The sequence below is a fragment of the Pseudomonas sp. TZ252 genome, assembly GCF_056110345.1.
Window position 1 is genome coordinate 3,511,317 of sequence record NZ_CM148566.1, and the last position, 110,955, is coordinate 3,622,271.

The window sequence follows — 110,955 nt, forward strand, 5'->3', positions numbered from 1 at the left end:
GAAAGCCGGCCTCGCCGAAGACCTGACCATGACCCTGCCGCGCGGCCAGATGCAGAAGCTGCAGGCCAGCATGGTCCTGGAGCCGCAACTGATGGCGCCGATCCAGCAGGGCCAGGTGATCGGCAAGGTGGAAGTGAAGCTGGACGACAAGGTCATCCGCAGCGCCGACCTGGTCGCCCTCAACGCCGTCGAGGAGGGTGGTTTCTTCCGCCGCCTGTGGGATAGCATCCGCCTGTTCTTCTACGGTTTGTTCAACTGACCGACCGGCGCCCGCCCGCTCACGAGGCCAGCGGGCGCCCGTCCCCGCGGACCACGGGTCCGCCGCCGCCATGACCGATACCCCTGACGTTCAACCCCCGAAAATCGAATTCCCCTGCGAGCGTTATCCGATCAAGGTGATCGGCGACGCCGGCGAAGGTTTCTCCGACCTGGTCGTGGAAATCATCCAGCGCCACGCGCCGGATCTCGACGTCGAGACCCTGGTGGTCCGTGACAGCAGCAAGGGGCGATTCCTCTCGGTGCAGGTGCTGATCACCGCCACCGATGTCGACCAACTGCAAGCCATCCATAACGACCTGCGCGCGACCGGACGCGTGCACATGGTGCTCTGATGGGACTCGAGCTGGGCTTCCGTGAGCTCGGCGAGGTTCCCTACGAACCGACCTGGCATGCCATGCAGCGCTTCGTTGCCGAACGCGACAAATCGGTAATGGACGAAGCCTGGCTGTTGCAGCACCCTGCGGTCTTCACCCAGGGGCAGGCCGGCAAGGCGGAGCATGTGCTGTTCCCCGGCGACATCCCGGTGATCCAGGTAGATCGCGGCGGCCAGGTGACCTACCACGGCCCCGGCCAGTTGGTCACCTACCTGCTGCTCGATGTCCGCCGCCTGGGACTGGGCGTGCGCGAGCTGGTCAGCCGGATCGAGCAGAGCCTGATCGGCCTGCTGGCGTCCTATGACGTGCAGGCCGTGGCCAAGCCGGACGCGCCGGGTGTCTACGTCGACGGGGCGAAGATCGCCTCCCTCGGCCTGCGCATCCGCAACGGCTGTTCCTTCCATGGCCTGGCGCTGAACCTGGACATGGACCTGCGACCGTTCCAACGAATCAATCCCTGCGGCTACGCCGGGATGCCCATGACCCAACTGCGCGACCTGGTTGGGCCGGTGGATTTTGCCGAGGTGTGTACCCGATTGCGCGCTGAGCTCGTCTCACGCCTTGGCTACGCTGAACAGAAGACCCTTACGGGCGGGATCGAACTGACATGAGCACTGTTGTGGAGAAGTCCGGAGAAGCCAAGCCGGGCAAGGTGGAAGTCGGCGTGAAGCTGCGCGGCGCGGAAAAGGTCGCGCGGATTCCGGTGAAGATCATCCCCACCGAGGAACTGCCGAAGAAACCCGACTGGATCCGCGTGCGCATCCCGGTTTCCCCCGAGGTCGACCGCATCAAGCAACTGCTGCGCAAGCACAAGCTGCACAGCGTCTGCGAAGAGGCGTCCTGCCCGAACCTGGGCGAGTGCTTCTCCGGCGGCACCGCGACCTTCATGATCATGGGCGATATCTGCACCCGACGCTGCCCGTTCTGCGACGTCGGTCATGGCCGGCCGAAGCCGCTGGACGTCGACGAGCCGACCAACCTGGCCATCGCCATCGCCGACCTGCGGCTGAAGTACGTGGTGATCACCTCGGTGGACCGCGACGATCTGCGCGACGGCGGCGCCCAGCACTTCGCCGACTGCCTGCGCGAGATCCGCAAGCTGTCGCCGGGGATCCAGCTGGAAACCCTGGTGCCTGACTATCGCGGTCGCATGGACATCGCCCTGGAGATCACCGCCAACGAGCCGCCGGACGTGTTCAACCACAACCTGGAGACGGTGCCGCGCCTGTACCGCTCCTCGCGGCCGGGCTCGGACTTCGAGTGGTCGCTGGACCTGCTGCAGAAGTTCAAGCAGATGGTTCCGCACGTACCGACCAAGTCCGGGCTGATGCTCGGCCTGGGCGAGACCGACGACGAGGTCATCGAGGTCATGCAGCGGATGCGCGAGCACGACATCGACATGCTGACTCTCGGCCAGTACCTGCAGCCGTCGCGCAACCACCTGCCGGTGCAGCGCTTCGTGCATCCGGACACCTTCGCCTGGTTCGCCGAGGAAGGCGAGAAGATGGGCTTCAAGAACGTCGCGTCCGGTCCGCTGGTGCGTTCGTCCTACCATGCCGACCAGCAGGCGCACGGCAACAAGATCGGCTGATCGACGCCGCGCCAATGCCTTCCGACGCCGCGTCCCTGCACAGGGACGCGGCGTTTTTCATTGGGCAGCCACCAAGCCTCTTCGGACGTAGGACGAACAACCGCTTGCGGTTATCCGCCGGCGCGTAGGTGAGTGCCGTTTGCGCTCATCCCTGCGCGGTAACGAAGCGACTGCGCTGGCCGAGCTGCCGCACCGCCTCGATCAGTGCATCGGCCGCCAGGCTGGGTTGGCGCGAGAAGGCGTAGAAACGCGCCTCCGGCAGCGTCGGAAAACCCTGTTCCGGGCCCAGTTCGCGCAGCCCCTCGCGCATCTGGCTGCGCGCCACCACCGTCACGGCGAAACCGGCCAGCGCGGCGGACAGGCAGCCGGCCATGCTGGCGCTCTCGAACACCAGGCACCAGGGACGCGCAGCGGCGCCGAGGGCTGTGATTGCCGCTTCGCGGTAGACGCAGGGTTCGGGGAACAGCGCCAGCGGCAGCGGTTCGCCCACGGGCAGCTCGATCGCGGTCGCCGCGGCCCAGACCAGCGGTTCCTCCCAGAGCAGTTCGCCGTCGTCTCCGACCCGCCGGCACTGCTTGCCGAACACCACGTCGGTGCGCCCCTGGGCCTGCTGGCGGAGCAGGTCGGTGGTGATACCGACCTTGAGTTCGATGGATGCTTCGGGGTGCCAGCGGCGAAAGCGTTGCAGGACGCGTGGCAGCCAGGCGCTGGCGAAGTCCTCCGAAGCGCCGATGCGCAGGCGGTCGCGGATCGGCGTGCCGTGCAGCCTGGCGCGGGCCTCGCGCTCCAGCTCGACGATGTTGCGGGCATAGGCGTAGAGCGTCTCGCCCGCCTGGGTCAGCTCCAGGCGGCGGGTGGTGCGGCTGAGCAGGCTGACGCCGGCTGTCTGTTCCAGGCGCTTGATATGCCCGCTGACTGCGGAGGGGGTGAGCGCGAGATTGTCCGCGGCGAGGGCGAAACCGCCGCTGTCGACCACTTCGAGAAAGGTACGCAACAACACGATATCCAGGGATTGGGAGGTGGGGACGGCAAGCTCCATGAGGTCTTCCATTCATCTCGTTTCATGAATAGTAGACGCTAACTATTCATGAATCACCCTTGGCAAGCGTCCTAGGATGTCCCTTCTTTCTCTTGGAGAGGTCCGATGAGCCGCTATGCCTTCGTTTCCACCGATGTCCTGGATATCGCCTACCTGGAGTGGAATCCGCAGGGAGCGCGCAGCGCCGTCTTGTTGCACGGTTGGCCGGACAGCCCGCATGCCTGGAAAGACCTGGCGGAGTCCCTGGCGGACGCCGGCTATCGGGTGCTGGCACCAGCCCTCCGGGGATTCGCCCCGACCCGCTTCCGCGATGCGTCTACTCCGCGCAGCGGGCAACTGGCGGCTCTGGCTTGCGATCTGCTGGCATTCGTCGACAGCCTGGCATTGCAACGTCCCCTGCTGGTCGGCCATGACTGGGGGGCTCGCGCGGTGGCCAGTGCCTGCGGACTGCGCGAGGGCGTAGCCTCGCACCTAGTGATGCTCTCGGTGGGGTACGCCAGCAACGATCCGCAGCAAGTTCTTTCCCTGCCGCAGGCCCGTAGCTTCTGGTACCAGTGGTTCATGGCTACGCCACGCGGAGAGCGCGCGCTGCGCGAGGAGGGCGAGGCGTTCGCCCGGCAGATGTGGGACACCTGGTCGCCGCCGGGATGGTATGCCGAGCGCGATTTCCAGGAGGCCGCCCAGGCCTTCTCCGGGCCGGACTGGGTCGCCGTGGTGCTGCACTATTACCGGCATCGCTGGGGCTTCGTCGCGGGGGAGCCGCGCTACGGGTCGGCGGAACAGCGCTTGCTCCCGGCACCGCGCCTGGCGCTGCCGACCCTGGTGCTGCACGGCGGCGCGGATGCCTGCACCCACCCCGACGGCTCCCGCGGACGCGAGCACTACTTCAGCGGGCGCTACCAGCGGCTGGTGCTGGAGAGCGTCGGCCATTTTCCGCAGCGCGAGGCGGCCGCCCAGGTGGCGGACGCTATCCTGCGGTTCTGCGCGGATGACTAGGTCCTGGACACCGCAGCGGCGGATAACGCCCATGGCGCTATCCGCCCTACGAACCGGTGTGCCGCGAGCGGTCGCGGCGGACGTGGGGTCGTAAGCTCCGCCGGCAGCCCTATGGCGTCCGCAGGCGGTCGAGCAGCGCCGGGGTCGGATAGCCGTCCGCCGGCCAGCCGAACTCCTGCTGGCAGGCGCGGATCGCCTTGCGCGTATTGGCGCCGATGATGCCATCCACCGCGCCCGGATCGTGTCCGCGGGCGGCCAGTTGCCGTTGCAGCTCGATGCGCTGCGAGCGGCTCAGCGGAACATCCTCCAGCGGCCAGGCGCCGACTATCCGGCCGCCGCCCTTGAAGCTGTCGGCGAGCAGGCCGACGGCCAGGGCGTAGGCGCTGGAGTTGTTGTACTTGAGGATGGCGCGGAAGTTGTGCAGCACCAGGAAGGCCGGGCCGCGGTGCCCGGCCGGCAGCAGCAGCGAGGCCTGTTCGCCGGAGAGTCCGGAGGGCAGGGGGCCGCCGTTGACGCCTTGTACGCCCATCCCTTGCCATTCGCCCAGGGGCTTGCGGATGGTGAGTTCCGCCAGGGAATAGTCGAAGCCTGCCGGCAGGCGGACTTCGAAACCCCAGGGTTGTCCGGCGATCCAGCCGGAGGCTTTCAGGTAGTTGGCGGTGGAGGCCAGGGCGTCGCCGGGCGAGCCCCAGATGTCACGCTTGCCGTCGCCGTCGAAGTCCACGGCATACTGGTTGTAGGTGGTCGGGATGAACTGGGTCTGGCCCATGGCGCCGGCCCAGGAGCCGATCATGAAGGAGGCCGGAACGTCGCCGTGCTGGAGAATCTTCAGGGCGGCGAGCAACTGGGCGTGGGCGAATTCCGGGCGGCGTCCTTCATAGGCGAGGGTCGCCAGGGAGCGGATCACGTTCTTGTTGCCCATGTGCGAACCGTAGTTGCTCTCCATGCCCCAGATCGCCACCACCGCATCCGCATCCACCGCATAGCGCGCGTCGACTTCGCCGAGGATGCGCGCATGCTGCGCCAGGCGCGCCTGGCCCTGGCGAACGCGCAGCGGATCGAGGGCGCCTTCCAGGTACTTCCATACCGGTCGGGTGAATTCCGGCTGGCTGCGGTCTGCTTCGACCACGGCGGGATCGGGCTGGACGCCGGCGAAGGCGCGATCGAAGGTCTGCGCATCGATTCCACCGGCCAGCGCCTGTTGACGGAAGGCGTCGCGCCACTGTTCGAAGCTTTGCCCAGGCTGGGCCTCGTTCGGCGCGCCAGCGGGCACCGAGGCGGCCGGGCCGGCGCCGGAGAAGGGCGCCTTGGTCTGCTGGGGAGCGGCAGGCTGGTTGTATTCGACTGTCGGATTCTTCTGCGCGCACGCGCTGGAGAGGCCAAGCCCCATGGCGACGACGGTGCTGCCCAGCAGCCCGCTCACCTTCAGCAGGGCGGATCGTTCGGGGTTACGCATTGCTCTCCTCAGCAGGGTCCTCGGGACGGGCCACCTTAGCACGCCGGCCAGGACGCGTCTGCCGTCGTTGGACGCGCCGGCGGGGCCCCGGGTTCGTCAATGTGGTTCCATCGGCGCGGTGGATATCGTTCGCCATATGTTCGGTCACTGTCGGGCGGCCAATGGTTTCGTCCGTATCGCTCCGCCGCCTGTCGAAGCCTCGCGGCGCACCCGAGTCGGGATCGGCGACGGGGCGCGCGGCATGCTCGAGGCCTTCGACTTCTTCTTCCTGGCCTTCGTTCTGCGCGACATGGCTACCCGCTTCGGCGTCGGCATCGAACGCCCGAGCCTGGTTCGTGCGCTGTAATGGCCAGAGGGTTGCCAGTCGGCCGCGCGGGATGTCGAGGCCGCGGATCATGATGGAGGAACCATTGGCTTTTCGCCCAACCCGATGGGGCCAGGGCTTGCGCGCCGACGATAGTGTGCCCATGGGCGGCAGGCTGGCGGTGGGGTTGGTCTTGTCGACGGGCTTCGGGCGGGGTAGGCGGGGCGCGTGGGTGAGGAGGGCGTTGCGGGAGGATGGACCAGCGGCTGTTTCAGGCCGCCATAACGAAAGAAGCCTCCCAGTTACGGGAGGCTTCGCGGCGGTAGCTGCCTTTGCCTTTCTTCGCCTGTTCCTGGCGGCTGCGGAACAGTGGCTGGGCGACCAGGGATTTGGCCTTGTTCGGCCGCTTGCTTTTCTTTGCCATGGCATAGGTCCTCGAAGGTGATCGGGCTGGCGCTCGCCAGCGCGCGCATCATCTGCCTGTCGCCGCGGATTGTCCAGTGCCGGTTGCGCCTTCAGGCTGCCGGCAGGCCGAGGCGCTGGCCGGCGAGGCTCAGGGCGAGAAGCGAGAGACCGCTCCAGGGGCTGCCGGGTGCCTGTCCCTTGATCTGCGCGTCGATCAACTGGGCATCCCTCAGCATCTGGTTCCAGCGGCTGCTGGAGTGGCGTTGCAGGGCACGGGTCAGCAGCGGACGGCGCTTGTCCCAGACCGGCGGACGCGCCTGGGCGAAGGCTTTCTCCAGCGGGATGCCCTGGCCGTATTGCTGGGACAGGCCAGCCAGCAGGCGGATCTCGCGGGCCAGGCCCCAGAGGATCACCGGCGGCTCGATGCCTTCGCCGCGCAGTCCTTCCAGGATGCGCAGGGCGTGGGCCGCTTCACCGCCAAGGGCAGCGTCGATCAGGCCGAAGACATCGAAGCGTGCGCTGTCGGCGACCGCGGCCTGTACGGTGGCGGCGTCGATCTGGTTGCCCTCGGCGAGCAGCTTGAGCTTTTCGATTTCCTGGGCGGCGGCAAGCAGGTTGCCTTCCACGCGCGCGGCGATCAGCTCCAGGGCTTCGGGGCTGGCGGACAGGCCGGCCTGGGACAGGCGCTGGCGAATCCACTGCGGCAACTGGTGGACGTCGACCGGCCAGACCTGGATGAACTGCGCGGCGTTGCCATCGATCAGGGCCTTGGCCCACTTGGTCTTCTGCGTGCTGCCATCGAGCTTGGGCAGACTGAGCAGGAGCACGGTGTCTTCCGGCGGCCGTTGCAGGTATTCCTGGAGAATCGCCGCGCCTTTGTCGCCGGGCTTGCCGGAGGGCAGGCGCAGTTCGATCAGGCGCTTCTCGGCGAACAGCGACAGGCTGGCGCCGGCCTCCAGCAGCAAGCCCCAATCGAAGTTGGCTTCGGCATTGAATACCTGGCGCTCGCCGAAGTCGCGCTCGCGGCAGGCCTGGCGAATGGCATCGCAGGCTTCCTGGCAGAGCAGCGGTTCATCGCCGCTGACGACATAGACGGGCGCCAGGGGGCCCTGGAGGTGCTTGGCGAGTTGCGCGGGAGTCAGCTTCATAGGAGAAGACGGGGCCGGCGAAACCGGCCCCGGGGCATCACGGGGTGGGGAACTCGATCGGCGACTGCTGCGGCTCGGCGGCGCGGCGCTGGCGCTCCGCCTCGTCGGCGGCGCGCAGGGCTTCGGCTTCCGCCTTGGCCTTGGCTTCTGCCTGGCGCTGGGCTTCGTCGAGTTGCGCCGGGGTCAGCGCCTGGAGGCGCATGGACAACTGCTGGATCAGGTCGCGCCGCATCTCGCTGCGCAGCTGCGCGGCTTCCTGGTCGGAACCGATCAGGTTGTTTTCGTCGTGCACGTAGACCTTCTGCACCTGTACCTGGTTGCTCATCAGGACCAGGTCGTTGGCGCCGACGATCTCGTAGTTGATCGTGTTGGTCAGCTCGAACTCCGCGCCGCGCGCGGAACCGGTGTAGCTGACGGTGCGCTGCTGGTTGTCCTCGCGGACCAGCACCAGGTGGTAGGGCGCGTTGCTGGTGACCTTCACGCCGCTGTTTTCCAGGGTTTCCTTCAGTTCGCGCACGGTCGGGCCGTAGGCGTTGCGCGCGGACACGTCGATTTCCTTGAGCGCGAATTGCGCATCGCCCAGGCCGCGCAGTTGGAAGCCGCAGGCGGCCAGCAGGGTGGTCATACCGATCAGCGCGGCGCTGGTCAGGATACGTTTCATCAAGCTTCCCTCACTCCTGTTGATCAGCGCCCCCGGATGGCCGGGGGCGTCCAATGGAATCGCGTATCAGTTGGCGACGATGTTGACCAGTTTGCCCGGTACCACGATGACCTTGCGGATGCTCAGGCCTTCGGTGAAACGCAGCACGTTCTCGTTGGCGCGCGCGGCGGCCTCGACATCCTCGCGGCTGGCGCTGGCGGCCACGTCGATGTGTCCGCGCAGCTTGCCGTTGACCTGCACCACCAGTTGCAGGGTGTCCTGCACCAGTGCGCTCTCGTCGACGCTCGGCCAGCGCGCATCGATCACCGCTTCGGCATGGCCGAGCTGGCCCCAGAGCACGTGGCAGATGTGCGGAGTGATGGGCGCCAGCAGCAGGACCACGGTTTCCAGGCCTTCCTGGATCAGGGCGCGGTCCTGGGCGTCCTGGTTCGGCGCCTTCTCCAGCACGTTCATCAGGGTCATCACCGCGGCGATGGCGGTGTTGAACTTGTGGTGCTGGCCGACATCCTGGCTGGCCTGCCTGATCGCCAGGTGGATGGCGCGGCGGACCTGCTTCTGCGCGTCGCTCAGGGCGGCGACGTCCAGCGCGCCGGGGAGGCCGGCGCTGACGTGGGCGTGAGCCAGGCGCCAGACGCGGCGGAGGAAGCGGTTGGCGCCCTCGACGCCGGCGTCCGACCACTCCAGGCTCATGTCCGGCGGCGAGGCGAACATCATGAACAGGCGGCAGGTATCGGCACCGTACTGGTCGATCATCGATTGCGGGTCGACGCCGTTGTTCTTCGACTTCGACATCTTCTCGGTGCCGCCGATCTCGACCGGCTGGCCGTCGCTCTTCAGGCGCGCGCCGACGACCTTGGCCTTGGCGTCACGCTCGACCTCGACGTCGGCCGGGTTGAACCAGTCCTTGCCGCCGTTGGCGGTGGTCCGGTAGTAGGTATCGGCGACCACCATGCCCTGGGTCAGCAGGTTCTTGAACGGTTCGTCGCTGCCGACCAGGCCTTCGTCGCGCATCAGCTTGTGGAAGAAGCGCGCATAGAGCAGGTGCAGGATGGCGTGCTCGATGCCGCCGATGTACTGGTCGACCGGCAGCCAGTAGTCGGCCGCCTTCCTGTCCAGCATGCCGCCTTCGAACTGCGGGCAGGCGTAGCGGGCGAAATACCAGGACGACTCGACGAAGGTGTCCATGGTGTCGGTTTCGCGCTTGGCCGGCTGGCCGCATTTCGGGCAGTTGCATTCGTAGAATTCCGGCATCTTCGCCAGCGGCGAACCGGAGCCGTCCGGTACCACGTCTTCCGGCAGCACCACCGGCAACTGGTCGGCCGGCACCGGGACGTCGCCGCAAGCCTCGCAGTGGATGATCGGGATCGGGCAGCCCCAGTAGCGCTGGCGGCTGATGCCCCAGTCGCGCAGGCGGAACTGGGTGCGCGCCTGGCCCAGGCCCTTGGCCTCGAGGTCGGCGCCGATGGCGTCGAAGGCGGCCTGGTAGCCGAGGTTGTCGTACTTGCCGGAGTTGACGGTGAGCACGGACTCGTCCTTGGCGCCGTACCACTCCTTCCAGACGCTGGACTCGAAGTCGTTGTCGCCCTCGACCTTGGCGATCACCTGGCGGATCGGCAGGCCGTACTTGTTGGCGAACTCGAAGTCGCGCTCGTCATGGCCGGGCACCGCCATCACCGCGCCTTCGCCGTAGTTCATCAGCACGTAGTTGGCGACCCATACCGGCAGCTTGTCGCCGGTCAGCGGGTGTTCGACGAACAGGGAAGTGGCCATGCCTTTCTTCTCCTGGGTGGCGATGTCGGCCTCGGCGACGCCGCCGCGCTTGCATTCGTCGATGAACGCCTGCAACTGCGGGTCGTTCTGCGCTGCCTGGGTGGCCAGCGGGTGTTCGGCGGCGACGGCGACGTAGGTGGCGCCCATCAGGGTGTCCGGACGGGTGGTGAACACCTTCAGTTGGCCGGCGTGGCCGATGGAGGCCTGGTCGTAGGGGAAGCCGATCTCCATCCCGCGCGACTTGCCGATCCAGTTGCGCTGCATGGTCTTCACCTGCTCCGGCCAGCCGGGCAGGTTGTCGAGGCTCTCCAGCAGTTCCTCGGCGTAGGCGGTGATCTTGAAGTAGTACATCGGGATCTCGCGCTTCTCGATCAGCGCGCCGGAGCGCCAGCCGCGCCCGTCGATCACCTGCTCGTTGGCGAGTACGGTCTGGTCGACCGGATCCCAATTGACCGTGCCGTTCTTGCGGTAGATCACCCCTTTTTCGAACAGGCGGGTGAACAGCCACTGCTCCCAGCGGTAGTAGTCCGGCTTGCAGGTGGTGACCTCGCGGCTCCAGTCGATCGCCAGGCCGAGGCTGTCCAGCTGCGACTTCATGTAGGCGATGTTGTCGTAGGTCCAGGCCGCCGGGGCGACGTTGTTCTTCATCGCGGCGTTTTCCGCCGGCATGCCGAACGCGTCCCAGCCCATCGGCTGCAGCACGTTGCGGCCCTGCATGCGGTGGTAGCGGCTGATCACGTCGCCGATGGTGTAGTTGCGCACGTGGCCCATGTGCAGCTTGCCGCTCGGATACGGGAACATCGACAGGCAGTAGAACTTCTCCTTGTCGGGTAGCTCCCTGACGAGGAAGGACTGGTGTTCTTTCCAGTAGTTCTGGGCCTGGGTTTCGATCTCGAGTGGCTGATATTGCTCGTGCATGGCGCTACTTAGACGTGACTGTTCGAAAGCCTCGTAGCATACATGACCCCCACTCCTGTCGATAGCCCGCGCCGTTTGTCGCCGGGGGCGGTTCAGCCGAACGGGAACGCTAAGCTTGCCCTATGGGCCGTCGATGGCTGGCTGCCCAGTGGTACCTTCAGAGGTGTTCGATGGCTGAGCTGCAACGCGCGAGTGTGACGGGAGGTGGGCTGTACGAGAGGCTGCTGCAGCGTCTCGCCCTGGCTCTGGATGAAGCGGATACGGCCGAGCGCCTGCGTGACGAGCATCCCACGGAGCTTGAGTTGCGTGGTTTGAGCGAAGCGGAGATGGGGCTGATACGCGCCTATCTCGACCAGGACCTGCACTGGTTGCGCGGCTGGCATGCGGCCGCCGAGGAGCTGGCGCTGCTCGAGCGCCAGCCCGGCAGGACACCCCGGCCGCCCCGGCCGCAACCGCCGGCGCCCCGTCGCCACGTCTCGTTGAAACAGCGGCAACTGCTCTGTGCGCTCTGCGGTGCGCCGGTGCAGTGGAGCAAGGGGCATGGCGTGTTGCCGTGCGGCCATTGCGGCTCGCAACTGTTCCGTTCGGGCAACGGCCGCTAGGGTCTCTTTCCGGGAAGTTTCGCCAGGCGTCGCGCAATCCTTTAGATTGCCTCTTCCGACAGGGAGGGGGCGATGCCGATCCGTTATTTCTTCAAGCAACTTCTGCTGCCGCCGGGCGGCCTGTTGTTGCTGCTGTTTTTCGCTTTCTGGTGGCGCACCAGCCGACCGAGGCTGGCGCGGCTGTGCGGTGTCTGCGGGTTCTTCGGTCTGTGGCTGATGAGCATGCCGCTCAGCGTGGAGTGGATGGCGCGCTGGCTCGAAAGCGAACCGGCCCTGCTGGCGGAGGATCTGCCGGGCCTGGCGCAGCGCGCCGACGCCATCGTCATCCTCGGTGCCGGCCGGCAGACCAACGACCCGGCCTGGGGCGACGATGCGCCGAGCCTGCTGGCGGCCGAGCGGCTGCGCTATGCCGCGCGGCTGGCCAAGACCTCGGCGCTGCCGGTACTGATCAGCGGCGGGTTGCATTACGGACGCCCGCCCAGCGAGGCGGCGCTGATGGCCAATGCCCTGTTGCAGGACTTCGGCGTGCCGACGCGCTGGCAGGAAGGTCTCAGCCGTACCACCTGGGAAAACGCCACCCTGAGCGCCCCGCAGTTGCGCGAGGCCGGCGTGCGCCGGGTGGTGCTGGTGACCCAGGCCTGGCACATGCAGCGGGCACGCTGGAGCTTCGAGCGCCAGGGGTTCGAGGTGATCCCGGCGCCGGTCGGCTTCCTCGGCGGGGCCAACCTGCGGCCCTTCGGCGGCTGGCTGCCGGAAGCGCAGGCCTTCTGGCAGAGCGGCATGCTGCTGAACGAGGCGATCGGCCTGGTCGGCTATCGCCTGTTCTACCGCTGAGACGCAACCGGCGCCGCAGGGGCGCCGGTCTTTCCAGGAGGGGCTGGTTTCAGCCGAACAGGCGTCGCTCCTGCGGACGCAACTGGCGGCCGAGCAGAGCCCATAGCAGCAGCACGCCGGCCAACCCGGCCAGCGGCCAGACGCGGTATTGCAGATAGGGCGTCAGGCCCTGCATGGGTATCACCTCGCCGCGCAGGATGCCCTGCTGGAACTGCGGGATCTGCCGGACGATCCGGCCATAGGGATCGATCAGGCCGGTGACGCCGTTGTTGGTCGCGCGGATCATCCAGCGACCGCTTTCCAGGGCGCGCATCTGCGCCATCTGCAGGTGCTGCAACGGGCCTATGGAAGTGCCGAACCAGGTGTCGTTGCTCACTGTCAGCAACACCTGGCTCTGCGCCGCGAGCGCGGCAGCGAACTCCGGGTAGACCACTTCGTAGCAGATGTACGGGGCGATCTCGTAGCCCTTGGCCTTGAGCAGCGGCTGGTCGGCCGGGCCGCGAGCGAAGTCGGACATCGGCAGGTCGAAGAAGGCGATCAGGCCGCGCAGCAGGTCCTGCAGCGGCACGTACTCGCCGAACGGCACCAGCTTCTGCTTGAGGTAGGTGCCCGCGCCTTCGCCGACCACGGTGATGCCGTTGAAGTAGCGACTCTTGCCGTCGGCGAGACGTTCGCGCACCGGGACCCCGGTGATCAGCGCGGCGTTCTTCTCGTCGGCGACCTGGCCCATGGCGCCGAGGTAGCCGCTGGCCATGTCCTGGAGAATCGGCACCGCGGTTTCCGGCCAGACGATCAGGTCGACGTCCTGCTGCGGCAGGCTCAGGTCGCGGTAGAGGTCGAGTTGCGCGCGGACCTGATTCGGGTCCCATTTCAGCTCCTGGGCGATGTTGCCCTGGATCGCCACTACCCTCAGCGGTTCGCCGGCCGAATGGGTCCAGGCGTGGCCCTTGAGATAGAGGCCGGCCGCCCACGGGCCGAGCAGCAGGACCAGCCCCAGAAGCAGGCTGGCACCGTGCGGGAAGAGGCGCGGCAGGTTCACCAGCAGGGCCGCGCTGAGGGCGATGACGAAGGAGGACAGCCATACGCCGCCCACCGGTACCAGCCCGGCCAGCGGTCCCTGCAACTGGCTATAGCCGGCGTAGAGCCAGGGGAAACCGGTAAGGAACCAACTGCGGAACAGCTCCAGTGCCAGCCACAGGGCGGCGAACGCCAGGGCGTCGCCCAGCGGCGCGTTGTCGCGGCGCAGGCAGCGCGCCCACAGCCAGGCCGGCAGGGCGAAGAAGAAGGCGACGCCGGCGGTGAAGCCGAGCATGAGGAGGCTTGCCAGCGGCACCGAGGCGGCGCCGTAGTCATGGATACTGACGTAGATCCAGCTGGTGCCGGCGCCGAACGCGCCGAAACCGTACCACCAGCCGCGCCACAGGGCGGACTTGCCGGGAAGGCCGCGCAAGCCGAGATAGAGCAGGGCGATCGAGAGGATCGCCAGCGGCCAATAGTCGAAGGGCGCCAGGGCCAGGGGTGTGAGCGCGCCTGCGGCGAGTGCCAGCAGGTGTCCGGGCCAGCCGGGACGAGAAATCCAACGCATCGAATGTCCTTAGAGCCTGTTCAATGTCCGACTGCGCAGACCGGGGCCGCCTTCGGCTGCCGGACGGCAACGTCCGCGGCGACAGGGGAGTCTGGCGCAAGGCGCAAGAGTAAAGGAGGGGCTGGCGAGACGCCAGAAGGACGGCGCGGGAAGATGCCCCCTCCGCCGCGGCGGAGGGGGCGCGCTCAGTTCTGCAGGGGAGACAGGCGCAGCAGATGGACGCGGCGGCTGTCGGCGTTGAGTACGCGGAAACGGAACTCGCCCAGCTCGACCACTTCGTTGCGCTTGGGCAGGTGGCCGAAGGCGCTCATCACCAGGCCGCCCACGGTATCGAATTCCTCGTCAGAGAATTCCGAGCCGAAGAAGTCGTTGAAGGCGTCCACGGGGGTCAGCGCCTTGACGATGAAATCGCCGCTGGGCAGCGGCTTGATGTAGCTGTCCTCCTCGACGTCGTGCTCGTCCTCGATATCACCGACGATCTGTTCCAGCACGTCCTCGATGGTCACCAGGCCGGCCACGCCGCCGTATTCGTCGATGACGATAGCCATGTGGTTGCGGTTGGCGCGGAATTCGCGGAGCAGCACGTTGAGGCGCTTGGATTCGGGGACGAAGGTGGCCGGACGCAGCAGTTCCTTGATGTCGAAGGGACGCTCGTCGTTGTGCAGGATCAGTGGCAGGAGGTCCTTGGCCAGCAGTACGCCCATGACGTCGTCGAGGCTTTCGCCGACCACCGGGTAGCGCGAGTGGGCGGCTTCGATGATGGCCGGAAGAAATTCCTTCGGCGTCTGGGTCGAGCGGATGCTCATCATCTGCGAACGCGGCACCATGATGTCGCGCACCTGCAGGTCGGCGACCTGGATCGCCCCCTCGACGATGGACAGCGCCTCGCTGTCCAGCAGCTTGTTGTCGTGGGCATCGCGCAGCAGCTCGAGGAGCTCCTGGCGGTTTCTCGGCTCGTGGGCAAAAGCCTGGGTGATCTTGTCCAGCCAGGACTTGTGCCCGTTGCTCGATCGGTCTTCGCTCATTTTTCCTTGCTCGGTGGCTCTTCGTCGTCGCAGGCGTACGGATCGGGATGACCCAGTTCCGCCAGCAATTCACGTTCCAGTGTTTCCATTTCTTCCGCTTCGGCGTCGTCGATGTGGTCGTAGCCGAGCAGGTGCAGGCAGCCGTGGATCACCAGGTGGGCCCAGTGGGCCTGCAACGGCTTGCGCTGTTCCAGGGCTTCGCGGGCGACCACCGGGGCGCAGATCACCAGGTCGCCGAGCAGCGGGATATCGAGAAGCTCGTCCGGGACATCGGCGGGGAAGGACAGCACGTTGGTCGCGTAGTCCTTGTGCCGGTAGGTGCTGTTCAGTTCCAGGCCTTCGGCCTCGTCCACCAGGCGGATGGTCAGCTCCGACTCCGGACGCTGGCGCAGGGCCAGTTCGCACCAGGCGCGGAACTGTGCTTCGGAGGGCAGGTCCGGGGCGGCGCTGGCGACCTGCAGGTCGAGCTCAAGCGGCATCGTGACCGCCCTTGCCCGTTCCCTCGACCGGCCGCACCTGGCCTTGCTGGCGGTTCTCATGGCGCTCGTAGGCTTCGACGATACGCTGCACCAGCGGGTGGCGGACCACATCCTTGGGCTTGAAATGGGTGAAGCTGATGCCGGGGACGTCCTGCAGGACCTCGATCACGTGCTTGAGGCCGGAGCGGGTGCCGCGGGGCAGGTCGACCTGGGTGACGTCGCCGGTGATCACCGCGGTGGAGCCGAAGCCGATCCGGGTGAGGAACATCTTCATCTGCTCGACGGTGGTGTTCTGGCTCTCGTCGAGGATGATGAAGCTGTTGTTCAGCGTGCGCCCGCGCATGTAGGCCAGCGGCGCGACCTCGATGACGTTGCGCTCGATCAGTTTGGCCACGTGTTCGAAGCCGAGCATCTCGTAGAGCGCGTCGTAGAGCGGGCGCAGGTAGGGGTCGATCTTCTGCGACAGGTCGCCGGGAAGGAAACCGAGCTTCTCGCCGGCCTCGACCGCCGGGCGCACCAGCAGGATGCGGCGGATCTGCTCGCGCTCCAGGGCGTCGACGGCGCAGGCCACGGCGAGGTAGGTCTTGCCGGTGCCGGCCGGACCGATGCCGAAGTTGATGTCGTGGTCGAGGATCGCCTTGACGTAGCGCTGCTGGTTGGCGCCGCGCGGGCGGATGTGCGCCTTGCGCGACTTCAGGGTGACCTGCGGCGCGCTCTGCAATTCCTCGAGGTCTTCCAGGCCGGACTCCTGCAGGTACAGGTGCACGGTGTCGGGGGTGAGATCGGTGCCGTTCTGCGCCTCGCGGTAGAGACGCTGCAGCAGGCGTTCGGCGACCTTGGTCCGGCGCGGTTCGCCGGCCAGTTCGAACTGGTTGCCGCGGTTGCGGATCTCGATGTCGAGGCGTTTCTCGATCTGGTGGAGATGCTCGTCGAACTGCCCGCAAAGTGTCGCGAAGCTGCGGGCGTCGAACGGCTCGAGGATAAAGCGATGAAGTTCCTGGGGGGCGTTCAAGGTGTTCTGTCGTACTCGCCAGTGGCTGATTGATAGGGAAGAGAATAACCGCTGGAAATCGTCGCGCAAAGTTGCCGTATCGCGGCGGCGTTTTCCCGGTTCCCGCTGAAACGTTGGTGCACCGTGGCGGCGGGAAGGTTCAGCGAGCCCGCCGTACGGTCGTCGGCCTCAATGCAGGGTGCTGTCGATCAGGGTGCCGCGCAGCGAGTGCGGCAGCGCGTCGTCGATGTGCACCTGGGCGAACTGGCCGATCAGGCGTGGATTGTCGCAGCGGAAGTTGACGATCCGGTTGTTCTCGGTGCGCCCCTGGAGCATGCCCGGGTCCTTCTTCGAGAAGTCGGTGACCAGGATCCGCTGGGTGCTGCCGACCATGCGCCGGCTGATCTCGTAGCCTTGCTGGTGGATGCGGCTCTGGAGGATCTGCAGGCGCTGTTTCTTCACTTCTTCCGGCAGGTCGTCGGCGAGGTCGGCGGCGGGCGTGCCGGGCCGCGCGCTGTAGATGAAGGAGAAGGAGAAGTCGAAGCCGACGTCCTCCACCAGTTTCATGGTCTGCTCGAAGTCCTTCTCGGTTTCGCCGGGGAAGCCGACGATGAAGTCGGAGCTGATGCAGATGTCCGGTACTGCGGCCTTCAGCTTGCGGATACGCGACTTGTATTCCAGCACGGTATGGTTGCGCTTCATCGCCGCCAGCACGCGGTCGGAGCCCGACTGCACCGGCAGGTGGATGAATTTCACCAGCTCCGGCACCTCGGCGTGGGCCTGGATCAGCGCGTCGGAGAATTCCAGCGGGTGCGAGGTGGTATAGCGGATGCGCTCGATACCGTCGACGGCGGCGACCACCCGCAGCAGTTCGGCGAAGTCGGCCAGGCGGCCATCGTGGGTCAGGCCGCGGAAGCCGTTGACGTTCTGTCCCAGTAGGGTGACTTCGCGGACGCCGTTCTCGGCCAGGTGGATCACTTCGGCGATCACGTCGTCGAATGGTCGGCTGACTTCCTCGCCGCGGGTGTAGGGCACCACGCAGAAGCTGCAGTACTTGCTGCAGCCTTCCATCACCGAGACGAAGGCGGTGGGGCCATCGACCCGCGGTTCCGGCAGGCGGTCGAATTTCTCGATTTCCGGGAAGGACACGTCGACCTGCGGCTTGCGCGTGCTGCGCGCGGCGTCGATCATTTCCGGCAGGCGGTGCAGGGTCTGCGGGCCGAAGACCACGTCGACATAGGGCGCGCGCTCACGGATCGCGGCGCCTTCCTGGCTGGCCACGCAGCCGCCGACGCCGATCACCAGGTCGGGATTCTGCTGCTTCAGCTCGCGCCACATGCCGAGCTTGGAAAACACCTTTTCCTGGGCCTTCTCGCGGATCGAGCAGGTATTGAGCAGGATGACGTCGGCCTCGGCGGCGTTTTCGGTCACCTCGAGGGCTTGGTGTTCACCGAGCAGGTCCGCCATTCGCGACGAGTCGTACTCGTTCATCTGGCAGCCGTGGGTTTCGATGAAAAGCTTCTTGGCCATGCGCTTCGTCGGACAGTTCGAAAAGGACCGCGCATTATAGAGGGCGGGGCCCCCGGTTCCTAGCGTTGCTGGCCGAAAGGCTGTGCTATGATTCGCGCCCTTCATTTTCCGGCATTGCTTTCCCCGCCATGAACAAGCGCGAAAACCCCATCTACAAGGTGATTTTCCTCAACCAGGGCCAGGTCTTCGAGATGTATGCCAAGCAGATCTACCAGAGCGATCTGTGGGGCTTCCTGGAAATCGAGGAGTTCGTCTTCGGCGAGCGCACCCAGGTGGTGGTGGACCCCAGCGAGGAGAAGCTCAAGGCGCAGTTCGAAGGCGTTCTGCGCAGCTTCGTGCCGATGCACGCGATCGTCCGCATCGACGAGGTCGAGCGCCTGGGTACGCCGAAGATCAGCGAGGCCAAGGGCGCGGGCAACGTCATGCCGTTCCCCATGCCGATGCCCGGCAAGAGCGACTGATTCGCGAAAGGGACGTCAGGGCAGCGGCGCGAAGGGCGTGACGCCGCCGGCAGTCTGCAGTTCGATCAGGTAGTTGCGGAAGATCTGCCCCAGCACCCGGGTGGCGATGTCCAGTTCGTCGCGGTTCATCTGCTCGGCTACCAGGTCGGCGCTGTCCAGGGCGTCCTCGGCGCCGTTCACCGCTGCCATCTTCAGCACGATGTAGGCCTGTACGTTGTTCGCCGGAACCCCTTCGCCACGGAAGAACATGGTGCCGAGGTGGTACTGGGCCTGGGCATGGCCCTGTAGCGAGGCTTTCTCGAACCAGTTGAGGGCGGCCTGGAGGTCGCGCGGGATGCGCTCGCCGTCGTAGAAGAATTCGCCCAGTTCGTATTGCGCCTCGGCGTCGCCGCCATTGGCGACCTGCTGGCAGGCGGCGAGCGCCTGCTGCAATTCTTCGGGAACGGTGTTCAGCGCGCAGCGGCCGGTCGCTGGGATCAGCAACGAGTTGCCTCCCGCCTGCGCGAGCAGCGGCTGGAGGATCAACAGGCAACCCAGGGCGAGGGTGCGGCCGGTACGGAACATGAGGGGAAGACACCTCCTGGATCGGGGCGGGCAAGGGCTGCCCGGCCAACGAAATGCGCTGACCCTCACATTATGAAATAAGCCGACGCCTCCTTACAAAGTCTTTACTGTCTTTTCGGGAACTTTGTCGGCGCGTTTATGCATTTCGGCTAGGAAGGCGTTCCGGCGGGGAGGAGGGCGGCGCCCGGGAAGGGCGCCGCGAAGAGGATCATTTCAGCGCGGCGAAGGCTTTTTCGGCGGCGTTCAGCGTGATTTCCAGCTCCTTGTCGCCATGGGCGATGGAGGTGAAGCCGGCCTCGAAGGCGCTAGGCGCAAGGTACACGCCACCGTCGAGCATCAGGTGGAAGAAGCGCTTGAAGCGTTCGACGTCGCTGGCCATCACGTCCTCGAAGGTGACGATGGCGTCGGCGCCGCTGAAGTACAGGCCGAACATGCCGCCCGCCTGGGTGGTGACGAAGGGGATGCCGGCGGCATCCGCGCGCTGTTGCAGGCCGTCGAGCATGCGCGTGGTGTAGGCGGTCAGTTCGTCGTGGAAACCGGGGCGGCTGATCAGGCGCAGGGTGGTCAGGCCGGCGGCCATCGCCAGCGGGTTGCCCGAGAGCGTGCCGGCCTGGTAGACCGGGCCCAGCGGGGAAATCTGCTGCATGATCTCGCGCTTGCCGCCGAAGGCGCCCACCGGCATGCCGCCGCCGATGATCTTGCCGAAGGTCGACAGGTCCGGGGTGACCCCGTAGTAGGCCTGGGCGCCGCCGAGGGCGACACGGAAGCCGGTCATCACTTCGTCGAAGATCAGCACCACGCCGTGTTCGTCGCAGGCTTCGCGCAGGCCTTCGAGGAAGCCCGGCGCCGGCGGCACACAGTTCATGTTGCCGGCAACCGGCTCGACGATGATGCAGGCGACCTCCTTGCCGACTTCGCCCAGGGTCTTGCGCACCGCCTCGATGTCGTTGAACGGCAGGGTCAGGGTGTGCTTGGCGAAGGCCGCCGGAACGCCCGGGGAGTTCGGCACGCCGAAGGTCAGGGCGCCGGAGCCGGCCTTCACCAGCAGGCTGTCGGAGTGGCCGTGGTAGCAGCCTTCGAACTTGATGATGCTGTCGCGCCCGGTGTAGCCGCGGGCCAGGCGGATGGCGCTCATGGTCGCCTCGGTGCCGGAGCTGACCATGCGCACCATCTCCATCGACGGCACCATGGAGCAGACCAGGTCGGCCATTTCCACTTCCAGCGCGGTCGGCGCGCCATAGGACAGGCCGTGGTCGAGTTGCCGGCGCACCGCGTCGAGCACGTCCGGATGGCTGTGGCCGAGGATCATCGGGCCCCAGGAGCCGACATAGTCCACGTAGCGCTTGTCGTCCTCGTCCAGTACATAGGCGCCTTCGGCGTGCTTGAAGAACAGCGGGGTGCCGCCGACGCTCTTGAAGGCGCGCACCGGGGAGTTGACCCCGCCGGGAATGTGTTTCTGGGCGTTGTTGAACAGCGTTTCGGAACGGGACATGGCTAGCTCTCTATCTCTCGGGCGAGGCGCGGAGGCGTCAGGCAGGTTCGAACAGGGCGCTGAAGGCGCGGGCGCGGCGTTCCACCTCGGCGGCGGACGCGGCGGCGAACAGCGCATGGATCACGGCGACCAGATCGACGCCGCGGGCGATCAGGCCGGGCGCGGTGTCGAGGCTGATGCCGCCGATGGCGGTGATCGGCAGGTGCAGGCGCGGCCGGGCCTGGTCGAGCAGTTCGACGCTGGCGGCGGGGGCGCCGGGTTTGGTGCTGGAATTGAAGAAGCGGCCGAAGGCGACGTAGCTGGCGCCCTCGGCCACCGCCTGCTCGGCCAGTTCCAGTTGGGCGTGGCAGGTGGCGCCGATGATCGCCTGGCGGCCGAGCAGGGCGCGCGCCGCCGACAGCGAACCGTCGGTCTGGCCGAGGTGCAGGCCGACGCCCAGGCGCGCGGCGAGTTCGGCGTCGTCGTTGACGATCAACTGCGCGCCGTGGCGTTCGCAGAGTTCGCGCAGGCTTTCCGCCTCGCGCAGGCGCCGCGCCTGGTCGCTGGATTTGTCGCGGTATTGCAGCAGGCGCGCGCCGCCGCGGAGCGCGGCTTCGACGTAGGGCAGCAGGCGGCCGTCGTCCAGTAGCTGGCTATCGGTGATGGCGTACAGGCCGCGCAGTTTCATCGGCTGGCTCTCAGTGACAGAAGTCGGTGGGCAGGCGGCGCGGCACGTATTGGCCGTGGCCCGGACTCTCGGCGTCGCGCAGGGTCCGCCAGGTGTAGTCGAGGGCGCTCTGCACGGCGCCGTGCAGCGCTTCGCCGAGGGCGATGCGACCGGCCAGGGCGCTGGCCAGGGTGCAGCCGGAGCCATGGTAGCTGCCGGGCAGGCGCTGGCAGGTGAAGGTGCGGCGGCTGCCGTCGCGGCTGTACAGGCGATTGTGCACTTCGCTTTCGTTGCCGTGTCCGCCGGTGATCAACAGGTGCTCGCAGTGTTCCAGCAGGCGCTCGGCGCACTGGTCGGCGCTGCCCTCGGGCAGGTCGGCGAGCAGGCGCGCTTCCGGCAGGTTCGGCGTGGCGATGGTGGCGCGCGGCAGCAGCCGCTCGCGCATGGCGAAGCCGACGTCGCCCTTGCCCAGCGCACCGCCGCCGCCGGCGCGCAGCACCGGATCGCAGACCACCGGCAAGTGCGGGTGGGCGGCGAGGATCTCGGCCACCGTGTCGACCATCTCCAGCGAACCGAGCATACCCAGCTTGACCGCCGCGACGGGCAGGTCGGCGAGTACGGCGTTGGCCTGGGCCAGCACCCACTCGCGGTCGAGGACGCGGAAGTCGCTGACGTTGACGGTGTCCTGCACGGTCAGCGCGGTGACCGCCGGGGCGGCGTGGCAGCCCTGGGCGAGCAGGGCTTCGATGTCGGCTTGCAGTCCGGCGCCACCACTGGGGTCGTGACCGGACAGGCAGAGCACTACGGGGCGGGAAGTCGGTGTTTTCATGGCGCGTGAGCTTACCACTAAAAGCGCTTCGTGGCGGCTGCGCGGACGACCTTTCGGGCGCCGCGCCCGGGCCCTGCGTGACACGTCCCGGGCCTGACGTGGCGTGGCGTGTGCTAAAGTTCGGCGAATATTCATACAACGCTCGCCAAGGGCGGACCATGACGAGGGAGGTGGGGCTCCCGGTCCGTTCGAGGAGCACTGCGGGGCATCATGCGGCACTGGCTGATTCTCTTTCTTATTGCGTTGCCGTGCCTGGCGGGTGCGGTGAGCTTCAACGAGCAGGTCGAGCGCCTGCCGCTGGGGCAGTCCATCGACGTGTTCGAGGACGTGCGCGGTAGCGCCGATATCAACGACATCACCTCGCGGGCCATCGACAGCAGCTTCCGCCGCCATGACAAGGACGTGCTCAATGCCGGCTATTCGCGCTCGGTGTTCTGGTTGCGCCTGGACCTGGACTACCGGCCGGTCGCCTCCAGCGATCCGCGCACCTGGCTGCTGGAGCTGGCCTATCCGCCGCTGGACAAGCTCGACCTCTACCTGCCCGATGGCCAGGGCGGCTACCGCCTCGCCCAGCGCACCGGCGACACATTGCCGTTCGCCAGTCGGCCGATCCGGCAGAACAACTACCTGTTCGAACTCGGCCTCGAGCCGAACAAGCCGCAGCGTGTCTACCTGCGGCTGGAAAGCCAGGGGTCGATCCAGGCGCCGCTGACCCTGTGGTCGCCCAAGGCCTACCTGGAGGAGCAGCCCGAACGCATCTATGTGCTCGGCATCATCTATGGCGTGCTGCTGGTGATGCTGATCTACAACCTGTTCATCTTCCTCAGCGTCCGCGATACCAGCTATCTCTACTACATCCTCTATATCGCTTCGTTCGGGCTCTACCAGGTCTCGGTGAACGGCGCCGGCATCGAGTACTTCTGGCCCGACAGCCCCTGGTGGGCGAACGCCGCCACGCCATTCCTGATCGGTTCGGCGGCGCTGTTCGGCTGCCAGTTCGCGCGCAGCTTCCTGCATACCCGCGACCACAGCGTGTGGGTCGACCGCGGCCTGCTGGCGCTGATGGCGGTCGGCGCGCTGGTCATGCTGATGGCGCTGACCATGAGCTACGCCGTGGCCCTGCGCCTGGCCACCTACCTGGCGCTGGCCTTCACCGGCCTGATCTTCGCCGCCGGCATCCTCGCCTGGCTGCGCGGCATGCGCGTGGCGCGCTATTTCATCATCGCCTGGACCGCCTTCCTTCTCGGCGGCATCGTCAACACCCTGATGGTCCTCGGCTACCTGCCGAACATGTTCCTCACCATGTATGCCAGCCAGATCGGTTCGGCGCTGGAGGTGGGCTTGCTGTCGCTGGCACTGGCCGACCGGATCAACGCAATGAAGGAGGAGCGCGCGCGAATCCTCCAGGAGTCCAGCCGCAAGCTGGAAGCGCTGAACCAGGAACTGGCCAACAGCAACCGCCTGAAGGACGAGTTCCTCGCCACCGTCACCCACGAACTGCGCACCCCGATGAGCGGGGTGATCGGTTCGCTGGAGCTGATGCAGACGGTGCCGATGGACGTCGAACTCGCCGAGTACCAGCGCACCGCCGCCGGTTCGGCGCGGGACATGATGCGGATGGTCAACGACATCCTCGCCCTCATCGAACTGCAGGCCGGCAAGCTCTACCCGCGCCGCGAGCCGTTCAGCCTGCGCGGCCTGTTCGACAGCCTGCGCGCGCAGTACGCGCCGCGCGCCGAGGAGAAGGGCCTGCGCTTCGCCCTGCAACTGGACGACAGCCTGCCGGACACCCTCGAAGGTGATGCCGGCAAGCTGGCCCAGGCGCTGGGCTACCTGGTCGACAACGCGATCAAGTTCACCGCCAGGGGCAGCGTGACCCTGCGCGTCGCCGCCGGGCGTACCCATGACGGGGTGGCGCTGCGGGTGGAAGTGATCGACACCGGCATCGGTTTCGACATGGCCGCCGGCAGCGACCTCTACCAGCGTTTCGTCCAGGCCGACAGCTCGTTGACCCGTGGCTACGGAGGCCTCGGCATCGGCCTGGCGCTGTGCCGCAAGCTGGTGGAACTGCTTGGCGGCGAGCTGACCCACGAGTCCCGGCCGGGGCAGGGCAGCCGCTTCCTCCTGCGCCTGCAACTGACCCAGCCGGCCCAGGGCCTGGCGCCGCCGCCGCGGCGCGCCGGCGGGCAGGCGGTGCGGCGTCCCGAGGAGTGCACGGTGCTGGTGGTGGAGGACAACGCCATCAACCAGTTGGTGACTCGCGGCATGCTGCTCAAGCTCGGCTACCGGGTGCGCACCGCCGACAACGGCAGCGAGGCCCTGGAGTTGCTGGCGCGCGAGCGGCCGGACGGCGTACTGCTCGACTGCCAGATGCCGGTGATGGACGGCTTCGCCACCTGTCGGGCGATCCGCGCGCTGCCCGGCTGCGCGGAACTGCCGGTGCTGGCGTTGACCGCCCACAGCCACAGCGGCGATCGCGAGCGCTGCCTGGCGGCGGGCATGAGCGACTACATGGCCAAGCCGGTCAAGTTCGAAGAGTTGCAGACCCTGCTGCACGATTGGCTGCTGTGCCAGCCGATCGTCACCAAGTCCGCCTGAAGCCGTTCCGCGGCTGGCTGAAATGCCGGCCTGCGCGACCTGTATGTCTCTTTAGGCAAAGCCTGAAGCGTGATTCACTGGGAAAAAGTGAATCCGGATTCAGTCATGGTCTATCGTGTCACCGAACGCCGCCTGCAACGCGATTCCGCGCTGCGCGAGCGCATCCTCCAGCTAGGCCTGCGGCGTGTCGCGGAGGGCGGTTTCGCCGCGCTGACCATGCAGGCCCTGGCCGACGACGCGGGGATTGCCACCGGCAGCCTGTACCGCCACTTCCGGGGCAAGGGCGAGCTGGCGGCGGAAATCTTCCGCCGCGCCAGCCAGCGTGAGGTCGATGCCCTGGCCGTGGTCCTGCGCGGTCCCGGCGCGCCCGCCTGGCGCCTGGCCGAGGGCTTGCGGCGCTTTGCCGCGCGCGCCTGGAGCAGCCAGCGGCTGGCCTTCGCCCTGATCGCCGAGCCGGTGGATCCTGAAGTCGACGAGCAGCGCCTGCGCTATCGCGAGGCCTACGCCGCACTGTTCGTCGAACTGCTCGAGGAGGGCCGGCGCAGTGGCGCATTCCAGCTTTCCCTGGTGCCGCTTGCCGCGGCCTGCCTGGTCGGGGCCATCGCCGAGGCGCTGGTCGGCCCCTTGTCTCCCCCGGCGCGCGCCGCTCGCGACAGCGGCCAGCCGGAACCGAGTCTGGAGCCGGTGAGTACGGCTCTGGTGAACTTCTGCCTGCGCGCGGTGGGCGCGCCTGTCTGCGAGGAACCCTCATGAACCTGCACCAGTACGCCGAAACCCACGAAGTGACCAACCAGGTACCGTCGCTGGATGGTGCCAACCTCTACCGCCTCGACCTGCCTCTCCAGGAGTGGGTGCGTCGCTACCAGGGCGGCTGGGCCGAGGAGCGCCTGCAGCGCTACGGCGAGCTGGCCGGCGGCCCGCTGATGGCGGCCGGCTTCCTGGCCAACCAGCACAAGCCGGAGTTCCATAGCCACGACCGCTACGGCAACCGCGTCGACCTGGTGGAGTTCCATCCCGCCTACCACGAGCTGATGCGCGCCGCCATCGAGCACGAACTGCCCTCGCTGCCCTGGACCGACCCGCGCCCCGGCGCCCAGGTGGCGCGGGCCGGGCTGTCCTACCTGCACAGCCAGGCGGAGGCCGGCACCGGTTGCCCGTTGACCATGACCTACGCCAGCGTGCCGGCGATTCGCCTGCAGGCGGACCTGGCCGAGAAATGGCTGCCGAAGATCCTCTCCCGCGAGTACGACCCGCGCAACGTGCCGATGGAGCAGAAGGCGGGCGTCACCATCGGCATGGCGATGACCGAGAAGCAGGGCGGCACCGACGTCCGGGCCAATACCACGCGGGCCTACCCGGTGGGGATTCCCGGGCCGGGGCAGGCCTACGAACTGGTCGGGCACAAGTGGTTCTGCTCGGCGCCGATGTGCGACGCCTTCCTCACCCTGGCCTACACCGACAAGGGCCTGACCTGCTTCCTGCTGCCGCGCCACCGGCCGGACGGCAGCCGCAACCAGTTCTACATCCAGCGCCTGAAGGACAAGCTGGGCAACTGGTCGAACGCCTCCAGCGAAATCGAGTATCGCGGCGCCCTGGCCTGGATGGTCGGCGAGGAGGGCCGTGGCGTGCCGACCATCATCGAGATGGTCGCCATGACCCGCTTCGACTGCATGATCGGCTCCAGCGCACTGATGCGTCAGGCGTTGACCCAGGCCGCCCACCACTGTGCCTACCGCAAGGTCGGCGGGCGGGTGCTGGCCGAGCAACCGCTGATGCAGAACGTGCTCGCCGACCTGGCCCTGGAAAGCGAGGCGGCGCTGGCCCTGACCCTGCGCATGGGGCATGCCCTGGACCGTGCCCACGACGAGCAGGAGGAGAAGTTCGCCCGCCTGGTCACCGCGGTGGGCAAGTACTGGATCTGCAAGCGTGCCCCGGCGATGATCAACGAAGCCTCCGAATGCATGGGCGGTGCCGGCTACGTCGAGGAAACCATCCTGCCGCGGCTGTACCGCGAGGCCCCGGTGAACTCGATCTGGGAAGGTTCCGGCAACGTGCAGTGCCTGGACGTGCTGCGTGCCCTGTCGAAGGAGCCGGGGGTGCTCGACGCGTTGTTCGCCGAACTGGGCGACGGCCATGGCGACGCCCGTCTCGCCGCGCACATCGGCAACCTCAAGGCGGCCTTCGCCGACACCGCCGACATCCAGTACCGCGCCCGCCAGCTCACCGAGGACGTGGCGATCGCCCTGCAGGCCAAGCTGTTGCTGGAAGCCGGCAACTCCGCGGTGTCCGACGCCTTCATCGGCAGTCGCCTGGGGGACGGCGGGCGTGTCTACGGCACCCTCCCGCGCGGCGTCGAGGTCGAGGCGCTGTTGGCTCGCGCCACCCCGCACCTGACCTGAGGCGCGTCGCGATGCAGGCGCATCCGCGCTACCGGGAGCTGGTCGAGCAGGGCTTCGCCGCGGCCAGTTTCGTCGGCGACCTCGGCATCCGTCCGCTGGACTGCGGGCCGGGTTGGGTCGAAGCGGGGCTGGACATCCTGCCCCGCCACGCCCAGCAGAACGGCTTCATCCATGCCGGGGTCCAGGCGACCCTGGCCGACCATGCCGCCGGGGCCGCCGCCGCGACCCTGGTGGAGGAGGGGCAGACGGTGCTGACCCTGGAGTTCAAGCTCAACCTGTTGCGCCCGGCGCTTTGCCAGCGCCTGTTGTGTCGCGCCGAGGTGCTCAAGGCCGGGCGCCAGGTGACGGTGGTCGAGGCCGAGGTGTTCGCCGAGCGGGACGGGCGGCGGCACCTGTTCAGCAAGGCCACCGTGACCATGGCGGTGGTGGCGCTGGCCGAATGAGGTAACGGGAGAAAAGCGCTGTGTTTTCCTGTCGGTACAGGCAAGATGTTTTCCATGCGAACCGACAGGAAGCCCACCATGAGTATCGATTCCGACGACGGGTTCGTCGTCGCCCGCACGGCCGAGGAGGCCGTCGACCGTCTTGCCGAGCTGCACCGCCAGGCCACCGCGGCGCTGAGCCAGGCGCTCAAGCGCTACATCAAGGAGCGCATCGAGCCGAGCGAGGCCGAGCGGCAGAACTTCCACTACCCGCAACTGCGCATCGGCTACCGCTGCCAGGGCGAGGTGCCGTCCACCACCCGCGCCTACGCCAAGGTCCAGGTGCCGGGCGAATACAGCGTCACCGTCACCCACCCCGACGCCTTCCGCAAGTACCTGCTGGAACAGTTGCGTCCGCTGATGGACGATTTCACCGTGCAGGTGCAGGTCGGCCCGAGCCAACAGGACATCCCCTATCCCTACGTGGTCGAGCAGGGCGATGAGCTGGCCGGCTCCGGGGTGACCGCCGCCGAGCTGGCGCGGGTGTTCCCCAGCACCGACCTGTCCGCCGCTTCCGACGACATCGCCGACGGCCTCTACGAATGGGAACGCGCTGACCAGTTGCCGCTGGCGCTGTTCGACGCCGCGCGGGTGGACTTCTCCCTGCGCCGCCTGGTGCACTACACCGGCAGCGACTGGCGCCACGTGCAGCCGTGGATCCTCCTGACCAACTACCACCGCTACGTCGACCAGTTCATCCGCCTCGGCCTGACCCGCCTGCGCGAGGACCCGCGCTTCGTGCGCATGGTCCTGCCGGGCAACGTGATCATCGAGCGCGGGATGGACGAAGGCGAGGCCAACGCCATCGTCGCCGGGGTGGTCTGGCACCGCTACCAGATGCCGGCCTACCACCTGATCGCCGCCGATGGCGACGGCATCACCCTGGTCAACATCGGGGTCGGCCCGTCCAACGCGAAGAACATCACCGACCACCTGGCGGTGTTGCGTCCGCACTGCTGGCTGATGATCGGCCACTGCGGCGGCCTGCGGCCGTCGCAGACCATCGGCGACTACGTGCTGGCGCACGCCTACATGCGCCGCGACGGCATCCTCGACCGCGCGCTGCCGCCGCACATCCCGATCCCGGCGCTGGCCGAGGTCCAGGTCGCCTTGCAGGAAGCCGCCGCCGAAGTCACCGGCGAGCGCGGCGAGTCGCTCAAGCGACGCTTGCGCACCGGCACCGTGCTCACCTACGACGACCGCAACTGGGAGCTGCGCTGGGCCCAGGAGCGGCCACTGATCAACCTGGCGCGGGCCATCGCGGTGGATATGGAGAGCGGCACCATCGCCGCCCAGGGCTACCGCCTGCGGGTGCCCTACGGCACGTTGCTGTGCGTCTCGGACAAGCCGCTGCACAGCGAGATCAAGCTGCCCGGCTCGGCCAACGCCTTCTACGAGCGCGCGGTGAACCAGCACCTGCGGATCGGCATCGCCGCCCTCGACCTGTTGCGCAGCCAGCTCAACTCGCTGCACTCGCGCAAGCTGCGGAGTTTCGACGAGCCGCCGTTCCGTTGATCGGACGCGCCGCGGTTTCCGTGCGGAAACCGCGGCGCGCTTCTACGCCTCGCGGCGCCGAGGCCCTACAATGACGGCCCTTCGCCCTGCGTGGAACCGCGGCGCCTTCTGCCGGTCGGAACGACCACGCCTGCCATCGATGTGAGCCCCATGCCGTTCAGCGCCCCCACTCATCTCAGCAACCCGCTCCGTCGCTTCGCCCGCCGCCTGGTGCCCGATGCCGCGCCGGAAGTGGCAGCGCCGTTGCCGATGCCGGAAAGCCTGGCCGGCGAACCGTGGTTCTCGGTCGGTCGGGCGGTCGAAGCCCTCGGCGGCGAGCGGGTCGACGGCTGGATCCTGGAAGAATGGCGCGGCCTGGCCCTGCGCGCGCGTTTCAGCGCTTGCTGGCGCGATCCGCGCGGCAACCTCTGGAATGTCCTGCCGCAGGCGGGCGCCATCGCTTTCCTGGCCGACCCGCAGCGGCGCTACGAAGGCGTGCCGCTGGCCGACCAGTACCAGGCGCTCAGCCGCGATGTCCTGCTGGAAGACTACCTCGGCCTGCGGCGCCAACTGGCCCGCGCCGGCCTGGACGACGAGGCCCGCGAGCGCCTGGCCGGGATGGCCGCGCGCCTGGAAAGCTGGCTGGCCCTGGGCGGCCGTGGCGACCAGGCTTGTCCGTGCGGCAGCGGCAAGCGCTACCGCAACTGCTGCTCCCGCCTGGTGGCCCCGGCCTCCTGAGCGACGTTGCGCGGTGCGACGCGCCACTGCTCGCCGGGTTTCGGCGTGCCGAAGGTCGCCGGGTCCACGCCTTGGCTGCGCAGCGCCGCCTGGAGCGCCTTGGGCGGGTCGTCCTGCTGTTCGTCGGTGAGATTGAAGGTACCGAAGTGGATGGCCATGCTGGTCTGCGCCTGCAGCGTGCGATGGGCCTGCACCGCGTCGTCGGGATTCATGTGGTGGTCGCGCATGAACCAGCGCGGCTCGTAGGCGCCGATCGGCAGGGCGGCGAAACGCATCGCCCCGAAGCGCTGGTGGATCAGCCCGAACTCCGGGCCGAGCCCGGTATCGCCGGGAAACAGCAGCGGGCCGTCCGGCGAGTCGATGACGAAGCCGAGCCAGAGCGTGCGGTTGGTGTCGCTGCGGGTGCGCGACGACCAGTGCTGCACCGGTACGCCATGCAGCGTCAGGCCAGCGCCCAGCGGCACGGCCTGCCACCAGTCGATCTCCACGACGTCGGCGAAACCTGTCTGGCGGATCAGCCCGGCGTTGCCCAGGCCGCTGACCACCTTGGCCGTCGGCCAGCGCCGGTGGAGCTGGCGCAGGGTTTCCAGGTCGAGGTGGTCGTAGTGGTTGTGGCTCACCAGCACCAGGTCGATCGGTGGCAACTGGTCGAGCGTCAACCCGGGCGGATGGTGGCGCTTCGGGCCGATGAAGGCGAGCGGGCTGACCCGTTGCGACCAGACCGGGTCGGTGAGGATGTTCAGGCCGCGGTGTTGGATCAGCAGGGTGGCGTGGTTGATGTAGGTGACCCGCAGTTCTTCGCCGCGGGCGCGCTCGTTCACCCTTGGCGGCGTTGCCGTCGGCGGCAGGGCGAACCACGGGCGTTGCGGCGGGCGGTTCCACTGCCACTTGAGCAGGTCGCGCAGGCTCTTGTGCGCGGTCGGCTGGATATTGCGGAAACGTTCGCCGTCGAAATGGTCCGAAGGCGGACCCTGATAGGCGCTGCCAGCGCAGCCGGCCAGGGTCAGCAGGCTGATCAGCCAGGTGGGACGCAGGGAGGGCATGAGGGGATGCTCTTGCGGTCAGGCTCTCGGACAACCTAGCATGCCGCCCGGTACCCCGATCAAGCCAACTCGTTTCCAGTCATGTCCCGTCCCCCGCGTCCTTCCCCGCGTCATCCCGTCCGCCCTGCGCCACGCCGGGTGGCCAAGGCGCCGCCGAGCGAGCCGAAGCTGCTGCTGTTCAACAAGCCGTTCGACGTACTGACCCAGTTCAACGACGAGCAAGGGCGCTCGACCCTCAAGGACTTCATCCCGGTGCCGGGCGTGTATCCGGACGGGCGCCTGGACCGCGACAGCGAGGGCCTGTTGCTGCTGACCAACGACGGTCGCCTGCAGGCGCGCATCGCCGACCCCCGGCACAAGCTGCCGAAGACCTACTGGGTGCAGGTCGAAGGCACGCCGGACGAGGAGCAATTGCGGCGCCTGCGCGAGGGCGTGACGCTCAACGACGGCCCGACGCTGCCCGCCGAGGCGCGTCTGCTGGATGAGCCGACGTTGTGGGAGCGGGTGCCGCCGGTGCGTTTTCGCAAGTCGGTGCCGACCCACTGGCTGGAACTGGTGATTCGCGAGGGGCGCAATCGCCAGGTACGGCGGATGACGGCGGCGGTGGGCTTGCCGACGCTGCGGCTGGTGCGGGTGCGGATCGGCCCCTGGAGCCTGGACGGCCTGGGCCTCGGGGAATGGCGGGAAGTGCCGGCGCGGCTGGACTGACGAGAGGGGCGTCGTCCAGCGGGCGCGGAACGATCAGTAGTACGACTTGATCACGGCGATGCCGCGACCCATCACTTCGCGCCAGGCGTCGCGGGTCTCGGCGTCGCAGTCGCGGTCGTGCTCGGCGACCGCCATCAGCAGGGCGTCCAGCCACAGGTCGTAGAGTTCCGGGCGGATATCCAGCGCGGCGCGCGAATGGCTGGCGCCGAGGGCGCGCAGCTTGCTGTCGGACATGCCGCGGGCGTACATCACCAGGTTCATGATTCCGGCACGCAGCAGGTGTTTCTGCGCAGTCATGTCGGTGGTGGCGAACTTGGCGCGAATCTGCGGGGAACTGGCAAGGAAATGCCGGTAGAAATCATCGAAGAATCCGGTGCTGGCACAGCAGCGTCCATAACTCTGCATGACGCGGTCGGCGGCGTTCATGGCGACTCCCTTGTTCTAGGCAATGGCAAGGCGAGCCGGCCCCGTTGGCCGGGGCCGGCGGATGATTACGAGTGGTTGGATGACGCGCGTGGCGCCGGGGTTACATGCCCGCGCCTTCGAGGCTGCCGATGACCAGGCCCTTGATGATGAAGCCCAGTACGCCCAGGCCGAGGGCGAAGAACAGGATCAGGGTTCCGAACTTGCCGGCTTTCGACTTCTTCGCCAGGTCCCACACGATGAAAGCCATGAACAGGATAAGCACGGTCACCAGACCGGTCATCATCCACTCTTCGAACAGTTCGGGATCCATTGGCAACCTCCGGATTTTCAAGCAAACGAAGTCCGGCTCGCGGTCGGACGGAGCGTGCCATGGGGGGCGGGCAAGGCGTTTATCGTTCTACGAGCAGGCTGCTCTTTATATGCGGGGGCCACGCGGGCATGACAACTGAAACAGGCTGCCGATTATACGGCATGCCGCCTGTTCCGTGTCATGTCCCAGGTCTCGCTACGATCAATCGCGCAGGTGCTCCAGCGGCAGTTCGGTACTCGCCAGCACCTGGTTGAGGACGAAGCTGGAGCGCACGCTGGAGACCCCCTCGATGCGCGTCAGGGTACCCAGCAGGAGTTTCTGGTAATGGTCCATGTCCGGCACCACGACCTTCAACTGGTAGTCCGCGTCCATCCCGGTGACCAGGCTGCACTCCAGCACTTCCGGGCATTTGCCGATGACTTCCTGAAAATGTTCGAAGCGTTCCGGGGTGTGTCGGTCCATGCCTATGAGGACGAAGGCGGTGAGGCTCAGGCCGAGTTTCTTGCGGTCCAGCAAGGCTACCTGGCGGACGATGTAGCCGTCGTCCTCGAGCTGCTTGACCCGTCGCGAACAGGGCGATGGCGACAGGCCTATCCGTTCTGCCAGTTCCTGGTTGGAGATGCGTGCGTCGCGCTGGAGTTCTTCGAGGATACGCAGGTCGTAGCGGTCGAGTTTGTTCATGGCGAGGATTTCTTTCAGGTTGATTGCCATCGGCAAGGTGAATTTGAGTGATTTATTGCGCAATCAAGGTTCTGGTGAGCAATATTAGCAATCATTGGTCGCGCCTGGCGACGTATTCTTTTACCCAGATTCACGGCCCGGACATCTCGTCCATCACGGCTCGCCCAATCAGGCCAGCCGTGGCCGCCGACCCTACAGGGTTGCGCCGGCCTCCGGGTTGCACACCGCCCAGAAGGTGGAGTGAGGTGAGCCGTCGCCAACAGCGCCGAGCCAGGACAGTTACCCCAGAAGGGAGGTCGACGGGCCTCCCTTTTTCTTTGTCCGCGATCCGGCCCGTGCCGCGCTTTTACCCATTCTTTACCCGGCGTTTACCCACCCTTGGCGGAAAACGGCGGAAAGTCGTTCCCGGGATCATTCGAACGTGGCCGGGCGACCAGGCCCGGGGCGAGGCAGACGATGAACGGTGGATGGTGGCGAATGCTCGGGGTGGGCGCTCTCTCGCTGAGCCTGTGCGTCCAGGCGCAGGCCGACGACGGCCGAGGGGGACGCGGTGGAGCCGGCGGCGAGCGCGGTGTTGCCCACGGACAACCGGGACCTGGCCGCGGCGAAGCGCATGGCGGCAGTTGGGGACCGCATCCCGACTGGCGTCCGGGCCGGGTGGTGGAGGCCTTGCCGCGCGGACACCTGCGGGTGCCCTATCGCGGCGGCGAGTATTTCTTCGACGACGGCTACTGGTACCGACCCGACGGCCCGCGCTATGTGCTGATCGTGCCGCCCCGCGGGGTGCGCGTCCGCAGCCTGCCACCCTATGCGGAGCAGGTCTGGCTGGGCAGCGTGCTGTACTTCCTTGCCGCCGGCACTTACTACCTGTGGCATGCCGACACCCGCGAGTACGAAGTGGTCAGCCCGCCGCCGCGGGCAGCGGGACCCGTTTATCCGGTCAGCGGGCCGGCCACCGGCTACGACGTGGTGGCCTACCCCGCGCGCGGCCAGGGGCCCGACCAGCAGAGCCGCGACCGCTACGAGTGCCACCGCTGGGCGGTGGGCGAGAGCGGCTTCGACCCGGCGGGGGCGACCTACGCGCCGGCCGCCGAGGTCGCCAACGGCTACCGCCGGGCCATGGCCGCCTGCCTGAGCGGGCGCGGCTACAGCGTCAACTGACGGTTTCCTTGCCGACCACTTCCTGCGGGTCGGCATGGATCAGCACCTCGGCCTTCGGGTATTCGCGCTTGATCGCCAGCACTGCGCGGTCGGTCAGGGCGTGGGCCACCGACAGGCTCAGCTCGCCGGGCAGCTCGAGGTGCAACTGGACGAACCAGTGGTTGCCGGAGATCCGCGTGCGCACGTCGTGCGCGCCGAGCACTCCCGGCACGCTGCAGGCAAGTTCGCGCATGCGCTCGCTGATGTCGGTGGGCAGTTCCCGGTCCATCAGGATCGACACCGACTCGCGAGCGATCTGCAGGGCGCTCCAGAGGATGTACAGGGCGATGCCCAGGCCGAACAGGCCGTCGCTCTGTGGCCAGCCGTAGCGGGCCAGGAGCAGTGCCACGAGGATGCTGGCGTTGAGCAGCAGGTCCGAGCGGTAGTGCAGCGAGTCGGCGCGTATCGCGGTGGAACCGGTGCGGCGGATGACGTGGGTCTGGAAGGCCAGGAGAAGGGCCGTGAGCAGCAGCGACAGCAGCATCACCGCGATGCCCCAGGTGGCCGCGCCGAGGGGCTGCGGGTCGCGCAATTGCTCGACCGCCTGGATAGCCACCAGCACCGCGCTGGCACCGATGAACATGGCCTGGGCCAGGCCGGCCAGGGCCTCGGCCTTGCCGTGGCCGTAGCGGTGGTCGTCGTCGGCCGGGCGTAGCGAATAGTGCACCGCCAGCAGGTTGAGCAGCGAGGCGGCACTGTCCAGCAGGGAGTCGGTGAGGCCGGCGAGCAGGCTCACCGAACCGCTCAGCCACCAGGCAATGGCCTTGCCGATGACCAGGGTGACGGCGACACCGAGCGAGGCCAGGGTGGCCAGGCGCAGCAGGCGGGCGTGGGGGGAATCGGGACTCATGGGGCGCTTCTGTCAGGAGGGACGGCGCCACTGTAAACCAACCGGGCGGCGACCGGGCACTGACGCACGGTCGCGCTCGGAGGGCGGATCAGGCGGCCGGCTTCAGGCCATAGGCCGCCAGTTGCTCGACGCTGCCGCTGTGGCGGATGAGGCGCGGGTCGTCGAGCGGCAGTTCACGGCCGATCTCGCGTTCGAGGATGGCCTTGAGCTTGCGGTTGTCGACCTTGCCGTCCGCGCCGACGGCATCCTTGAGCACTTCCGGGGCGACCGAGTACTTGGCGTCGGGCAGGTAGATGGCGCCGGTGGCGAAGTCGACGCCGAAGGCGATCAGGCCGGGGATGATATAGAACAGCAGGCCGATGGCGTCGAAGGCGACGATGGCCGGATCGATGCGACCGTCGATCTGGCCGCGTCGCTCGGGGTAGAACAGCGTACCGCAGGCCGACAACTGGCTCAGCAGGGCTGCACTGAGAACGGCACAGGAAACGCGGGTGGCAAGGCGCATGTATGACCTCCGGGTGAACATGACGGCGAACTATAGCAATCGACCAGCGTTCGGCAATCTTCTGCCGCGACGATGACGATAAGACCGTCGAAAGCGCCTGCCGGTTCGCCGGTATACTTCGTCGGTCAGTCCGGAGCCAGCATGATTTCCCTACCCATCGACGCCGTTGTTCCCGCCCTGCGCCAGGCCCTTGGCGCACAACACCAGGCCGTCCTGGAAGCCCCGCCGGGTGCCGGCAAGACCACCCGGGTGCCGCTGGCCCTGCTCGACGAGCCCTGGCTCGCCGGCCAACGCATCCTCATGCTCGAACCGCGACGCCTGGCGGCGCGGGCTGCGGCCGAGCGGCTGGCCGCCGAGCTGGGCGAAAAGGTCGGCGAGACCGTCGGCTACCGGATCCGCCTGGAGAGCAGGGTCGGCCCGAAGACCCGCATCGAAGTGGTCACCGAGGGTATCCTTGCCCGTCGCCTGCAAGACGACCCGGCGCTGGACGGTGTCGGCCTGGTGATCTTCGACGAATTCCACGAGCGCAGCCTGGATGCCGACCTGGCCCTGGCGCTGACTCTCAATGGCCGCGAACTGTTGCGCGACGAGCCGCCGCTGAAAGTGCTGGTGATGTCGGCGACCCTGGAGGGCGAGCGTCTTGCGGCGCTGCTCGGCGAAGCGCCGGTGGTGCGCAGCGAGGGCCGCATGTTCCCGGTGGATATCCGCTGGGGACGGGCGGCGCAACCCGGCGAGTTCATCGAGCCGCGGGTGCAGCAGGCGGTGCTCCAGGCGCTGGCGGAGGAAAGCGGCAGCGTGCTGGTCTTTCTTCCCGGCCAGGCCGAGATCCGCCGCGTTCACGAAGGCTTGCGGGAGGCCCTTGGCGGTCGCCCCGAGGTGCTGCTCTGCCCGCTGCATGGCGAGCTCGACCTCGCCGCCCAGCGCGCCGCCATCGAGCCGGCGTCGCGGGGCACGCGCAAGGTGGTGCTGGCGACCAACATCGCCGAGACCAGCCTGACCATCGACGGCGTACGGGTGGTGATCGACGCCGGCCTGGCGCGGGTGCCGCGCTTCGATCCGGGTAGCGGCATGACCCGCCTGGAGACCCAGCGCATCTCCCGCGCCTCCGCTACCCAGCGTGCCGGCCGCGCAGGGCGCCTGGAGCCGGGCGTATGCTACCGCTTGTGGTCGGAGAGCCAGCATGAGCAGTTGCCTGCCTACGGCACGGCGGAAATCCTCCAGGCCGATCTGGCCGGGCTGGCCCTGCAACTGGCGCGCTGGGGCGTGGCGCCGGAGGAGCTGGCCTGGCTCGACGCGCCGCCCGCGGCGGCCTACGCCCAGGCCCGCGAGCTGCTCGGGCGGCTGGGGGCGCTGTACGCCAGCGGCGCGTTGAGTGCCCATGGCCAGGCGATGGCCGAATTGCCGACCCATCCGCGCATTGCCCACCTGCTGCTGCGCGGCCAGGCCCTCGGCCTTGGCGAACTGGCTTGCGACGTAGCGGCGCTGCTCGGCGAACGTGACATACAGCGTGGCGGCGGCGCCGACCTGCACAGCCGTCTCGCCCTGCTCGCCGGCGAGGCCCGCACTGGCGCCTCGCGCGGCGCGGTACAGCGCGCCCGGCAACTGGCCCGGCAGTTCCGCGGTTACCTGCGCGGCGCCGCCAGCGAGGCGGTCGTCGATCCCGGTCATCCGCGCTGGCTGGGTTGCCTGCTGGCCTTCGCCTATCCCGACCGCATCGCTCGCCAGCGCCGCGCCGGTGGCGGCGACTACCGGCTGGCCAATGGACGCGCTGCGCAGTTCGGCGAACCGGACAGCCTGATGAAGCAGCCCTGGCTGGTGATCGCCGATCTGGGCAGCCGCCAGGGCCAGCGCGAAGAGCGGATCTACCTGGCCGCCGAACTCGATCCGAGGTTGTTCGATACGGTCCTGGCGGAGCAGGTCAGCCAGCGCGACGAGCTGCAGTGGGACGAGCGCGAAGGCGTGCTGCGCGCCGAGCGCCAGCGCCGGGTCGGCGAACTGGTGCTGTCCAGCGAGGCGCTACCCGGCCTCGACGAAGCGGCGCGCAGCCAGGCGCTGCTCGGCCTGGTCCGGCGCAAGGGCCTGGAGCTGTTGCCCTGGACCCCGGAACTGCGCCAGTGGCAGGCGCGCATCGGCTTGCTGCGCCGGCTGGACCTGGAAGACAAGGGCGAGAGCGAGTGGCCGGACGTCAGCGACGCCGCGTTGCTGGAACGGTTGGAGGAATGGTTGCCGGCCTATCTCGGCAAGGTCACCCGCCTGGCTCACTTCGCCAACCTCGACCTGGCTTCGATCCTCGCCGGGCTGTTGCCCTGGCCATTACCGCAGCGTCTCGACGAGTGGGCGCCGAAAACCCTGGAAGTCCCCTCCGGCTCGCGCATCCGCCTGGACTACAGCGAAACCCCGCCGATCCTCGCGGCGCGCCTGCAGGAACTGTTCGGCCTCGGCGACACTCCGCGCATCGCCCAGGGCCGCCTGGCAGTGAAGCTGCACCTGCTGTCACCCGCGCATCGCCCGGTGCAGGTGACCCAGGACCTGGCGAACTTCTGGCGCAGCACCTATGCGGAAGTCAGGAAGGACCTGAAGGGACGCTATCCGAAGCATTATTGGCCGGACGACCCGCTGGTGGCCGAGGCCACTGCCCGGGCCAAGCCACGCAAGTAGTCGACGGCGCTCAGAGCACCCGGGTCAGGTCGTCGTCGAGGAAGTGCCGGAAACTCAGGCGCTGGCCGTCGGCGAAGTCGAAGTGGCTGTCCAGGGTCGGGCCGTTGAGGACGAACTCCAAGGCCAGCAGGCGCACACCGGCCAGGCCGCGCTGCCGGCCGAGGTCGTGCAGGCGGTACTCGCCCGGGCCTTCGTCGTTCTCGCAGGGCCGCGGCGCTTCGCCGCTGCGCCAGAACACCGTCTCGCCCTCGAAGTAGAGGCGATACCAGCGTTGCTCGAACTGCAGGTAGACCACGTTCACCGGATCGGCCGGACGGCCTTCCCACCACCATTCCTGGATCAGCAGCGACTGGCAGACCTGTCCGCGCAGGGCGGGCTGTTCGCCGTTGATCGTGCAGCAGGGGATGGCGGTATGCATCGGGCTCCTCCTCCGGGGTCGGTTCACAGCAGGGACAGGTCGGCGCCGTCGCTCCGCAACTGGTCGTAGGCCTGGTCCAGGCGGTCGCGCAGCGCTTCGGCGCCGGGAATGTGGCGCGAGACGATCATCCGCAGCGGCAGGCGGTACAGTTCCTGGCTTGCCAACGCCTGGCGGCTGGCCGCTTCCACCGGCGCCTGGTAGTCGAGCAGGTAGTCGCCGCGCCCGAGTTCGAGCATGCGCAAGGCGGCGTGGTGGGTGCCGGTGCGGTACAGGCGCAGGTGCAGGTTGGGGTCCTGGATGAAGTCGGTGACCGGTTTCCAGTAGCTGTAGCCGCTGATCAGGATCAGCCGGCGTCCGGCCAGGTCCTGGGGAACCCGCGGTGCCGGCTGGTGCGCCGGGTAGTACAGGTTCAGGCTGACGTGGCCGAGCACGCGCCGCGCCTGGAGGGTGTCGGCGGCCAGCTCCGGCTTGGCCGCGCCGGCCCACAGCGCCACGCTGCCATCCTGCAGCCCCAGGTACAGGCGCGCGCTGGGCAGGGCGCGGAACGCCGGACGATAGCCGGCCCGCTCCAGCAGCAGGCGGACCAGGCGGGCGCCGGAACCGGCGGCGTGGCCATCCCGGGCGGTATAGATGTAGGGGGGGAATTCGTAGTAGCCGACGTTCAACGACGGCCTTGCGTCCTGCGCATGGAGCTGCGGGGCGGCCAGCAGGGCGAACGCCAGCAGCGCGAGCAGGGGCGTTGTGGTGCGTAGGGGCATGGTGTGCGGCCTTGCCGTTTTTTGTTGTTATGAATGGGGGCGAAGCATGCGGCGCGCCGGGCCGCTTGTCCAGCCCGGCGCGCGCCCGGTCAATGGGGCAGCAGGAAGCGCGCGGCGAGCGGCAGGTGGTTGGAGATCTGCAGCGTATCGCTGCGCCGGACCCGGGCATCGAGACGGGTCAGCGAGGGGCTGTGGAACAGGTAGTCGAGGGTCCGATCCGGCCCCTGGACCCGTGGGTCGTTGGGGAAGTGCGTGTACCAGCGAACCTGGTCGACGCCACTGGCCTCTTCCAGCGACGGCACCATCGGGAAGCGCCCGCTCAGGACGGCCAGTTCGCTGTCTTCCCGGTAGGGCGCGCGCAGCGGCGCCAGCAGGTAGGGATACTGGCCGGGCGGCAGCAGGTTGAGGTCGCCGCCGAGCAGCCAGGGCGTGCGCCTGGCCTGCAGTTCGTCGAGCAGCGTACGGGTGGTCTCGACCTGGCGCTCGAGGGTGTCGTCGTTCGCCTGCGGGCGGTCGAAGCGGGCGTTGAGCACGGCCAGCTCGCCGCCGCCGTCGATCGGCAGGTGGCTGACCAGGATCGCCGGGCGCGGCCCGAACAGGCGGTCGAACAGCCAGCCATCGCGTGGCGGCAACTGGCGCCGCTCGGCGCTATCGATGCGATAGCGGCTCAGGGTGGCCTGCTTGCGGCCGACGCTGCCGAAGATGTGCGGCGTCGGCACGAAGGCCGACTTCCACTCGTAGGCCTGGGCGCTGCAATGGTAGAGATCGTTGATGCGCTCCTGGATCAGCGCCAGTTGGTCCTGATCGTCGGTGGCGCTGGAGCCGTCGTCGATCTCCTGGAGCAGGACCAGGTCCGGCTGCTCGTCGCGGATCACCCGGACCACCTCGTCGAGGGTGAACGCCAGGTCTTCGGCGGTGGGGCGCTGGTCCGGGCCGGTGGCATCCGGCAGGTCGTCCCAGAAGACGTAGCGCTTGCCGGCCAGGTACTGGATGTTCCAGGTCATCACCTTCAGGGCCTGCCCCGGCTTCAGCGCCGGCGCGGCGCCCTGGCAATGCAGGGGCGCGGCTTCGCGATCGGCGGGTTGCCAGCTCAGCAGGTAGCTGGCGAGCAGGGCACCGCCGACCAGCAGGAGCAGGCCGACGAACAGCAGGTTGCGTAGACGGGGCAGTGACATCGCAATCGAGACTATGCTGGAAAGGACCAGAGCATAGAGCTTGCCGCCGCGCATTTCATCCTTGCAGGTCGAATTGACGCAAGGGTTCGCGTTTTTTCGAGCGGGAGGGTACCGCATGCCGCGCAAGGTATTCAGCAGCCAGGCCTACCGCCACAAGGTGGTGCTGGTCAGCGGCGGCTGTTCCGGCATCGGTCGCGCGCTGGCGCTGCGTTTCGCCCGGGCCGGTGCGCGACTGGCGATCCTCGACCTCGACCAGGCGGCGCTGGACAGTTTGGTCCAGCACCTGCGCGACCATCTCGGCGGCGAGGCGCTCGGCCTGCGCTGCGACGTCGCCGACGCCGATGCGGTGGAGCGTGCCGTGGCGCTGGCGGTGGAGCGCTTCGGCGGCATCGACGTGCTGGTCAACAACGCCGGCATCACCCACCGCGGTACCTTCGCCGAAACCGGCCTGGGGGTTTTCCGCAAGGTCATGGCGGTGAACTTCTTCGGCGCCGTGCATTGCACCCGCGCGGCGCTGCCGAGCCTGCTCGAACGGCGCGGACAGATCGTCGTGCTCGGTTCGCTGACCGGTTTCGCCCCGTTGCTCTACCGCAGCGCCTACAACGCCAGCAAGCATGCCTTGCACGGTCTGTTCGACACCCTGCGGATGGAGCTGGAAGGCACCGGCGTCAGCGTGACCCTGGCCTGCCCGGGATTCACCGCCACCGACCTGCGCAAGAACGCGCTGGTCGGCGATGGCTCGGTGACTCGCCAGCCGGTGCAAGTGCTGGGCAGCCAGGTGGCATCGCCGGTGGAGGTCGCCGAGGCGATCTTCCAGGGCGCCGCGCGGCGCCGGCGCCTGCTGGTGCTGTCCAACGTCAACTGGCGGGCGCGGCTGCTGGCGCGCTTCTTTCCGCGTCTCTTCGAAAAGCTGCTGGTGCCGCGCCTGTCGGGACTCAAGCCGCAACCCTGACGGTGCTCAGTGGGCGTGGTCGTGGGCGTCGAAGCCCTGGCTCATGTCCCAGTAGGAGGCCTCGACCTTGTGCCCGTCGAGGTCGCGGATGAAACACCCGTAGTAGGGCTCGCCGTACAGCGGACGCGGGCCCGGCGCGCCCTCGTCGCGTGCGCCGGCGGCCAGGGCCGCGGCGTGGAAGGCGTCGACCTGGGCCTTGCTGTCGGCGAAGAAGCCGACGTGGCTGCCGTTGCCGACGCTGGCGGGACGGCCGTCGATCGGCGCCTGCACCCAGAACTCCGGATAGAGCTTGCCGTAGGCTACGGCGCCGGGGTATTCGAGGATCACCTTGCAGCCGAGGGCGGCCATCACCGCGTCGTAGAAGGCTCGGGCACGGGGAAAGTCGTTGGTGCCGATGGACAGGTGGGAAATGCAGCTGGGGTTGGCCGATTCGTCGCTCATGGTCCGTTCCTCGAGGCAGGGCTCGTCAAGCATAGGCCAGCGCGGCGAATCGGCGCGCGGCGCCGTTCACATCCCGTTGCGTGGCGCCGGACCGAGGCTGTAGATGCGGAAGGCGACGATGGTCAACAGCAGCTGGAAGAACCCGCTGAGCGTATGCAGGGCGACCCGCAGCACGACGGCGTCGCCGGCCGAATCGGCGAGCCAGGCTTCCAGGCTCCAGACCGGCAGCAGGATCACCAGCGAACAGGCGAGGATCAGGAAGAATCGCCCACGGGTGAACTCGAAGCTTTCCCGCAGCGCCTGCAGCGGACTACGGCCGCGCAGCACCAGGCAGAATTCGGCGAAGGACAGCTTCACCATGACGAAGATGCCCGGCAGGATCAGCAGCGACAGGCCGAGCACGATCAGCAGCGAAGTCAGCGCCGCGAGTAGCGCGAAGGCTGGCCACAGGCGCAGCGCGGCGCTCCACAGCTGGCCGACGCGAGGCCGCTCGTCGCGCCCGCGCGCGTCCATGAACAGGATCAGGGCTGCGGTGTAGAGCGGGTAGAAGAGCAGTCCGGCGACCAGGCTCCAGGCGCCCATCTGCTGGGGGCCGACGGCTTCGTCGATCTGCTGCTGGAGCAGGCTTTCGAGGAATATCCAGGGCAGGCAGAGCGGCACCAGGGTGGTCAGGTGGCGGGTGAAGAAGAACCAGGCGTCACGCAGCGGCAGCAGAGGATTCATCGCGGGTCGGCAGATCGGATACGAGCCCGCGACTCTAACCCAGCCGGCCGCCGAGGCCAACGCCTGGCGGCCGCCGTTGCCGTTCAGGCCGCTTCGCGAGCCTGGGCCTGCTCCAGTTCGCGGACCAGCGGCAACACGTGCTTGCCGAAATACTCCACTTCTTCGTGGAAGTGCAGGAAGGCCGACAGCACCAGGTCGACCCCGGCCGCCTTCAGCGCGACGATGCGCTCGGCGATCTGCCGTGGCGTGCCGATCAGGTTGGTCTTGAAGCCGTCGTTGTATTGCACCAGGTCTTCGAAGGTGGATTTGGCCCAGTTGCCATCGCCCTCCGGCGAGGCCTTGCCGGCCTGTTTCACCGCGTCGCCGAAGGCGTTCACCGCCTCGTAGTCGGCCTTGGCGATGATCTCGTCGAGCACCGCCCGCGCTTCCTCCTCGGTGTCGCGGGCAATGATGAAGGCGTTCACTCCGACCTTGACCGAATGGCCGTTGGCCGCCGCCTTGGCGCGGATGTCCTCGACCTGGGCGCGGATGCCGTCGATGCTGTTGCCGTTGGTGAAGTACCAGTCGGACACGCGCGAGGCCATGTCCCGCGCCGCCCGCGAGCTGCCGCCCTGGAAGATTTCCGGGTGCGGCTGCTGGATCGGCTTGGGTTTCAGGGTGTAGTCGTGGAAACGATAGAAATCGCCCTTGAAGGTGAAGTTTTCCTCGGTCCAGATGCCTTTCAGCACGCGGATGAACTCCTCGGAGCGCCGATAGCGTTCGTCGTGCTCCAGCCAGGGTTCGCCGATGCCGGTGAACTCTCCCTTGAACCAGCCGCTGACGATGTTCACCGCGACCCGGCCATTGGTCAGTTGGTCGATCGTCGCCAGTTGCTTGGCCACCACCGCCGGATGCCAGGGGCCAGGCAGGATCGCCGCGATCACCTTGAGCTTCTCGGTGGCCGCCAGCAGGGCGTGGCTGATGGCCACCGACTCGTGCTGGTACTCGGCGCCGTAGCCGGCGGTGAAGCGGATCTGCGAGAGGGCGTAGTCGAAGCCGTTGCGTTCCGCCAACTGGGCCAGCTTGCGGTTGTAGTCGATGTCCCAGCTGGTGCGTTGCTCGATCTTGCTCACCACCAGGCCGCCGCTGACGTTGGGGACCCAGTAGGCGAAGCGGATCGGCTGTTGCTCTTGGCTCATCGGGGGTATCTCCGGGTAGGGGCGTGGTCCGGTGTCTATGAAGGAACCGTGCCATCCCGGATTCATGTTTTCGAATCAATGGCTTATGGGGGATATGGCGGAACCGGCCTGTCTTCTGCCGGACAGCCCTGTTGTCCCGCTGTTGCCCGGCAGACAGTCAGGCCGGCAAGCGCTGCAACAGTTCGGCGGCGCGCAGAACCACGGCGTACTCGCCGTGCAGGTTGGCCAACGCCATCGCATGCACCTCGTCGGCGCTGCGCGGGGTGCCGTGGAAATCGGGCTTGGCGAAGGTGAAGCAGGCGTCGGCCACTACCCAGGTCTGGAAGCCGAGGTTGCCGGCGCTGCGTGCGCTGGCTTCCACCGAGTTCTCCGTGGCTACCCCGACGAGCGCCACCTGGCGGATGTCGCGGACATGGAGCCAGCGTTGCAGGCCGCTGTTGATGAAGGCGTCGGGAACGTTCTTCTCGAACACCGCCTCGTCGTCGCGCGGCGCCAGCGCTGGCTGGAACTCCACGCCAGGCTGGCCGGGCGCGAAGGGCGAGCCGGGCTGCCGGGATACGTGCCGGACGTGCACCACCGGCCAGCCGGCGACGCGCCAGGCGGCAAGCAGTTCGACGATGCGCGCCTCGGCGCCGGGATTGTTGCGCGGCGGCAGGTCGTGGCGCTGCATGCCGCGTTGCAGGTCGACGATCAGCAGGGCGACCTGGGACCGTGCGGAGCGCTGGGCATCGTCATTCATCGGGAATTCACCGGAGGAACTTGAGATCGTGCAGGGTGCTCCAATATTTCCCTTTGGTGCAATCCATCCTTCCTTCTCGAAATGCAGTCGAGGCGTGCGATGAAATCCGATGAGAAAACCCTGATCGACGGCCTGTTCAGCCGCCTGCGCGAGGCCGAGGGGCAGTCCGCTCCGCGTGACGCCGAGGCCGAGGCGCAGATCAACCAGCACCTGGTGCGGCAGCCGGCGGCGCCGTACTACATGGCGCAGGTGGTGCTGATCCAGGAAGCCGCGCTGAAGCGCCTCGACCAACGGGTGAAGGAACTCGAGGCGCAGGTCGCCCAGTTGCAGCAGAGCCGTCCGAGCAGCGGCGGTTTCCTCTCCGGCCTGTTCGGCGGCGGCGCGCGCGACGAGCCGGCGCCGAGCCAATCGGGGCGCCCGGCGGGCTGGGGCGAGACGCGTTTCTCCAATCCGGCGGCGGCGACCGGCGACATGCGTCCGGGTATGGCGCCCGCCGCGGCGGCCGCGCCTTCGCGGGCCAGCGGCTTTCTCGGCGGCGCGCTGCAGACGGCCGCCGGGGTCGCTGGCGGGATGCTGGTGGCCGACCTGCTCACCGGCATGTTCCGCCACAGCCAGCCGCAGGAAATCGTCGAGGTGATCCAGGACGTCCCGGTGGATAACCTCGACGCCAGCCAGTTTGCCGATCCCGAGCCGGCAACCGAGCGCTTCGCCGATAGCGACTATCCCGCCGACGGCGGTTTCGCCGATGGCGATTTCAGCGATAGCGACTTCAACGACGACTCCAGCTTCCTCGGCGACGACGATTTGTTCACCTGACCGTTAGGGTTGCGGGCCGTGGGCTGCGATAATGGTGGCCCACTGCCGTCGTTCCGGAGTTCCCCTTGAGTCGTCCCGAGTCGCCCGCGGCGAAGAAGATCGCTGTCTTCGCCGATGTGCAGAACCTCTACTACACCGTGCGCCAGGCCTACGGCTGCCATCTCAACTACGCCGCCCTGTGGGCAGACATCGCTCGCGGCGGGAGCATCGTCGAGGCCTATGCCTACGCCATCGACCGCGGCGACCCGCGTCAGCAACAGTTCCAGCAGATTCTGCGCAACCTCGGTTTCACGGTGAAGCTGAAGCCCTACATCCAGCGTGCCGACGGCTCGGCCAAGGGTGACTGGGATGTCGGCATCACCATCGACGTACTGGATGCCGCGCCGCGGGTGGATGAAGTGGTGCTGCTCTCCGGTGACGGCGACTTCGATCTGCTGCTGGAGAAGGTCATCCGCGCCCACGGCGTCGTGGCTACGGCCTACGGGGTGCCTGGCCTGACCGCCAACGCGCTGATCCGCGCGGCGTCGCGCTACGTGCCGATCGAGGGCGGACTGCTGCTCAAGGGCTGACCGGCCGCGCTCCAGAGGACGATGGGAGACGGCGAATCCGCTAGAATGCCGTCCGTTTCCTTTTTTCCGAGTCGCTCATGACGTTCGCTTCCCTCGGTCTGCTCGACCCCCTGCTCAAGGCCCTCGAAGGGCTCGGCCACGGCACGCCTACGCCGATCCAGGCCCAAGCCATACCCCCGGCGCTCAAGGGCCGCGACCTGCTCGCCGCAGCACAGACCGGCACCGGCAAGACCGCCGGTTTCGCCCTGCCGTTGCTGCAGCGGCTGACCCTGGAGGGGCCGCAGGTCGCTGCGAACTCGGTGCGTGCACTGGTCCTGGTTCCGACCCGCGAACTGGCCGAGCAGGTCCACGCCAGCGTCCGCGACTACGGCCAGCACCTGCCGCTGCGTACCGCGGTGGCCTACGGTGGGGTCAGCATCAACCCGCAGATGATGAAGCTGCGCAAGGGAGTGGATATCCTCGTCGCCACTCCCGGGCGGCTGCTCGACCTGTATCGGCAGAACGCGGTGAAGTTCGCCCAGCTCCAGGCGTTGGTGCTGGACGAAGCCGATCGCATGCTCGACCTCGGTTTCGCCCGCGAGCTGGACGAACTGTTCGCCGCGCTGCCGCGCAAGCGCCAGACCCTGCTGTTTTCCGCGACCTTCTCCGACGCCATCCGCACGCTGGCCCGCGAACTGCTGCGCGACCCGCTGTCCATCGAGGTCAGTCCGCGCAATACCGCGGCGAAGAGCATCAGGCAATGGCTGGTGCCGGTGGACAAGAAGCGCAAGGCCGAGCTGTTCTGCCACCTGTTGCAGGCCAATCGCTGGCGCCAGGCGCTGGTCTTCGCCAAGACCCGCAAGAGCGTCGAGGAACTGGTCGGACTGTTGCAGAGCCAGGGTATCGCCGCCGACTCGATCCATGGCGACAAGCCGCAGCCGGCGCGGCTGCGCGCCTTGCAGCGGTTCAAGGCCGGCGAGGTAGACCTGCTGGTAGCCACCGACGTGGCCGCGCGTGGCCTGGATATCGAGGAAATGCCGCTGGTGGTCAACTTCGACCTGCCGATCGTCGCCGAGGACTACGTGCATCGCATCGGCCGTACCGGCCGTGCCGGTGCCTCCGGCCAGGCGGTGTCGCTGGTCTGCGCCGACGAAGTGGAGCTGCTGGCGGCGATTGAGACACTGATCGGGCAGACCCTGCAGCGCCGCGAGGAGCCCGACTTCGAGCCGGAGCACCGGGTGCCGCAGACCGCGCCGGGCGGCGTGGTGCTGAAGAAACCGAAGAAGCCGAAGAAACCCAAGGCCGCGGAGAGCGCCGGCAAGCCCGGCAAGATCCACTTGGGCAGTTGGTTCGACAGCAGCGCGCCGACGGTCAAGGCGGTGCGCAAGGCGCCGGGCTTCGGCGCGGGCGCGGCGGGCAAGCCGAAGAAGCGGCCGTCCGGCAAATAGCGAGGCGCTGGCGTACTGGCCTCTAGCGCCTGCCGCGCAACCAGGCCAGCGCGCCGAGTCCGGCTACGCGCCCGCTGGCGAAGCAGGCGGTCAACAGGTAGCCGCCGGTGGGCGCCTCCCAGTCGAGCATTTCCCCGGCGCAGAACACGCCGGGCAAGCCAGCGAGCATCAGGTTGCGGTCGAGCGCCTCGAAGCGCACGCCGCCGGCGCTGCTGATCGCTTCGTCCAGCGGACGCGGGCGCAGCAGCGTCAGCGGCAGGCGCTTGATCGCCGCCGCCAGGCGGGCCGGCTCGGCATAGGTGGCGGCGGGGGTGAGTTCACGCAGGAGGCCGGCCCGAACCCCATCGATGCCCAACTGGCTGCGCAGGTGATTGGCCATCGACCTGGAACCGCGCGGGCGAGCCAGGGCTGCCTCGATCTGCTCGCGACGCCTGTTCGGCAACAAGTCCAGCCATACTTCGGCCGATCCCTGTGCCTCGATCCGTTCGCGGATGGCGGCGGAGAGGGCATAGACCAGGCTGCCCTCGATACCGTCGCGGGTCACGACGAATTCGCCCTGGCGCGGCGTTTCGCCCGCCAGTCCCATGGCCACCGGTTTGACCGGAGCGCCGGAGAACTTGTCGCGAAACAGCTCGCTCCAGCCGCCGATCTCGAAACCGCAATTGCTTGGCCGCAGGGGCTCGACCTCGATGCCACGGGCGCGCAGCAGGGGCACCCAGGCGCCGTCGGAGCCCAGGCGCTGCCAACTGCCGCCACCGAGCGCCAGGATCACGGCGTCGGCCCGTATCGACAGGCGCTCGGCGGCGCTCTGGATGTCCAGCGTACCGTCCGCGTTCCAGCCCAGCCAACGGCAGCGGGTGTGGATGAGCACGCCTTGCTCGCGCAGGCGCTTGAGCCAGGCACGGAGCAACGGGGCGGCCTTCATGTCGGAGGGGAACACCCGGCCGGAACTGCCGACGAAGGTGTCGATACCCAGGCCGTGGATCCAGGCGCGCAACGCATCCGCGTCGAATTCGCCGAGCAGTGCGGCGATTTCCTTCTGGCGCCTGCCATAGCGGCCGAGGAATTGTTCCCTGGCCTCGGCATGGGTGATGTTCATGCCGCCGACGCCCGCGAGGAGGAATTTCCGGCCGACCGAGGGCATGGCGTCGAACACTTCCGTGCGTACGCCCGCCTGGCTCAGGACCTCCGCGGCCATCAGGCCTGCGGGACCGCCGCCGACGATGGCGACCTGGGGGGAAGGGGAGGATGCTTGACTGGGCATGTGGACGACGAGCGAGACCTGGGGAAACCGGCGTGCAGTGTAACCGAGGCGAAGACCGCCTCCGAGCCTTGTCGATGCCACCTGGTCCGCTCGCCGTGCGCCTGGTCAGGAACTGATCAAGCGTCGCAAGGCCAGGCACGATGCGCTGCACGGAGCGTTTTTCGCACCTTATCCACAGGCGGATCCACATGCTTTGTGGAAATCCGCCGATGCTCGTGGCGTGGCAGGAACGGCTTCCGGCCGCGCTTGCTCGAAGGTGCCTAGGCCTGGGCTTCGACAGCGAAGCGCCAGGTCAGTTGATCAGCGAATTGCGCTTGGCGAACTCTGCGAGGTCGACCAGCGAACCCAGGCCGAGCTTCTGCAGCAGGCGGGTCTTGTAGGTGCTGACGGTCTTGTTGCTGAGGAACAGCTTCTCGCCGATGGCCTTGTTCGAATAGCCCATGGCGAGATGCTGGAGGACGATCATCTCGCGGTCGGAGAGCAGGCCGATAAGCTCGCTTTCGGAAATGCGTTCCGGCGGGGTGCCGAGGGTATCGAACGTGAGCGAAGGAAAGAACGTGTAGCCAGCGGTCACCGCGTTCAGGGCGTTGATCAGGTTGTTCAGGTCTTCTTCCTTGTTGACGAATCCACGGGCACCGACCTGGATGCAGCGCTTGCAGAACGCCTCTGCGGATTGCGAAGTGAGTACCAGCACCTGGCTACGCAGTCCCAGGGACTTGATCCGCGAGATCACGGTCAGGCCATCGAGTTTGGGAATGCCGATGTCGAGAATCACCACGTCCGGTTCGTGCTCCCGGACCAACTGGATGGCATCCACGCCATTGTCCGTCTCGGCGACCACCTGCAGACCATGCTTTTCCAGCAGGACGCGCACGGCGAGACGGATGACGGGGTGGTCGTCGACGATCAGGACGGTATGCATAAATTCGATTTACCTTGAGGGACCGGGACAGGGTCGGGATTCGATTTCCCGGGCGCTGCCGCCGGTGGTCATCCATGTTGGGCGCTAGGCCGAGATCGCCGTCCAGAATAGCCTGTTAAGGCGGGGCGACTCGGTTTTTCATGTGGAACCATGCTAATCCAACCGAACCTCCAAATCAGTAGGAAAATTCCCACAAAACATGGGGACTTGTCCCATAGGTCTAGTAAGGGAAACACAGCAGTATATCGCCGGTATTTCCTGGAAACCCTGTGTGGACCGTGATGAATGATTTGAATGTTCTGGTGTTGGAGGATGAGCCTTTTCAGCGCCTGGTAGCCGTCACAGCCCTGAAGAAAGTGGTGCCCGGATCGATCCTCGAGGCGGCGGACGGCAAGGAGGCGGTGGCGATCCTGGAGTCCTGCGGACACGTCGACATCGCCATCTGCGACCTGCAGATGAGCGGCATGGACGGCCTGGCGTTCCTTCGCCACGCAAGCCTGAGCGGCAAGGTCCATTCGGTGATCCTCAGCAGCGAGGTGGATCCCATCCTGCGCCAGGCCACCATTTCGATGATCGAGTGCCTGGGCCTCAATTTTCTCGGCGACCTCGGCAAGCCATTCAGCCTGGAGCGGATCACCGCCCTGTTGACCCGCTACAACGCTCGTCGCCAGGACCTGCCGCGACAGATCGAAGTCGCCGAGCTGCCCTCCGTGGCGGACGTGGTGCGCGGCCTCGACAACGGCGAGTTCGAAGCCTACTACCAGCCCAAGGTGGCCCTGGATGGCGGCGGCCTGATCGGCGCCGAGGTCCTGGCACGCTGGAACCACCCGCATCTCGGCGTATTGCCGCCGTCGCATTTCCTCTATGTGATGGAAACCTACAACCTGGTCGACAAGCTGTTCTGGCAACTGTTCAGCCAGGGGCTGGCGACGCGCAGGAAGCTGGCGCAGTTGGGGCAGCCGATCAACCTGGCGTTCAACGTCCATCCTTCGCAACTGGGTTCGCGTGCCCTGGCCGAGAACATCTCGGCGTTGCTGACCGAGTTCCACCTGCCGCCCAGTTCGGTGATGTTCGAGATCACCGAGACCGGGTTGATCAGCGCTCCTGCCAGCAGCCTGGAGAACCTCGTGCGTCTGCGGATCATGGGCTGCGGCCTGGCGATGGACGATTTCGGCGCCGGCTATTCGTCCCTCGACCGGCTCTGCGAGTTTCCCTTCAGCCAGATCAAGCTGGACAGAACCTTCGTCCAGAAGATGAAGACCCAGCCCAGGAGTTGCGCCGTCATCAGCAGTGTCGTGGCGTTGGCGCAGGCGCTGGGAATTTCCCTGGTGGTGGAAGGGGTGGAGAGCGACGAACAACGGGTACGCCTGATCGAACTCGGTTGCTCCATAGCCCAGGGCTATCTGTTCGCCCGGCCGATGCCGGAACAGCACTTTCTCGACTATTGCTCCGGATCCTGACGCCGCCGCCCTGGCCTCGGCTGCCTCTAGCCGAACGCCGGGCCTCGCGCCGGACGCGTTTCCTTTCCATACAACTGCCGGCCCTGCCGCACAGACCTTTCATGCGATCAAAACTATTCCTGCTGTTCTTCTGCCTGCTGCTGTCGGGCGGACGCCTGTTCGCCGTCGAAGCGCATCCGTCCCTGACGCTGTTCAGCCAGTTGCGCATCGAGCACGAGGACATGGCGATCGCCGAGGACGACTGGGCCTGGCTGCGTCACAAGGGTCACCTGAGGCTCGGCGCGGCGCTGGACGAGACCTCGCCCTTCAACGTCCGGCTCGACGACGAGAACTACGAAGGCATAACGGCGGACGTCGCCACGCTGGTCGGGCAGTTGCTCGGCATGCGCATCAAGGTCGTGAGCTTCGATACCCATGCGGATGCCGTGGCGGCGCTCGCTGCCGGAAAGATCGACCTGCTTGGCAGCCATTACAGCTCGGCGGGTGATTCCTCCCTGGTGCTCAGCCAACCCTATGCCCGTGATCGATTGGCGGTGTTCAAGCGGATGGGGGAAAAGCGCAACTCGCCGGAGGATCTCGCCGGACTCAGCGTGGCGGTGGCCCGGGAGCATGTCGGGGAATTGCGCCAGCGTTTCCCGCGGGCGCGTTTCGTGGTCTTCGGCAGCCATGACGAGGCCGTTGCCGCGGTGGCTTTCGGACATACCGACCTGTATCTCGACGATGTGCTCAGCGCCTACCACCGGATCAATCGGTCCTATTACGGCTACGTGAGGTTCGAGCGGTTTGCCGATGCCCGCCTGGAAGGGGGCTACGGCTTCCTCCTTCGTCGCGGCGACACGAACCTGTTGCGCGTCGTCAACTCGGCCATCGGCGCGATCAACCAGGACCGTCTCGAAAGCATCGCCAGGCGCTGGGTCGGCAGCGGTTCCCTGCCAACGGGCCAGCGTATCGCGCTGACGCCGCAGGAGAGTCGCTGGATCGCTCGCCACCCGGTGGTGCGGTTGGTCATCAACGACGACCTGGCGCCGCTGGCCTTCTTCAATTCCGACGAGACCTTCTCGGGCATCGCCTCCGACCTGCTGGACATGATTTCCCGCCGCACCGGCCTGCATTTCCAGGTCACGCCTCGCAGTGGCGGCTTCCCCGAGCAGATCGGCGTATTGGCCAGGAAGGAGGCGGACCTGGCGATCATGAGCCGCAGCAGCAAGCGCGAGGAAATGCTGCGTTTCACCCGCTCGTTCCTGTCCACCTCGTACGTCCTCGTCACCCGGGCGGACGACAAGGGACGCGCGGAGAGCCCCGGGAGCCTCGACGGCAAGCGCATAGCGATTCCCGCCGGCCATGTGGGCATGCAACAGGTGCGCGAGCGCTATCCGCAGGCCTCGATGGTGGAGGTCGGCGTCGCGCTGGATGCCATGAACCTGGTCTACGAAGGACGGGCCGACGCGGCGGTGGTGCCGCTGGTCACCGCTCGCTACTACATCGTCCGGTTGTTCCGCGAGAGGCTGGCGATCGCCGACCTGGTTCCCATCGGTGCGGCCACCGCCCACTTCGCCGTTCGCCGAGGCGACGCCGAACTCCAGTCGATTCTCGACAAGGCCTTGCTGAGCATCTCGCCGGACGACCTGAGCGATATCGTCAATCGCTGGCGCTCGCCGCCGGGAATGAGCGGCCAGACCTGGGTCGACTACATCCTGGTGATCACCGAGATCCTGGCGATCGCAGCGGCCTTGCTGCTGCTCTGCCTGGGCTGGGTCACTTATCAGCGCCGGCAGATCAGGGTGCGCGCGCGGGTCGAACAGGCGCTCAGCGACCAGTTGCGGTTCGTCGAGGCCCTGACCGACTGCATGCCTCCGCCGCTGTATGTGCGCGATGTCAACGGACGGATGCTGTCCTGCAACCGCAGCTACCTGCAGAGCGTCGGCTTGAGTTCCGAGGAGGTGATGAACCGCACCGTGCTCGAACTGCCCATGGAAAACTTCGAGACCGCTCCGGAGTTCCATCGCAGCTACCTGATGGCCATGCGCGAGGGCAGGACCATCGAGGCGGTCTACCCGGTGGTGCTGGGCGGTCGGGAGCGCTGGATCGACCACTGGATCCAGCCGTTCCGCGATTCCAGCGGGACCATCCGCGGTGTCATCTGTGGCTGGCTGGACATCACCGAGCACCGCCAGTTGATCGATGAGCTGGAAGAGGCAAAGAATCTGGCCGACGAAGCGAGCCGGGCCAAGACCACCTTCCTGGCGACCATGAGCCACGAGATCCGCACGCCGATGAACGCGGTGATCGGTATCCTCGAACTGGCGCTCAAGCGTGCCGAGACCGGTCGGGTGGACCGTTCCAGCATCGAGATCGCCTATGCCTCGGCGAAGAGCCTGCTGGAGCTGATCGGCGATATTCTCGACATCGCCCGCATCGAGTCAGGTCGCCTCAGCCTGTCGCCGAAACGGGCCAACCTGCGCGAGCTGGTGGAATCGGTGGCACGGGTATTCGAAGGCCTGGCCCGGCAAAAGCGCCTGAGCCTGGTGCTGGAGATCGATTCGAGCATCAACGGCGACGTACTGCTGGATGCCATGCGCTTCAAGCAGATCCTCTCCAACCTGGTCAGCAACGCGATCAAGTTCACCGACGAGGGCTCGATCCGCATCCGCATCGATGGCCGCCAGGTGGAGCCGTCGCTGTTGCAGGTCAATCTCTGTGTGGAAGACACCGGCATCGGTATTTCCCTGGGCGACCAGCAGCAGTTGTTCCGGCCTTTCGCCCAGGTCAACCGCAACCTGCAGAACACCGAGGGCACCGGGCTCGGCCTGGTGATCTCGCGCTCGCTGTGCGAAATGATGGGAGGGCGCCTGGTGATGAGCAGCGAGCTGGGGCAGGGTACGCGGATCGACGTCGAGCTGCGCCTGCAGGTGCTGGAACCGATCGTCGAGAACGTGCGGGCGATCCCGCTCGGCAGTCGCCAGGCGCGGCGGTTGCAGGTGCTGGTGGTGGACGATCATGCGGTCAACCGGCAGATCCTCCATCAACAGCTGAGCTTCCTCGGTCATGACGTGGAGGAAGCGGAGAACGGCCTGAGCGCTCTCAACCTGTGGCATGGGCAACCGTTCGACATGGTCATCACCGACTGCCACATGCCGCTGATGAGCGGCTCCGACCTTGCCCGCTCGATCCGCCAGGAGGAGCGCGAGAATGGCGAGGAGCCGGTGGTCATCATCGGCCTCACCGCGGACGCCCAGCCGGAGGAGATCGAGCGCTGCATCCAGGCTGGAATGAACGAGTGCCTGATCAAGCCCATCGGCCTCGATGTCCTCGAGGAGCGCCTGCTGGCCCTGGGCTTCGCCGCCGACGAGCTGCCCGTCACCATCGATGCCGAACCCGTCGCCATACCGACGGCCCCCCGTCTCTACGACCTGGATTCCCTGCATGCGCTGACCGGCGGCGAGCCGACGATGCTCAGGCGGCTGCTCGACGAACTGCTGACCAGCAACCGCAAGGACCTGGAGACCCTCGAGGGACTGGTGCAACGCCAGGAGACCGGCGAACTGGCCGAGCTGGCGCATCGGATCAAGGGCGCGGCGAGGGTGGTGCGTGGCGAGCAACTGGTGGAAAGCTGCCGGCGCCTCGAGGATGCCTGCCTCAGCCCGAACGCCTCGTTCGCCTGGGTGGAAGAGTGCGCCGTTGGGGTGAAACTGGCGATCCTCGCCCTGGACGAAAGCCTGGTGGAAGAGTGCACGGATTGACGTGGCCCGCGCCCGTTGCCCGGGCGGTAAACCAATCGTCATCGCTTTGCCCGAGGATCGGGCATGTCCAGGCGCGGAAAAGACTACACTCCGGTTGGGGAGCCTTTTCCGCGGAGCCTGACCAAAGATCGGAATACCGCCCTCGCGGGCACCCCAGCCGATTCCTGCGGTCAGATAGTCCTTCTGGAGTGCGTTGAACGAAAGGAACCAAGCGATGGCCGACCTGACCAGCCTGAGCATCGAGCATCTTCGCTCGCCACGGCTGTATACCCACCGTCTGATCCTGCGGCCCTGGCTGGTGCAGGACCGGGCCAGGTTCGCCGAGCTGAATGCCGATCCACTGGTGATGGAGTTCTTTCCGTCCTGCCTGGATCGTGCCCAGAGCGACGCGTTGCTGCGCCGCATCGACGCGCACTTCGCCGAGCACGGTTTTGGCTGGTGGGCGCTGCAGGTCAAGGGCGGCGATCCTTTCATCGGCTACGTGGGGCTGGAGGTCGTGGACTTCGATGCGCCCTTCGTACCCGCGGTGGCCATCGGCTGGCGTCTCGCCGCCGAGCATTGGGCGGAGGGCTTCGCCCACGAGGCGGCCGAGGCGGCGCTGAGCTACGCCTTCGATACCCTTGGCCTGGACCAGGTGGTGGCTTTCACCGTACCGGCCAACGAGAACTCCCTGGGGCTGATGGAGCGCCTGGGGATGCATCGCGATCCCACCGACGACTTCGAGCATCCCGACCTGCCTCCCGGCCACCGCTTGCGGCATCATGTGCTGTACCGGTTGACGCGCGAGGACTGGCTTCGCAGATGAGTCGGCCGTTTCCGAAAAGGCCTCCCATGAACGCGAACCTTCCCCCTTCCGCCATTTCCGAACTGCATGGCCCGCGCCTGCTGCTGCGCGCCTGGCGCGACAGCGACCGCGAGGCGTTCGCCGAGATGTGCGCCGACCCGCAGGTAATGGAATTCTTCCCCAGTGTGCTCGACCGCGCGCAGAGCGACGCCTTGGTCGATCGCGTCCAGGCGCATTTTGCCGAGCGTGGCTACGGGCCCTGGGCCCTGGAGCTACCGGGCGAGGCGGCGTTCATCGGATTCACCGGCCTGTTCGACGTGACCATGGACGTGCACTTCGCCCCGACCGTGGAGATCGGCTGGCGCCTGGCGCCCGCCTACTGGGGGCGTGGACTCGCCCGCGAAGCGGCGGAAACCGCCTTGGACTTCGCCTTCGAGCGGCTGCGCCTGCCCGAGGTGGTGGCCTTCACCACGCCGCCCAACCGCCGCTCCTGGGGCTTGATGGAGCGCCTGGGCATGCGTCGCGATCCGGCCGAGGATTTCGACCACCCACTCCTGGCAGCGGATCACCCGATGCGCCGGCATATCCTCTATCGCGTCGACGCGGCCCGCTGGGCGGAGCGGTGAACATGGGCGACGGCGGCGGCGAGGTGCTCTCCTACCATCGCCTCAGCATGCATCGCCCGGAGCGCTACGCACCCGGTCCCGGCGGACTGGACTGGGCGACCCAGCCGGCGCCGTTCCGCCAGTACCGGGGCTGCCGGCAAATCGAACTGCTGCATCGGCCGCTGGAGGAGTCGCCACCCTACGACGGGGTGTTTTCCGGGCCGGCGGCCGCGCCCTCTCGGCTCGATCGCCGCAGCCTCTCGCAGATGCTCTACGACGGATTGGCGCTGTCGGCCTGGAAGGAGGCCGGCGGCACTCGCTGGGCGCTGCGGGTCAATCCGTCGAGCGGCAACCTGCATCCCACCGAAGCCTACCTGCTGCTTCCCGGCGGTACCCTGGAGCCGGCGCCGCTGCTCGCCCATTACCGTCCCGACAAGCATGCCCTGGAGGTGCGCGGCGAACTGCCGGCAACGCTGGCTTCGCTGCTGGATGACTGCTTGCCGGCCGGCGGCTGCCTCCTGGCATTGACCAGCGTGCCCTGGCGCGAGGCCTGGAAATACGGTGAGCGAGCCTATCGCTACTGCCAGCATGACCTCGGCCACGCGCTGGCCTGCCTCTCGATCGCCGCGGCGATCCAGGGCTGGGAGATGCGCCTGCTGCGCGGCGTCGCCGAAAGCGCACTGGACGGCCTGTTCGGCCTTGATCGGGACGGCTTCGCCGAGTGCGAGAGCGTCGACGCACTGTTCTGGATCGGGCCGGCGCTCACGCAGGAGCCTTCCCTTTCGCCGCGCCTGTGCGAAGGACTGGCGGCCCTGCCGTTGGCCGGCGCGCCGAACCGGCTGTCGCGGGAGTACCGGGACTGGCCGGAGTTGCAGCGGATACATGGGCTATGTCGGGCGCCGCGCCTGCCGGCACGCCCGTGGAGGGTCGCACCGGGCGAGCCCGGCAACGACAACCCCGGCCTGCCGCTGCGACCGCTGCTGCATCGGCGGCGTAGCGCGCAGCGCATGGACGGGCGCGCCGGCATCGATGTCGAACTGCTGCGGGCCTGGCTGCGCAGGCTGCTGCCGGAGCGCTCGCCGGTGCCTTTCGCGGTCACCGGCGAGGCCGCGCGGGTCGATCTGCTGCTGTTCGTCCATCGCGTCCGGGGCCTGGTGCCGGGGTTGTACTGGCTGGACCGCAGCGGCCTGCGGCGGCCGCCGATGCGCGAGGATTTCCTCTGGCAGCGCGTCGATCCGGAGTTGCCGCTGTACCTGTTGCAGGAAGGCGATGCGCGCGCGCTGTCGGCGTATCTCTCCTGCCAGCAGGACATCGCCGGCGACGGCTGCGTCGCGCTCGCCATGCTCGCCCATCTCGGCGCGGCGCTCGAAGAAGGTCCCTGGTGCTATCCGCGGCTGTACTGGGAATGCGGGCAGGTCGGCCAGTTGCTCTACCTCGAGGCGGAGGCCGCCGGGCTGTCTGGGACGGGTATCGGCTGCTACTACGACCCCCTGGTGCATGAGCTGCTTGGACTAACGGATGAGTCCATGGCCAGTCTCTACCATTTCACCCTCGGCCGCGCGGTGTGGGACACTCGTCTTTGCAACATGCCCGCGTACCCGGCCATGCGCCGCGACTAGCCCGTCGACAGCCCGAATTCGAGGAAACACCCCATGACCCAGATACTGGACAACCTGGTGGCTTTGCTGAGCCTGGAACCCATCGAGGAGAACCTGTTCCGGGGCATGAGCCAGGATCTCGGCTTCCGCCAGCTCTATGGCGGCCAGGTCCTGGGGCAGGCGCTGTCGGCGGCCAGCCAGACGGTGGAGGACGATCGCCACGTACACTCCATGCACGGCTACTTCCTGCGTCCCGGCGACGCCAGCATGCCGGTGGTGTACCAGGTGGACCGGGTGCGCGACGGCGGCAGCTTCAGCACCCGCCGGGTCACCGCGATCCAGAAAGGCCAGCCGATCTTCACCCTGAGCAGCTCCTTCCAGTACGACGAGGAAGGTTTCCACCACCAGATCGAGATGCCCGAGGTGGTTGGCCCGGATAACCTGCCTTCGGAGCTGGAGCTGACCCGCCAGCGCGCCGAGCGGATTCCCGAGCGCATCCGCGACAAGCTGCTGTATCCGAAGCCCATCGAGATTCGTCCGGTCACCCAGCACGACCCCTACGACCCGCAGCCCGACGAACCGGTGAAGTACCTCTGGTTCCGTGCCGACGGCAAGCTGCCGGACGTCCCGGCGCTGCACAAGTACCTGCTGGCCTACGCCTCGGACTTCGGCTTCCTTACCACCTCGATGCAGCCCCATGCCGTTTCGGTGTGGCAGAAGACCATGCAGGTCGCCAGCCTCGACCACGCCCTGTGGTTCCACCGCGACCTGCGCGCGGACGAGTGGCTGCTCTACGCCATCGACAGCCCCTGGGCCGGCAACGCACGCGGTTTCGTGCGCGGCAGCATCTTCAACCAGAGCGGCCAGCTGGTCGCCTCGTCGAGCCAGGAAGGCCTGATCCGCAAGCGTGAGGACTGGGCGTGAGGCTGGCCGACATCCGCCACTGGGTGTTCGACATGGACGGCACCCTGACCCGGGCTGTGCACGACTTCCCGGCGATCCGCCGAGCGCTGGACATCCCCGAGCAGGACGACATCCTGCTGCACCTCGCCGCCCTGCCCGAGGCCGAGGCGGCGGCCAAGCACGCCTGGCTGCTCGAACACGAGCGCGCCCTGGCCGAGGCCGCGCGGCCGGCGCCGGGCGCACTGGAACTGGTGCGCGAGTTGCAGCGGCGCGGCGTGCGCCTGGGCATCCTGACCCGCAACGACCACCAGTTGGCGCTGATCACCCTCGAAGCGATCGGCCTGGGCGGCTGCTTCCCCACCGAGCACATCCTCGGGCGCGGCGAGGCGCGGCCCAAGCCGGACCCTGATGGCTTGCTGCGCATCGCCCGACGCTGGAACGTGACGCCGGCGGAGCTGGTGATGGTCGGCGACTACCGTTTCGACCTCGACTGCGGACGCGCCGCGGGTAGTCGCACGGTGCTGGTCAACCTGCCGGAAAACCCCTGGCCGGAGCTGGCCGACTGGCACGCTGCCGATTGCCATGCGTTGCTCGAGCAACTGCAAACGCCGTAGGAATATCCGGCGGAAAACCTCGAGGGCGGCAGCGCCAGCGGCTCCCCGAAAACGAAAAAAGCGCAGGAAGCCAGGCTCCTGCGCTTTTTTCCTGCGCATCCGTGCGGGATGCGGCGGCCGTTATCAGCCGTTGATCGCGTCGGTCAGTGCCTTGGCCGGAACGAACTTGGCTACACGCTTGGCAGCGATCTCGATCGCCTTGCCGGTCTGCGGGTTGCGGCCGGTGCGCGCGGGACGCTCGGAGACCTTCAGCTTGCCGATACCCGGCAGGGTGATTTCGCCATCGTTCTCCAGGGCGTCCTTGACGATCTCGGCGAGCTGGTCGAGCGCGCTGCGAACGGTGGTCTTCTGCGCGTCGATGGCTTCGGCGATGTCCTGGATCAGTTGGTCTTTGGTCAGTGCCATGGTGGTGTAGCTCCTTGGTAAAAGACTGCGCGAGGGGCCTCGCACAGAAACGGGCGTGATTTTAAACAGCTTGGCGCGAATAAGGTTCCCTTTTCTCCGCTTATTTGTTTCCTCGCACGACGCGCATGACAGAGCCGTTACAGAGGTTTTCGCGGCTGTCCGGAATGATGCCGGCGTCGGTTGCCCGACGCATCCTCATGGTTCTGCCAGGGGCGCATGCCTCCGGTTCTTAGTTAAGGATTATTGGTTATTTATAGGTTAGGGTTTCATCCATTAGGGTTATAAGCAGGACATCCCGTCCCTTTCCATCACCGGAGCCTGCTTACCTCGCGCCAACGCCTGGCCCTCGCTCCCCGTTCGAGGTGCCGCATGAGCGAAGCCCGGCTCCACTCGCCCGCCCCCAGGACACCGCGACCCATGGCCGGTTGGGCGGCAAGCCTGCGCGACAGTGGACTGCTGGCGCTGGCAGTGCCGCGCGTGTTCGCCGGCATGGAGCGGGACTGGGGGGAAATCTTCGCTGGCGTCCGCCACCTGGCCGAGCAGGAACTCGAGCTGGCACGGCGCCTGGCCCTGCATCATCTGCAGATCGCTTCCATTCGCCTGCTGGGTAGTCCTGAACAGCAGCGCCGCCTGTTGCCGGCCAGCGTCGAGCGCCGCTGGCTGTGGAGCGAGGCGGTCGATCTGCGGCGCGCCCAGCCCGAAGCGCAGGAGCACTGGCGGGGCGGTTTCCTGGTGGGTGGACGGGGTAGCGATTGCTTCGCCGTGGAAGACGTGGATCGCTTGCTGATCTCAGCCTGGCACGCGCCCTCCCGCGCTCACCTGATCGCTGTCGCCGAAACGGGGCGGGCAGGCATCGACATCTCCGGCCTCGCCGATGGCTCGGGGCTGTTCTTGCCCGCCGGGCAGCGACTGCATTACCAGCGGCTGCGGCTGCATCCCGAGGACATCCTGGTGCCGCCCGGCCTGCCGCCGACCCCGTGCGGGCAACTGCGCGAAGGCTTGACCCGATTGGCCCAGGCCAATCTCGACCTGGGCCAGGCTGCGCGGGTGCCGGGCGACGTGGCGGGGCAGGGAGAGGCGCCGCGTCTCCTCGCCCTCGCGCTGCGTCTTGTCGAACTGGCGGCGGAGTCCTTCCAGGCGGCATTCGCCCGCGGCGGCGCGCTGACATTCCGCGAAAGCGCGGCGGCGTCGCTGCTGGCGAGCGAGGCGGAGGCGGTGGCCCGCGCCGGGCTGCTCGCCTGCCTGCGCCGACAGGCCCTGGAAGCCCGTCTGCTGGGCGCGGCCCTGTAGGGACGGGGGCATGGAGCAAGGGCGGAAGGGCATCCGGAGGCGCATTCGCGCTCATAAACTAATTCCAAAATATTATTTATATCGAGTTTTTTATATCTGTAATCTGCATCGCACCGGACCACCGGACTCGCTGTCGCCACCCATTGCCCGTCCCTGGTCCGTTCTCCTCCGGAGCGCGGCACCGTTGCCTCCGAGGTTCGCCCGATGAAACGCCCGAATTCCCTGCACCGCCTGGTGGCAGCCCTGGCCTTTGCCAGCCTTTCCGTCGCCGCCCAGGCCGCCGACATCACGGTCGGCTACCAGACCGGCATCGACCCGACCAAGGTGCCCCAGGCCGATGGCCTGTACGAGAAAGCCATCGGCGAGAAGATCGACTGGCGCCGCTTCAACAGCGGTCCGGAAGTGATCGCCGCGCTCGCCTCCGGAGACCTGCAACTCGGCAACATCGGGTCCAGCCCGCTGGCAGCGGCGACCTCGCGGAAGCTGCCGATCGTCGCCTTCATCGTTTCCGCGCAGATCAACGCCGCCGAGGCGCTGGTGGTGCGCAATGGAAGCGGGATCGGGAAACCCGAGGACCTGGTCGGCAAGACTATCGCTACCCCGTTCGTTTCAACCTCCCACTACAGCCTGCTCGGCGCCCTCAAGCACTGGCAGATCGATCCGTCCAAGGTGAAGATCGTCAACCTCAACCCGGCCGAGATCGCTGCCGCCTGGCGTCGCGGCGACATCGACGGGGCCTTCGTCTGGTCGCCGGCGCTGGGCGAGATCAAGAAAAGCGGCAAGGTCCTCACCGACGCCGCCGAAGTCGGCCAGTGGGGTGCGCCGACATTCGAGGTGTGGGTGGCGCGCAAGGACTTCGCCGAGAAGCATCCTGAAATCGTCGCCCGCTTCGCCCGCGTCAGCCTCGATTCCTTCGCCGACTACAACGCGCACAAGGCCGAATGGACCGCCGACTCCGAGCCGGTGAAGAAGATCGCCCGGCTGACCGGCGCCGATCCCAGGGACGTCCCCGAACTGCTGGCCGGCTCGACCTTCCCGGAAAGCCAGGCGCAACTGTCCGCCGACCTGCTCGGCGGCGGCACCGCCAAGGCTATCGCCGGCACTGCCGAATTCCTCAAGGAACAGAAGCGCGTGCCGGCCGTCCTCGGCGACTACTCGCCCTACGTCAGCGCCGACTTCGTGCGCCAGGCGGAGCAGGTCCAGGTCGGCCAGCGCTGAATTCCGCGCCTCCGCTCCGGCCTGTCGGAGCGGAGGCTTTCTTACCCTACGGAGGGCAGAACACATGAGCCGTCTGACGGCCGAGGCGATCAGCCTCTCATTCGAACAGCGCGGCCAGCGCCGCGCCATCCTCCGCGATCTCAGCCTGGGCCTGGCCAAGGGCGAGTCGCTGGTGGTGCTGGGTCCTTCGGGCTGCGGCAAGTCGACACTGCTGAACATCCTCGCCGGTTTCCAGAAGCCGGACCAGGGACGCGTGCAGATCGACGGCCGGACACTCGAAGGGCCCGGCGGCGAGCGCGGCGTGGTGTTCCAGGACGACGCCCTGATGCCCTGGCTCAACGCCCTCGAAAACGTCGCCCTGGGCCTGCGCATCCGTGGCCTGGGCAAGGCCGAGCGCAGCGCGCGGGCGCGCCAGGTCCTGCAACTGGTGGGCCTCCAGGAGTACGCCGAGCAGTCCGTCGCCCAGCTCTCCGGCGGCCAGCGGCAACGCCTCGGGCTGGCACGCGCGCTGGCGGTCGAGCCGGACTTCCTGCTGCTCGACGAGCCGTTCGGCGCGCTCGACGCGCTGACCCGCGAGCGCATGCAGGTGCTCCTGCTGGACCTGTGGAAGCAGACCGGCAAGGGCCTCTTCCTGATCACCCACAGCGTCGACGAAGCCCTGTTCCTGGCTACCGACCTGGTGGTGATGGACGGCCCGCCGGCGCGCATCGTCAAGCGCCTGCCGGTGGACTTCGCGCGGCGTTACGCCGCCGGCGAAACGGTGCGTTCGATCAAGGCTGATCCCGAGTTCGGCCGTTTGCGCCAGGCGTTGCTGGACGAATTCCTCGATGTCGCGGAGGCCGAACATGCCCACTGATACCCTCGGACTCGCCGTTGCCAATCCTGTCCCGCGCAAGCGCCGTCTGCCCGGCGACCGTCGGCGCTGGGCCGCCGGTGCCAGCGTGCTGGCCCTGGCCCTGCTGTGGTGGGCGGCGACCCGTTTCGGCTGGGTCGACGTGCTGTTCCTGCCGGCGCCCGAACAGCTCTTCGAAGCCCTGCAACGGCTATGGCAGGAGGGCTACCTCGATGCCAGCCTGCTGCAACACGTCGGCACCAGCCTGCTGCGGGTGCTCCTGGCGCTCGGCGCGGCGGTGCTGACGGCGATCCCGCTGGGCGTGCTGATGGGCCTCAATCCCTTGGCCGGAGCGGCCCTCGATCCGCTGGTGGAGTTCTACCGGCCGATCCCGCCGTTGGCCTACCTGCCGTTGATCGTCATCTGGTTCGGCATCGGCGAGCTGAGCAAGGTGCTGCTGATCTACCTGGCGCTGTTCGCGCCGCTGCTGATCGCTACCGCCGCCGGCGTGCGTCGCGTAGACCGATCGCGGGTGCAGGCGGTGCGCTGCCTGGGGGCCAGCCGCTGGCAGGTGGTGCGCTACGTGATCCTGCCGAGTGCCTTGCCGGAGGTCCTCACCGGCCTGCGCATCGCCCTCGGCGTCGGCTGGTCGACCCTGGTCGCCGCCGAGCTGATCGCGGCCAACCGAGGCCTCGGCTTCATGGTCCAGTCCGCCGCGCAATTCCTCGCCACCGACGTGGTGGTGGTCGGCATCCTGCTGATCGCCGCCATCGCCCTGGCCTTCGAACTGGGGCTGCGCTGGGTCCAGCGGCGCTTCGCCGCCTGGGGTTGAGCGCGAGAGTCCCGAGTCATTTCCGAACCGGCCTTCACTCACGCGGCGAAGGCCGGAGCGAGGGCGCGCAGGGCGCGCCCGCAACCTGCCCGACGAGTAGTACGACATGAGCCTGACCATCCAACCCATCAGCCCGGCCCTGGGCGCCATCGTTTCCGGCATCGACCTCGGCGCGCCGCTGGACGACACCGGCCAGCGGGCCATCGAGCAGGCCCTGCTCGAACACCAGGTGCTGTTCTTCCGCGACCAGTCGCTGGAACCCAGGAGCCAGGCGCGCTTCGCCGCCCGCTTCGGCGACCTGCACATCCATCCGATCTACCCCAGCGTGCCGGAGCAGCCGGAGGTCATCGTCCTCGACACCGCGGTCACCGACGTGCGCGACAATGCCATCTGGCACACCGACGTGACCTTCCTCGAGACCCCGGCGCTGGGAGCCGTGCTCGCCGCCAAGCAATTGCCGCCGTACGGCGGCGACACCCTCTGGGCGAGCAGCACGGCGGCCTACGAGGCGCTGTCGGCGCCGCTGCGGCGTCTGCTGGACGGCCTCACGGCGACCCACGACATCGGCAAGTCCTTCCCCCGCGAGCGCTTCGGCGTCACCGAGGCCGACCTGGCGCGCCTGGAGGAGGCCCGCCTGAAGAATCCGCCGCGCTCGCATCCGGTGGTGCGCACCCATCCGGTCACCGGGCGCAAGGGCCTGTTCGTCAGCGATGGCTTCACCACCCGCATCAACGAACTGGAGCCGGCCGAGAGCGATGCGCTGCTGAAGTTCCTCTTCGCCCATGCCACGCGACCTGAATTCACCGTGCGCTGGCGCTGGCAGGAAAACGACGTGGCGTTCTGGGACAACCGCGTGACGCAGCACTACGCGGTGGACGATTACCGGCCACAGCGGCGGGTCATGCATCGCGCCACCATCCTCGGCGACAAGCCCTTCTGACGACGCCGCGCGCGGGCTTCCTCCGGCGGCCCGCGCCGGCAACTGTCCGTTCCGCCAGCTTTTGCTCTCGAAAAGGTCGCCTCTGCGACATTCGCTGTCGTGTCCCGGCGTGCCGCTCTCGCCTAAGCTTGGCGGGTCCAATTGTTTCGAGAGTTTTCATCCATGCAAGAACGCATCCCGGATGAGCTGACCCTGCCAGAGCTCACCCTGCGTGGCCTGATCCTCGGTGCGCTGATCACCGTGGTCTTCACCGCCTCCAACGTCTACCTTGGTCTGAAGGTCGGCCTGACCTTCGCCTCGTCGATCCCGGCGGCGGTGATCTCGATGGCCGTCCTGCGCTACTTCTCCGGCGCCAACATCCTCGAGAACAACATGGTGCAGACCCAGGCCTCGGCGGCCGGCACTCTGTCCTCGATCATCTTCATCCTTCCCGGCCTGCTGATGATCGGCTACTGGAGTGGCTTCCCGTTCTGGCAGACCGCGGCGATCTGCTCCATCGGCGGCATTCTCGGGGTGCTCTATACCATTCCGCTGCGCCGGGTGATGGTGGTGCAGAGCGAACTGCCGTATCCGGAAGGGGTGGCGGCGGCGGAAATCCTCCGGGTCGGCAGCGACGGCGCCGAGGACGAGGAAGACGCCCGCGCGCCGCGTGCCGCCGGTAACGCGCCGGGGCTCTACGACATCCTCGGCGGCGGCCTGGTGGCGGCGCTGTTCAGCCTCTGGAGCAGCGGCTTCAAGGTTCTCGCCGAAGGCTTCAGCGTCTGGCTCAGTGCCGGGCAGGCGGCGTTCCGCCTTTCCACCGGTTTTTCCCTGGCGCTGGTCGGTGCCGGCTACCTGATGGGCATCACCGCCGGCATCGCGATCCTCATCGGCGTGGTGATCTCCTGGGGCGTCGCGGTGCCGCTGCTGACCGTCAACAGCGTGCCGGCCGACGGCCAGAGCCTGTCGGACCTGGCCACCCAACTGTGGAGTTCGCAGGTGCGCTTCCTCGGCGCCGGCACCATCGGCGTGGCCGCGCTGTGGACCCTGGCGACCCTGTTCAAGCCGATGGTACGGGGCGTCTGGGCCTCCCTCGGGGCAGTGCGCGGCAATAGCCAGGCGAACAGCCTGCGCACCGAGCTGGACATGCCGGCCAAGTGGATCCTGCTGATCGCCGGGATACTGCTGGTCTCGCTGTTCGTGGTCTTCAGCCACTTCCTCGGTGCCGCCGCGCCGGACATGGCCAGCCCGCAGTTCTGGAGCCTGGTGGCGGTATGCGTGGTGTTCGCCTTCTTCTTCGGCTTCCTGATCGCCGCCGCCTGCGGCTACATGGCCGGCCTGGTCGGTTCGTCGAGCAGTCCGATCTCGGGGATCGGAATCATCGCGGTCATCCTGGTGTCGTTGCTGATACTCGGCTTCGGCAGCATCGAGGGCGGCCTGCTGGACCGCCAGAACGGCAAGCTGGCGATCGCCCTGGCGCTGTTTACCACCTCGGTGGTGCTGGCCATCGCGGCGATCTCCAACGACAACCTGCAGGACCTCAAGACCGGCTACCTGGTCGGCGCCACGCCCTGGCGCCAGCAGGTCGCGCTGATCGTCGGCTGCATCGTCGGCGCGCTGGTGATCCCCCCGGTGCTGGAACTGCTCTACAGCGCCTACGGCTTCACCGGGGCCCTGCCGCGCGAGGGAATGGACCCCGGCCAGGCCCTGGCCGCGCCGCAGGCGACCCTGATGACGGCGATCGCCAGCGGGATTTTCCACGACGCGCTGAACTGGAACATGATCCTCATCGGCGTCGCCCTGGGCATCGCCCTGATCCTCGTCGACCTGCTCCTGCGCCGTACCGGCAAGGCCTGCCTGCCGGTGCTGGCGGTGGGCCTGGGGATCTACCTGCCGCCGACCATCGGCATGACCCTGGTGGTCGGTGCGCTGATTTCCTGGCTGCTGGAAAATGCCCTGAAGAAGCGTGCGGCGGCGGCCGGGGTCGACGAAGAGGCTTATGCCGAAGAGCCGAAGCGACGCGGCGTGCTGCTGGCTTCGGGGCTGATCGTCGGCGAGAGCCTGATGGGCATCCTGCTCGCCGGGGTGATCGGCGCCACCGGCGAGGACGCGCCGCTGGCGCTGGCCGGCGCCGGCTTCGCGGGCATCGCCCAGTGGCTGGGACTGGTGGTATTCGTCGCGATCTGCGTGCTGTTCTACCGGCGAGTGCTGGCGCGCTGAGGGATTCGCAGCTGCACGGGGATGGGATGTTGCCGCTAGCGTCATTCCCCGCGGTCAGGGACGGAGGATGAGGGAAGGGGCGCCCTGCGCGCCCCCTTTTCCTGCGCTCAACGCACCAGGTGCAGGAACTGCAGGTGCCGCTCGTACTGGTCGAGCATGTCGTTGATGATCTGCTCCTTGGTGTAGCCCATCAGATCGTAGTCCTGGCTACCTTCGGCGAGATGCACCTCGGCACGGAAGTAGCGGCGATTCTTCAGGTGCAGGCCGCCCATGCCGGCACGCGCGAAGGACGGCGTGAAGTAGCCGCGCATCAGCACCTGGTAGAGGAACCGATGCTGCTCGCCATGACCGATCTCCAGGCTCAGCGAGGCGTTGCCCGGATCGAGCTGGGCGTCCACCGCCAGGCCCTTCTCGCGGAACACCTCGGAAACCTCGCTGATCGCCGGGCGCACCACGTCGTTCATGAAGCGGTACACCTCGTCCCGCGAGGGGAAGTGCACGGCCTGCGACAGGCGTCGCTTCCAGCCGCCGGAGCGCTTGCCGTTGCCGCTCATCAGCGGCGCCAGGGAGTGGCTCCGCGCCCGCTGGCGCTGCGACTCCATGTAGAAGGCCTTGTGCAGGCCCCACATCATCAATAGCAGGATCAGCGAGAAGGGCAGGGAGGTCAGCACCACCGCCGACTTCAGCGCGTCGATGCTGCCGGCGAACAGCAGCCCGCCGGTGACCAGCGCGGTGACCGAGCCCCAGAACACCCGCAGCCACTTCGGCCCGTCGTCGTCGGCGCTGCCGCCGTGGGCGGAGAGGGTGGAGAGGACCACGGTGCCGGAGTCCGCCGAGGTGACGAAGAAGACGAAGCTGACCAGCACCGTGACGGTGATCACCGCGCGGCTCCAGGGGTAGTTCTGGAGCATCTGGTAGAGGGCCATCGACGGCTGCTCGATGGCCACCCGGCCGAGTTCGCTGGCGCCGCCGAGGGCCTGCTCCAGGGCGCTGTTGCCGAAGATCGACATCCACGCCAGGGTGAAGCCGAGCGGGATGAACAGCACGCCGAAGACGAATTCGCGGATCGTCCGGCCGCGCGAGATGCGCGCGATGAACAGGCCGACGAAGGGCGCCCAGGCGATCCACCAGGCCCAGTAGAACACCGTCCACGAGCCCAGCCAGTCGCTGGGGCCGCCGTAGGCGTAGAGGTCGAAGCTCTTGCCCGGCAGGTGGCCGAGGTAGTCGCCGACGTTCTGCACCAGGGTGTTGAGCAGGTGCTGGGTCGGACCGGCGAACAGCACGAACAGCAACAGGCTGCAAGCCAGCAGCATGTTGATGTCGGAGAGGATGCGGATGCCCTTGTCGACCCCGGAGACCGCCACCGAGATCGCCGCGCCCATCATCAGCACGATGAGCACCATCTGCACCGCATGGGTATGCGGTATGGCGTACAGGTAGTCCAGCCCGGAATTGAGCTGGAGCACGCCGAAGCCCATGTCGGCGCCGAGGCCGAACACCGTGGCGATGATGCCGAAGCAGTCCACCGTGTAGCCGATCGGCCCGTTGATACGCTTGCCGATCAACGGGTAGAGCGCCGAACGCAGGGCCAGCGGCAGGTTGTGGCGGTAGGCGAAGTAGGCCAGCGCCATCGCCACCAGGGCGAATACGCCCCAGCCGTGCAGGCCCCAGTGCAGGAACAGCAGTTCCATGGCCTGCCGCGCGGCTTCCTGGGTACCGGCCTCGCCTTGCGGCGGCTGGAGGAAGTGGGTCAGCGGTTCGGATACGCAGAAGAAGAACAGGGTGATGCTGATGCCGGCGGCGAACAGCATGCCGGCCCAGGACAGGTAGCTGAATTCCGGCTCGTCGTGGTCGGCACCGAGCTTGATCTTGCCGTAGCCGGAAAGCGCGGTGACCACCACGAAGATCAGGTACAGCGTCATCGCCAGCAGGTAGTACCAGCCGACGGTCTGCGAGGCCCAGGTCTGCGCGGCCAGCAGCCATTCGCCGGCGCGCTGGGGGAAGCCGATGACCACTGCGGCGAACAGCAGGATCAGGATCGCCGCACCGTAGAACACCGGGGGATTCATGCGGATGGGCGTGGGGGTGGAGGGGGTGGCGGAGGGCGATTGTGCGTCAGTCAAAACAGGCTGGTCTCCTCGTCCTTAATTTGATCAAGCGTTCAATATAAACACGATCAAGGGCCCGGGAGCCAATCCTTCGGACGTATGGAAGCCTTCGGCGCCGCGCTTTTCCCGCACGTTCGCCGAAGGATTCCTTCAGTTCGCCGCCAGTCCCAGGCGCCGCCTTCCCGCCTCCTCGTCGCCGCCTGCCTGCTCGGTGGCCAGTTGCAGGAGCAGGGCCTGTATCTGCTCCAGCGACGGCGCTCCGGCTTGGCCGAGCAGGCGCCGCAGACCGGCCAGCGATGGGTCTGGCGTTGCCCCGCCAAAATTCAGATGCTGCGGCAGGATTTCTTCCTTGTCGCTGACCAGCAGGGCGAAGTGGACGACGTTTTCCAGCTCGCGGATGTTGCCTGGCCAGGGATAGCTCTCGAGGATCCGCTGGGTTTCCACGCCGATGGCCGGCACCGGCAGGTCCAGGCGCTGGGCATAGACGCCGACGAAGTATTCCGCCAGCGGCAGGATGTCTCCCGGACGTTCGCGCAATGGCGGCAGGCTCAGGCGGCCGTCGTGCAGGTACTGCTGCAGGCCGGCCAGGAACTTGCCGGCGCGCACCGCCTGGTCCAGGTCGACGCTGGTGGCGGTGACCAGGCGCACGTCATGGGGAATCGGCTGCTGCGCACCGACCCGCAGCACCTCGCGTTCCTCCAGCGTCTGTAGCAGCCTGGCCTGCAGCGTCAGCGGCAGGTCGGCGATCTCGTCCAGGTACAGGGTGCCGCCATTGGCCGAACCGAACCAGCCGGCGCGGCTGCCGACCGGGCCGTTATGGGCGCCGGGAGCGTAGCCGAACAGCTCGGCTTCGGCATGGTTGCGACTGAGGGCGCTGCAACTGACCGCAACGAACAGACCGGCGCGTTCGCTGTGGCGGTGGATCTGCCTGGCGAGCAGCTCCTTGCCGGTGCCGGTCTCGCCTTCGATCAGCACCGGCTGGCCCTGTGGCGCGAGGCGCTCGAGTTCTTCGCGGACCCGGTGCGAGCGTGGGTCGAAGAACACCAGGGCCTTGGCGCGGATGCTCAGCGGACTGCGGTCGGCGTCGGGGAAGGTCAGCGGCGCGGGGCGTGGTTTCTCGCTCATGGGTAACTCCTTGGCGGCACGGGGCGCCTCCAGCGCCTGCGCCGTGACGACGGCCGGAACGGCTGCGGGCGGGGGCCGTTGCGGAAAAAGAAACGCCGGTGCAAGCCATGCGACACCGGCGTGAACAAGGGGCGCTGCAACGGCGCCCAGCGTGGGAGTCGGGACGGGCTGGGGTCAGAAGGCCGGGACCACCGCGCCGGCATATTTCTTCTCGATGAAGGCTTTCACTTCCGGGCTGGTCAGCGCGGCGGAAAGCTTCTTCAGGGCGTCGCTGTCCTTGTTGTCCGGACGCGCCACCAGGTAGTTCACATAGGGCGAGTCGCGGTCTTCCAGGACCAGCGCGTCCTTGGCCGGGTTGAGCTTGGCCTCCAGCGCGTAGTTGGTGTTGATCAGGTCCAGGTCGACCTGGTCCAGCACGCGCGGCAACAGGGCCGATTCGAGTTCCTTGAATTTCAGGTTCTTCGGGTTCTCGGCGATGTCCTTGGGCGTGGCCAGGGCGTTGTTCGGATCCTTCAACTTGAGCAGGCCGGCCTTCTGCAACAGCAGCAGGGCGCGCCCGCTGTTGCTGCCTTCGTTGGGAATGGCGACGGTGGCGCCGTCGGGCAACTCGGCCAGCGACTTGTATTTCCTCGAATAACCACCGAAGGGCTCGACGTGTACGCCGACCACGGTGACCAGGTTGGTGCCCTTGCCTTTGTTGAAGTTCTCCAGGTACGGCAGGGTCTGGAAGTAGTTGGCGTCCAGGCGCTTCTCGGCGACCTGCACGTTGGGCTGCACGTAGTCGGTGAACACCTTGATCTGCAGGTCGACGCCTTCCTTCGCCAGGGTCGGCTTGATCAGCTCGAGGATTTCCGCGTGGGGGATCGGCGTGGCGGCGACGAGGAGCTTTTCCGCTGCGTTGGCGGAAACGCTGATGACGGAGGCCAGGGCAGTCAGCAGGAGCAGTTTTTTCATTCTTCGATCCTTGTAGGGCGATGTCCGCCGCTGCGTTCAGGGCGGTGAAGGAGGGGCGCCAACACGCGAGGGGCGGCTTGAAGGGGAGAGTAGCGACTCTTTTTATTCCATAAAAATATTATTTGTTTATTTTTATATTCTATTAATGAATATGAGAGAGCTGAGGCAATTTGTCTCGCGACAACCGACCACAGCAGGACGGTCTAGGCTAACGGGTAAGATTTTCGTACCGAATTGCTCTGCATCAAGGCGGGCGGTCCGGGAATCTGCTTGCGACCCTTCCCGCATTCCTGCCATCCAGGGCTGCGGTCGCTTTCCAATGACAAGAACGATAGCTGAAGGATGTGTTCCAAAACCTTGCGTAGCGTTGCGCGTGAGGAAGCACGGCCGAATCCGCACGTAAGCCGGAAGGGCCGAGAACCTGAAGAGGAGTTGCCATGTTCGGATTGGAGGCTATCGACCTTGCCCGCATCCAGTTCGCGTTCACCGTGTCCTTCCACATCATCTTCCCGGCGATCACCATCGGGTTGGCCAGCTACCTGGCCGTACTGGAAGGCCTCTGGCTGAAAACGAACGAAGAGGTCTACCGCGACCTCTATCATTTCTGGTCGAAGATTTTCGCGGTCAACTTCGGCATGGGCGTGGTGTCCGGGCTGGTCATGGCGTACCAGTTCGGCACCAACTGGAGCCATTTCTCCGACTTCGCCGGGTCCATCACCGGTCCGCTGCTGACCTACGAGGTGCTCACCGCGTTCTTCCTCGAGGCCGGTTTCCTCGGGGTCATGCTGTTCGGCTGGAACCGCGTGGGACCGGGCCTGCATTTCTTCGCCACGGTGATGGTGGCGATCGGCACGCTGATCTCGACGTTCTGGATCCTCGCTTCCAACAGCTGGATGCAGACCCCGCAGGGTTTCGAGATCGTCGACGGCCGGGTGATCCCGGTGGACTGGCTGGCGGTGATCTTCAACCCGTCGTTCCCCTACCGCCTGCTGCACATGTCGGTCGCCGCGTTCCTCGCCACCGCCTTCTTCGTCGGCGCCTCGGCCGCCTGGCACCTGCTGCGCGGGCGCGACAACCCGGCGATCCGCAAGATGCTCTCGATGGCCATGTGGATGGCGCTGATCGTCGCCCCGGTACAGGCGCTGATCGGCGACGCCCATGGCCTCAATACCCTGGAGCACCAGCCGGCGAAGATCGCCGCGATGGAAGGCCACTGGGACAACAGCAGCGGCGAGCCGACCCCGCTGATCCTGTTCGGCTGGCCGGACATGCAGCGCGAGGAAACCCGCTTCAAGGTGGAGATCCCGGTGCTCGGCAGCCTGATCCTCAAGCACAGCCTGACCGAGCCGATCCCGGCGCTGAAGGACTTCCCGCCGGAAGACCGGCCGAACTCCACCGTGGTGTTCTGGTCGTTCCGGATCATGGCCGGCCTCGGCATGCTGATGATCCTGGTCGGCGTCTGGAGCCTGTGGCTGCGCTGGCGCGGCCAGGACAAGCTGTTCAACTCGAAGGCCTTCCTGCGCCTGACCCTGCTGATGGGACCGTCCGGCCTGATCGCGATCCTCGCCGGCTGGTTCACCACCGAGATGGGCCGCCAGCCCTGGGTGGTCTACGGACTGATGCGCACCGCCGACGCCTCCTCGGCGCAGAGCGTGACGCAGATGAGCCTGACCCTGCTGACCTTCGTGGTGGTGTACTTCTCGCTGTTCGGCGTCGGTATCGGCTACATGATGCGCCTGGTGCGCAAGGGCCCGGTCACCCATGAGGGACGCGAGACCAACCCGGGAGGCGCCGGGCAGAAGCGCACGCCGGCACGGCCGTTGTCGGCCGCCGGCGAAGGTTTCGACGAAGAGCACGACGGCCACGCGCAAGCGGCCGACCGCGACCAGGACAAGAGGAACTGAGACATGGGTATCGATCTTCCCCTCATCTGGGCGGTCATCATCATCTTCGGCATCATGATGTACGTGGTGATGGACGGCTTCGACCTGGGCATCGGCATGCTCTATCCGTTCTTCAAGGACAGCGGCGACCGCGATGTGATGATGAACACCGTGGCGCCGGTCTGGGACGGCAACGAGACCTGGCTGGTGCTGGGCGGCGCGGCGTTGTTCGGGGCCTTCCCGCTGGCCTACGCGGTGGTCCTGTCGGCGCTCTACCTGCCGTTGATCTTCATGCTCGTCGGGCTGATCTTCCGCGGCGTCGCCTTCGAGTTCCGCTTCAAGGCCAAGCCGGCCAAGCAGCACATCTGGGACAAGGCGTTCATCGGCGGTTCGCTGGTGGCGACCTTCTTCCAGGGCGTGGCGCTGGGCGCCTTCATCGAAGGCATCCCGGTGGAGAACCGCAGCTTCGCCGGCGGTTCGCTGGACTGGATCGCGCCGTTCCCGCTGTTCTGCGGCCTGGCCCTGATCGTCGCCTACACCCTGCTCGGCTGCACCTGGCTGATCATGAAGACCGAAGGCCGCCTGCAGGAGCGCATGCACGACCTGGCGCGCCCGCTGGCGTTGGTGCTGCTGGCGATCATCGGGGTGGTCAGCCTGTGGACGCCGCTGGCCCATGCCGAGATCGCCGCACGCTGGTTCAGCCTGCCGAACCTGTTCTGGTTCCTGCCGGTGCCGATCCTGGTCCTGGTGACCTTCTATGCGCTGCTGCGCTCGGTGGCCAACAACGACCACGTGAAGCCGTTCGTGCTCACCCTGGTGTTGATCTTCCTCGGCTACAGCGGCCTGGGGATCAGCCTGTGGCCGAACATCATCCCGCCGGCGGTGAGCATCTGGGAGGCCTCGGCGCCGCCGCAGAGCCAGGGCTTCATGCTGGTCGGCGCGCTGTTCATCATTCCCTTCATCCTCGGCTACACCGCCTGGAGCTACTACGTGTTCCGCGGCAAGGTGAAGCACGGCGATGGCTATCACTGAGGAGGCGCCGCATATGGTCCGTACGCCGAGTCATCCCGAACGAGATAGCGCGGCCAAGCCAGCGCTCTGGCGACGCCTGGCCTGGCTGGCGGGTATCTGGACCGCCAGCGTGCTGGCCCTGGGCGTCGCCGCCTGGCTGATGCGCCTGTTCATGAGCGCGGCGGGGCTGGGCGTCCCGCACTGATCGACGATCCCATCCGGGCGCTCCGGCGCCCTTTTCCGAGAGCCCTCCGCTGGAGGGCTTCTTTTTGTCCGCCGATCCGCCAGTGCTCGGTGTTGCGCCCTAGGGCGTCAATCCTCGCGTTCCCGCCTTGCACCATCCAGGCCGGTTCGGCGGATAGCCGCGCTGCGGTTATCCGCCCTACGGGAGCGGCGGATGCGCCCTACTGAAGCCTTGGTAGGGCGAATAACGCCGCAGGCGTTATCCGCCGATTCGCCATTGCTTGGCGTTGCGCCGTGGGGCATCAGTCCTCGCGGCCCCTGATCCGTGCCAGTTGCTCCAGTCGCCCCAGGTAGTCGCGCGGGGTTTCGCCGAGCAGGCGGCGGAACATGCTGCTGAAGGCCCGCGTACTGCCGTAGCCGAGGTCGCGGGCGACCACCTGCACGCTGTCGCCGGCCAGCAGGCGCGGCAGGGCTTCGGTCAGGCGCAGTTGCTGGCGCCACTCATGGAAGCTCATCTGCAGTTCCTGGGCGAACAGCCGCGCCAGGGTGCGCGAGCTGGCGCCGACCCGCAGGCCCCAGTCATCGAGGGTCAGCCCCAGTTCCGGCTGTTTCAGCAATGCCTGGCAGATCGCCTGCAAGCGGCGGTCGCGGGGCATCGGCAGGTACAGCGGCATCCGTTCGAGGTTGGCGATCTCGCTGAGGATCAGCCCTTGCAGGCGCTGGCGGAAGTCGTCCAGGCGCGGCTGGCTCTCGAGGTGGATGGCGCGCAGGATCATTTCCCGCAGCAGCGGCGTCACCGCCAGTACGCAACAGTCGCTTAGCGGTGTCGGTGTTTCGGGTTGCTCGATGAACAGGGTGCGCATGTGCACCTCGCCGGACATGAATATCTCGTGCTCCACCCGGGGCGGAATCCATACCGCGCGGGTAGGCGGGATCACCCAGGCGCCGTGGTGGGTGGCCAGGCGCATCAGGCCGCGAGCGGCGTAGAGGAACTGCGCCTGCGGGTGGAAATGCCGCCCCAGGTGATGGCCGTCGGGGAAGTCGAGGGAGATGGCGGCCAGCAGGCCGTCCGGGCGGTGCTCGATCAGCATGTCCGTTTCGATGACCTCGCTGTCCTGTCTGCGCTTTTCGGTCAACCTATCATGCCCGGGTCATGACGCCCATTCCTCACCGACCATTCAGACTACACGCCATGAACCGACCTCGAACCGTTATCCGCTTCATCAACGCCGCGCATGTCATCGACCACATGTTCATGCTGATCTTCCCCGCCGCCGTGCTCGGCATGGCCGGCAGCTTCGACCTCGACTACGCCGGTCTGATCGGCCTGTCGCTGGGCGGTTTCATCGCCTTCGGCGCCTGTTCGCTGCCGGCCGGCTGGCTGGGCGATACCTGGAGCCGGCGGCGGATGATGCTGTTGTTCTTCTTCGGTATCGGCGCCGCCGCACTGCTCACCGGGCTGGCCGGCAGCGTACCGATGCTGGTGACCGGGCTGACCCTGATCGGGGTATTCGCCGCGATCTACCACCCGGTCGGCACCGCGATGCTGGTGGCACACGCGGAGAACCGCGGCCGCGAGATCGGCATCAACGGCATGTGGGGTAACCTCGGGGTCGCCTTCGCCGCGCTGCTTACCGGCTTTCTCACCGCGCACTTCGGTTGGCGTGCGGCGTTCATCCTGCCCGGCGGGGTGGCCATCCTGCTCGGCATCGGCTTTTTCTTCTGCGTGCGCGAGGAGCCATCGCCGCACCTGTCGGCCAAGGCCGCGGCGCGTGGCGAGGACAGCGAGGGCCTGTCGATGCGCCGGGTGTTCGGCGTGCTGGCGCTGGTCACCGCCACCGGCGGGGTGGTGTTCAACGCCAGCACCGTGACCTACCCGAAGCTGTTCCAGGAGCGCCTGAGCGACTTGCTGGCGTCGCCGCAGACCCTCGGCGTGGTGGTCAGCCTGGCCTATGCCTTCGGCGCGGTAGCGCAACTGATCATGGGCCGCCTGATCGATCGCCTGAACCTGAAGTTGCCGTTCGTCTTCCTCACCTTCTGCCAGGTGCCGCTGCTGCTGGCCCTGGCCTACGGCCACGGCAGCGCAGTGGTGCTGTTCGGCGCGCTGTTCATGTTCGCGGTGTTCGGCCAGGTGACGGTGAACGATGCGATGGTCGCCCACTTCGTCGCGCCGCAGTGGCAGGCGCGGGTCTTCGCCCTGCGCTATTTCCTGTCGTTCGGCGCCAGCGCGGCGGCGATCCCGATGATCGCCTACCTGGAGCCACGGCAGGGGCTGCTGGGGTTGTACCTGGTACTGGCGGGCTTCGCCGCGCTGACCTTCGCCGCGGCGCTGGTGTTTCCGCGTCCGGCGCGCAGCGCCGCGGTGGGCACCTGAGGAAGAGGGCGCCCGGACAGCGCGAGCCGGCCGGGCGCCGATGGCTCAACGCCGTATCAGAGCAGTTCGAGCGCCACGGCGGTGGCTTCGCCGCCGCCGATGCACAGCGAGGCGACGCCGCGCTTGCCGCCTTTCTGGCGCAGGGCGTTGATCAGGGTGAGGATGATCCGCGAGCCGGTGGAACCGACCGGATGGCCCTGGGCGCAGGCGCCGCCATAGACATTGACCTTGGCATGATCGAGGCCGTGTTCGCGCATGGCGAGCATGGTGACCATGGCGAAGGCTTCGTTGATCTCGAACAGGTCGACGTCGTCCTTGCTCCAGCCGGTCCTGGCGAACAGGTTGGTCATCGCGCCGATCGGCGCCAGGGTGAACTCGCTCGGGTCCTGGCTCTGGGTGGCATGGCCGACGATTCGCGCCAGCGGCTTCAGGCCACGGCGCTGGGCTTCCTCGGCGGTCATCAGGACCAGCGCGGAGGCGCCGTCGGAGATCGAGCTGGCATTGGCGGCGGTGATGGTACCGTCCTTGCGGAACGCCGGCCTGAGGCTCGGGATCTTCTCCAGGTTGGCGGTCAGCGGTTGCTCGTCGTCCTTCACCACGCTCTCGCCCTTGCGGCTGGTGACGGTGACCGGGACGATTTCCGCCGCCAGCGAGCCATCGGCGATGGCGGCCTGGGCGCGCTTGAGCGATTCGATGGCATAGGCGTCCATCTCCTCGCGGGTCACGCCGTACTTGTCGGCGGTCTCCTGGGCGAACGAACCCATCAAACGGCCGGTACGGGCGTCCTCCAGGCCGTCGAGGAACATGTGGTCCTTGATCTCGCCGTGGCCCATGCGCAGGCCGCTGCGGGCTTTCTCCAGGACATAGGGCGCGTTGGACATGCTTTCCATGCCACCGGCGACCATCACCTGGTTGGTGCCAGCCTTGAGCAGGTCGTGGGCCAGCATCACCGCCTTCATCCCCGAGCCGCACAGCTTGTTGATGGTGGTGCAGCCGGTGGCGGCGGGCAGGCCGGCCGCCAGCGCGGCCTGGCGGGCCGGGCCCTGCTTCAGGCCGGCGGGCAGGACGCAACCCATGATCACTTCCTGTACGTCCTCGGCGGCGATGCCGGCGCGCTGCACCGCTTCGCGGATCACGACGGCACCCAGGTCGACCGCGGAAACGCCGGCCAGGCTGCCCTGGAAGCCGCCCATGGGAGTACGGGCGCCGGCGACGATGACGATATCGGACATGGAACGTTACCTCTTGTTCTGGATAGGGTCTGAACGATTCAGTGGGCGGATTCTATCTTGTGACCGGGAGGCTCCGAAAGGTCACGGGGCAAATCACTCTTTTGACTGATGAACAAAGCCCGCCGACGGCTCTAGAGTCGGCCTCATCCTGACAACGAACCCGCTCCCAGGTGTACGCCCCATGCTGAAGACCCGTCTCATCCCGGCCGCCGCCGGCGCTTATCAGTATCCGTTGCTGATCAAGAGCCTGATGCTTTCCGGCCGTCGTTACGAAAAGAGTCATGAAATCGTCTACCGCGACCAGGTGCGCTACAGCTACGCCACCTTCAACGAGCGCGTCGCGCGCCTGGCCAACGTACTCAGCGAGGCCGGGGTGAAGGCCGGCGACACGGTGGCGGTGATGGACTGGGACAGCCATCGCTACCTGGAATGCATGTTCGCCATCCCGATGATCGGGGCGGTGCTGCATACCATCAATATCCGCCTCTCCCCGGAGCAGATCCTCTACACCATGAACCACGCCGAGGATCGCTTCGTGCTGGTGAACAGCGAGTTCGTCCCGCTCTACCAGGCGGTGGCGGGGCAGCTGGCCACGGTGGAGCGGACCATCCTGCTCACCGACGGCGCGGAGAAGAGCGCCGAACTGCCCGGCCTGGTCGGCGAATACGAGTCGCTGCTGGCCGCGGCCAGCCCGCGCTACGACTTCCCCGATTTCGACGAGAACTCCATCGCCACCACCTTCTACACCACCGGCACCACCGGCAATCCGAAAGGTGTGTATTTCAGCCACCGGCAACTGGTCCTGCACACCCTGGCGATGGCTTCGACCATCGGCAGCCTGGACAGCATCCGCCTGCTCGGTACCAGCGACGTGTACATGCCGATCACCCCGATGTTCCATGTCCACGCCTGGGGCACTCCGTACGTGGCGACCATGCTCGGGGTCAAGCAGGTCTATCCCGGGCGTTACGATCCGGAACTGCTGGTCGAACTGTGGAAGCGCGAGAAGGTCACCTTCTCCCACTGCGTGCCGACCATCCTGCAGATGGTGATGAACGCCAGGGCTGCCCAGGGCGTGGACTTCAAGGGCTGGAAGGTGATCATCGGCGGGAGCGCGCTGAACCGCTCGCTCTACGAGGCGGCCAAGGCGCGCGGCATCCAGCTGACCGCCGCCTACGGCATGTCGGAGACCTGTCCGCTGATTTCCTGCGCCTACCTCAACGACGAACTGCTGGCCGGAAGCGAGGACGAGCGCACCACCTACCGGATCAAGGCCGGCGTGCCGGTGCCGCTGGTGGATGCGGCGATCATGGACGAACAGGGCCGCTTCCTCCCGGCCGACGGCGAGTCCCAGGGCGAGCTGGTGTTGCGCTCGCCATGGCTGACCCAGGGGTATTTCCGCGAACCCGAGCGCGGCGAGGAGTTGTGGCGCGGCGGCTGGATGCACACCGGCGACGTGGCGACCCTGGACGGCATGGGCTTCATCGAGATCCGCGACCGCATCAAGGACGTGATCAAGACCGGCGGCGAGTGGCTGTCCTCCCTGGAGCTGGAAGACCTGATCAGCCGCCATCCGGCGGTACGCGAAGTGGCGGTGGTCGGGGTGCCCGATCCGCAATGGGGCGAGCGCCCGTTCGTCCTGCTGGTGGTGCGCGAGGGCCAGCAACTGGACGCCCGTGGCCTGAAGGAGCACCTCAAGCCTTTCGTCGAGCAGGGCAACATCAACAAGTGGGCGATCCCCTCGCAGATCGCGGTTGTTACCGATATTCCCAAGACCAGCGTCGGCAAGCTGGACAAGAAGCGCATCCGTATCGAGATCGCCCAGTGGCAGGAAGCCGGCAGCGCCTTCCTGTCGACCGTCTGACGGGGCTTTCCTACACCGCCGAAACGCCCGGAGGCCAAGCAAACGCTTGGTCTCCGCGTTTTCGCGACCGCCCGGTCATTCTCCATCCGCCGCAAAGGCGCGAGCCAGAGTGGTTGCGCCGCGCAAATCACACTTTCGAGGGATCAAGCGGCAGGCAGCGCTAGCTATAGTCCACGCACTCATAACAAAAAACACACATGGAGTAGCGTCGATGACAACCCGTAATCCGTTCTCGCGTCGGGCCCGGTTGCCGTTGGCCGTCAGCCTGGCTTCCTCGCTGGCGGCTCCGGCCTTTGGGGTGACCTTCAACATCGGGGAAATCGAAGGTTCCTTCGACTCGGCGTTGTCGGTCGGGGCCAGCTGGTCGACCGCCAAGCCGAACAAGAACCTGATCGGTGTGAACAACGGCGGCAAGGGACTTTCCCAGACCTCCGACGACAGCCACTTGAACTTCAAGCGTGGGGAAACGTTCTCGAAGGTCTTCAAGGGCATCCATGACCTCGAACTGAAGTACGGCGATACCGGTGTGTTCCTGCGCGGCAAGTACTGGTACGACTTCGAGCTGAAGGACGAGCACCGCGAGTTCAAGGACATCGACGACAGCGGCCGCAAGACCCTGGCCAAGTCCTCCGGCGCCGAACTGCTCGACGCCTTCATCTACCACAACTATGCCATCGGCGACCTGCCGGGCAGCGTGCGCCTGGGCAAGCAGGTGGTGAACTGGGGCGAGAGCACCTTCATCCAGAACGGCATCAGCGCCATCAACCCGATCGACGTCACCGCCTTCCGCCGGCCCGGCTCGGAGATCAAGGAAGGCCTGATCCCGGTGAACATGTTCTACCTGTCGCAGAACCTCACCGACAACCTGTCCGCCGAAGGCTTCTACCAGATCGAGTGGGACCAGACGGTGGTCGACAACTGTGGCACCTTCTTCTCCCAGCCGGACGTGGTGGCCGATGGCTGCGACCAGAACCTGGCGGTGCTGACCAACAACAAGGCGTCCATCAACCTGCTCAACAGCCTGTTGTCCGGAGCAGGTCTGGGAATCACTCCGTCTCCCTGGAACGAAGGGATCGTAGTGCAGCGTGGTCCGGATCGTGACGCTCGTGACAGTGGCCAGTACGGCTTCGCCCTTCGCTACTTCGCCGACGAACTGAACACCGAGTTCGGCGCCTACTACATGAATTACCACAGCCGCCTGCCGATCTTTAGTGGTCAGGGACCGTCCGCCGCGAAGATGGCGGCCATCAACAACTTTGCGACCAATATCGCTGCTATCAGTCCCAGCCTGGCTGCTCAGGCAGCGGCGGCAGCCACTGCGGGCAACTCCAATTACTTCATCGAGTATCCAGAAGACATTCGCATGTTCGGGCTGAGTTTCTCAACCACGCTGCCCAATGGTACCGCCTGGAGCGGTGAGGTCAGCTATCGGCCGAATGCTCCCGTACAACTGAACACCACCGATATTCTCTACTCCGCTCTGGACCCCGTGAATATCGGTGGTAGCCGACCTTATGAGAACGCATCGCTGCTGAACGGTCGGCCGGGTGAGGACATGCATGGCTATCGGCGCAAGGAAATCACCCAACTGCAGACCACCCTGACGCACTTCTTTGACCAGGTCATGGGTGCCGAGCGCTTGACAGTGGTAGGTGAGATCGGCTGGACCCATGTCGGCGGGCTGGAAAGTAGTTCCGTCGTTCGTTACGGGCGTGATCCGTCATTTGGCTCCGGCCCGATGGAGGGAACGTTAAATGGCCTGAGCACTTGTTCAGGCTTAGCCGCAAGTGTGACGGGAAATCCGAACGCCAATAACGTCACTCGCTATTGTGAAAAAGACGGCTACACCACGACCGACGCCTGGGGTTATCGCGCCCGTGCGATCTGGGACTACAACGACGTGTTCATGGGCGTGAACCTCAAGCCCAGCGTGGCCTGGTCGCACGACGTCGATGGCTATTCGCCCGGTCCCGGCGCCAACTTCGAGGAAGGCCGCAAGGCGGTCAGCCTGGGGGTGGACGCGGAGTACCAGAACACCTACACCGCGAGCCTCTCCTACACCAACTTCTTCGACGGCAAGTACACCACCGTGGACGATCGCGACTTCGTCGCGCTCAGCTTCGGCATGAACTTCTGATGTACGCCGGCCCGGTGCGAACCGGGCCGGCGAGCAGGACTTAACGAGGACGACGAGCGAATGAAAACAACGAAGATTCTTCTGCATACCGGTGTACTGGCCCTGAGCCTGCTGGCCACCCAGGTGATGGCGGCGGTATCCGCCGACGAAGCGGCCAAGCTCGGCACCAGCCTGACTCCGTTGGGGGCGGAGAAGGCCGGCAACGCCGACGGCAGCATCCCCGCCTGGGACGGCGGCCTGGCGACCAACGCCGGCAGCGTCGACAGCCGTGGCTTCCTCGCCAACCCCTATGCCAGCGAGCAACCGCTGTTCACCATCACCGCGCAGAACGTCGACCAGTACAAGGACAAGCTGACTCCCGGCCAACTGGCCATGTTCAAGCGCTACCCGGATACCTACAAGATCCCGGTATACAAGACCCACCGCAGCGCCACCGTCCCGGCGGCGGTGCAGGAGGCGGCCAAGCGCAACGCCACCACCACCAAGCTGGTGGAAGGCGGCAACGGCCTGGAGAACTTCGATACCGCCAACCCGTTCCCGATCCCGCAGAACGGCCTGGAGGTGATCTGGAACCACATCACCCGCTATCGCGGCGGCAGCGTCCGGCGCCTGGTGACCCAGGCCACTCCGCAGGTCAACGGCTCCTACCAGCTGGTCTACTTCCAGGATGCCTTCACCTTCCGTACCAACCTGAAGGACTACAACCCGAACAAGCCGAGCAACGTGCTGTTCTACTTCAAGCAGCGGGTCACCGCGCCCTCGCGCCTGGCCGGTAACGTGCTGCTGGTCCACGAGACCCTCAACCAGGTCAAGGAGCCGCGCCTGGCGTGGCTCTACAACGCCGGCCAGCGCCGCGTGCGGCGGGCTCCGCAGGTGTCCTACGACGGTCCTGGCACCGCCGCCGACGGCCTGCGCACCTCGGACAACTTCGACATGTACAACGGTGCGCCGGACCGCTACGACTGGAAGCTGGAAGGCAAGAAGGAAATCTACATTCCCTACAACAGCTACAAGCTCGACGATCCGAAGATCAAGTACAGCGAAATCGTCAAGGCCGGCCACATCAACCAGGATCTGACCCGCTACGAGCTGCACCGCGTCTGGCATGTGGTCGCGACCCTGAAGCCGGGCGAGCGGCACATCTACGCCAAGCGTGACTTCTACATCGACGAGGACACCTGGCAGGCCGCCGAGATCGACCATTACGACGGTCGCGGCACCCTGTGGCGCGTGGCCGAGGCGCATGCCGAGCAGTACTACGACAAGCAGGTGCCCTGGTACGCGGTGGAAACCCTCTACGACCTGCTCTCCGGCCGCTACCTGGCGCTGGGCATGAAGAACGAGGAGAAACAGGCCTACGACTTCAACTACAGCGCTTCGGAAAGCGACTACACCCCGGCGGCGCTGCGCCAGGAAGGGGTACGCTGAGAAACGGCGTTCCTAGCCACGAAGAAACCGGCCTTGTGCCGGTTTCTTCGTTTTCGCGGGCGGCGTGCCGCTCCGGCCGTCAATTCATTACAAAGTGTTTTCCCGCCTCGCCCGCGGATTCCGTCGTCGCCATCCTCCCGGCGGGCACCTGTGTGGCCGGGAAACGTTTGCCGCGCCTGGACCGCGCCGGGAAACCGGTCTTTCCTTGGTTATCGAGCTGAAGCGCCGGTGCGCTATTTCGTCCGAGCCGATGGATAGTGCTTCAAATAGCCATCACTTGTGGTTAGTCTCCGGAGCGTTCACGCCCCATACATAAACCAAGAAACCGGGTGATGACTGACTTCTCGCGCACCTTCTCGGGCACTCCATCCGCCGTCCTGCCGACGGCCAACCGCTTTTTCCGCCCCCCGCTGCCGTCGGCCCATGTGGCGCGCCCGCGTCTTTGCCGTCGACTGCGCGACGGACTGGACGGTCGCCTGCTGCTGATCGCCGCGCCCGCCGGATTCGGCAAGAGTTCCCTGGCCATCGAGTTCTGCGAAAGCCTCGATCCGCGCTGGCAGAGCCTCTGGCTGGGACTGAGCAGCCGCGAGAGCGATCCCGGACGTTTCCTCGAACGCCTGCTCGATGGCTTGCGACAGTACCACCCGACCCTGGGCGAAGAGGCCCTCGGCCTGCTGAAGATGCGCCAGCGTCACCAGCCGTTCGCCTTCGAGACCTGGCTCGACGACCTGCTCGACGAACTCGGCCCCTGCCTGGACCCGCAGCGTCCCCTGCTACTGGTGCTGGACGATTACCACCTGGCCCAGGGCGCGGTGCTCGACCGTTGCCTGCAATTCCTCCTCAATCACCTGCCCGAGGGCCTGGTGCTGCTGGTCACCAGCCGGCAGCGGCCGGACTGGCACCTGGCGCGCCTGCGCCTGTCGCGGCAATTGCTCGAACTCAGCGAACAGGACCTGCGCCTGACCGCTGAGGAGAGCGGGGCGCTGATGGCCGCCAGCGGCCTCGAACTCGACGAGGACGCGCTGGACGCGCTGCTCGAGCGCAGCGAAGGCTGGGTCGCCGGGCTGCGCCTCTGGCTGCTGGCGCGCGGCGATCCAGAGGAGCAGGTCAGCCCCGGGGTACACGGCGCCGACGAACTGATCCGCGACTACCTGCTGGAGGAGGTGATCGAGCGGCAGCCGCCCGAGGTCCAGGCGTTCCTCGCCCAGACCGCGCGCTTCGAGCGCTTCTGCGCCGAGCTCTGCGATACCGTGCGCGAGGCCGGCGACAGCGCGGCGATCCTCGACCACCTGCAGCAGCACCAGGTCTTCCTCGTGCCGCTGGACGAAAACGGCCAGTGGTTCCGCTACCACCACCTGTTCTCCGACCTGCTGCTGGCGCGTCCCTTGCCCGACTTCGGTCCGTCCGCCGGCTCCCTGCACCTGCGCGCCTGCGGCTGGTTCAGCCGCCATGGCCTGCTCGACCAGGCGGTGGAGCAGGCGCTGCGCGCCGGCCAGCCGGACGTGGCGGCGAGCCTGGTGCAGAACCTGTCGGAAGAGCAACTGCTGGCGGAGCAGAACATCGCCACCCTGCTGCGCTGGAAGATGGACCTGCCGGACAGCCTCCTGGCGAGCACGCCGCGCCTGATCCTGCTGTACGGCTGGGCGCTGGCGCTGGCCTGCCAGCTGGATGCCGCGGAAGAGCTGGCCGGCCAACTGGCGCGTTTCCTGCCGGCGCCGGACGAGTCCGCGCAACGCGACCTGCTGGCCCAGTGGCAGGCCCTGAGCGGGGTGATCGCGCGCGGCCGCGGCGACATCGACAAGGCCGAGGCGCACTGCCGCGAGGCCTTGCAGGACCTCGCCGGGGAGCGCTACGGCACCCGCCTGCAATGCCTGTCGACGCTGAGCAACCTGGCGGTGACCCGTGGCGACTTCTGGCAGGCGCGCAACTACAACCGCGACGCCCTGGAGTTCGCCCAGCGCTACGGCAACCCGCTGTTCGAGGCACTGGTCCATTACGACCGCGCCCGCGTCCTCCAGGCGCGCGGCGAGGTGGCGCGCGCCGAGGAGGAGGTGCGCCAGGGCCTGGAACGCCTCCAGCACCTGCCGGCACAACGCCGCTACGCGGTGCGCGGGCGGCTCCTGCTGTACCGCGGCTACCTGCGCAGCCTGGCGCTGCAGCCGGACGAAGCGCGCAAGTGGATCAAGCAGGGAATCGAGGAAACCCGCAGCTGCCGGGATGTCAGCCTGGTGATCGGCTATTGCGTCCTGGCCAGCCTGGAAGGGCGCCTGGGCAACTACGCGGCGGCGTTCGCCCGGCTTGGCGACGTCGAGCGGTTGATGCATGCCTGGGATATCCCGCCGATCTACTACCTGGCGGCGATCACCCTGATCAAGTGCGAACTCTGGCTGGCCCAGGGCCAGACCGAACTGGCCGGCGTCTGGCTACAGCGCCTGGGCGGCACCTACGGCGGGCAGGCGGCCACGCCGCCGGAGTGCAGTCCGCTGCTGCCGCTGCATGTGGAGTTGCTCCAGGCCGGCCTGGAGCGCCGCGAAGGACGCCCGGAGGAAGCCGCCCGGCGCCTGGACCGGCTGGCCCGCTCGACGCGGGAGAACGGCGCGTTGCTGCCGGCTCGCCTGGCCCTCGGCCAACTGGCCGCGCTGCACCTGGAGCAGGGCCGCGAGCGCGAGGCGCTGGCGACCCTGCAACAGGCCATGGAGGGCGCAGTCGGTGGAGCCTTGCTACCGCTCCACGAATTGCTCGTGCAGCAGCCGGAATGGTTGCGCGAACAGTTGCAGCGCTTCCCTGCCTGTCCCGGCGCCCAGCGCATGCGCGCGCTGTTGCCGGAGCCGCCCGCCGAGCCCGCGGGCGGTGCGGGCGAGGTGCTCAGCGGGCGCGAACTGGCGGTGCTGGAGCTGATCGCCCAGGGGTTGTCCAACCAGGAGATCAGCGAGCGGCTGTTCATCTCGCTGCATACGGTGAAGAGCCACGCCCGCCATATCAACGACAAGCTCGGCGTCGAGCGTCGCACCCAGGCGGTGGCGCGGGCCAAGCACATGGGGTTGTTGCGCTAGGCGCGCCACCCCATGTGCCTGGCGTGCTGGCTCAGGGCTTCCAGCGTCGCAGGAGCAGGGCGTTGCCGACCACGCTGACGCTGGAGAAGGCCATCGCCGCGCCCGCCACCATCGGGTTGAGCAGGCCGAAGGCCGCCAGCGGGATGCCGATCACGTTGTAGATGAAGGCCCAGAACAGGTTCTGGCGGATCTTCGCGTAGGTCCGCCGCGAGATGTCCAGCGCCGCCGGCACCAGGCGCGGGTCGCCGCGCATCAGGGTGATGCCGGCGGCGTGCATGGCCACGTCGGTGCCGCCACCCATGGCGATGCCGACGTCGGCGGCGGCCAGCGCCGGGGCGTCGTTGATGCCGTCGCCGACCATCGCCACCACCCGGCCCCGGCCTTTCAGCTCGGCGACCGTGGCGGCCTTGTCCGCCGGCAGCACTTCCGCGTGTACGTCGTCGATGCCCAGGGCCTTGGCCACCACCGCCGCGCTGCCGCGGTTGTCGCCGGTGATCAGGTGGCTGTGGATATCCCGTCCGCGCAGGGCCTCCACCGCTTCGGCGGCGCCGTCCTTGAGGCTGTCGCCGAAGGCGAACAGGCCGAGCACGCGTTTCTCCGGAGCCAGTTCCAGCAGCCAGGACAGGGTGCGGCCCTCGGCCTCCCAGTCCGCGGCGGCACTCGCCAGCGCGCCGGGCTTGAGTTCCTGCTCGTCGAGCAGGCGGCGGTTGCCCAGGGCCAGCCGGCGACCCTCGACCTCGCCCTGGATGCCGCGACCGCTGAGGGCCTGGCTGGCGTTCACCGGCGGAACCTCCAGGTCGCGCTCGGCGCAGCGCTCGAGCACGGCCTTGGCCAGCGGGTGCTCGCTGCCGCGTTGCAGGGCGCCGGCGAGCCTGAGCAGTTGCTCCTGGTCGTCGCCGCCGAGGTGGATGATCTGCGGTCGCCCGGAGGTCAGGGTGCCGGTCTTGTCGAAGGCCACGCTGGTGACCGCATGGGCGACTTCCAGGGACTCGGCGTCCTTGATCAGGATGCCATGGCGCGCGGCCACGCCGGTGCCGGCCATGATCGCGGTCGGGGTGGCAAGGCCGAGGGCGCAGGGGCAGGCGATCACCAGCACTGCCACGGCGTTAACCAGGGCCTGCTCCAGGCCGACCCCGGCGACCAGCCAGGCGCCGAGGGTGACCAGCGCGATGAGGATCACCACCGGGACGAAGACCTGGCTGACCTTGTCCACCAGCTTCTGGATCGGCGCCTTGGCGGCCTGGGCGTCTTCCACCAGGCGGATGATCTTCGCCAGCACCGTTTCCCCGCCGAGCGCAGTGGTGCGCAGGAGCAGGCGGCCTTCGCCGTTGATCGCGCCGCCGGTGACCTTGTCGCCGGGAGCCTTGGGCACCGGCAGGCTCTCGCCGGTGATCAGCGCCTCGTCGGCGTGGCTGCTGCCGTCGAGCACCTCGCCGTCCACCGGGAAGCGTTCGCCGGGACGCACCACCACCTCGTCGCCGAGGCGCAACTCGGCGATCGCCACCTCTTCCTCGCGACCGTCGCGCAGGCGCACCGCGCGCTCCGGGCGCAACGCCTCAAGGGCGCGGATGGCGCTGGCGGTCTGGCGCTTGGCGCGGCTTTCCAGGTACTTGCCGAGGAGGATCAGGGCGATCACCACGGTGGAGGCTTCGAAGTAGAGGTGCGGCATGTGGCCGGGCGGGGCGGTCAGCCAGAGGTAGACGCTGAGGCCGTAGCCGGCGCTGGTGCCGAGGGCGACCAGCAGGTCCATGTTGCCGGCACCGGCCTTCACCGCGCGCCAGGCGGAGACATAGAAGCGCGCGCCGATGACGAACTGCACCGGGGTCGCCAGGAGGAACTGCGCCCACGGCGGCAGCATCCAGTGCAGGCCGGCCCATTCCACCAGCATCGGCAGCACCAGCGGCAACGCCAGCAACAGCGCGGCGATCACCCACCAGCGTTCGCGGCGCAGGCGGCGCTCGGCATCGTCCTGGCGTGGTTGCCCCGCGTCGAGCAGGCGGGCCTTGTAGCCGGCCTGTTCCACCGCCTGTAGCAAGGCCTGGCTGTCCACGGCGCCGAGCAGCTCGAGGTGGGCGCGCTCGCTAGCCAGGTTGACGCTGACCTCGCGTACGCCGGGCACCTTCTTCAGCGCCCGCTCGACCCGGCCGACGCAACTGGCGCAGGTCATGCCCTCGATGGACAGTTCCAGGCTGCGCGCCGGAACCTGGTAGCCGGCCTGCTCGACCGCCGCCACTAGGGCCGGCAGGCTGTCCGCCGGGGCCTGTACGCGGGCCTGCTCGCTGGCCAGGTTGACCGAGGCGGCCGCGACCCCGGGCACTTTCTTCAGGGCTCGTTCGACACGGCCGGCGCAGGACGCGCAAGTCATGCCGCTGACCGGCAGATCGAGCTCGGTTAGCGTGGCGCTGTTCATGAGTCCTCCTTGGAATGGACAGAAGTGGCACCGCAGGCGGCCTGGGAGGCGCCGGTGAGATCTGTCGCCAGGTTCAGCCTTGACATCGTGTCAAGGTCAAGCCCCGGATTCATACAGGAAGGCGGCGCAGGGCGCAGTGGCGGCTTTATGTCGCAGGGGCAGGGGGGAGGGGGAATGGCGCTGGAAAACCGTTGCGGCACGGAAAAGCGGAGGGTTTTCACAGGGGTGGGACCGATAACACTAGACCTCGCGATGGGCTGCGCCAAGGTATTTCGTCGCTTGCGGAAAAAAAACCTGCTGATGACGAAAAGTACTTTTTACCGTCATATTTTTTGCGGTATTTGTGGAACCGTAGACCGCCGAACCCTGCAGCACAGGTGGCGGCCCCGGCCCTCACCTCTGCTGTCAGGCTCTCCCCACCGGAAGAGAGAAGGCGGCTCGCCCCCCGGCGGAGCGCCGACCCGGCATTCCGTCGCCAGGCCCTTAGCAGAAGGTGATCGCGTATGGATGACCACGGACGTTCCCGCCCCACCCAGCCCACCCTGTACGTCCTCGATACCAATGTCCTGATCCACGATCCGAATGCCCTGTTGAACTTCCAGGAACACCGCGTCGCGATCCCGATGACGGTGCTCGAAGAGCTGGACAAGCTGAAGACCGGAAAGCACACCATCGCCGCCGAGTGCCGCCAGGCCATCCGCCTGATCGACCAGGTACTCGGCGAGGCCACGCCCGAGCAGGTAGAGGGAGGGGTACCGATCCAGCGTGGCAAGAACGGCCCCAGCGGCAGCCTGTCGATCCTCATGAGCAAGCGTGCCGAGCCCATCACCTGGCTGCCGGAGCACCTCAACGACAACAAGATCATCAACCAGTTGGTCGAGCTGAAGAGCCGCCACAGCGGCGTGCGCGTGGTGCTGGTGACCAAGGACATCAACATGCGCCTGAAGGCGCGCGCCTGCGGGGTGGACGCGGAGGACTACCACACCGACCAGTTGATCGACGACGTGGCCCTGCTGTCGCGCGGCTACCATTCCCTCGCCGGCTCTTTCTGGGACCGCGTGAGCAAGGTCGAGACCCGCCAGGACCACGGCCGTACCTGGCATCGCGTGCAGCTCACCGACAACCTGCCGGCGGTGCACATCAACGAGTTCATCGTCGACGAACAGGGCTTCGTCGGCTGGATCAAGGGCATCCAGCAGGACGAGCTGACCATCCTCGACCTGCACCAGGAGCCGCTCCTGCACCAGGAAGCCTGGGGCCTGCGGCCACGCGACGTGTACCAGTCGCTGGCGCTGTACGCGCTGCTCGACCCGGACATCCACCTGGTCAACCTGTCCGGTGCCGCCGGTTCCGGCAAGACCATCCTGGCGCTCGCCGCGGCCATCGAGCAGACCATGGTCAGCAAGCGCTACCGGCGCATCATCGCCACCCGCAGCGTGCAGGGCCTGGACGAGGACATCGGCTTCCTGCCCGGCACCGAGGCGGAAAAGATGGAGCCCTGGCTCGGCGCCATCACCGACAACCTCGAAGCGCTGCACATGGACGACGAATGCACCCATGGCAGCGTCGACTACATCCTCAGCAAGGTGCCGTTGCAGTTCAAGTCGCTGAACTACATCCGCGGGCGCAGCTTCCAGCAGAGCCTGATCCTCATCGACGAATGCCAGAACCTCACGCCGCACCAGATGAAGACCATCATCACCCGCGCCGGCAGCGGTTCGAAGGTGATCTGCCTGGGCAACCTGGCGCAGATCGACACGCCCTACCTGTCCGCCACCAGCTCCGGCCTGACCTACCTCACCGAACGCTTCAAGGACTTCCCCCACGGCGTGCACGTGACCCTGCAAGGGGTGCCGCGCTCGGTGCTGGCGGAGTACGCCGAGGCGCACATGTGAAGTAGCCGGCGGCAATCGCCGGCCGATATCCCGCCCGGTTGAAAAAGCCGGGCGGGATATACATCCTGCCAGGCCCGGTCCGGGGACCGGGCCCGCATCGTTACCCGATCGGGATGAGGCGCCTTGCGCCGGCCTGCCCTACCTCTTTATGTATACAATCATCCCCCTTCCGAACCTCCCCCAGGCATCGCGTCATGCCCTCCAGGGCTTACAATGACTGGCCAGTATCCTCTTCCAGGAGCACCCACGTGCTGACCCATCTCGATTCCCAGGGCCGCGCCAACATGGTCGACGTCACGGAAAAGGCCGTGACCTCCCGTGAAGCCACGGCCGAGGCCGTGGTGCGCATGCGCCCGGAAACCCTGCAACTGATCCAGGACGGCGGCCATCCCAAGGGCGACGTCTTCGCCGTGGCGCGGATCGCCGGCATCCAGGCGGCCAAGCGCACCCACGAACTGATCCCGCTGTGCCATCCGCTGCTGCTCACCAGCGTCAAGCTCGAACTGCAGGCCGAGGCGCCGGACGCCGTGCGCATCCGCGCGCGTTGCCGGCTGGCCGGGCAGACCGGCGTGGAGATGGAGGCGCTCACCGCCGCCAGCGTCGCGGCCCTGACCATCTACGACATGTGCAAGGCGGTGGACCGCGGGATGGTCATCGAGCAGGTCCAGTTGCTGGAGAAGCTCGGCGGCAAGAGCGGCCACTACCGCAAAGAGGAGGAAGGGCAGGCATGATCCGCGTGCAGTATTTCGCCCGTTACCGCGAAGCCCTCGGCATCGACGGCGAGCAGTTGAACTGGGACGCCGGGCTGGCGACCCTCGGCGCCTTGCGCCAGCTCCTGGTGGAGCGCGGCGGGGCCTGGGAGCGTACCCTCGGCGAGCAGAACCTGATGTGTGCGCGCAATCAGGAACTGTGCGGCCTCGACGAGCCGTTGCAGGACGGCGACGAAGTCGCCTTCTTCCCCACCGTCACCGGAGGTTGAACCCATGGCCATCCGCGTCCAGCAGGCAGCTTTCGATCCGGGGCAGGAGCTTAACGCCCTGCATGCGCAGAACGTCGGCATCGGCGCGGTGGTCGGCTTCGTCGGCTACGTGCGCGACTTCAACGACGGTCGCGAGGTCGGCGGGATGTTCCTCGAACATTATCCGGGCATGACCGAGAAGGCCCTCGGCAAGATCGCCGCCGAGGCCGGGCAGCGCTGGCCGCTGCTGCGCCTGGAGATCCTCCACCGCATCGGCCGCCTGGAGCCGGGCGAGCCGATCGTCTTCGTCGGTTGCGCCAGCGCCCACCGGCAGGCGGCGTTCGACGCCTGCAACTTCGTCATGGACTACCTGAAGACCCGCGCGCCGTTCTGGAAGAAGGAAGACACCGCCGAAGGCCCGCGCTGGGTCGAAGGCCGCTGCAGCGACCAGGCCGCCGCGCAGCGCTGGGAGGAGTGACGTCTACCTCCTCGCGCCGCCGGCTTACCTCTTCGGAGGAATAGCCAGCCGGGGGCCCGCGGTTCAGGCTGAGGCATCGCCCGTTCCTAGGACCCCTTCCATGAGCCACCTGGCCACCTCCACCTTCCAGCCGCTGAACATCGCCATCCTCACCGTCAGCGACACCCGTACCCTGGAAACCGATACTTCCGGCCAGACCCTCGCCGACGCGCTGCTGGCCGCCGGTCATCGCCTGCACCAGCGGAGCCTGAAGACCGATGACATCTACCAGATCCGCGCGGTGGTCTCGGCCTGGATCGCCGACCCCGAGGTACAGGTCGGCCTGATCACCGGCGGCACCGGTTTCACCGCGCGGGACAACACCCCGCAGGCGGTCGGGCCGCTGTTCGAGCGCTATGTCGAGGGCTTCGGCGAACTGTTCCGCCAGGTCTCGCAGCGCGAGATCGGCACTTCCACCATCCAGTCGCGGGCGCTGGCTGGGCTCAGCAACGGTACCCTGGTGTGCTGCCTGCCCGGCTCGCCGGGCGCCTGTCGTACCGCCTGGAACGAGATTCTCCTGGCGCAACTGGACAGCCGCACCCGCCCGTGCAATTTCGTCCCGCACCTGAAGACCCCGCCAGCCGTGGCGCCGGTGGCCGGCTGCGGGTGCCGCTCGTGAGCGCTTGCGCCTGCGATGGCGGCCAACTGCGCCCGCTCGACGAGGCGCTGGCCGAACTGCTGGCGCGCGCGCCGCGCCCGCCAGCCTGCGAGAGCCTGGCCCTGGAGCGGGCGCTGGGACGAGTGCTCGGCGAGGACCTGCTGGCGCCGATGGACCTGCCGCATTGGGACAACAGCGCGATGGACGGCTACGCCTTGTGCTCCGCCGACCTGCCGCGCAGCGGCGGCAGCCTGACGGTCGGCGCGCGGATCGCCGCCGGCGACACCCGCGGCATGAGCCTGCCGCTGGGCCAGGCGGCGCGGATCTTCACCGGCGCGCCGCTGCCGACCGGCGCCGACTGCGTGGTGCCGCAGGAACTCTGCGTGGTCGACGGCGAGCGCGTGCAGTTGCCGCCGGTGAGCGCCGGCCAGCATGTGCGCCGGCGCGGCGAGGAGTTGCGTCGCGGCGCGCCGGTGCTGCGTGCCGGACAGCGCTTGCGCCCGCAGGAACTCGGCCTGCTGGCGAGTCTCGGCGTCGCCACGGTCTCGGTGCGTCGGCGCTTGCGCATCGGCCTGCTGAGCAGCGGCGACGAATTGCGCGAGCCCGGCCAGACACTGTTGGCCGGGCAGATCTACAACGCCAACCGTTACTGCATCGGCGCCTTGCTGCGCGGTCTCGGCTTCGAGGTGCACGACGAGGAAGTGCTGGCCGACGAACTGGTGGCCAGCCGCGATGCGCTCAGCCTGGCGGCCTCCGAATGGGACGCGCTGGTCACCAGCGGCGGTGTCTCGGTAGGCGAGGAAGACCACCTCAAGCGCGCCATCGCCGAGCTTGGCGAGGTCAACCTGTGGCGCCTGGCGATCCAGCCGGGCAAGCCGTTCGCCTTCGGCTCCGTGGCCGGCAAGCCCTGGCTGGGGCTGCCCGGCAACCCTGCGGCGGCGCTGGTCACCGCATTACTGGTGGCGCGTCCGTTCCTGCTTCGCCAGCAGGGACTGTTCGACGTAGTGCCGCGGCCGCTGGCGTTGCCGGCGGCCTTCGACTGGCCGCAACCGCGGGCGCGTCGCCAGTACCTGCGGGCGCGGCTCGATGAACGGGGGCGGGTGGAAATCCACCCGCAGCAGGGCTCGGCGATGCTGCTTGCCGCCAGTTGGGCGGACGGGCTGGCGGTGATCGAGCGCGGCGCCACCCTGGGCGTGGGTGATGCGATCGACTTTCTGCCGTTCTCCGCACTGATGGCCTGAGGCCTTCTTGATCCCGGTCAAGCGCCGACCGGGAGCGTCTTTCTAGAGTGTGGCGCCTGTGCCCCGGGGTTGCCCACTGCCGCGGAGCGCGTTTTTCGCCAGAGGAGCAACCCCATGCAACTGGTCTGTCCGGCGGGCAGCCTGCCCGCCTTGAAGTCGGCCCTGCGACAGGGCGCCGATGCCATCTACGTCGGTTTCCGCGACGACACCAACGCCCGCCATTTCGCCGGCCTCAACCTTGACGAACGCCAGTTGCAGGAAGGCCTGCGGCGAGTCCACGAGGCCGGGCGGCAGCTCTACGTAGCGGTCAACACCTATTCCAGCGCGCAGGGCTGGGAGCGCTGGCAGCGCGCGGTGGACCAGGCCGCCGACCTCGGCGTCGATGCGTTGATCGCCGCCGACGTGGCGGTGCTCGGCTATGCCGCGAAGCGTCATCCGCGGCTCAACCTGCATCTGTCGGTGCAGGGCTCGGCAACCAATGCCGCGGCCCTGGCCCTCTATCACGAACGCTACGGCATCCGTCGCGCGGTCCTGCCCCGCGTGCTATCGCTGGCGCAGGTACGCCAGGTGGCGGCCGGTAGCCCGGTGCCGGTGGAGGTGTTCGCCTTCGGCAGCCTGTGCATCATGGCCGAGGGCCGCTGCCACCTGTCCTCCTACGTCACCGGCGAGTCGCCGAACCTCTGCGGCGTCTGTTCGCCGGCCAGGGCGGTGCGCTGGAGCGAGGAACCGGAGGGGTTGACCTCGCGCCTCAACGAAGTGCTCATCGACCGCTACGCCGCCGGCGAGGCGGCCGGCTACCCGACCCTCTGCAAGGGCCGTTTCCTGGTCAATGGCCAGCGCTTCCATGCGCTGGAGGAACCGACCAGCCTGAACACCCTGGACCTGGTCCCGCAACTGGCGGAAATCGGCGTGGCGGCGGTGAAGATCGAAGGCCGCCAGCGCAGCCCGGCCTACGTCGAGCAGGTCACCCGGGTCTGGCGCCAGGCGCTGGACAGCTACGCCAGCGCGCCGGGCGCCTATAGCGTGCAGCCGCAATGGCAGCGCGCGCTGGCCGGACTTTCCGAAGGGCACCAGACCACCCTGGGCGCCTATCACCGTTCCTGGCAGTGAGGACCGCCGCGATGAAACTGAGCCTGGGACCGCTGCTGTTCTACTGGGACAAGCGGCAGATATTCGATTTCTACGCCGAGATGGCCGGCCAGCCGCTCGACGTCATCTACCTCGGCGAGACCGTCTGCGCCAAGCGCCGGGCGCTGTCCCTGAACGATTGGCAGGCGCTGGCCCGCGAGCTGGCGCAGGCGACCCGTGCCGAGCTGGTGCTCTCCGGGCTGGCGCTGATCGAGGCCGCTTCGGAGCTGTCCAGCCTGCGCCGGCTATGCGAGAACGGCGAACTCCGGGTCGAGGCCAACGACATGGCCGCCGTCTATTACCTCAGCCAGCGCGGCGTGCCCTTTGTCGGCGGTCCGGCGCTGAACCTCTACAACGGTCATGCCCTGGCCGAACTGTATTCCTGGGGCATGCGCCGCTGGATTCCGCCGGTGGAAGTCTCCGGCAAGCTGCTGCGCGGGGTGCTCGACCAGGCTGCGCAGCTGGGCCTGGAGCAATTGCAGACCGAGGTCTTCGCCTACGGTCACCTGCCGCTGGCCTACTCGGCGCGCTGCTTCACCGCGCGGGCGGAGAACCGGCCCAAGGACGACTGCCAGTTCTGCTGCCAGCAGTATCCCGAAGGTATCCCGCTGCTCAGCCAGGAGGGCGAGGCGCTGTTCACCCTCAACGGCATCCAGACCATGTCCGGCAAGGTCAGCAACCTGCTGGCCGACTACCGCTCGCTGGAACATAGCGGCGCCGACCTGCTACGCCTGAGTCCTCGGGCGCAGGGCATGGCCGAGGTGATCGCGGCCTTCGACCGGGTACGCAAGGGTGCCGCTCCGCCGCTCGCTGTGGAAGGCTGCAACGGCTACTGGCACGGCCGGCCGGGGATGCTGCGGGCAGAGGAGGCAGGGCTATGCTGAACCGCCAACGCCTGCTCCTCGGCGTCGCCGGACGCCTGTTGCCGCTGGCGGCGAAGGTTCCGCGCGGGCTCCAGCACCTGGTCCTGCAACGGGTCGCCAACCGGCTGTTCGCCCAGCCGCTGGAGGAGGGCGCCTTCGACCTGCTGGAAGGTCGCTGGCTGCGCCTGGAAGTCAGGGACCTCGGCGTCGGCTGGTGCGTCACCCGGGTGCCCGGCGGCCTGCGCCTGGTCGAACGGCCACGGGCCAGCGTGACCATCCGTGGCGACTGGCGCGACTTCCTGCTGCTGGCCAGCCGGCATGAGGACCCGGATACCCTGTTCTTCCGCCGCCGCCTGGTGATCGAGGGCGACACCGAGCTGGGCCTGGCGGTCAAGAACCTCCTCGACAGCCTCGACCCGGAGCACCTGCCGCCCTGGTTGTGGAACGCCGTGGAACGGGCCGGGCGGGCAGTGCAGGAGGAGCGCGGCGAGGCGCCCCAGGGGCCGGTCCAGGGCGCGCGGGGCGGCTGAGGTCGGTGGAAAGGGGCGTATAGCGACGCCAATGTCGCTGGGCGCGCCCCTCCGATTGGGTGTATTCCCTGAAGCCTGAAACTCACTGAAGCTCTTTTCAGCGAGGCAACGCCCGGTTCGTTGCCGCATGGGCGGCGCGGAGCGAATGGGCGTTTCCCCTGACCAAACGGATAGCCTGTCTGTCCCCGTAACGCCCCTGTCAACTTGCCCCGGTAAACCGGACCTTCGTGAAGCCTGCGGAGAACTCCGGTATGAGTGGGATGGACCTCAAGCGCCGCCGCGTCGTGCAAGGCCTGGGCGCTGGACTGCTGTTGCCGGCGCTGGGCGCGCCGGCGGTGATCGCCTCGCCCAGGGCGCGGCCGAAGCTGACCGATGGCGTGCAATCCGGCGATGTGCAGGGCGACCGCGCGCTGGTCTGGAGCCGCACCGACCGCCCGGCGCGGATGATCGTCGAATGGGACACCCGTAGCGTCTTCAGCGAGCCGCGTCGGCTGGTCTCGCCGGTCACCGACGAGCGCCTCGACTACACCGCGCGCATCGACCTGCGTGGCCTGCCGGCCGACCAGTCGATCTTCTACCGGGTGCGCTTCGAGGATGCCCGCGACGGCAGCCTGAGCAAGCCCTGGTTCGGCCACCTGCGCAGTGCGCCGAGCGAGGCGCGCAATATCCGTTTCGTCTGGAGCGGCGACACCTGCGGGCAAGGTTTCGGGATCAATCCGGATATCGGCGGCATGCGTATCTACGAAGCCATGCGCCGGCGCCAGCCGGATTTCTTCCTGCACAGCGGCGACACCATCTATGCCGATGGGCCGATCCCCGAACGCATCGAGACCGAGAGCGGGCGCATCTGGCGCAACCGGGTGACCGAGGCCAAGAGCAAGGTCGCCGAGACCCTCGACGAGTTCCGCGGCAACTACCGCTACAACCTGCTCGACGACAACCTGCGCCGCTTCAACGCCGAGGTGCCGCAGATCTGGCAATGGGACGACCACGAGACCACCAACAACTGGTCCTCCAGCAAGCAGCTCGACGAGCGTTACCAGGTGAAGGACATCGACGTGCTGGCGGCCCGTGCACGCCAGGCGTTCCTCGAATACGCGCCGCTGCGCTTCCAGCGCCAGGGGCGCGACGGGCGGATCTACCGCAAGGTCGCCTACGGCCCTTTGCTCGACGTGTTCGTCCTCGACATGCGCAGCTACCGCGGCGGCAACAGCGCCAACCTGCAGGCGCGGCGCAGCGCCGCCACCGATTTCCTCGGCCGTGAGCAGTTGCAATGGCTCAAGCGCGAGTTGCGCGGTTCGCGTGCGCAGTGGAAGGTGATCGCCGCCGACATGCCGATCGGCCTCTGCGTGCCCGATGGCAAGGACGCCCAGGGCCGCGACCGCTGGGAGGCCATCGCCAACGGCAATGACGGCGCCGCCCTCGGCCGCGAGCTGGAGATCGCCGACCTGCTGCGCTTCGTCCAGCGCGCCGGGGTGCGCAACACCGTCTGGCTGACCGCCGACGTGCATTACTGCGCTGCCCACCACTACAGCCCGGAGCGCGCCGCGTTCAAGGACTTCGCGCCGTTCTGGGAGTTCGTCGCCGGGCCTCTCAATGCCGGTAGTTTCGGACCCAACGCGCTGGATGGCACGTTCGGCCCGCAGGTGATGTTCCAGAAGGCCCCGCTGGTCCAGAACAGTTCCCCCTTCGCCGGCTACCAGTTCTTCGGCGAGGTGGAGATCGATGCGCAAAGCCGCGCGCTCACCGTCACCCTGCGCGACCTCGACGGCGAGCCGGTGTTTTCCCAGGAACTGCAGCCCGACGGCGCCTGAGCCGCGGCGACCCCATTCCGATAAAGGAGTATCCCGATGCACCCCTTGCGTAACGCCGCCCTGCTGGGCGGCCTGGCCCTGCTGGGCCTGCCGGTGGCCAACGCCGCCGAGCTGATCATCTCCGAGTATGTCGAAGGCAGCGGCAACAACAAGGCGCTGGAGTTCTACAACAGCGGCAGCCAGGTCCTCGACCTCTCCGCCTACCGCGTCGAGTTCTATTTCAACGGCGCCAGCGCGGCGGGCCGCAGCATCGACCTGAGCGGCAGCCTGGCGCCGGGCAAGACCTTCGTCCTCGCCAACGGCGTGGCCGACCCGGCGTTGCTGGCGCTGGCCAGCCAGCGGGTGGAAGGCAGCTGGTTCAATGGCAACGATGCGGTGCTGCTGCGCCGGCGCGGCGGCGAGATCCTCGACAGCCTCGGCCAGGTCGGCTTCAACCCCGGCACGACCTGGGGCAGCGGCGATGTGCAGACCCTCGACCGGAGCCTGGTGCGCAAGGCCGACATCCGCGACGGCGACAGCGATCCCAGCGACGCCTTCGACCCGGCGGCGCAATGGCTGGGCTACCCGCGCGACACCTTCGCCAACCTCGGCCAGCATGGCGCTGGTGAGCCCGGCGGCGGCGAGGAGGCCGGCCTGCGACCGATCCACGAGGTGCAGGGCGCCGGCGCCGAAAGTCCGCTGGTGAACCAGCGGGTCGCCATCGAGGGCGTGGTGGTCGGCGACTTCCAGAACGCCAGCGAGCTGAAGGGCTTCTACGTGCAGCAGGAAGATGCCACGGTGGACGGCGACCCGGCGACCTCCGAAGGCATCTTCGTCTACGACGGCGGCAACGGCAGCGACGTCAAGCTCGGCGACCGCGTCCGGGTGACCGGCCAGGTCCGCGAGTTCAACGGCCTCACCGAACTGGTCGGGCCGCTGCAGGTCAGCGTCCTGGCGAGCGGCGTGGCCTTGCCGACGCCGGCCGGCATCAGCCTGCCGCTGGCCAGCGCCGATGCGCTGGAGCGCTACGAAGGCATGCGCGTGCAGCTCCGCCAGACGCTGACCGTCAACGAGGTCTACAACCTCGGCCGCTACGGCGAGGTCCTGCTGTCCTCCGGCGGCCGCCAGATGACTCCGACCAACGTGGTGGCTCCCGGCGAACAGGCCAAGGCCATGCAGGCGCGCAACGACCTCGACCGGATTCTCCTCGACGACGGCCGCAGCGGGCAGAACCCCGACCCGATCCGCTACCCGGCACCGGAACTGAGCGCCTACAACAGCCTGCGCGTCGGCGACCGTACCAGCGCCATCGACGGCGTGCTCGACTACTCGGCCGGCAGCTACCGTATCCAGCCGTTGCAGACGCCGACCTTCGAGGCGGCCAATCCGCGTCCGGCCCAGCCGGCGGTGGAAGGGCGCCTGCGGGTGGCCAGCTTCAACGTGCTCAACTACTTCAACGGCGATGGCAAGGGCGGCGGTTTCCCCACCTCGCGCGGAGCCAACACGGCCGAGGAGTTCCAACGGCAGAAAGCGAAGATCGTCGCGGCGATCCTCGCCTCGAAGGCGGACATCGTCGGCCTGATGGAGATCGAGAACGACGGCTACGGCGAGTTCAGCGCCATCGCCGACCTGGTCAACGGCCTCAACGCCAGCCTGCCCCAGGGCCAGCGCTATGCCTTCGTCAACCCGAACCGGGCGAAGCTGGGCAGCGACGAAATTGCCGTGGGGCTGATCTATCGCGGCGACAAGGTCCGCACCTATCGATCCGCGGCGGTGCTCGACAGTTCGGTGAACCCGGAGTTCGACGACACCCGCAACCGTCCGACCCTGGCCCAGACCTTCCAGGAGATCAATGGCGGCGAACGCCTGACCATCGCGGTGAACCACCTGAAGTCGAAGGGCTCGGCCTGCGACGGCGACCCGGACACCGGCGACGGCCAGGGCAACTGCAACCTGACCCGGGCGCGCGCCGCCCAGGCCCTGGTGGACTGGCTGGCGGGCGATCCGACGGGCGCCAAGGAGCCTGATCGCCTGATCATCGGCGACCTCAATTCCTATGCCAAGGAAGACCCGGTGAACGTCATCCGCAGCGCCGGCTACACCGACCTGGTGGCGCGTCAGGCGGGCGCAGGAAAGGGCTATTCCTACGTGTTCTCCGGGCAGTCCGGCTACCTTGACCACGCCCTCGCCAACGCCAGCCTGGCGCGCCAGGTACGCGGCGCGGTGGAGTGGCACATCAACGCCGACGAGCCCCGGGTGCTGGACTACAACGTCGAGTTCAAGACCCCTCGGCAGCAGGACAGCCTGTACAACGCCGAGCCGTACCGGGCCTCCGACCACGACCCGGTGGTGATCGGTATCGACCTGCGCCGGGTGGCGATGAAGAAGCACCGCAGGTAGGCAGCGGATAGCGCCCGTGGCGTTGGTCGCCATGCAGAAAGGCCACCCTCGGGTGGCCTTTCTGCATGGCACGTGGGCCTGTAGGGCGAATAACCGCTTGCGGTTATCCGCCGTTGCGGCGGGATGCCGGCGGATAACGCCGGTGGCGTTATTCGCCCTACGGAACGGAGCCCCCTCCAGGGTGGCCTTCCAGTGTGGCACGTGGGCCTGGTGGGGCGAATAACCGCTTGCGGCTATCCGCCGTTGCGGCGGGATATCGGCGGATAACGCCGGTGGCGTTATTCGCCCTACGGAACGGAGCCCCCTCCAGGGTGGCCTTCTGCGTGGCACGTGGACCTGGTAGGGCGAATAACCGCTTGCGGTTATCCGCCGTCGTGGCGGGATCTCGGCGGATAACGCCGGTGGCGTATTCGTCCCACGGAACGGAGGTCACTCCAGGGTGGCCTTGCTGCGTGGCACGTGGGCCTGGTAGGGCGAATAACCGCCTGCGGTTATCCGCCGTTGCGGCGGGATGCCGGCGGATTACGCCGGTGGCGTATTCGCCCCACGGAACGGAGGCCCCACCAGGTTCGTACGTCGTCAGCCGCGCAGCGGCGGCAGGTAGCCCAGTTCCATCAGCTTGATGTCCGCTTCGCCGACGCGCTCGAAATGTTCGCGACGGGTTTCGTCCATCGGTTCGCGGCCGTTCAGCAGCAGGGTGCCACGGCCGGGAATGTCGACCAGCTCCGTAGCCGCCGGGAAGTCCGTGGCCCTTAGCGGATGCGGGCAGAAGCCGATCCAGCCGATGCTGCGGCGGTCCGGGAAGGTCCGCTGGTGTATGAAGTACGCATGCGGAGCGAGCATGCCCCAGGTCGTTTCGGGCCAGATTTCCAGCGCCGCGAGGAAGATCGCGACGAAGGAGGAAGCCGGTGCGTCGAACACTTGCAGCAGGCTGCCGGCATCTTCCAACTGGAGCCTGGACGAGACGGCCCTGCCGCTGGCCTCGTAGTCCAGCGACAACCCGCCCTTGAGCGGATCCTCCTCGCCGTTCCATAGCACCAGTTCCACCGCCCGGGTGCGTCGGTCACGCGACAGGGCCTTGGCGAGATCCTGGCGGTGCTCGGTGACGTTGTGGCTGAGGGCATCGCGCAGGGAGTCGCCGCACAGGTACCAGTTCTCCAGCACCGGATGGAGGGGCGCGAGGGCATCGAGGAAGCGTTCTATCCGTTGCAGGTGCTGGTCGTCGTCCAGTGCGAGGAGCCGTGCCGGATCGAAGTACAGCTCGAATATGTAGCGCCTGAAAGCCTTGGCGTCCGTCATGCGCAATACCCCGGGTTCTCTTCGCAAAACCTTTTCATCTCTTCCTGTTCCTTCGCGCGGGTTTCCTGGTAGTCGTCGTGCTCGTCCGTTCCCGGCATCGGATTCCAGAATGCCTTCAGGTTGGCCAGTCCCATGCGCAGGTACTCCGCGGCGCAGTACTCGTAGACGATCCGCTGCAGGAAGTGCCATTCGACGAACACCGGCGGGGTCGGTCGGGCCTTGTCGCTGTGGACCTCGGCCTTCTGCAGCAGGTCCGACTTCACCTTGGCCCGCGCCCAGGGCCTGGGCACGCCGAGCAGCGGGACGAACAGGAAGGCGTAGTTGGCCTTCGCCTCCAGCAGGGTGCAGCGCGGCTCGTCGAAGCCGTCCCACCAGGTGCCGCTCCAGAACCATTCGTGGGGAAACGGGAAATTGGTCACCCACTGCTGGTAGCGCGCGGACAGGTCCGACATGCTGTGGCCCTTGCCGTTATTGGCGATGGCCATTTCGCCCCGGGACGGCGGGCACTCCACGCAGTCCTTGTCGCGGCCCTGGCTCTTGCTGCAATCGCGCTCGGCTTCCCGGGTCCGGTCGCGGCTCAGCGTGCCGGTCTCGGTCCTGGGCAGGGTCTGCGGAACCGGCATCGGACGCGGTACCGGCCTGGGCAGCGCGCCGGGGGCCGGTCGCGGCAGCGGGCGCGGCGCCGGCATCGGCAAGTGCGGCCGGGGCGGCGCGGGTAGTTCGAAGGGCAGCCGCGGACCCATGCGGGGCAGCGGTCGGAAAAGCGCGCCTATGCCGCTCATGCCGGTCTCCCCGAGGTTTCGTACGCGCGCCATTTCTGGCTGGCCAGGCGAAACTCGACGATCCGTTCGTAGTCCTGGAAGCGTTGTTCCGGGCTGTCCGCCAGCGGCCGGCGCATGTGTGCGAGAAACGCCGGCGTGTCCTGGAAAGCGGGGAAGGCCAGGCCGTGCAGAAGAAAGCGTTCGATCGTCCCGGGCTCTTCGATACCCAGTTCCAGCGCCGTCGCGCGCAGCTCGCCGAGTTGCCGGATGGCGGGCAGCAGGCCGCGTCGTTCGAGCCAGGCGGGAGCCTCCCGGCGTACCTCCAGCAGGACCCGCTCGATGACTTCGTCGTCGCGGACCCGCTGCAGGCGATCCAGTTGGCCGGCATCCAGTTCAAGCATCGGCGGTCCGCTCCGTTTCCCGGTCATAGACGAGGTAGCCGCCCTGCAGGGGCTGCCAGACCTGCCAACGCTCCAGCGGCGCCATCACTTGCGTCCATTGCCGCGCGGTCATGACCTGTTCCAGCGCCCGGCGCACTTCCGGGCTGTAGTAGCGCAACAGCGCCCGGCGGCCGTCGGGCATGCGGGTGAAGAGCAGCCCGGCGAAGTGTTTCGCGAGGTTTTCGAAGGACGCCCGGCTCCACAGCCAGGAGGCCATGGGCGAGCGGCGGTCCCAGTCGCGCAGCCAGCCGAGGAACTCGCCCGATGACGAAAGCGGGGCGCTGTCCATGAATTCGATCAGGACCGGCCCGGCATGGGCGATATCGTCCAGCTCGCTCCCGGCCAGCAGCCAGCGCGAGCGGATTTCCCCCGCGGCCTTTTCCAGGCGGGTGTCCAGGGTCAGGTAGCGGGCGCCGTCCGCCAGGGCGAACAGGCGGCTGTCCGGCGTAGGCGCCGCGAGCGCTGGCTGGAGCCGGCTCACGGTGCGCCGCCGAGGCTTTCCAGGGGCACCAGGGCCTGGTTGCGGCGTGCCGCCAGCAGCAGGCATTGCAGGCACAGCTTCGGTGGGGCGAGGGCGAGAGCGGGTGCGCCGCCGCCGCTGTTGCCGATCAGCACCGTGCCCGCGCCGCCGACCACCAGGTCGCCGTGGGTGCCGACGCTACCTACCACGGTGGCGGGCTTGCCATTGATCAGTACGTTGGCGATGACGTTGGCGCTGAGGGTGGCGCCGCAGGCGGTGGCGTCGCCCTGGCGGGCGGCGGACCGATGGTCGAAGAAGACGTCGGGCGAGCCGCCGACGATTGGGTTGCTGCCGTGGCCCGGTAGCGGACACGCGGTCGGATCGCCCAGGCGCGCAGCGGGTTTGCCGCTCATGCTCAAGTCCCTATGAGATAAACCCTGGCACTCTGCCGTGCCAGTCGGGGGCGGACAACCTATCTGAACTGCTCAGGAGGCACCTTCGGAAACGGCTTGGGCAACCGCGTCCTTGCCTGGTTGCGCTTGAAGGGATTTCCTACCTGGAAGTCTCGTCACCCGCCTGCGAAAGGCGCAGGCGTACGGAGCGATGGCGCGATGGGGAGGGGAGCCTGGGAGGAGGGAAGGAGGCGTTTCGCACAGCGTCGCGTTCGCTTTGCCTGCGCAGGGGCTGTCCGCCGATACCGCGCTGGAGCGACGGATAGCCGCGATAGGGTTATCCGCCCTGCGCCGAGACCGCCGCGGGAGGAGACAGGGAGGCTGTTCCTGGCTCCTCCCGTGCGATCAGTGATGCTCGCGCGTCGCGCGGAAGCGGATGTCCGGCCAGCGTTCTTCCATCAGGCTGAGGTTGACGCGGGTCGGCGCCAGGTAGGTGAGGTGCCCGCCGCCGTCCACGGAGAGGTTCTCGAAGGCCTTGTCCTTGAACTCCTTGAGCTTCTTCTCGTCGTCGCACTCGATCCAGCGTGCCGACCAGACGTTGATCGCCTCGTAGGCGCACTCGACCTTGTATTCCTCCTTCAGGCGGCTGGCGACCACGTCGAACTGCAGCACGCCCACCGCACCGAGGATGATGTCGTTGTTGCGCTCGGGGAAGAACACCTGGGTCGCACCTTCCTCGGCCAGTTCCTGCAGGCCCTGGCGCAACTGCTTGGACTTCAGCGGGTCTTTCAGGCGCACGCGGCGGAACAGTTCCGGGGCGAAGTGCGGGATGCCGGTGAAACCGAAGTTCTCGCCTTCGCTGAAGGTGTCGCCGATCTGGATGGTGCCGTGGTTGTGCAGGCCGATGATGTCGCCGGCATAGGCCTCTTCCAGTTGCTCGCGCTCGGAGGAGAAGAAGGTCAGCGCGTCGGCGATCTTCACGTCCTTGCCCAGGCGCACGTGGCGCATCTTCATGCCTTTCTCGTACTTGCCCGAGCAGATGCGCATGAAGGCGATGCGGTCGCGGTGCTTGGGATCCATGTTCGCCTGGATCTTGAACACGAAGCCGGAGAACTTCTCCTCGGTCGGCTCCACGCTGCGTTCGTGGGTGGCGCGCGACAGCGGCTGCGGCGCCCAGTCGACGATGCAGTCGAGGACCTGGTCGACGCCGAAGTTGCCCAGCGCGGTGCCGAAGAACACCGGGGTCATCTCGCCCTTGAGGAAGGCATCCTTGTCGAATTCGTGGCAGGCGCCCTGCACCAGCTCCAGCTCTTCGACGAAATTGTCGTAGAGATCGCCGAGGTGGGCGCGGGCTTCGTCGGAGTCGAGCTTTTCGATGACCTTGGTCTCGATGCGCTCGTGGCCGTGGCCCGGGACGTAGACGATGATCCTGTCGTCGGCCAGGTGGTAGACGCCCTTGAAGTCCTTGTAGCAGCCGATCGGCCAGGTGATCGGCGCGGCCTTGATCTTCAGCACCGCCTCGATCTCGTCGAGCAGCTCGATGGGGTCGCGGATGTCGCGGTCGAGCTTGTTGATGAAGCTGACGATGGGCGTGTCGCGCAGCCGGCAGACTTCCATCAGGGCGATGGTCCGCGGTTCGACGCCCTTGCCGCCGTCGAGCACCATCAGCGCCGAGTCCACCGCGGTCAGGGTGCGGTAGGTGTCTTCGGAGAAGTCTTCGTGGCCGGGGGTGTCGAGCAGGTTGATCATGTGCTCGCGGTAGGGGAACTGCATCACCGAGGTGGTGATGGAGATGCCGCGCTGCTTTTCCATCTCCATCCAGTCGGACGTGGCGTGGCGGTCGGACTTGCGCGACTTCACGGTACCGGCGACGGCGATCGCCTTGCCCATCAGCAGGAGCTTCTCGGTGATGGTGGTCTTACCGGCGTCGGGGTGGGAAATGATCGCGAAGGTACGGCGCTTCGCGACTTCGGCGGCCTGAGTGGTCATGGATGCGTGCCTGCTGGAATCCGTTGGCGTGGGCGCGGGACGGCCCGGAAAAACGCGGGATTATAGCGGTAAAACGCGGCGCGTCGGGATGCCTGTCATCCGGCGATCGATGGAATTGCCGGTGGACAGCGAACTTGTCGCAGTCGTGCCGTTCCAAGCAGCCAGCGGCGGCCACCGCCGGATAGACTGCTTTCATTTCACCCGATCGAAGGAAATCACCATGAACGGAGTATCCAGACTGCTCTCCCTGGCGTTGCTGGGCGCGGCGCTGCACTGGGCGCCGGCGCAGGCCGAGGAGCAGCCGCGGCTGTTCGAACTGCTCGGCCAGCCCGGCTACAAGGCCACCTGGCACGCCATGTTCAAGGGCGAGAGCGACGTGCCGAAATGGGTTTCCGACGCCAGCGGCCCGAGTTCCCCGTCCACCAGCCTGAGCCTGGAGGGCCAGCCCTACGTCCTGGCCAACAGTTGCAAACCCCACGATTGCGGCAACAACCGCCTGCTGGTGGCGTTCCGTGGCGACAAGAGTGCCGCCTACGGGCTGCAGGTGAGCCTGCCGGACGAGCCCGCCGAAGTCATGCAGACGCCGAGCAAGTACGCCACCTATCGCTGGTACGGCGAACCCTCCAGGCAGGTCCGCGAGCTGCTGATGAAACAGTTGGAGAGCGATCCGAACTGGAAGTGACGCCGGGCCTGAGGGGGACCAGGCCCGGCGGCGGGAAGGGCGGATGATCGCTGGCGATCGTCCGCCGTTGCGCCATGCGCTCCCGCGGTCTTCCTTCAGAAACCGACCGAGGCCTGTACGTACAGGGTGCGCGGCTGGCCGACGTAGAGGCCCTTGTTGTTGTCGTCGAACGAGCGGGTGTAGTAGCGGCGATCGAACAGGTTCTTCACCCCCAGGCCGAGCTTGAGGTCGTTCAGTTGCGGGCCGAAGTCGTAGGTGCCGCGCGCGCTCCAGACCATCCAGCCGGCGATCCGCCCGGTGCTGCCGTCGGCGCTTTCGCTCTCGGTGTTGGCGTTGTCGGCGTACTGGCTGGTCTGGAAGCTGCCGTCGAGGTTGTAGCTCCAGGCGCCGGTGCGGTAGTTGGCGCCAAGGGTGCCCTTGTGCTTCGAGGAGAACGGCACCTGGTTGCCCTTGTTCGGCCCGTCTTCGCGAATGCTCGCGTCGACGTAGGCGTAGCTGGCATAGACGTCGAAGCCGGAGAGCAGCGGGTCGAGATCGGCCAGGTCGTAGGCGATCGCCGCCTCGATGCCCTTGTGCCGGGTCTTGCCGCGGGCGGTCACGCTGTCGGTCTGCTGGTTGCTCTCGTACTGGTTGTCGAAGTTGATCAGGAAGGCGCCCAGTTCGGCGCGCAGGATGCCGTCGTCGTAGCGGCTGCCGAGTTCCCAGGTGCGGGCCTTCTCCGGCTCGATGTCGCCGCTGCGCACCGCCTTGCCCATCTGGCTGTACTGCACGGTGCCGAACGAGCCCTCGGTGTTGGCGTAGAGGTTCCAGCTCGGCGTGAGGTGGTAGGTCACGTTGAGCGCCGGCAGCGAGGCGTTGTAGCGGCCGCTGTCCTTGCTGTTCTTCAGCAGGTTCTTCTGTTCGGAATCGATCTTCTCGTAGCGGATGCCGGGGGTGATGGTCCAGTTGCCGATGTCGATGCGATCGTCGATGTAGAACGCGTTGGCTTCGGTGCTGCCGCGGGTGTCGCGGTCGTTGCGGCTGCCGGTGCTGGGTAGCTGGCCGCTGTCGGCGCGGGTCCAGTAGCGCAGCTCGTGGCTGGCTTCGTTGACGTAGCGGTGGCCGATGCCCACTTCGTGGCGACTTTCGCCCAGCTCGAAGCCCTGGCTGAAGCGGGTTTCCAGGCCTCGCACCCAGTATTCGCGCGGCGACAGGGTGAGGTTGCGGCCCTGGTCGAGGTAGCCGCTGCGCAGGGTCTTGGTGAAGAAGCCGGTGACGTTGAGCTTCTGGCTGGCGTTGGGGGTGTATTCGTAGCTGGCGCTGGCCAGGGTACGGCGGCCCCAGAACTTGTCGTAGGGACGGGTCGACTGGTACGGGTCGTCGCGGTAGGCCGCGGTGCCGAGGCCGCCGGGCATGTCGGCCTCGCCGTCGTAGTACTGGGTCATCGCCGAAAACGTGTGTTCGTCGCTGGGCTGGAAGCGGCCCTTGAGGATCAGGTCGTCGATCCGCGTATCGCTGTGCTCGCGCCAATCGCCGCCGCGGGTGCCGGAGTAGAGCAGGGCGCCGCCGAGGCCGTTGGCGCCGGTGCCGCCGATCAGCACGTTGTGGGTGGTCTTCAGGCCGTCCTGGCTGGAGCTGGGGCTGAGTTCGCTGTGCACGTCGAGCTTGGTGGCGAAGTCCTCGGGGATCGCCCGGGTCACGAAGTTGACGATGCCGCCGACGTTCTGCGGCCCGTAGCGCACCGCGCCGCCGCCGCGGACCACGTCCACCGCGTCCATGTTGCCGATGGACACCGGCGCCAGCGACAACTGTGGCTGGCCGTAGGGGGCGAAGGGCACCGGGATGCCGTCCATCAGCACCGTCGAGCGCGACGCCAGGCGCGGGTTGAGGCCGCGAATGCCGAAGTTCAATGCCAGGTCGTGGCTGCCGGTGCCGTTGTTGAGCGGCGCGCTGACCCCGGGAATGCGCTCCAGCACTTCGCGGGTGCTGGCCGCGCCTTGGGCCTGGAACTGCTCGCGGCGGACCACGTCGCGCGCACCGGGATGCTCGAAGACGTCGGCGGCGCTGGCGTCGGCCAGCCAGTCGCCGACCACGGTGAGCGCCTGCAGGTTGGCCGGGTCTTCCACCGGCAGCGCTTCCAGGGTGTAGGCGCCGTCGCCGCGGGCGCGCGCCTCCAGGCCGGAGCCGGCGAGCAGGGCGGCCAGGGCTTCCTCCAGGGTGTACTCGCCGTCCAGCGCCTGGCTGCGTCGCGCGGCGGTCTGTTCCGGGCTGAAGGCGATCAGCACGCCGGCCTGGCGGCCTAGGTGGTTCAACGCCTGCTCCAGTGGCTCGGCAGGCAGGCGGTAGTACTGGCGGGCATCGGTGCGGATCTCGGCGGCGCAGGCGCTGCCGGCGGAAACCAGGACGGGACCGCCGAGGCAGGCGAGGAGCAGGGCGCGGCTGAGCGGCGACAGGGCGCGTGACGGGGACATGAGGGACACTCCAGTGGATCTTTCGAGGTTGGCTTTCCTCCTCTGTCACGCGAGGTGGGGAAAAAGGCTCAGGTGCGCGGAAATATCTTTCCGCTCATTCGCGCGGGTGCACGCCGACCCAGTAGCGGGTGACGCGCCGTACCTCCACAGGTAGCACCGCCGGCAGGGTGGCGAGGATCCGCTCGCTATCGTCCAGCGGATAGCTGCCGGAAATCCGCAGGCCGCCGATGCGCGGGTCGCAGCCCAGCCGGCCGGGGCGGTAGCGCGCGACTTCGGCGAGGAATTCGTCCAGGCGCATGCCGGCGGCCACCAGCATGCCGTCGGTCCAGGCGCCGCTGCCGACCGGCAGCGGCTGCGGAGCGCCGAGTCGCTCGCGGTCGAAGTCCAGTTGCCGGCCGCTGGGCAACAGCAGGCCCTGGCCGGCGCGGTTCTCCACCTGTACCGCGCCTTCGTGGACGGCGACGCGGGTGCGTCCGGCGAACTGGCGCACGTCGAACCGGGTGCCCACCGGTCGCAGCCGGCCTTCCGCGCTGTACACGTGCAGCGGGCGCGGGTCGTGGCCGGTGCTGAGCTGGATTTCCCCGCGCAGCAGGAGCAGGCGCCGTTCGCCGGCATCGAAGCGGACATCCACCGCCGTGTCGCTGTTCAGCTCGAGGCGACTGCCGTCGGCCAGGGCCAGGCGCCGGCGTTCGCCGACGCCGGTGGCATAGTCGGCGCTCCAGCGCTGCAGGCTGCCGCTCTCGCGCAGGCCCCAGGCGCTGCCGCCGGCGGCCAGGACCAGCAGCAGGGTCTTCAGCGCGCGCCGGCGTTGCGGCGAATGCGGTGCGTTGATGGCGGCCAGGGCCAGTGGCGTGCCTATCCCGGCCAGGCGCTGGTTGACCGCCTCGATGTGGCGCCAGGCCTGCTCGTGTTCCGGGGCCGCCTGGCGCCAGCACTGCCAGGCCTGGCGCAGGCGTTCGTCGTCGGCGCCGCCCTGCAGCTCGACCAGCCAGCGCACGGCCTGTTCGGCCACCTGCGGCGGCACCTTGGGCGCGGCGGGCAGGCTCATGGCAGCTCGGCGAAGTAGCAGCGTTGCGCAGCCTTGAGCATGTAGCGCTTGACGCTGCTCAGGGAGATGCCCAGCTGCGTGGCGATCTCGGCGTAGCCCAGGCCGTCGAGTTGGGCCAGCAGGAAGGTCTCCTTGGCCAGCGGCGGCAGACCGTCGAGCAGACGGTCCAGCTCGACCAGGGTCTCCAGGACGATGGCGCGGGTCTCTTCGCTGGGGACTTCCCGCTCGGGCAGGCTGGCCAGGGCTTCCAGGTAGGCGCGCTCGACGTCCTGGCGGCGGTAGTGGTTGCACAGCACGCGGCGGGCGATGGTGGTGAGGAAGGCGCGTGGTTCGTCGATGCGCGCGGCCTGGCGCGAAACCAGGACCTTGACGAAGGTGTCCTGGGCCAGGTCGGCGGCGTTCTGCGGGCAGCCGAGGCGGCGCCGCAGCCAGCCCGTGAGCCAGTGGTGGTGGTCGCTGTAGAGGGTATGCAACGCGGCCGCGTGGGCGAGGTCGGCGCTCGACACCTGGACATTCCCGGAGCAGAAGGATTAACGAATGATAATAGTTATCATTTTATGCTGCGGGAATGCCTGCCTACAACCGCAGGCTGTCGGCGCCTGGCTTTCAGGAGGCTTTCAGGGCGGCGCGGTACTGCCCCGGGGTGGCGCCATGGGCTTCGCGGAAGCGCCGGTTGAAATGGCTCGGACTGGCGAAGCCGCAGGCCAGCGAGACCTCCTGGAGCGACTGCGCGGAGTACGCCAGCAGGTCGCGGGCCCGCGCCAGGCGTCGTTCCAGCACGTAGCGGTGCGGCGGCAGGCCGAAGGAGACGCGGAACATGCGCGCGAAGTGGTACTCGGAGAGCGCCGCCAGCTCCGCCAGCGACCCCAGTTCCAG

102 protein-coding genes (2 of these 102 running past the window's edge) are annotated in these 110,955 nt (G+C 67.4%); 55 read left to right on the top strand and 47 right to left on the bottom strand.

Annotation, left to right across the window (positions count from 1 at the left end):
- The 4 genes from ACYAF3_RS16255 to lipA form a co-directional block, all read left to right on the top strand.
- Window positions 1-259 carry the 3' portion of a D-alanyl-D-alanine carboxypeptidase family protein gene (locus ACYAF3_RS16255; protein WP_003093182.1) on the top strand. 902 nt of this gene lie to the left of the window's left edge, so the window shows 259 of its 1,161 coding nt (coding positions 903-1,161); its start codon lies off the left edge, out of view; the stop codon is at window positions 257-259.
- 70 nt (window positions 260-329) lie between these two features.
- Complete coding sequence (locus ACYAF3_RS16260; protein ID WP_003100311.1) at window positions 330-611, top strand: DUF493 domain-containing protein; 282 nt, start codon at window positions 330-332, stop codon at window positions 609-611.
- Window positions 611-1,264, top strand: a complete 654-nt coding sequence (gene lipB / locus ACYAF3_RS16265) for a lipoyl(octanoyl) transferase LipB (protein WP_003093177.1) — start codon at window positions 611-613, stop codon at window positions 1,262-1,264. The genes ACYAF3_RS16260 and lipB overlap by 1 nt, the downstream gene beginning before the upstream one ends.
- Window positions 1,261-2,244: a lipoyl synthase gene (lipA, locus tag ACYAF3_RS16270; RefSeq protein WP_003119196.1), complete on the top strand. Its 984-nt coding sequence runs from the start codon at window positions 1,261-1,263 to the stop codon at window positions 2,242-2,244. The genes lipB and lipA overlap by 4 nt, the downstream gene beginning before the upstream one ends.
- Before the next feature lie 145 nt (window positions 2,245-2,389).
- Here lipA and ACYAF3_RS16275 read toward each other — a convergent pair whose 3' ends face one another.
- Window positions 2,390-3,283 carry a LysR family transcriptional regulator gene (locus ACYAF3_RS16275; RefSeq protein WP_016253010.1) on the bottom strand — a complete coding sequence of 298 codons (894 nt, stop codon included), beginning with the start codon at window positions 3,281-3,283 and terminating at the stop codon, window positions 2,390-2,392.
- 105 nt (window positions 3,284-3,388) lie between these two features.
- Between ACYAF3_RS16275 and ACYAF3_RS16280 the strand changes: the two genes are divergently transcribed.
- Window positions 3,389-4,279 carry an alpha/beta fold hydrolase gene (locus ACYAF3_RS16280; RefSeq protein ID WP_033971255.1) on the top strand — a complete coding sequence of 297 codons (891 nt, stop codon included), beginning with the start codon at window positions 3,389-3,391 and terminating at the stop codon, window positions 4,277-4,279.
- 109 nt (window positions 4,280-4,388) lie between these two features.
- Here ACYAF3_RS16280 and ACYAF3_RS16285 read toward each other — a convergent pair whose 3' ends face one another.
- Complete coding sequence (locus tag ACYAF3_RS16285; protein ID WP_003100318.1) at window positions 4,389-5,735, bottom strand: lytic murein transglycosylase; 1,347 nt, start codon at window positions 5,733-5,735, stop codon at window positions 4,389-4,391.
- Window positions 5,736-5,871: 136 nt separating this feature from the next.
- Between ACYAF3_RS16285 and ACYAF3_RS16290 the strand changes: the two genes are divergently transcribed.
- Window positions 5,872-6,081: a hypothetical protein gene (locus ACYAF3_RS16290; RefSeq protein WP_021205373.1), complete on the top strand. Its 210-nt coding sequence runs from the start codon at window positions 5,872-5,874 to the stop codon at window positions 6,079-6,081.
- Window positions 6,082-6,310: 229 nt separating this feature from the next.
- On the opposite strand, the gene arfA is transcribed toward ACYAF3_RS16290, so the two are convergent.
- The 4 genes from arfA to leuS form a co-directional block, all read right to left on the bottom strand.
- Entirely contained in the window at window positions 6,311-6,463 is a 153-nt protein-coding gene (gene arfA / locus ACYAF3_RS16295) for an alternative ribosome-rescue factor A (protein ID WP_003093169.1), read from the bottom strand.
- 91 nt (window positions 6,464-6,554) lie between these two features.
- On the bottom strand, window positions 6,555-7,592 hold the full coding sequence (gene holA, locus ACYAF3_RS16300) for a DNA polymerase III subunit delta (RefSeq protein WP_003093168.1): 1,038 nt from the start codon (window positions 7,590-7,592) through the stop codon (window positions 6,555-6,557).
- A gap of 37 nt (window positions 7,593-7,629) precedes the next feature.
- The gene (locus tag ACYAF3_RS16305) at window positions 7,630-8,253 is read right to left on the bottom strand and encodes an LPS-assembly lipoprotein LptE (RefSeq protein WP_003100322.1); all 624 of its coding nucleotides are present in this window, start codon (window positions 8,251-8,253) and stop codon (window positions 7,630-7,632) included.
- A gap of 66 nt (window positions 8,254-8,319) precedes the next feature.
- A complete protein-coding gene (gene leuS, locus ACYAF3_RS16310) occupies window positions 8,320-10,941 on the bottom strand; it encodes a leucine--tRNA ligase (RefSeq protein WP_003100324.1) in 2,622 nt (873 codons plus the stop codon).
- Window positions 10,942-11,111: 170 nt separating this feature from the next.
- Between leuS and ACYAF3_RS16315 the strand changes: the two genes are divergently transcribed.
- On the top strand, window positions 11,112-11,543 hold the full coding sequence (locus tag ACYAF3_RS16315) for a hypothetical protein (RefSeq protein ID WP_003114329.1): 432 nt from the start codon (window positions 11,112-11,114) through the stop codon (window positions 11,541-11,543).
- A gap of 72 nt (window positions 11,544-11,615) precedes the next feature.
- Window positions 11,616-12,377 carry a YdcF family protein gene (locus ACYAF3_RS16320; RefSeq protein WP_003100328.1) on the top strand — a complete coding sequence of 254 codons (762 nt, stop codon included), beginning with the start codon at window positions 11,616-11,618 and terminating at the stop codon, window positions 12,375-12,377.
- 49 nt (window positions 12,378-12,426) lie between these two features.
- Here ACYAF3_RS16320 and lnt read toward each other — a convergent pair whose 3' ends face one another.
- The 5 genes from lnt to miaB all read right to left on the bottom strand — a co-directional run bounded on the left by lnt (window position 12,427) and on the right by miaB (window position 17,987).
- Window positions 12,427-13,962: an apolipoprotein N-acyltransferase gene (gene lnt / locus ACYAF3_RS16325; RefSeq protein ID WP_003119200.1), complete on the bottom strand. Its 1,536-nt coding sequence runs from the start codon at window positions 13,960-13,962 to the stop codon at window positions 12,427-12,429.
- Between the two features lie 185 nt (window positions 13,963-14,147).
- Window positions 14,148-14,987: an HlyC/CorC family transporter gene (locus ACYAF3_RS16330; protein ID WP_003093161.1), complete on the bottom strand. Its 840-nt coding sequence runs from the start codon at window positions 14,985-14,987 to the stop codon at window positions 14,148-14,150.
- Window positions 14,984-15,466, bottom strand: a complete 483-nt coding sequence (gene ybeY / locus ACYAF3_RS16335) for an rRNA maturation RNase YbeY (RefSeq protein WP_003093160.1) — start codon at window positions 15,464-15,466, stop codon at window positions 14,984-14,986. Before ybeY ends, ACYAF3_RS16330 begins: the two co-directional genes overlap by 4 nt.
- Window positions 15,456-16,478 carry a PhoH family protein gene (locus tag ACYAF3_RS16340; protein ID WP_003111486.1) on the bottom strand — a complete coding sequence of 341 codons (1,023 nt, stop codon included), beginning with the start codon at window positions 16,476-16,478 and terminating at the stop codon, window positions 15,456-15,458. Before ACYAF3_RS16340 ends, ybeY begins: the two co-directional genes overlap by 11 nt.
- Window positions 16,479-16,646: 168 nt before the next feature.
- Entirely contained in the window at window positions 16,647-17,987 is a 1,341-nt protein-coding gene (gene miaB, locus ACYAF3_RS16345) for a tRNA (N6-isopentenyl adenosine(37)-C2)-methylthiotransferase MiaB (RefSeq protein WP_003093158.1), read from the bottom strand.
- A gap of 128 nt (window positions 17,988-18,115) precedes the next feature.
- Between miaB and ACYAF3_RS16350 the strand changes: the two genes are divergently transcribed.
- Complete coding sequence (locus ACYAF3_RS16350) at window positions 18,116-18,448, top strand: DUF1820 family protein (RefSeq protein WP_003093157.1); 333 nt, start codon at window positions 18,116-18,118, stop codon at window positions 18,446-18,448.
- Window positions 18,449-18,463: 15 nt separating this feature from the next.
- On the opposite strand, the gene ACYAF3_RS16355 is transcribed toward ACYAF3_RS16350, so the two are convergent.
- The 4 genes from ACYAF3_RS16355 to ACYAF3_RS16370 form a co-directional block, all read right to left on the bottom strand.
- On the bottom strand, window positions 18,464-19,012 hold the full coding sequence (locus ACYAF3_RS16355; RefSeq protein ID WP_003093155.1) for a tetratricopeptide repeat protein: 549 nt from the start codon (window positions 19,010-19,012) through the stop codon (window positions 18,464-18,466).
- A gap of 208 nt (window positions 19,013-19,220) precedes the next feature.
- Complete coding sequence (gene hemL, locus ACYAF3_RS16360; RefSeq protein WP_003093150.1) at window positions 19,221-20,504, bottom strand: glutamate-1-semialdehyde 2,1-aminomutase; 1,284 nt, start codon at window positions 20,502-20,504, stop codon at window positions 19,221-19,223.
- A gap of 37 nt (window positions 20,505-20,541) precedes the next feature.
- A complete protein-coding gene (gene thiE, locus ACYAF3_RS16365; RefSeq protein WP_003093148.1) occupies window positions 20,542-21,171 on the bottom strand; it encodes a thiamine phosphate synthase in 630 nt (209 codons plus the stop codon).
- A 10-nt stretch (window positions 21,172-21,181) separates the two neighbouring features.
- Complete coding sequence (locus ACYAF3_RS16370) at window positions 21,182-21,979, bottom strand: hydroxymethylpyrimidine/phosphomethylpyrimidine kinase (RefSeq protein WP_023088074.1); 798 nt, start codon at window positions 21,977-21,979, stop codon at window positions 21,182-21,184.
- A 210-nt stretch (window positions 21,980-22,189) separates the two neighbouring features.
- Between ACYAF3_RS16370 and ladS the strand changes: the two genes are divergently transcribed.
- The 6 genes from ladS to ACYAF3_RS16400 all read left to right on the top strand — a co-directional run bounded on the left by ladS (window position 22,190) and on the right by ACYAF3_RS16400 (window position 29,690).
- On the top strand, window positions 22,190-24,577 hold the full coding sequence (ladS, locus tag ACYAF3_RS16375; RefSeq protein WP_023082764.1) for a hybrid sensor histidine kinase/response regulator LadS: 2,388 nt from the start codon (window positions 22,190-22,192) through the stop codon (window positions 24,575-24,577).
- 105 nt (window positions 24,578-24,682) lie between these two features.
- Complete coding sequence (locus ACYAF3_RS16380) at window positions 24,683-25,330, top strand: TetR/AcrR family transcriptional regulator (protein ID WP_003093144.1); 648 nt, start codon at window positions 24,683-24,685, stop codon at window positions 25,328-25,330.
- The gene (locus ACYAF3_RS16385; RefSeq protein WP_003114325.1) at window positions 25,327-26,976 is read left to right on the top strand and encodes an acyl-CoA dehydrogenase family protein; all 1,650 of its coding nucleotides are present in this window, start codon (window positions 25,327-25,329) and stop codon (window positions 26,974-26,976) included. Before ACYAF3_RS16380 ends, ACYAF3_RS16385 begins: the two co-directional genes overlap by 4 nt.
- Before the next feature lie 11 nt (window positions 26,977-26,987).
- Entirely contained in the window at window positions 26,988-27,419 is a 432-nt protein-coding gene (locus tag ACYAF3_RS16390; protein WP_003093139.1) for a PaaI family thioesterase, read from the top strand.
- A 54-nt stretch (window positions 27,420-27,473) separates the two neighbouring features.
- Window positions 27,474-28,973: an AMP nucleosidase gene (gene amn / locus ACYAF3_RS16395; RefSeq protein ID WP_073636993.1), complete on the top strand. Its 1,500-nt coding sequence runs from the start codon at window positions 27,474-27,476 to the stop codon at window positions 28,971-28,973.
- Between the two features lie 150 nt (window positions 28,974-29,123).
- The gene (locus ACYAF3_RS16400; RefSeq protein ID WP_003161869.1) at window positions 29,124-29,690 is read left to right on the top strand and encodes an SEC-C metal-binding domain-containing protein; all 567 of its coding nucleotides are present in this window, start codon (window positions 29,124-29,126) and stop codon (window positions 29,688-29,690) included.
- Here ACYAF3_RS16400 and ACYAF3_RS16405 read toward each other — a convergent pair.
- Entirely contained in the window at window positions 29,648-30,733 is a 1,086-nt protein-coding gene (locus ACYAF3_RS16405; protein ID WP_003161870.1) for an MBL fold metallo-hydrolase, read from the bottom strand. The genes ACYAF3_RS16400 and ACYAF3_RS16405 overlap by 43 nt on opposite strands.
- 138 nt (window positions 30,734-30,871) lie before the next feature.
- On the opposite strand from ACYAF3_RS16405, the gene ACYAF3_RS16410 reads away from it, so the two are divergent.
- On the top strand, window positions 30,872-31,441 hold the full coding sequence (locus ACYAF3_RS16410; protein WP_474727914.1) for a pseudouridine synthase: 570 nt from the start codon (window positions 30,872-30,874) through the stop codon (window positions 31,439-31,441).
- Window positions 31,442-31,474: 33 nt separating this feature from the next.
- On the opposite strand, the gene ACYAF3_RS16415 is transcribed toward ACYAF3_RS16410, so the two are convergent.
- From ACYAF3_RS16415 to ACYAF3_RS16425, 3 genes are all read right to left on the bottom strand, one after another.
- Window positions 31,475-31,867 (bottom strand): globin, encoded by a 393-nt coding sequence (locus tag ACYAF3_RS16415; RefSeq protein WP_003161871.1) that lies wholly within the window; start codon window positions 31,865-31,867, stop codon window positions 31,475-31,477.
- Between the two features lie 100 nt (window positions 31,868-31,967).
- The gene (locus tag ACYAF3_RS16420; protein ID WP_003093125.1) at window positions 31,968-32,177 is read right to left on the bottom strand and encodes a DUF2788 domain-containing protein; all 210 of its coding nucleotides are present in this window, start codon (window positions 32,175-32,177) and stop codon (window positions 31,968-31,970) included.
- Window positions 32,178-32,378: 201 nt separating this feature from the next.
- Window positions 32,379-32,858 (bottom strand): Lrp/AsnC family transcriptional regulator, encoded by a 480-nt coding sequence (locus tag ACYAF3_RS16425; RefSeq protein WP_003106063.1) that lies wholly within the window; start codon window positions 32,856-32,858, stop codon window positions 32,379-32,381.
- A 477-nt stretch (window positions 32,859-33,335) separates the two neighbouring features.
- Here ACYAF3_RS16425 and ACYAF3_RS16430 point away from each other — a divergent pair, with 477 nt between their 5' ends.
- The gene (locus ACYAF3_RS16430) at window positions 33,336-34,019 is read left to right on the top strand and encodes a DUF6515 family protein (protein ID WP_003161872.1); all 684 of its coding nucleotides are present in this window, start codon (window positions 33,336-33,338) and stop codon (window positions 34,017-34,019) included.
- Here the strand turns inward: ACYAF3_RS16430 and fieF are convergent.
- Window positions 34,012-34,908 carry a CDF family cation-efflux transporter FieF gene (gene fieF / locus ACYAF3_RS16435; protein WP_003093118.1) on the bottom strand — a complete coding sequence of 299 codons (897 nt, stop codon included), beginning with the start codon at window positions 34,906-34,908 and terminating at the stop codon, window positions 34,012-34,014. The two genes, ACYAF3_RS16430 and fieF, sit on opposite strands and share 8 nt — an antisense overlap.
- An 88-nt stretch (window positions 34,909-34,996) precedes the next feature.
- Window positions 34,997-35,413 carry a hypothetical protein gene (locus ACYAF3_RS16440; protein ID WP_003093116.1) on the bottom strand — a complete coding sequence of 139 codons (417 nt, stop codon included), beginning with the start codon at window positions 35,411-35,413 and terminating at the stop codon, window positions 34,997-34,999.
- 141 nt (window positions 35,414-35,554) lie between these two features.
- Between ACYAF3_RS16440 and hrpB the strand changes: the two genes are divergently transcribed.
- Entirely contained in the window at window positions 35,555-38,071 is a 2,517-nt protein-coding gene (gene hrpB / locus ACYAF3_RS16445; protein ID WP_043543038.1) for an ATP-dependent helicase HrpB, read from the top strand.
- Between the two features lie 10 nt (window positions 38,072-38,081).
- Here hrpB and ACYAF3_RS16450 read toward each other — a convergent pair whose 3' ends face one another.
- The 3 genes from ACYAF3_RS16450 to ACYAF3_RS16460 form a co-directional block, all read right to left on the bottom strand.
- A complete protein-coding gene (locus ACYAF3_RS16450; protein WP_003118266.1) occupies window positions 38,082-38,489 on the bottom strand; it encodes a hypothetical protein in 408 nt (135 codons plus the stop codon).
- Between the two features lie 23 nt (window positions 38,490-38,512).
- Complete coding sequence (locus tag ACYAF3_RS16455) at window positions 38,513-39,247, bottom strand: substrate-binding periplasmic protein (RefSeq protein WP_003106825.1); 735 nt, start codon at window positions 39,245-39,247, stop codon at window positions 38,513-38,515.
- 89 nt (window positions 39,248-39,336) lie between these two features.
- Window positions 39,337-40,476, bottom strand: a complete 1,140-nt coding sequence (locus ACYAF3_RS16460) for an endonuclease/exonuclease/phosphatase family protein (RefSeq protein ID WP_033983909.1) — start codon at window positions 40,474-40,476, stop codon at window positions 39,337-39,339.
- A gap of 61 nt (window positions 40,477-40,537) precedes the next feature.
- Between ACYAF3_RS16460 and ACYAF3_RS16465 the strand changes: the two genes are divergently transcribed.
- A complete protein-coding gene (locus tag ACYAF3_RS16465) occupies window positions 40,538-41,374 on the top strand; it encodes an SDR family oxidoreductase (RefSeq protein ID WP_003106828.1) in 837 nt (278 codons plus the stop codon).
- 6 nt (window positions 41,375-41,380) lie between these two features.
- Here the strand turns inward: ACYAF3_RS16465 and ACYAF3_RS16470 are convergent, their stop codons facing one another.
- The 4 genes from ACYAF3_RS16470 to ACYAF3_RS16485 all read right to left on the bottom strand — a co-directional run bounded on the left by ACYAF3_RS16470 (window position 41,381) and on the right by ACYAF3_RS16485 (window position 44,455).
- Entirely contained in the window at window positions 41,381-41,815 is a 435-nt protein-coding gene (locus ACYAF3_RS16470) for a VOC family protein (protein ID WP_003106829.1), read from the bottom strand.
- A 66-nt stretch (window positions 41,816-41,881) separates the two neighbouring features.
- Window positions 41,882-42,538 carry a DUF7847 domain-containing protein gene (locus ACYAF3_RS16475; RefSeq protein WP_003106831.1) on the bottom strand — a complete coding sequence of 219 codons (657 nt, stop codon included), beginning with the start codon at window positions 42,536-42,538 and terminating at the stop codon, window positions 41,882-41,884.
- 83 nt (window positions 42,539-42,621) lie between these two features.
- Window positions 42,622-43,716 carry a dimethylsulfone monooxygenase SfnG gene (gene sfnG / locus ACYAF3_RS16480; RefSeq protein ID WP_003093107.1) on the bottom strand — a complete coding sequence of 365 codons (1,095 nt, stop codon included), beginning with the start codon at window positions 43,714-43,716 and terminating at the stop codon, window positions 42,622-42,624.
- 157 nt (window positions 43,717-43,873) lie between these two features.
- Window positions 43,874-44,455 carry a cysteine hydrolase family protein gene (locus ACYAF3_RS16485; protein WP_049308061.1) on the bottom strand — a complete coding sequence of 194 codons (582 nt, stop codon included), beginning with the start codon at window positions 44,453-44,455 and terminating at the stop codon, window positions 43,874-43,876.
- A 99-nt stretch (window positions 44,456-44,554) separates the two neighbouring features.
- On the opposite strand from ACYAF3_RS16485, the gene ACYAF3_RS16490 reads away from it, so the two are divergent.
- The 3 genes from ACYAF3_RS16490 (at window position 44,555) to ACYAF3_RS16500 (ending at window position 47,267) form a co-directional block, all read left to right on the top strand.
- Window positions 44,555-45,271, top strand: coding sequence for a DUF2076 domain-containing protein (locus tag ACYAF3_RS16490; protein ID WP_024947601.1), 717 nt, complete (start codon window positions 44,555-44,557; stop codon window positions 45,269-45,271).
- A gap of 65 nt (window positions 45,272-45,336) precedes the next feature.
- The gene (locus ACYAF3_RS16495) at window positions 45,337-45,840 is read left to right on the top strand and encodes a LabA-like NYN domain-containing protein (protein WP_003093104.1); all 504 of its coding nucleotides are present in this window, start codon (window positions 45,337-45,339) and stop codon (window positions 45,838-45,840) included.
- A gap of 77 nt (window positions 45,841-45,917) precedes the next feature.
- Window positions 45,918-47,267: an RNA helicase RhlE1 gene (locus ACYAF3_RS16500; protein ID WP_043096887.1), complete on the top strand. Its 1,350-nt coding sequence runs from the start codon at window positions 45,918-45,920 to the stop codon at window positions 47,265-47,267.
- A 22-nt stretch (window positions 47,268-47,289) separates the two neighbouring features.
- Here ACYAF3_RS16500 and ACYAF3_RS16505 read toward each other — a convergent pair whose 3' ends face one another.
- Both ACYAF3_RS16505 and ACYAF3_RS16510 read right to left on the bottom strand, forming a co-directional pair.
- Entirely contained in the window at window positions 47,290-48,465 is a 1,176-nt protein-coding gene (locus ACYAF3_RS16505) for a TIGR03862 family flavoprotein (protein WP_043096888.1), read from the bottom strand.
- A gap of 358 nt (window positions 48,466-48,823) precedes the next feature.
- The gene (locus ACYAF3_RS16510) at window positions 48,824-49,453 is read right to left on the bottom strand and encodes a response regulator transcription factor (RefSeq protein ID WP_043096889.1); all 630 of its coding nucleotides are present in this window, start codon (window positions 49,451-49,453) and stop codon (window positions 48,824-48,826) included.
- 281 nt (window positions 49,454-49,734) lie between these two features.
- Between ACYAF3_RS16510 and rocR the strand changes: the two genes are divergently transcribed.
- The 7 genes from rocR (at window position 49,735) to ACYAF3_RS16545 (ending at window position 59,157) form a co-directional block, all read left to right on the top strand.
- Entirely contained in the window at window positions 49,735-50,913 is a 1,179-nt protein-coding gene (gene rocR / locus ACYAF3_RS16515) for a two-component system response regulator cyclic di-GMP-specific phosphodiesterase RocR (RefSeq protein ID WP_003106013.1), read from the top strand.
- Between the two features lie 101 nt (window positions 50,914-51,014).
- A complete protein-coding gene (locus tag ACYAF3_RS16520; RefSeq protein WP_043096890.1) occupies window positions 51,015-54,653 on the top strand; it encodes a transporter substrate-binding domain-containing protein in 3,639 nt (1,212 codons plus the stop codon).
- A 214-nt stretch (window positions 54,654-54,867) separates the two neighbouring features.
- Window positions 54,868-55,458, top strand: a complete 591-nt coding sequence (locus ACYAF3_RS16525; RefSeq protein ID WP_003106016.1) for a GNAT family N-acetyltransferase — start codon at window positions 54,868-54,870, stop codon at window positions 55,456-55,458.
- A gap of 26 nt (window positions 55,459-55,484) precedes the next feature.
- The gene (locus ACYAF3_RS16530) at window positions 55,485-56,063 is read left to right on the top strand and encodes a GNAT family N-acetyltransferase (RefSeq protein WP_003106018.1); all 579 of its coding nucleotides are present in this window, start codon (window positions 55,485-55,487) and stop codon (window positions 56,061-56,063) included.
- A 2-nt stretch (window positions 56,064-56,065) separates the two neighbouring features.
- The gene (locus ACYAF3_RS16535) at window positions 56,066-57,661 is read left to right on the top strand and encodes a SagB/ThcOx family dehydrogenase (RefSeq protein WP_043097450.1); all 1,596 of its coding nucleotides are present in this window, start codon (window positions 56,066-56,068) and stop codon (window positions 57,659-57,661) included.
- Between the two features lie 33 nt (window positions 57,662-57,694).
- Window positions 57,695-58,564 carry an acyl-CoA thioesterase II gene (tesB, locus tag ACYAF3_RS16540; RefSeq protein WP_003093084.1) on the top strand — a complete coding sequence of 290 codons (870 nt, stop codon included), beginning with the start codon at window positions 57,695-57,697 and terminating at the stop codon, window positions 58,562-58,564.
- Complete coding sequence (locus ACYAF3_RS16545; RefSeq protein ID WP_003107576.1) at window positions 58,561-59,157, top strand: HAD family hydrolase; 597 nt, start codon at window positions 58,561-58,563, stop codon at window positions 59,155-59,157. Before tesB ends, ACYAF3_RS16545 begins: the two co-directional genes overlap by 4 nt.
- Window positions 59,158-59,280: 123 nt before the next feature.
- Here the strand turns inward: ACYAF3_RS16545 and ACYAF3_RS16550 are convergent, their stop codons facing one another.
- Window positions 59,281-59,562 (bottom strand): HU family DNA-binding protein, encoded by a 282-nt coding sequence (locus tag ACYAF3_RS16550; RefSeq protein ID WP_003093079.1) that lies wholly within the window; start codon window positions 59,560-59,562, stop codon window positions 59,281-59,283.
- A 369-nt stretch (window positions 59,563-59,931) separates the two neighbouring features.
- Between ACYAF3_RS16550 and ACYAF3_RS16555 the strand changes: the two genes are divergently transcribed.
- The 6 genes from ACYAF3_RS16555 to ACYAF3_RS16580 all read left to right on the top strand — a co-directional run bounded on the left by ACYAF3_RS16555 (window position 59,932) and on the right by ACYAF3_RS16580 (window position 66,873).
- A complete protein-coding gene (locus ACYAF3_RS16555; RefSeq protein ID WP_105579079.1) occupies window positions 59,932-60,852 on the top strand; it encodes an acyl-CoA dehydrogenase family protein in 921 nt (306 codons plus the stop codon).
- Window positions 60,853-61,056: 204 nt separating this feature from the next.
- On the top strand, window positions 61,057-62,070 hold the full coding sequence (gene tauA / locus ACYAF3_RS16560) for a taurine ABC transporter substrate-binding protein (protein WP_003114314.1): 1,014 nt from the start codon (window positions 61,057-61,059) through the stop codon (window positions 62,068-62,070).
- A gap of 64 nt (window positions 62,071-62,134) precedes the next feature.
- Entirely contained in the window at window positions 62,135-62,926 is a 792-nt protein-coding gene (locus tag ACYAF3_RS16565) for a taurine ABC transporter ATP-binding protein (RefSeq protein ID WP_004351571.1), read from the top strand.
- A complete protein-coding gene (locus ACYAF3_RS16570; protein ID WP_003114312.1) occupies window positions 62,916-63,734 on the top strand; it encodes an ABC transporter permease subunit in 819 nt (272 codons plus the stop codon). Before ACYAF3_RS16565 ends, ACYAF3_RS16570 begins: the two co-directional genes overlap by 11 nt.
- Before the next feature lie 106 nt (window positions 63,735-63,840).
- Complete coding sequence (gene tauD / locus ACYAF3_RS16575; protein WP_003114311.1) at window positions 63,841-64,674, top strand: taurine dioxygenase; 834 nt, start codon at window positions 63,841-63,843, stop codon at window positions 64,672-64,674.
- Between the two features lie 162 nt (window positions 64,675-64,836).
- Window positions 64,837-66,873, top strand: coding sequence for an OPT family oligopeptide transporter (locus tag ACYAF3_RS16580; RefSeq protein WP_003114310.1), 2,037 nt, complete (start codon window positions 64,837-64,839; stop codon window positions 66,871-66,873).
- A 107-nt stretch (window positions 66,874-66,980) separates the two neighbouring features.
- On the opposite strand, the gene betT is transcribed toward ACYAF3_RS16580, so the two are convergent.
- From betT to ACYAF3_RS16595, 3 genes are all read right to left on the bottom strand, one after another.
- A complete protein-coding gene (betT, locus tag ACYAF3_RS16585) occupies window positions 66,981-68,942 on the bottom strand; it encodes a choline BCCT transporter BetT (RefSeq protein WP_016852485.1) in 1,962 nt (653 codons plus the stop codon).
- A 189-nt stretch (window positions 68,943-69,131) separates the two neighbouring features.
- Window positions 69,132-70,106 (bottom strand): sigma 54-interacting transcriptional regulator, encoded by a 975-nt coding sequence (locus ACYAF3_RS16590; RefSeq protein WP_003118274.1) that lies wholly within the window; start codon window positions 70,104-70,106, stop codon window positions 69,132-69,134.
- A 174-nt stretch (window positions 70,107-70,280) separates the two neighbouring features.
- Entirely contained in the window at window positions 70,281-71,060 is a 780-nt protein-coding gene (locus ACYAF3_RS16595; RefSeq protein ID WP_003118275.1) for a MetQ/NlpA family ABC transporter substrate-binding protein, read from the bottom strand.
- Between the two features lie 437 nt (window positions 71,061-71,497).
- Between ACYAF3_RS16595 and cioA the strand changes: the two genes are divergently transcribed.
- From cioA to ACYAF3_RS16610, 3 genes are read left to right on the top strand one after another with little or no spacing between them, the layout of a single operon-like run.
- The gene (cioA, locus tag ACYAF3_RS16600) at window positions 71,498-72,964 is read left to right on the top strand and encodes a cyanide-insensitive cytochrome bd quinol oxidase subunit I (RefSeq protein ID WP_003103027.1); all 1,467 of its coding nucleotides are present in this window, start codon (window positions 71,498-71,500) and stop codon (window positions 72,962-72,964) included.
- 3 nt (window positions 72,965-72,967) lie between these two features.
- Window positions 72,968-73,975: a cyanide-insensitive cytochrome bd quinol oxidase subunit II gene (gene cioB / locus ACYAF3_RS16605; protein WP_003093053.1), complete on the top strand. Its 1,008-nt coding sequence runs from the start codon at window positions 72,968-72,970 to the stop codon at window positions 73,973-73,975.
- Between the two features lie 13 nt (window positions 73,976-73,988).
- Window positions 73,989-74,159 (top strand): DUF2474 domain-containing protein, encoded by a 171-nt coding sequence (locus ACYAF3_RS16610; RefSeq protein WP_003103026.1) that lies wholly within the window; start codon window positions 73,989-73,991, stop codon window positions 74,157-74,159.
- A gap of 280 nt (window positions 74,160-74,439) precedes the next feature.
- Here the strand turns inward: ACYAF3_RS16610 and ACYAF3_RS16615 are convergent, their stop codons facing one another.
- Window positions 74,440-75,228 carry an AraC family transcriptional regulator gene (locus tag ACYAF3_RS16615; protein ID WP_003119237.1) on the bottom strand — a complete coding sequence of 263 codons (789 nt, stop codon included), beginning with the start codon at window positions 75,226-75,228 and terminating at the stop codon, window positions 74,440-74,442.
- Window positions 75,229-75,329: 101 nt separating this feature from the next.
- Here ACYAF3_RS16615 and ACYAF3_RS16620 point away from each other — a divergent pair, with 101 nt between their 5' ends.
- Window positions 75,330-76,511: an MFS transporter gene (locus tag ACYAF3_RS16620; RefSeq protein ID WP_003093049.1), complete on the top strand. Its 1,182-nt coding sequence runs from the start codon at window positions 75,330-75,332 to the stop codon at window positions 76,509-76,511.
- Window positions 76,512-76,567: 56 nt separating this feature from the next.
- Here ACYAF3_RS16620 and ACYAF3_RS16625 read toward each other — a convergent pair whose 3' ends face one another.
- Complete coding sequence (locus ACYAF3_RS16625) at window positions 76,568-77,743, bottom strand: acetyl-CoA C-acyltransferase (protein WP_003118278.1); 1,176 nt, start codon at window positions 77,741-77,743, stop codon at window positions 76,568-76,570.
- Between the two features lie 181 nt (window positions 77,744-77,924).
- Here ACYAF3_RS16625 and ACYAF3_RS16630 point away from each other — a divergent pair, with 181 nt between their 5' ends.
- From ACYAF3_RS16630 to ACYAF3_RS16645, 4 genes are all read left to right on the top strand, one after another.
- Window positions 77,925-79,607: a fatty acid--CoA ligase gene (locus ACYAF3_RS16630; protein WP_121377822.1), complete on the top strand. Its 1,683-nt coding sequence runs from the start codon at window positions 77,925-77,927 to the stop codon at window positions 79,605-79,607.
- A 211-nt stretch (window positions 79,608-79,818) separates the two neighbouring features.
- On the top strand, window positions 79,819-81,744 hold the full coding sequence (locus tag ACYAF3_RS16635; protein ID WP_015649519.1) for a DUF1302 domain-containing protein: 1,926 nt from the start codon (window positions 79,819-79,821) through the stop codon (window positions 81,742-81,744).
- A 60-nt stretch (window positions 81,745-81,804) separates the two neighbouring features.
- The gene (locus ACYAF3_RS16640) at window positions 81,805-83,172 is read left to right on the top strand and encodes a DUF1329 domain-containing protein (RefSeq protein ID WP_003103009.1); all 1,368 of its coding nucleotides are present in this window, start codon (window positions 81,805-81,807) and stop codon (window positions 83,170-83,172) included.
- 332 nt (window positions 83,173-83,504) lie between these two features.
- Window positions 83,505-86,225 carry a winged helix-turn-helix domain-containing protein gene (locus tag ACYAF3_RS16645; RefSeq protein WP_017002544.1) on the top strand — a complete coding sequence of 907 codons (2,721 nt, stop codon included), beginning with the start codon at window positions 83,505-83,507 and terminating at the stop codon, window positions 86,223-86,225.
- 31 nt (window positions 86,226-86,256) lie between these two features.
- Here ACYAF3_RS16645 and copA1 read toward each other — a convergent pair whose 3' ends face one another.
- On the bottom strand, window positions 86,257-88,635 hold the full coding sequence (gene copA1, locus ACYAF3_RS16650; RefSeq protein WP_003093042.1) for a copper-translocating P-type ATPase CopA1: 2,379 nt from the start codon (window positions 88,633-88,635) through the stop codon (window positions 86,257-86,259).
- A gap of 503 nt (window positions 88,636-89,138) precedes the next feature.
- Between copA1 and ACYAF3_RS16655 the strand changes: the two genes are divergently transcribed.
- The 11 genes from ACYAF3_RS16655 to ACYAF3_RS16705 all read left to right on the top strand — a co-directional run bounded on the left by ACYAF3_RS16655 (window position 89,139) and on the right by ACYAF3_RS16705 (window position 100,558).
- Complete coding sequence (locus ACYAF3_RS16655) at window positions 89,139-90,530, top strand: PhoH family protein (RefSeq protein ID WP_003093038.1); 1,392 nt, start codon at window positions 89,139-89,141, stop codon at window positions 90,528-90,530.
- Between the two features lie 248 nt (window positions 90,531-90,778).
- Complete coding sequence (gene moaC / locus ACYAF3_RS16660; RefSeq protein ID WP_003093030.1) at window positions 90,779-91,261, top strand: cyclic pyranopterin monophosphate synthase MoaC; 483 nt, start codon at window positions 90,779-90,781, stop codon at window positions 91,259-91,261.
- A complete protein-coding gene (gene moaD, locus ACYAF3_RS16665; protein WP_003093027.1) occupies window positions 91,258-91,509 on the top strand; it encodes a molybdopterin converting factor subunit 1 in 252 nt (83 codons plus the stop codon). The genes moaC and moaD overlap by 4 nt, the downstream gene beginning before the upstream one ends.
- Before the next feature lie 4 nt (window positions 91,510-91,513).
- A complete protein-coding gene (gene moaE / locus ACYAF3_RS16670) occupies window positions 91,514-91,966 on the top strand; it encodes a molybdopterin synthase catalytic subunit MoaE (RefSeq protein ID WP_003093025.1) in 453 nt (150 codons plus the stop codon).
- A 100-nt stretch (window positions 91,967-92,066) separates the two neighbouring features.
- A complete protein-coding gene (gene moaB / locus ACYAF3_RS16675) occupies window positions 92,067-92,624 on the top strand; it encodes a molybdenum cofactor biosynthesis protein B (protein ID WP_003107542.1) in 558 nt (185 codons plus the stop codon).
- A complete protein-coding gene (locus ACYAF3_RS16680) occupies window positions 92,621-93,844 on the top strand; it encodes a molybdopterin molybdotransferase MoeA (RefSeq protein ID WP_003114306.1) in 1,224 nt (407 codons plus the stop codon). Before moaB ends, ACYAF3_RS16680 begins: the two co-directional genes overlap by 4 nt.
- Window positions 93,845-93,958: 114 nt before the next feature.
- The gene (gene ubiU, locus ACYAF3_RS16685) at window positions 93,959-94,954 is read left to right on the top strand and encodes a ubiquinone anaerobic biosynthesis protein UbiU (RefSeq protein WP_003093020.1); all 996 of its coding nucleotides are present in this window, start codon (window positions 93,959-93,961) and stop codon (window positions 94,952-94,954) included.
- A gap of 11 nt (window positions 94,955-94,965) precedes the next feature.
- The gene (locus tag ACYAF3_RS16690) at window positions 94,966-95,856 is read left to right on the top strand and encodes a U32 family peptidase (RefSeq protein WP_003110916.1); all 891 of its coding nucleotides are present in this window, start codon (window positions 94,966-94,968) and stop codon (window positions 95,854-95,856) included.
- Window positions 95,850-96,365 carry a ubiquinone anaerobic biosynthesis accessory factor UbiT gene (gene ubiT, locus ACYAF3_RS16695; RefSeq protein ID WP_003104247.1) on the top strand — a complete coding sequence of 172 codons (516 nt, stop codon included), beginning with the start codon at window positions 95,850-95,852 and terminating at the stop codon, window positions 96,363-96,365. The genes ACYAF3_RS16690 and ubiT overlap by 7 nt, the downstream gene beginning before the upstream one ends.
- 251 nt (window positions 96,366-96,616) lie before the next feature.
- The gene (locus tag ACYAF3_RS16700; RefSeq protein ID WP_003110915.1) at window positions 96,617-98,179 is read left to right on the top strand and encodes an alkaline phosphatase D family protein; all 1,563 of its coding nucleotides are present in this window, start codon (window positions 96,617-96,619) and stop codon (window positions 98,177-98,179) included.
- 36 nt (window positions 98,180-98,215) lie between these two features.
- Window positions 98,216-100,558, top strand: coding sequence for an endonuclease/exonuclease/phosphatase family protein (locus tag ACYAF3_RS16705; RefSeq protein WP_003453898.1), 2,343 nt, complete (start codon window positions 98,216-98,218; stop codon window positions 100,556-100,558).
- A gap of 579 nt (window positions 100,559-101,137) precedes the next feature.
- On the opposite strand, the gene tsiT is transcribed toward ACYAF3_RS16705, so the two are convergent.
- The 6 genes from tsiT to ACYAF3_RS16735 form a co-directional block, all read right to left on the bottom strand.
- The gene (gene tsiT, locus ACYAF3_RS16710; protein WP_004351560.1) at window positions 101,138-101,857 is read right to left on the bottom strand and encodes a type VI secretion system immunity protein TsiT; all 720 of its coding nucleotides are present in this window, start codon (window positions 101,855-101,857) and stop codon (window positions 101,138-101,140) included.
- Window positions 101,854-102,639: a type VI secretion system effector protein TseT gene (gene tseT, locus ACYAF3_RS16715; RefSeq protein ID WP_003104240.1), complete on the bottom strand. Its 786-nt coding sequence runs from the start codon at window positions 102,637-102,639 to the stop codon at window positions 101,854-101,856. Before tseT ends, tsiT begins: the two co-directional genes overlap by 4 nt.
- Window positions 102,636-103,019 carry a hypothetical protein gene (locus ACYAF3_RS16720; RefSeq protein ID WP_003104238.1) on the bottom strand — a complete coding sequence of 128 codons (384 nt, stop codon included), beginning with the start codon at window positions 103,017-103,019 and terminating at the stop codon, window positions 102,636-102,638. The genes tseT and ACYAF3_RS16720 overlap by 4 nt, the downstream gene beginning before the upstream one ends.
- Window positions 103,012-103,539: a DUF4123 domain-containing protein gene (locus ACYAF3_RS16725; protein ID WP_009876999.1), complete on the bottom strand. Its 528-nt coding sequence runs from the start codon at window positions 103,537-103,539 to the stop codon at window positions 103,012-103,014. Before ACYAF3_RS16725 ends, ACYAF3_RS16720 begins: the two co-directional genes overlap by 8 nt.
- Window positions 103,536-103,931, bottom strand: a complete 396-nt coding sequence (locus ACYAF3_RS16730; RefSeq protein ID WP_031632315.1) for a PAAR domain-containing protein — start codon at window positions 103,929-103,931, stop codon at window positions 103,536-103,538. Before ACYAF3_RS16730 ends, ACYAF3_RS16725 begins: the two co-directional genes overlap by 4 nt.
- Window positions 103,932-104,315: 384 nt before the next feature.
- On the bottom strand, window positions 104,316-105,899 hold the full coding sequence (locus ACYAF3_RS16735; protein ID WP_003093004.1) for a peptide chain release factor 3: 1,584 nt from the start codon (window positions 105,897-105,899) through the stop codon (window positions 104,316-104,318).
- A 220-nt stretch (window positions 105,900-106,119) separates the two neighbouring features.
- On the opposite strand from ACYAF3_RS16735, the gene ivy reads away from it, so the two are divergent.
- The gene (ivy, locus tag ACYAF3_RS16740; RefSeq protein ID WP_003093002.1) at window positions 106,120-106,581 is read left to right on the top strand and encodes a lysozyme inhibitor Ivy; all 462 of its coding nucleotides are present in this window, start codon (window positions 106,120-106,122) and stop codon (window positions 106,579-106,581) included.
- Window positions 106,582-106,676: 95 nt separating this feature from the next.
- Here the strand turns inward: ivy and fecA are convergent, their stop codons facing one another.
- From fecA to mdrR1, 4 genes are all read right to left on the bottom strand, one after another.
- Window positions 106,677-109,031: a TonB-dependent Fe(3+) dicitrate receptor FecA gene (gene fecA, locus ACYAF3_RS16745; RefSeq protein WP_023083314.1), complete on the bottom strand. Its 2,355-nt coding sequence runs from the start codon at window positions 109,029-109,031 to the stop codon at window positions 106,677-106,679.
- Window positions 109,032-109,125: 94 nt separating this feature from the next.
- A complete protein-coding gene (locus ACYAF3_RS16750) occupies window positions 109,126-110,079 on the bottom strand; it encodes a FecR domain-containing protein (RefSeq protein WP_023117155.1) in 954 nt (317 codons plus the stop codon).
- Window positions 110,076-110,585 (bottom strand): sigma-70 family RNA polymerase sigma factor, encoded by a 510-nt coding sequence (locus ACYAF3_RS16755; RefSeq protein ID WP_003092999.1) that lies wholly within the window; start codon window positions 110,583-110,585, stop codon window positions 110,076-110,078. The genes ACYAF3_RS16750 and ACYAF3_RS16755 overlap by 4 nt, the downstream gene beginning before the upstream one ends.
- Window positions 110,586-110,685: 100 nt before the next feature.
- Window positions 110,686-110,955: the 3' end of an efflux pump transcriptional regulator MdrR1 gene (gene mdrR1, locus ACYAF3_RS16760; RefSeq protein ID WP_003132628.1), read on the bottom strand. Its footprint extends 612 nt past the window's final position; 270 of the gene's 882 nt are visible here — the last part of the coding sequence; the start codon falls outside the window, past its right edge — the gene reads right to left on this strand; the stop codon is at window positions 110,686-110,688.

What these genes read in the sequence shown, in the direction of transcription:
- ACYAF3_RS16260 (WP_003100311.1), top strand. Translation starts at nt 330, where the DNA reads ATGACCGATACCCCTGACGTTCAACCCCCGAAAATCGAATTCCCCTGC.
- lipB (WP_003093177.1), top strand. Translation starts at nt 611, where the DNA reads ATGGGACTCGAGCTGGGCTTCCGTGAGCTCGGCGAGGTTCCCTACGAA.
- lipA (WP_003119196.1), top strand. Translation starts at nt 1,261, where the DNA reads ATGAGCACTGTTGTGGAGAAGTCCGGAGAAGCCAAGCCGGGCAAGGTG.
- ACYAF3_RS16275 (WP_016253010.1), bottom strand. Translation starts at nt 3,283, where the DNA reads ATGGAGCTTGCCGTCCCCACCTCCCAATCCCTGGATATCGTGTTGTTG.
- ACYAF3_RS16280 (WP_033971255.1), top strand. Translation starts at nt 3,389, where the DNA reads ATGAGCCGCTATGCCTTCGTTTCCACCGATGTCCTGGATATCGCCTAC.
- ACYAF3_RS16285 (WP_003100318.1), bottom strand. Translation starts at nt 5,735, where the DNA reads ATGCGTAACCCCGAACGATCCGCCCTGCTGAAGGTGAGCGGGCTGCTG.
- ACYAF3_RS16290 (WP_021205373.1), top strand. Translation starts at nt 5,872, where the DNA reads ATGTTCGGTCACTGTCGGGCGGCCAATGGTTTCGTCCGTATCGCTCCG.
- arfA (WP_003093169.1), bottom strand. Translation starts at nt 6,463, where the DNA reads ATGGCAAAGAAAAGCAAGCGGCCGAACAAGGCCAAATCCCTGGTCGCC.
- holA (WP_003093168.1), bottom strand. Translation starts at nt 7,592, where the DNA reads ATGAAGCTGACTCCCGCGCAACTCGCCAAGCACCTCCAGGGCCCCCTG.
- ACYAF3_RS16305 (WP_003100322.1), bottom strand. Translation starts at nt 8,253, where the DNA reads ATGAAACGTATCCTGACCAGCGCCGCGCTGATCGGTATGACCACCCTG.
- leuS (WP_003100324.1), bottom strand. Translation starts at nt 10,941, where the DNA reads ATGCACGAGCAATATCAGCCACTCGAGATCGAAACCCAGGCCCAGAAC.
- ACYAF3_RS16315 (WP_003114329.1), top strand. Translation starts at nt 11,112, where the DNA reads ATGGCTGAGCTGCAACGCGCGAGTGTGACGGGAGGTGGGCTGTACGAG.
- ACYAF3_RS16320 (WP_003100328.1), top strand. Translation starts at nt 11,616, where the DNA reads ATGCCGATCCGTTATTTCTTCAAGCAACTTCTGCTGCCGCCGGGCGGC.
- lnt (WP_003119200.1), bottom strand. Translation starts at nt 13,962, where the DNA reads ATGCGTTGGATTTCTCGTCCCGGCTGGCCCGGACACCTGCTGGCACTC.
- ACYAF3_RS16330 (WP_003093161.1), bottom strand. Translation starts at nt 14,987, where the DNA reads ATGAGCGAAGACCGATCGAGCAACGGGCACAAGTCCTGGCTGGACAAG.
- ybeY (WP_003093160.1), bottom strand. Translation starts at nt 15,466, where the DNA reads ATGCCGCTTGAGCTCGACCTGCAGGTCGCCAGCGCCGCCCCGGACCTG.
- miaB (WP_003093158.1), bottom strand. Translation starts at nt 17,987, where the DNA reads ATGGCCAAGAAGCTTTTCATCGAAACCCACGGCTGCCAGATGAACGAG.
- ACYAF3_RS16350 (WP_003093157.1), top strand. Translation starts at nt 18,116, where the DNA reads ATGAACAAGCGCGAAAACCCCATCTACAAGGTGATTTTCCTCAACCAG.
- ACYAF3_RS16355 (WP_003093155.1), bottom strand. Translation starts at nt 19,012, where the DNA reads ATGTTCCGTACCGGCCGCACCCTCGCCCTGGGTTGCCTGTTGATCCTC.
- hemL (WP_003093150.1), bottom strand. Translation starts at nt 20,504, where the DNA reads ATGTCCCGTTCCGAAACGCTGTTCAACAACGCCCAGAAACACATTCCC.
- thiE (WP_003093148.1), bottom strand. Translation starts at nt 21,171, where the DNA reads ATGAAACTGCGCGGCCTGTACGCCATCACCGATAGCCAGCTACTGGAC.
- ACYAF3_RS16370 (WP_023088074.1), bottom strand. Translation starts at nt 21,979, where the DNA reads ATGAAAACACCGACTTCCCGCCCCGTAGTGCTCTGCCTGTCCGGTCAC.
- ladS (WP_023082764.1), top strand. Translation starts at nt 22,190, where the DNA reads ATGCGGCACTGGCTGATTCTCTTTCTTATTGCGTTGCCGTGCCTGGCG.
- ACYAF3_RS16380 (WP_003093144.1), top strand. Translation starts at nt 24,683, where the DNA reads ATGGTCTATCGTGTCACCGAACGCCGCCTGCAACGCGATTCCGCGCTG.
- ACYAF3_RS16385 (WP_003114325.1), top strand. Translation starts at nt 25,327, where the DNA reads ATGAACCTGCACCAGTACGCCGAAACCCACGAAGTGACCAACCAGGTA.
- ACYAF3_RS16390 (WP_003093139.1), top strand. Translation starts at nt 26,988, where the DNA reads ATGCAGGCGCATCCGCGCTACCGGGAGCTGGTCGAGCAGGGCTTCGCC.
- amn (WP_073636993.1), top strand. Translation starts at nt 27,474, where the DNA reads ATGCGAACCGACAGGAAGCCCACCATGAGTATCGATTCCGACGACGGG.
- ACYAF3_RS16400 (WP_003161869.1), top strand. Translation starts at nt 29,124, where the DNA reads ATGCCGTTCAGCGCCCCCACTCATCTCAGCAACCCGCTCCGTCGCTTC.
- ACYAF3_RS16405 (WP_003161870.1), bottom strand. Translation starts at nt 30,733, where the DNA reads ATGCCCTCCCTGCGTCCCACCTGGCTGATCAGCCTGCTGACCCTGGCC.
- ACYAF3_RS16415 (WP_003161871.1), bottom strand. Translation starts at nt 31,867, where the DNA reads ATGAACGCCGCCGACCGCGTCATGCAGAGTTATGGACGCTGCTGTGCC.
- ACYAF3_RS16420 (WP_003093125.1), bottom strand. Translation starts at nt 32,177, where the DNA reads ATGGATCCCGAACTGTTCGAAGAGTGGATGATGACCGGTCTGGTGACC.
- ACYAF3_RS16425 (WP_003106063.1), bottom strand. Translation starts at nt 32,858, where the DNA reads ATGAACAAACTCGACCGCTACGACCTGCGTATCCTCGAAGAACTCCAG.
- ACYAF3_RS16430 (WP_003161872.1), top strand. Translation starts at nt 33,336, where the DNA reads ATGCTCGGGGTGGGCGCTCTCTCGCTGAGCCTGTGCGTCCAGGCGCAG.
- fieF (WP_003093118.1), bottom strand. Translation starts at nt 34,908, where the DNA reads ATGAGTCCCGATTCCCCCCACGCCCGCCTGCTGCGCCTGGCCACCCTG.
- ACYAF3_RS16440 (WP_003093116.1), bottom strand. Translation starts at nt 35,413, where the DNA reads ATGCGCCTTGCCACCCGCGTTTCCTGTGCCGTTCTCAGTGCAGCCCTG.
- hrpB (WP_043543038.1), top strand. Translation starts at nt 35,555, where the DNA reads ATGATTTCCCTACCCATCGACGCCGTTGTTCCCGCCCTGCGCCAGGCC.
- ACYAF3_RS16450 (WP_003118266.1), bottom strand. Translation starts at nt 38,489, where the DNA reads ATGCATACCGCCATCCCCTGCTGCACGATCAACGGCGAACAGCCCGCC.
- ACYAF3_RS16455 (WP_003106825.1), bottom strand. Translation starts at nt 39,247, where the DNA reads ATGCCCCTACGCACCACAACGCCCCTGCTCGCGCTGCTGGCGTTCGCC.
- ACYAF3_RS16460 (WP_033983909.1), bottom strand. Translation starts at nt 40,476, where the DNA reads ATGCGCGGCGGCAAGCTCTATGCTCTGGTCCTTTCCAGCATAGTCTCG.
- ACYAF3_RS16465 (WP_003106828.1), top strand. Translation starts at nt 40,538, where the DNA reads ATGCCGCGCAAGGTATTCAGCAGCCAGGCCTACCGCCACAAGGTGGTG.
- ACYAF3_RS16470 (WP_003106829.1), bottom strand. Translation starts at nt 41,815, where the DNA reads ATGAGCGACGAATCGGCCAACCCCAGCTGCATTTCCCACCTGTCCATC.
- ACYAF3_RS16475 (WP_003106831.1), bottom strand. Translation starts at nt 42,538, where the DNA reads ATGAATCCTCTGCTGCCGCTGCGTGACGCCTGGTTCTTCTTCACCCGC.
- sfnG (WP_003093107.1), bottom strand. Translation starts at nt 43,716, where the DNA reads ATGAGCCAAGAGCAACAGCCGATCCGCTTCGCCTACTGGGTCCCCAAC.
- ACYAF3_RS16485 (WP_049308061.1), bottom strand. Translation starts at nt 44,455, where the DNA reads ATGAATGACGATGCCCAGCGCTCCGCACGGTCCCAGGTCGCCCTGCTG.
- ACYAF3_RS16490 (WP_024947601.1), top strand. Translation starts at nt 44,555, where the DNA reads ATGAAATCCGATGAGAAAACCCTGATCGACGGCCTGTTCAGCCGCCTG.
- ACYAF3_RS16500 (WP_043096887.1), top strand. Translation starts at nt 45,918, where the DNA reads ATGACGTTCGCTTCCCTCGGTCTGCTCGACCCCCTGCTCAAGGCCCTC.
- ACYAF3_RS16505 (WP_043096888.1), bottom strand. Translation starts at nt 48,465, where the DNA reads ATGGCCGCGGAGGTCCTGAGCCAGGCGGGCGTACGCACGGAAGTGTTC.
- ACYAF3_RS16510 (WP_043096889.1), bottom strand. Translation starts at nt 49,453, where the DNA reads ATGCATACCGTCCTGATCGTCGACGACCACCCCGTCATCCGTCTCGCC.
- rocR (WP_003106013.1), top strand. Translation starts at nt 49,735, where the DNA reads ATGAATGATTTGAATGTTCTGGTGTTGGAGGATGAGCCTTTTCAGCGC.
- ACYAF3_RS16520 (WP_043096890.1), top strand. Translation starts at nt 51,015, where the DNA reads ATGCGATCAAAACTATTCCTGCTGTTCTTCTGCCTGCTGCTGTCGGGC.
- ACYAF3_RS16525 (WP_003106016.1), top strand. Translation starts at nt 54,868, where the DNA reads ATGGCCGACCTGACCAGCCTGAGCATCGAGCATCTTCGCTCGCCACGG.
- ACYAF3_RS16530 (WP_003106018.1), top strand. Translation starts at nt 55,485, where the DNA reads ATGAACGCGAACCTTCCCCCTTCCGCCATTTCCGAACTGCATGGCCCG.
- ACYAF3_RS16535 (WP_043097450.1), top strand. Translation starts at nt 56,066, where the DNA reads ATGGGCGACGGCGGCGGCGAGGTGCTCTCCTACCATCGCCTCAGCATG.
- tesB (WP_003093084.1), top strand. Translation starts at nt 57,695, where the DNA reads ATGACCCAGATACTGGACAACCTGGTGGCTTTGCTGAGCCTGGAACCC.
- ACYAF3_RS16550 (WP_003093079.1), bottom strand. Translation starts at nt 59,562, where the DNA reads ATGGCACTGACCAAAGACCAACTGATCCAGGACATCGCCGAAGCCATC.
- ACYAF3_RS16555 (WP_105579079.1), top strand. Translation starts at nt 59,932, where the DNA reads ATGAGCGAAGCCCGGCTCCACTCGCCCGCCCCCAGGACACCGCGACCC.
- tauA (WP_003114314.1), top strand. Translation starts at nt 61,057, where the DNA reads ATGAAACGCCCGAATTCCCTGCACCGCCTGGTGGCAGCCCTGGCCTTT.
- ACYAF3_RS16565 (WP_004351571.1), top strand. Translation starts at nt 62,135, where the DNA reads ATGAGCCGTCTGACGGCCGAGGCGATCAGCCTCTCATTCGAACAGCGC.
- ACYAF3_RS16570 (WP_003114312.1), top strand. Translation starts at nt 62,916, where the DNA reads ATGCCCACTGATACCCTCGGACTCGCCGTTGCCAATCCTGTCCCGCGC.
- tauD (WP_003114311.1), top strand. Translation starts at nt 63,841, where the DNA reads ATGAGCCTGACCATCCAACCCATCAGCCCGGCCCTGGGCGCCATCGTT.
- ACYAF3_RS16580 (WP_003114310.1), top strand. Translation starts at nt 64,837, where the DNA reads ATGCAAGAACGCATCCCGGATGAGCTGACCCTGCCAGAGCTCACCCTG.
- betT (WP_016852485.1), bottom strand. Translation starts at nt 68,942, where the DNA reads ATGAATCCCCCGGTGTTCTACGGTGCGGCGATCCTGATCCTGCTGTTC.
- ACYAF3_RS16590 (WP_003118274.1), bottom strand. Translation starts at nt 70,106, where the DNA reads ATGAGCGAGAAACCACGCCCCGCGCCGCTGACCTTCCCCGACGCCGAC.
- ACYAF3_RS16595 (WP_003118275.1), bottom strand. Translation starts at nt 71,060, where the DNA reads ATGAAAAAACTGCTCCTGCTGACTGCCCTGGCCTCCGTCATCAGCGTT.
- cioA (WP_003103027.1), top strand. Translation starts at nt 71,498, where the DNA reads ATGTTCGGATTGGAGGCTATCGACCTTGCCCGCATCCAGTTCGCGTTC.
- cioB (WP_003093053.1), top strand. Translation starts at nt 72,968, where the DNA reads ATGGGTATCGATCTTCCCCTCATCTGGGCGGTCATCATCATCTTCGGC.
- ACYAF3_RS16610 (WP_003103026.1), top strand. Translation starts at nt 73,989, where the DNA reads ATGGTCCGTACGCCGAGTCATCCCGAACGAGATAGCGCGGCCAAGCCA.
- ACYAF3_RS16615 (WP_003119237.1), bottom strand. Translation starts at nt 75,228, where the DNA reads ATGCTGATCGAGCACCGCCCGGACGGCCTGCTGGCCGCCATCTCCCTC.
- ACYAF3_RS16620 (WP_003093049.1), top strand. Translation starts at nt 75,330, where the DNA reads ATGAACCGACCTCGAACCGTTATCCGCTTCATCAACGCCGCGCATGTC.
- ACYAF3_RS16625 (WP_003118278.1), bottom strand. Translation starts at nt 77,743, where the DNA reads ATGTCCGATATCGTCATCGTCGCCGGCGCCCGTACTCCCATGGGCGGC.
- ACYAF3_RS16630 (WP_121377822.1), top strand. Translation starts at nt 77,925, where the DNA reads ATGCTGAAGACCCGTCTCATCCCGGCCGCCGCCGGCGCTTATCAGTAT.
- ACYAF3_RS16635 (WP_015649519.1), top strand. Translation starts at nt 79,819, where the DNA reads ATGACAACCCGTAATCCGTTCTCGCGTCGGGCCCGGTTGCCGTTGGCC.
- ACYAF3_RS16640 (WP_003103009.1), top strand. Translation starts at nt 81,805, where the DNA reads ATGAAAACAACGAAGATTCTTCTGCATACCGGTGTACTGGCCCTGAGC.
- ACYAF3_RS16645 (WP_017002544.1), top strand. Translation starts at nt 83,505, where the DNA reads ATGACTGACTTCTCGCGCACCTTCTCGGGCACTCCATCCGCCGTCCTG.
- copA1 (WP_003093042.1), bottom strand. Translation starts at nt 88,635, where the DNA reads ATGAACAGCGCCACGCTAACCGAGCTCGATCTGCCGGTCAGCGGCATG.
- ACYAF3_RS16655 (WP_003093038.1), top strand. Translation starts at nt 89,139, where the DNA reads ATGGATGACCACGGACGTTCCCGCCCCACCCAGCCCACCCTGTACGTC.
- moaD (WP_003093027.1), top strand. Translation starts at nt 91,258, where the DNA reads ATGATCCGCGTGCAGTATTTCGCCCGTTACCGCGAAGCCCTCGGCATC.
- moaE (WP_003093025.1), top strand. Translation starts at nt 91,514, where the DNA reads ATGGCCATCCGCGTCCAGCAGGCAGCTTTCGATCCGGGGCAGGAGCTT.
- moaB (WP_003107542.1), top strand. Translation starts at nt 92,067, where the DNA reads ATGAGCCACCTGGCCACCTCCACCTTCCAGCCGCTGAACATCGCCATC.
- ubiU (WP_003093020.1), top strand. Translation starts at nt 93,959, where the DNA reads ATGCAACTGGTCTGTCCGGCGGGCAGCCTGCCCGCCTTGAAGTCGGCC.
- ACYAF3_RS16690 (WP_003110916.1), top strand. Translation starts at nt 94,966, where the DNA reads ATGAAACTGAGCCTGGGACCGCTGCTGTTCTACTGGGACAAGCGGCAG.
- ubiT (WP_003104247.1), top strand. Translation starts at nt 95,850, where the DNA reads ATGCTGAACCGCCAACGCCTGCTCCTCGGCGTCGCCGGACGCCTGTTG.
- ACYAF3_RS16700 (WP_003110915.1), top strand. Translation starts at nt 96,617, where the DNA reads ATGAGTGGGATGGACCTCAAGCGCCGCCGCGTCGTGCAAGGCCTGGGC.
- ACYAF3_RS16705 (WP_003453898.1), top strand. Translation starts at nt 98,216, where the DNA reads ATGCACCCCTTGCGTAACGCCGCCCTGCTGGGCGGCCTGGCCCTGCTG.
- tsiT (WP_004351560.1), bottom strand. Translation starts at nt 101,857, where the DNA reads ATGACGGACGCCAAGGCTTTCAGGCGCTACATATTCGAGCTGTACTTC.
- tseT (WP_003104240.1), bottom strand. Translation starts at nt 102,639, where the DNA reads ATGAGCGGCATAGGCGCGCTTTTCCGACCGCTGCCCCGCATGGGTCCG.
- ACYAF3_RS16720 (WP_003104238.1), bottom strand. Translation starts at nt 103,019, where the DNA reads ATGCTTGAACTGGATGCCGGCCAACTGGATCGCCTGCAGCGGGTCCGC.
- ACYAF3_RS16730 (WP_031632315.1), bottom strand. Translation starts at nt 103,931, where the DNA reads ATGAGCGGCAAACCCGCTGCGCGCCTGGGCGATCCGACCGCGTGTCCG.
- ACYAF3_RS16735 (WP_003093004.1), bottom strand. Translation starts at nt 105,899, where the DNA reads ATGACCACTCAGGCCGCCGAAGTCGCGAAGCGCCGTACCTTCGCGATC.
- ivy (WP_003093002.1), top strand. Translation starts at nt 106,120, where the DNA reads ATGAACGGAGTATCCAGACTGCTCTCCCTGGCGTTGCTGGGCGCGGCG.
- fecA (WP_023083314.1), bottom strand. Translation starts at nt 109,031, where the DNA reads ATGTCCCCGTCACGCGCCCTGTCGCCGCTCAGCCGCGCCCTGCTCCTC.
- ACYAF3_RS16750 (WP_023117155.1), bottom strand. Translation starts at nt 110,079, where the DNA reads ATGAGCCTGCCCGCCGCGCCCAAGGTGCCGCCGCAGGTGGCCGAACAG.